The organism is Bacillus infantis (assembly GCF_050107595.1).
GTDB lineage: Bacteria > Bacillota > Bacilli > Bacillales > Cytobacillaceae > Bacillus_AB > Bacillus_AB infantis_C.
In genome coordinates, this window is the sequence record NZ_JBNILH010000013.1 from 1 (window position 1) to 108,407 (window position 108,407).

At 41.9% G+C, this 108,407-nt stretch carries 129 protein-coding genes, 2 tRNA genes, 2 rRNA genes and 2 riboswitches; of the genes, 13 read left to right on the top strand and 120 right to left on the bottom strand.

The window, feature by feature from the left end:
- From ACQCVH_RS21875 to ACQCVH_RS22000, 26 genes are all read right to left on the bottom strand, one after another.
- Positions 1-60 (bottom strand): 16S ribosomal RNA (locus tag ACQCVH_RS21875); the annotation flags it as partial.
- A gap of 313 nt (positions 61-373) precedes the next feature.
- Positions 374-2,443, bottom strand: a complete 2,070-nt coding sequence (gene ptsG / locus ACQCVH_RS21880; RefSeq protein WP_426837705.1) for a glucose-specific PTS transporter subunit IIBC — start codon at positions 2,441-2,443, stop codon at positions 374-376.
- Between the two features lie 189 nt (positions 2,444-2,632).
- Complete coding sequence (glcT, locus tag ACQCVH_RS21885) at positions 2,633-3,475, bottom strand: glucose PTS transporter transcription antiterminator GlcT (protein ID WP_148951072.1); 843 nt, start codon at positions 3,473-3,475, stop codon at positions 2,633-2,635.
- Between the two features lie 211 nt (positions 3,476-3,686).
- Positions 3,687-5,015 carry an NCS2 family permease gene (locus ACQCVH_RS21890; RefSeq protein WP_426837707.1) on the bottom strand — a complete coding sequence of 443 codons (1,329 nt, stop codon included), beginning with the start codon at positions 5,013-5,015 and terminating at the stop codon, positions 3,687-3,689.
- A 110-nt stretch (positions 5,016-5,125) separates the two neighbouring features.
- Positions 5,126-5,227: riboswitch (purine riboswitch) on the bottom strand.
- Between the two features lie 84 nt (positions 5,228-5,311).
- Positions 5,312-6,832 carry a glutamine-hydrolyzing GMP synthase gene (guaA, locus tag ACQCVH_RS21895; RefSeq protein WP_426837836.1) on the bottom strand — a complete coding sequence of 507 codons (1,521 nt, stop codon included), beginning with the start codon at positions 6,830-6,832 and terminating at the stop codon, positions 5,312-5,314.
- Between the two features lie 271 nt (positions 6,833-7,103).
- Positions 7,104-7,205, bottom strand: a riboswitch (purine riboswitch).
- 37 nt (positions 7,206-7,242) lie between these two features.
- The gene (locus tag ACQCVH_RS21900; protein ID WP_426837708.1) at positions 7,243-9,444 is read right to left on the bottom strand and encodes a transglutaminaseTgpA domain-containing protein; all 2,202 of its coding nucleotides are present in this window, start codon (positions 9,442-9,444) and stop codon (positions 7,243-7,245) included.
- Positions 9,441-10,658: a DUF58 domain-containing protein gene (locus ACQCVH_RS21905; RefSeq protein ID WP_426837709.1), complete on the bottom strand. Its 1,218-nt coding sequence runs from the start codon at positions 10,656-10,658 to the stop codon at positions 9,441-9,443. Before ACQCVH_RS21905 ends, ACQCVH_RS21900 begins: the two co-directional genes overlap by 4 nt.
- A 1-nt stretch (position 10,659) precedes the next feature.
- The gene (locus ACQCVH_RS21910) at positions 10,660-11,613 is read right to left on the bottom strand and encodes an AAA family ATPase (RefSeq protein ID WP_224906647.1); all 954 of its coding nucleotides are present in this window, start codon (positions 11,611-11,613) and stop codon (positions 10,660-10,662) included.
- 386 nt (positions 11,614-11,999) lie between these two features.
- Positions 12,000-13,430: a vWA domain-containing protein gene (locus ACQCVH_RS21915; RefSeq protein ID WP_426837710.1), complete on the bottom strand. Its 1,431-nt coding sequence runs from the start codon at positions 13,428-13,430 to the stop codon at positions 12,000-12,002.
- A 16-nt stretch (positions 13,431-13,446) separates the two neighbouring features.
- Entirely contained in the window at positions 13,447-13,818 is a 372-nt protein-coding gene (locus ACQCVH_RS21920) for a DUF4064 domain-containing protein (protein WP_426837711.1), read from the bottom strand.
- A gap of 203 nt (positions 13,819-14,021) precedes the next feature.
- Positions 14,022-14,348, bottom strand: a complete 327-nt coding sequence (locus ACQCVH_RS21925; RefSeq protein ID WP_426837712.1) for a hypothetical protein — start codon at positions 14,346-14,348, stop codon at positions 14,022-14,024.
- Between the two features lie 120 nt (positions 14,349-14,468).
- Entirely contained in the window at positions 14,469-14,759 is a 291-nt protein-coding gene (locus tag ACQCVH_RS21930; protein ID WP_426837713.1) for a hypothetical protein, read from the bottom strand.
- Positions 14,760-14,845: 86 nt separating this feature from the next.
- Positions 14,846-15,136, bottom strand: a complete 291-nt coding sequence (locus tag ACQCVH_RS21935) for a hypothetical protein (RefSeq protein WP_426837714.1) — start codon at positions 15,134-15,136, stop codon at positions 14,846-14,848.
- 20 nt (positions 15,137-15,156) lie between these two features.
- The gene (locus ACQCVH_RS21940) at positions 15,157-16,773 is read right to left on the bottom strand and encodes a hypothetical protein (protein WP_426837715.1); all 1,617 of its coding nucleotides are present in this window, start codon (positions 16,771-16,773) and stop codon (positions 15,157-15,159) included.
- 64 nt (positions 16,774-16,837) lie between these two features.
- A complete protein-coding gene (locus tag ACQCVH_RS21945; RefSeq protein WP_426837716.1) occupies positions 16,838-17,578 on the bottom strand; it encodes a pilus assembly protein TadG-related protein in 741 nt (246 codons plus the stop codon).
- A complete protein-coding gene (locus ACQCVH_RS21950; protein ID WP_426837717.1) occupies positions 17,568-17,951 on the bottom strand; it encodes a TadE/TadG family type IV pilus assembly protein in 384 nt (127 codons plus the stop codon). Before ACQCVH_RS21950 ends, ACQCVH_RS21945 begins: the two co-directional genes overlap by 11 nt.
- A gap of 25 nt (positions 17,952-17,976) precedes the next feature.
- Positions 17,977-18,192 carry a hypothetical protein gene (locus ACQCVH_RS21955; RefSeq protein WP_426837718.1) on the bottom strand — a complete coding sequence of 72 codons (216 nt, stop codon included), beginning with the start codon at positions 18,190-18,192 and terminating at the stop codon, positions 17,977-17,979.
- 40 nt (positions 18,193-18,232) lie between these two features.
- Positions 18,233-19,171, bottom strand: coding sequence for a type II secretion system F family protein (locus ACQCVH_RS21960; RefSeq protein WP_426837719.1), 939 nt, complete (start codon positions 19,169-19,171; stop codon positions 18,233-18,235).
- 3 nt (positions 19,172-19,174) lie between these two features.
- Positions 19,175-20,107 carry a type II secretion system F family protein gene (locus tag ACQCVH_RS21965; protein WP_426837720.1) on the bottom strand — a complete coding sequence of 311 codons (933 nt, stop codon included), beginning with the start codon at positions 20,105-20,107 and terminating at the stop codon, positions 19,175-19,177.
- Positions 20,104-21,444: a TadA family conjugal transfer-associated ATPase gene (locus ACQCVH_RS21970; RefSeq protein WP_426837721.1), complete on the bottom strand. Its 1,341-nt coding sequence runs from the start codon at positions 21,442-21,444 to the stop codon at positions 20,104-20,106. Before ACQCVH_RS21970 ends, ACQCVH_RS21965 begins: the two co-directional genes overlap by 4 nt.
- 4 nt (positions 21,445-21,448) lie before the next feature.
- Positions 21,449-22,576, bottom strand: a complete 1,128-nt coding sequence (locus tag ACQCVH_RS21975; protein WP_426837722.1) for a CpaE/TadZ family protein — start codon at positions 22,574-22,576, stop codon at positions 21,449-21,451.
- Between the two features lie 56 nt (positions 22,577-22,632).
- Positions 22,633-23,493, bottom strand: coding sequence for a Flp pilus assembly protein CpaB (gene cpaB, locus ACQCVH_RS21980; RefSeq protein ID WP_426837724.1), 861 nt, complete (start codon positions 23,491-23,493; stop codon positions 22,633-22,635).
- Complete coding sequence (locus ACQCVH_RS21985; protein WP_426837725.1) at positions 23,490-24,236, bottom strand: hypothetical protein; 747 nt, start codon at positions 24,234-24,236, stop codon at positions 23,490-23,492. The genes cpaB and ACQCVH_RS21985 overlap by 4 nt, the downstream gene beginning before the upstream one ends.
- A gap of 34 nt (positions 24,237-24,270) precedes the next feature.
- Positions 24,271-25,596 (bottom strand): vWA domain-containing protein, encoded by a 1,326-nt coding sequence (locus ACQCVH_RS21990; RefSeq protein WP_426837726.1) that lies wholly within the window; start codon positions 25,594-25,596, stop codon positions 24,271-24,273.
- A gap of 892 nt (positions 25,597-26,488) precedes the next feature.
- Positions 26,489-27,304, bottom strand: a complete 816-nt coding sequence (locus ACQCVH_RS21995; RefSeq protein WP_426837727.1) for a hypothetical protein — start codon at positions 27,302-27,304, stop codon at positions 26,489-26,491.
- A complete protein-coding gene (locus ACQCVH_RS22000) occupies positions 27,301-27,849 on the bottom strand; it encodes a sigma-70 family RNA polymerase sigma factor (protein ID WP_426837728.1) in 549 nt (182 codons plus the stop codon). The genes ACQCVH_RS21995 and ACQCVH_RS22000 overlap by 4 nt, the downstream gene beginning before the upstream one ends.
- A 164-nt stretch (positions 27,850-28,013) precedes the next feature.
- On the opposite strand from ACQCVH_RS22000, the gene ACQCVH_RS22005 reads away from it, so the two are divergent.
- Positions 28,014-29,198 carry a DUF4317 domain-containing protein gene (locus ACQCVH_RS22005; protein ID WP_426837729.1) on the top strand — a complete coding sequence of 395 codons (1,185 nt, stop codon included), beginning with the start codon at positions 28,014-28,016 and terminating at the stop codon, positions 29,196-29,198.
- 107 nt (positions 29,199-29,305) lie between these two features.
- Here ACQCVH_RS22005 and ACQCVH_RS22010 read toward each other — a convergent pair whose 3' ends face one another.
- The 13 genes from ACQCVH_RS22010 to ACQCVH_RS22070 form a co-directional block, all read right to left on the bottom strand.
- Complete coding sequence (locus tag ACQCVH_RS22010) at positions 29,306-30,718, bottom strand: glycoside hydrolase family 30 protein (RefSeq protein WP_426837730.1); 1,413 nt, start codon at positions 30,716-30,718, stop codon at positions 29,306-29,308.
- 93 nt (positions 30,719-30,811) lie between these two features.
- A complete protein-coding gene (locus ACQCVH_RS22015; protein WP_426837731.1) occupies positions 30,812-33,460 on the bottom strand; it encodes a beta-glucosidase in 2,649 nt (882 codons plus the stop codon).
- Between the two features lie 759 nt (positions 33,461-34,219).
- Entirely contained in the window at positions 34,220-35,581 is a 1,362-nt protein-coding gene (locus ACQCVH_RS22020; protein WP_426837732.1) for an MATE family efflux transporter, read from the bottom strand.
- A 159-nt stretch (positions 35,582-35,740) separates the two neighbouring features.
- A complete protein-coding gene (gene nikE / locus ACQCVH_RS22025) occupies positions 35,741-36,556 on the bottom strand; it encodes a nickel import ATP-binding protein NikE (RefSeq protein WP_426837733.1) in 816 nt (271 codons plus the stop codon).
- 32 nt (positions 36,557-36,588) lie between these two features.
- Positions 36,589-37,419 carry a nickel import ATP-binding protein NikD gene (gene nikD, locus ACQCVH_RS22030; protein WP_426837734.1) on the bottom strand — a complete coding sequence of 277 codons (831 nt, stop codon included), beginning with the start codon at positions 37,417-37,419 and terminating at the stop codon, positions 36,589-36,591.
- 20 nt (positions 37,420-37,439) lie between these two features.
- Positions 37,440-38,270, bottom strand: a complete 831-nt coding sequence (gene nikC, locus ACQCVH_RS22035; RefSeq protein WP_426837735.1) for a nickel ABC transporter permease subunit NikC — start codon at positions 38,268-38,270, stop codon at positions 37,440-37,442.
- Positions 38,267-39,211 carry a nickel ABC transporter permease subunit NikB gene (nikB, locus tag ACQCVH_RS22040; protein WP_426837737.1) on the bottom strand — a complete coding sequence of 315 codons (945 nt, stop codon included), beginning with the start codon at positions 39,209-39,211 and terminating at the stop codon, positions 38,267-38,269. Before nikB ends, nikC begins: the two co-directional genes overlap by 4 nt.
- An 18-nt stretch (positions 39,212-39,229) precedes the next feature.
- On the bottom strand, positions 39,230-40,858 hold the full coding sequence (gene nikA / locus ACQCVH_RS22045; protein ID WP_426837739.1) for a nickel ABC transporter substrate-binding protein: 1,629 nt from the start codon (positions 40,856-40,858) through the stop codon (positions 39,230-39,232).
- A 505-nt stretch (positions 40,859-41,363) separates the two neighbouring features.
- Entirely contained in the window at positions 41,364-41,909 is a 546-nt protein-coding gene (locus ACQCVH_RS22050; RefSeq protein WP_426837740.1) for a PIN domain-containing protein, read from the bottom strand.
- A complete protein-coding gene (locus tag ACQCVH_RS22055) occupies positions 41,902-42,675 on the bottom strand; it encodes an ImmA/IrrE family metallo-endopeptidase (RefSeq protein WP_426837741.1) in 774 nt (257 codons plus the stop codon). Before ACQCVH_RS22055 ends, ACQCVH_RS22050 begins: the two co-directional genes overlap by 8 nt.
- Entirely contained in the window at positions 42,676-43,020 is a 345-nt protein-coding gene (locus ACQCVH_RS22060) for a helix-turn-helix domain-containing protein (protein WP_426837743.1), read from the bottom strand. It abuts the gene before it with no gap.
- 151 nt (positions 43,021-43,171) lie between these two features.
- Positions 43,172-43,495 carry a DUF771 domain-containing protein gene (locus ACQCVH_RS22065; protein ID WP_426837745.1) on the bottom strand — a complete coding sequence of 108 codons (324 nt, stop codon included), beginning with the start codon at positions 43,493-43,495 and terminating at the stop codon, positions 43,172-43,174.
- 17 nt (positions 43,496-43,512) lie between these two features.
- Complete coding sequence (locus ACQCVH_RS22070) at positions 43,513-43,734, bottom strand: helix-turn-helix domain-containing protein (protein ID WP_426837746.1); 222 nt, start codon at positions 43,732-43,734, stop codon at positions 43,513-43,515.
- 607 nt (positions 43,735-44,341) lie between these two features.
- Between ACQCVH_RS22070 and ACQCVH_RS22075 the strand changes: the two genes are divergently transcribed.
- Genes ACQCVH_RS22075 through ACQCVH_RS22085 form a run of 3 tightly spaced genes read left to right on the top strand, consistent with a single transcriptional unit; the run spans position 44,342 to position 46,322 of the window.
- Positions 44,342-44,533: a hypothetical protein gene (locus ACQCVH_RS22075; RefSeq protein WP_426837747.1), complete on the top strand. Its 192-nt coding sequence runs from the start codon at positions 44,342-44,344 to the stop codon at positions 44,531-44,533.
- Entirely contained in the window at positions 44,530-45,681 is a 1,152-nt protein-coding gene (locus tag ACQCVH_RS22080; protein ID WP_426837748.1) for an FtsK/SpoIIIE domain-containing protein, read from the top strand. The genes ACQCVH_RS22075 and ACQCVH_RS22080 overlap by 4 nt, the downstream gene beginning before the upstream one ends.
- The gene (locus ACQCVH_RS22085) at positions 45,678-46,322 is read left to right on the top strand and encodes a replication-relaxation family protein (RefSeq protein WP_426837749.1); all 645 of its coding nucleotides are present in this window, start codon (positions 45,678-45,680) and stop codon (positions 46,320-46,322) included. The genes ACQCVH_RS22080 and ACQCVH_RS22085 overlap by 4 nt, the downstream gene beginning before the upstream one ends.
- Positions 46,323-46,846: 524 nt before the next feature.
- Here the strand turns inward: ACQCVH_RS22085 and ACQCVH_RS22090 are convergent.
- From ACQCVH_RS22090 to ACQCVH_RS22150, 13 genes are all read right to left on the bottom strand, one after another.
- Positions 46,847-48,031, bottom strand: a complete 1,185-nt coding sequence (locus ACQCVH_RS22090; RefSeq protein WP_426837750.1) for a helix-turn-helix domain-containing protein — start codon at positions 48,029-48,031, stop codon at positions 46,847-46,849.
- Between the two features lie 27 nt (positions 48,032-48,058).
- The gene (locus ACQCVH_RS22095; protein WP_426837751.1) at positions 48,059-48,817 is read right to left on the bottom strand and encodes a DUF5986 family protein; all 759 of its coding nucleotides are present in this window, start codon (positions 48,815-48,817) and stop codon (positions 48,059-48,061) included.
- A 220-nt stretch (positions 48,818-49,037) separates the two neighbouring features.
- Positions 49,038-49,613 carry a hypothetical protein gene (locus tag ACQCVH_RS22100; protein WP_426837752.1) on the bottom strand — a complete coding sequence of 192 codons (576 nt, stop codon included), beginning with the start codon at positions 49,611-49,613 and terminating at the stop codon, positions 49,038-49,040.
- A 60-nt stretch (positions 49,614-49,673) separates the two neighbouring features.
- Positions 49,674-50,108 (bottom strand): hypothetical protein, encoded by a 435-nt coding sequence (locus ACQCVH_RS22105; protein ID WP_426837753.1) that lies wholly within the window; start codon positions 50,106-50,108, stop codon positions 49,674-49,676.
- Positions 50,108-50,719 (bottom strand): hypothetical protein, encoded by a 612-nt coding sequence (locus ACQCVH_RS22110; RefSeq protein WP_426837754.1) that lies wholly within the window; start codon positions 50,717-50,719, stop codon positions 50,108-50,110. The genes ACQCVH_RS22105 and ACQCVH_RS22110 overlap by 1 nt, the downstream gene beginning before the upstream one ends.
- A 155-nt stretch (positions 50,720-50,874) precedes the next feature.
- Positions 50,875-51,162, bottom strand: coding sequence for a hypothetical protein (locus ACQCVH_RS22115; protein ID WP_426837755.1), 288 nt, complete (start codon positions 51,160-51,162; stop codon positions 50,875-50,877).
- A 30-nt stretch (positions 51,163-51,192) separates the two neighbouring features.
- Positions 51,193-51,651, bottom strand: coding sequence for an ArpU family phage packaging/lysis transcriptional regulator (locus ACQCVH_RS22120; protein WP_426837756.1), 459 nt, complete (start codon positions 51,649-51,651; stop codon positions 51,193-51,195).
- A gap of 154 nt (positions 51,652-51,805) precedes the next feature.
- Entirely contained in the window at positions 51,806-52,078 is a 273-nt protein-coding gene (locus tag ACQCVH_RS22125) for a hypothetical protein (RefSeq protein ID WP_426837757.1), read from the bottom strand.
- 22 nt (positions 52,079-52,100) lie between these two features.
- Complete coding sequence (locus tag ACQCVH_RS22130) at positions 52,101-52,331, bottom strand: hypothetical protein (protein ID WP_426837758.1); 231 nt, start codon at positions 52,329-52,331, stop codon at positions 52,101-52,103.
- A gap of 177 nt (positions 52,332-52,508) precedes the next feature.
- Complete coding sequence (locus ACQCVH_RS22135) at positions 52,509-54,851, bottom strand: phage/plasmid primase, P4 family (RefSeq protein WP_426837759.1); 2,343 nt, start codon at positions 54,849-54,851, stop codon at positions 52,509-52,511.
- A 40-nt stretch (positions 54,852-54,891) separates the two neighbouring features.
- Positions 54,892-55,386, bottom strand: coding sequence for a hypothetical protein (locus ACQCVH_RS22140; RefSeq protein ID WP_426837760.1), 495 nt, complete (start codon positions 55,384-55,386; stop codon positions 54,892-54,894).
- 86 nt (positions 55,387-55,472) lie between these two features.
- Complete coding sequence (locus ACQCVH_RS22145; RefSeq protein ID WP_426837761.1) at positions 55,473-55,754, bottom strand: helix-turn-helix domain-containing protein; 282 nt, start codon at positions 55,752-55,754, stop codon at positions 55,473-55,475.
- Positions 55,751-55,993, bottom strand: a complete 243-nt coding sequence (locus tag ACQCVH_RS22150) for a helix-turn-helix transcriptional regulator (RefSeq protein ID WP_426837762.1) — start codon at positions 55,991-55,993, stop codon at positions 55,751-55,753. The genes ACQCVH_RS22145 and ACQCVH_RS22150 overlap by 4 nt, the downstream gene beginning before the upstream one ends.
- 156 nt (positions 55,994-56,149) lie before the next feature.
- Between ACQCVH_RS22150 and ACQCVH_RS22155 the strand changes: the two genes are divergently transcribed.
- From ACQCVH_RS22155 to ACQCVH_RS22165, 3 genes are all read left to right on the top strand, one after another.
- Positions 56,150-56,572: a helix-turn-helix domain-containing protein gene (locus tag ACQCVH_RS22155; protein ID WP_426837763.1), complete on the top strand. Its 423-nt coding sequence runs from the start codon at positions 56,150-56,152 to the stop codon at positions 56,570-56,572.
- A gap of 2 nt (positions 56,573-56,574) precedes the next feature.
- Complete coding sequence (locus tag ACQCVH_RS22160) at positions 56,575-57,741, top strand: site-specific integrase (protein ID WP_426837764.1); 1,167 nt, start codon at positions 56,575-56,577, stop codon at positions 57,739-57,741.
- Between the two features lie 1,101 nt (positions 57,742-58,842).
- Positions 58,843-59,562 (top strand): geobacillin-26 family protein, encoded by a 720-nt coding sequence (locus tag ACQCVH_RS22165; RefSeq protein WP_426837765.1) that lies wholly within the window; start codon positions 58,843-58,845, stop codon positions 59,560-59,562.
- A gap of 472 nt (positions 59,563-60,034) precedes the next feature.
- On the opposite strand, the gene ACQCVH_RS22170 is transcribed toward ACQCVH_RS22165, so the two are convergent.
- The 55 genes from ACQCVH_RS22170 to ACQCVH_RS22440 form a co-directional block, all read right to left on the bottom strand.
- Positions 60,035-60,817 (bottom strand): N-acetylmuramoyl-L-alanine amidase, encoded by a 783-nt coding sequence (locus ACQCVH_RS22170; protein ID WP_426837766.1) that lies wholly within the window; start codon positions 60,815-60,817, stop codon positions 60,035-60,037.
- Positions 60,818-60,879: 62 nt separating this feature from the next.
- Positions 60,880-61,164, bottom strand: coding sequence for a hemoblobin-interacting domain-containing protein (locus tag ACQCVH_RS22175; RefSeq protein ID WP_426837837.1), 285 nt, complete (start codon positions 61,162-61,164; stop codon positions 60,880-60,882).
- 164 nt (positions 61,165-61,328) lie between these two features.
- Positions 61,329-61,586 carry a holin gene (locus ACQCVH_RS22180; RefSeq protein ID WP_426837767.1) on the bottom strand — a complete coding sequence of 86 codons (258 nt, stop codon included), beginning with the start codon at positions 61,584-61,586 and terminating at the stop codon, positions 61,329-61,331.
- 11 nt (positions 61,587-61,597) lie between these two features.
- Positions 61,598-61,951, bottom strand: a complete 354-nt coding sequence (locus ACQCVH_RS22185) for a hypothetical protein (protein WP_426837768.1) — start codon at positions 61,949-61,951, stop codon at positions 61,598-61,600.
- A 96-nt stretch (positions 61,952-62,047) separates the two neighbouring features.
- The gene (locus ACQCVH_RS22190) at positions 62,048-62,764 is read right to left on the bottom strand and encodes a hypothetical protein (protein WP_426837769.1); all 717 of its coding nucleotides are present in this window, start codon (positions 62,762-62,764) and stop codon (positions 62,048-62,050) included.
- A 63-nt stretch (positions 62,765-62,827) separates the two neighbouring features.
- Positions 62,828-63,193: a hypothetical protein gene (locus ACQCVH_RS22195; protein ID WP_426837771.1), complete on the bottom strand. Its 366-nt coding sequence runs from the start codon at positions 63,191-63,193 to the stop codon at positions 62,828-62,830.
- Positions 63,194-63,365: 172 nt separating this feature from the next.
- Positions 63,366-63,776, bottom strand: coding sequence for a hypothetical protein (locus ACQCVH_RS22200; protein ID WP_426837772.1), 411 nt, complete (start codon positions 63,774-63,776; stop codon positions 63,366-63,368).
- A 309-nt stretch (positions 63,777-64,085) separates the two neighbouring features.
- Positions 64,086-64,223, bottom strand: coding sequence for an XkdX family protein (locus ACQCVH_RS22205; protein WP_426837773.1), 138 nt, complete (start codon positions 64,221-64,223; stop codon positions 64,086-64,088).
- A 2-nt stretch (positions 64,224-64,225) separates the two neighbouring features.
- On the bottom strand, positions 64,226-64,444 hold the full coding sequence (locus ACQCVH_RS22210; protein WP_426837774.1) for a hypothetical protein: 219 nt from the start codon (positions 64,442-64,444) through the stop codon (positions 64,226-64,228).
- On the bottom strand, positions 64,444-66,216 hold the full coding sequence (locus ACQCVH_RS22215; RefSeq protein ID WP_426837775.1) for a hypothetical protein: 1,773 nt from the start codon (positions 66,214-66,216) through the stop codon (positions 64,444-64,446). The genes ACQCVH_RS22210 and ACQCVH_RS22215 overlap by 1 nt, the downstream gene beginning before the upstream one ends.
- Before the next feature lie 3 nt (positions 66,217-66,219).
- Entirely contained in the window at positions 66,220-67,284 is a 1,065-nt protein-coding gene (locus tag ACQCVH_RS22220) for a phage tail-collar fiber domain-containing protein (protein ID WP_426837776.1), read from the bottom strand.
- Entirely contained in the window at positions 67,277-67,885 is a 609-nt protein-coding gene (locus ACQCVH_RS22225) for a putative phage tail protein (protein ID WP_426837777.1), read from the bottom strand. The genes ACQCVH_RS22220 and ACQCVH_RS22225 overlap by 8 nt, the downstream gene beginning before the upstream one ends.
- Positions 67,878-68,948 carry a baseplate J/gp47 family protein gene (locus ACQCVH_RS22230; RefSeq protein ID WP_426837778.1) on the bottom strand — a complete coding sequence of 357 codons (1,071 nt, stop codon included), beginning with the start codon at positions 68,946-68,948 and terminating at the stop codon, positions 67,878-67,880. Before ACQCVH_RS22230 ends, ACQCVH_RS22225 begins: the two co-directional genes overlap by 8 nt.
- Positions 68,941-69,378, bottom strand: a complete 438-nt coding sequence (locus ACQCVH_RS22235) for a DUF2634 domain-containing protein (protein ID WP_426837779.1) — start codon at positions 69,376-69,378, stop codon at positions 68,941-68,943. The genes ACQCVH_RS22230 and ACQCVH_RS22235 overlap by 8 nt, the downstream gene beginning before the upstream one ends.
- On the bottom strand, positions 69,362-69,811 hold the full coding sequence (locus ACQCVH_RS22240; protein WP_426837780.1) for a DUF2577 domain-containing protein: 450 nt from the start codon (positions 69,809-69,811) through the stop codon (positions 69,362-69,364). The genes ACQCVH_RS22235 and ACQCVH_RS22240 overlap by 17 nt, the downstream gene beginning before the upstream one ends.
- Positions 69,811-70,746: an XkdQ/YqbQ family protein gene (locus ACQCVH_RS22245; RefSeq protein ID WP_426837781.1), complete on the bottom strand. Its 936-nt coding sequence runs from the start codon at positions 70,744-70,746 to the stop codon at positions 69,811-69,813. Before ACQCVH_RS22245 ends, ACQCVH_RS22240 begins: the two co-directional genes overlap by 1 nt.
- Positions 70,743-71,156, bottom strand: coding sequence for a hypothetical protein (locus ACQCVH_RS22250; protein WP_426837782.1), 414 nt, complete (start codon positions 71,154-71,156; stop codon positions 70,743-70,745). The genes ACQCVH_RS22245 and ACQCVH_RS22250 overlap by 4 nt, the downstream gene beginning before the upstream one ends.
- A gap of 15 nt (positions 71,157-71,171) precedes the next feature.
- The gene (locus ACQCVH_RS22255) at positions 71,172-73,274 is read right to left on the bottom strand and encodes a phage tail tape measure protein (protein ID WP_426837784.1); all 2,103 of its coding nucleotides are present in this window, start codon (positions 73,272-73,274) and stop codon (positions 71,172-71,174) included.
- A gap of 169 nt (positions 73,275-73,443) precedes the next feature.
- Positions 73,444-73,839, bottom strand: a complete 396-nt coding sequence (locus tag ACQCVH_RS22260; RefSeq protein ID WP_426837785.1) for a phage tail assembly chaperone — start codon at positions 73,837-73,839, stop codon at positions 73,444-73,446.
- A gap of 13 nt (positions 73,840-73,852) precedes the next feature.
- The gene (locus ACQCVH_RS22265; RefSeq protein WP_426837787.1) at positions 73,853-74,287 is read right to left on the bottom strand and encodes a phage tail tube protein; all 435 of its coding nucleotides are present in this window, start codon (positions 74,285-74,287) and stop codon (positions 73,853-73,855) included.
- Between the two features lie 12 nt (positions 74,288-74,299).
- A complete protein-coding gene (locus ACQCVH_RS22270) occupies positions 74,300-75,358 on the bottom strand; it encodes a phage tail sheath C-terminal domain-containing protein (RefSeq protein ID WP_426837789.1) in 1,059 nt (352 codons plus the stop codon).
- A 5-nt stretch (positions 75,359-75,363) separates the two neighbouring features.
- On the bottom strand, positions 75,364-75,798 hold the full coding sequence (locus ACQCVH_RS22275) for a phage tail terminator family protein (protein ID WP_426837790.1): 435 nt from the start codon (positions 75,796-75,798) through the stop codon (positions 75,364-75,366).
- A complete protein-coding gene (locus tag ACQCVH_RS22280; RefSeq protein ID WP_426837839.1) occupies positions 75,795-76,211 on the bottom strand; it encodes an HK97 gp10 family phage protein in 417 nt (138 codons plus the stop codon). Before ACQCVH_RS22280 ends, ACQCVH_RS22275 begins: the two co-directional genes overlap by 4 nt.
- Positions 76,211-76,540: a phage head closure protein gene (locus ACQCVH_RS22285; protein ID WP_426837792.1), complete on the bottom strand. Its 330-nt coding sequence runs from the start codon at positions 76,538-76,540 to the stop codon at positions 76,211-76,213. Before ACQCVH_RS22285 ends, ACQCVH_RS22280 begins: the two co-directional genes overlap by 1 nt.
- Positions 76,537-76,704 carry a hypothetical protein gene (locus tag ACQCVH_RS22290; protein ID WP_426837794.1) on the bottom strand — a complete coding sequence of 56 codons (168 nt, stop codon included), beginning with the start codon at positions 76,702-76,704 and terminating at the stop codon, positions 76,537-76,539. Before ACQCVH_RS22290 ends, ACQCVH_RS22285 begins: the two co-directional genes overlap by 4 nt.
- Positions 76,658-76,999: a head-tail connector protein gene (locus tag ACQCVH_RS22295; protein ID WP_426837795.1), complete on the bottom strand. Its 342-nt coding sequence runs from the start codon at positions 76,997-76,999 to the stop codon at positions 76,658-76,660. The genes ACQCVH_RS22290 and ACQCVH_RS22295 overlap by 47 nt, the downstream gene beginning before the upstream one ends.
- A gap of 22 nt (positions 77,000-77,021) precedes the next feature.
- A complete protein-coding gene (locus ACQCVH_RS22300) occupies positions 77,022-78,227 on the bottom strand; it encodes a phage major capsid protein (protein WP_426837796.1) in 1,206 nt (401 codons plus the stop codon).
- A gap of 47 nt (positions 78,228-78,274) precedes the next feature.
- Positions 78,275-78,895, bottom strand: coding sequence for an HK97 family phage prohead protease (locus tag ACQCVH_RS22305; RefSeq protein ID WP_426837797.1), 621 nt, complete (start codon positions 78,893-78,895; stop codon positions 78,275-78,277).
- Positions 78,819-80,165 (bottom strand): phage portal protein, encoded by a 1,347-nt coding sequence (locus ACQCVH_RS22310; RefSeq protein WP_426837798.1) that lies wholly within the window; start codon positions 80,163-80,165, stop codon positions 78,819-78,821. Before ACQCVH_RS22310 ends, ACQCVH_RS22305 begins: the two co-directional genes overlap by 77 nt.
- A 15-nt stretch (positions 80,166-80,180) precedes the next feature.
- On the bottom strand, positions 80,181-81,908 hold the full coding sequence (locus ACQCVH_RS22315) for a terminase large subunit (protein WP_426837840.1): 1,728 nt from the start codon (positions 81,906-81,908) through the stop codon (positions 80,181-80,183).
- Complete coding sequence (locus ACQCVH_RS22320) at positions 81,908-82,441, bottom strand: phage terminase small subunit P27 family (RefSeq protein ID WP_426837799.1); 534 nt, start codon at positions 82,439-82,441, stop codon at positions 81,908-81,910. The genes ACQCVH_RS22315 and ACQCVH_RS22320 overlap by 1 nt, the downstream gene beginning before the upstream one ends.
- A gap of 107 nt (positions 82,442-82,548) precedes the next feature.
- Positions 82,549-82,914, bottom strand: a complete 366-nt coding sequence (locus tag ACQCVH_RS22325) for an HNH endonuclease (RefSeq protein ID WP_426837800.1) — start codon at positions 82,912-82,914, stop codon at positions 82,549-82,551.
- A gap of 238 nt (positions 82,915-83,152) precedes the next feature.
- Positions 83,153-83,377: a hypothetical protein gene (locus tag ACQCVH_RS22330; protein WP_426837801.1), complete on the bottom strand. Its 225-nt coding sequence runs from the start codon at positions 83,375-83,377 to the stop codon at positions 83,153-83,155.
- A gap of 110 nt (positions 83,378-83,487) precedes the next feature.
- Positions 83,488-83,703, bottom strand: a complete 216-nt coding sequence (locus ACQCVH_RS22335; RefSeq protein ID WP_426837802.1) for a hypothetical protein — start codon at positions 83,701-83,703, stop codon at positions 83,488-83,490.
- A gap of 102 nt (positions 83,704-83,805) precedes the next feature.
- Positions 83,806-84,309, bottom strand: a complete 504-nt coding sequence (locus ACQCVH_RS22340; RefSeq protein WP_426837803.1) for a hypothetical protein — start codon at positions 84,307-84,309, stop codon at positions 83,806-83,808.
- A gap of 168 nt (positions 84,310-84,477) precedes the next feature.
- On the bottom strand, positions 84,478-85,050 hold the full coding sequence (locus ACQCVH_RS22345) for a hypothetical protein (RefSeq protein ID WP_426837804.1): 573 nt from the start codon (positions 85,048-85,050) through the stop codon (positions 84,478-84,480).
- Positions 85,050-85,997: a hypothetical protein gene (locus ACQCVH_RS22350; protein ID WP_426837805.1), complete on the bottom strand. Its 948-nt coding sequence runs from the start codon at positions 85,995-85,997 to the stop codon at positions 85,050-85,052. The genes ACQCVH_RS22345 and ACQCVH_RS22350 overlap by 1 nt, the downstream gene beginning before the upstream one ends.
- 202 nt (positions 85,998-86,199) lie before the next feature.
- A complete protein-coding gene (locus tag ACQCVH_RS22355; RefSeq protein ID WP_426837806.1) occupies positions 86,200-86,742 on the bottom strand; it encodes a site-specific integrase in 543 nt (180 codons plus the stop codon).
- Entirely contained in the window at positions 86,739-87,194 is a 456-nt protein-coding gene (locus tag ACQCVH_RS22360) for an ArpU family phage packaging/lysis transcriptional regulator (protein ID WP_426837807.1), read from the bottom strand. Before ACQCVH_RS22360 ends, ACQCVH_RS22355 begins: the two co-directional genes overlap by 4 nt.
- A gap of 83 nt (positions 87,195-87,277) precedes the next feature.
- The gene (locus tag ACQCVH_RS22365; RefSeq protein WP_426837841.1) at positions 87,278-87,454 is read right to left on the bottom strand and encodes a DUF3954 domain-containing protein; all 177 of its coding nucleotides are present in this window, start codon (positions 87,452-87,454) and stop codon (positions 87,278-87,280) included.
- A 64-nt stretch (positions 87,455-87,518) separates the two neighbouring features.
- Positions 87,519-87,698 carry a hypothetical protein gene (locus ACQCVH_RS22370; RefSeq protein WP_426837808.1) on the bottom strand — a complete coding sequence of 60 codons (180 nt, stop codon included), beginning with the start codon at positions 87,696-87,698 and terminating at the stop codon, positions 87,519-87,521.
- A 388-nt stretch (positions 87,699-88,086) separates the two neighbouring features.
- On the bottom strand, positions 88,087-88,278 hold the full coding sequence (locus tag ACQCVH_RS22375; protein WP_426837809.1) for a hypothetical protein: 192 nt from the start codon (positions 88,276-88,278) through the stop codon (positions 88,087-88,089).
- A gap of 24 nt (positions 88,279-88,302) precedes the next feature.
- Positions 88,303-88,521, bottom strand: coding sequence for a hypothetical protein (locus ACQCVH_RS22380; RefSeq protein WP_426837810.1), 219 nt, complete (start codon positions 88,519-88,521; stop codon positions 88,303-88,305).
- 153 nt (positions 88,522-88,674) lie between these two features.
- The gene (locus tag ACQCVH_RS22385) at positions 88,675-89,934 is read right to left on the bottom strand and encodes a DNA cytosine methyltransferase (protein WP_426837811.1); all 1,260 of its coding nucleotides are present in this window, start codon (positions 89,932-89,934) and stop codon (positions 88,675-88,677) included.
- 548 nt (positions 89,935-90,482) lie between these two features.
- The gene (locus ACQCVH_RS22390; RefSeq protein ID WP_426837812.1) at positions 90,483-90,671 is read right to left on the bottom strand and encodes a Fur-regulated basic protein FbpA; all 189 of its coding nucleotides are present in this window, start codon (positions 90,669-90,671) and stop codon (positions 90,483-90,485) included.
- A gap of 3 nt (positions 90,672-90,674) precedes the next feature.
- Complete coding sequence (locus ACQCVH_RS22395; RefSeq protein WP_426837813.1) at positions 90,675-91,730, bottom strand: DnaD domain-containing protein; 1,056 nt, start codon at positions 91,728-91,730, stop codon at positions 90,675-90,677.
- Between the two features lie 18 nt (positions 91,731-91,748).
- Positions 91,749-92,066 carry a hypothetical protein gene (locus ACQCVH_RS22400; RefSeq protein WP_426837814.1) on the bottom strand — a complete coding sequence of 106 codons (318 nt, stop codon included), beginning with the start codon at positions 92,064-92,066 and terminating at the stop codon, positions 91,749-91,751.
- A gap of 78 nt (positions 92,067-92,144) precedes the next feature.
- Positions 92,145-92,351, bottom strand: a complete 207-nt coding sequence (locus ACQCVH_RS22405) for a hypothetical protein (RefSeq protein ID WP_426837815.1) — start codon at positions 92,349-92,351, stop codon at positions 92,145-92,147.
- A complete protein-coding gene (locus ACQCVH_RS22410) occupies positions 92,345-92,533 on the bottom strand; it encodes a hypothetical protein (protein ID WP_426837816.1) in 189 nt (62 codons plus the stop codon). The genes ACQCVH_RS22405 and ACQCVH_RS22410 overlap by 7 nt, the downstream gene beginning before the upstream one ends.
- 24 nt (positions 92,534-92,557) lie before the next feature.
- The gene (locus tag ACQCVH_RS22415; protein WP_426837817.1) at positions 92,558-92,926 is read right to left on the bottom strand and encodes a zinc-finger domain-containing protein; all 369 of its coding nucleotides are present in this window, start codon (positions 92,924-92,926) and stop codon (positions 92,558-92,560) included.
- A gap of 180 nt (positions 92,927-93,106) precedes the next feature.
- Positions 93,107-93,442, bottom strand: a complete 336-nt coding sequence (locus ACQCVH_RS22420; RefSeq protein ID WP_426837818.1) for a hypothetical protein — start codon at positions 93,440-93,442, stop codon at positions 93,107-93,109.
- A gap of 2 nt (positions 93,443-93,444) precedes the next feature.
- On the bottom strand, positions 93,445-93,762 hold the full coding sequence (locus tag ACQCVH_RS22425) for a hypothetical protein (protein WP_426837819.1): 318 nt from the start codon (positions 93,760-93,762) through the stop codon (positions 93,445-93,447).
- Positions 93,763-93,896: 134 nt separating this feature from the next.
- Entirely contained in the window at positions 93,897-94,160 is a 264-nt protein-coding gene (locus tag ACQCVH_RS22430) for a helix-turn-helix domain-containing protein (RefSeq protein ID WP_426837820.1), read from the bottom strand.
- Between the two features lie 77 nt (positions 94,161-94,237).
- Positions 94,238-94,555 carry a hypothetical protein gene (locus ACQCVH_RS22435; protein ID WP_426837821.1) on the bottom strand — a complete coding sequence of 106 codons (318 nt, stop codon included), beginning with the start codon at positions 94,553-94,555 and terminating at the stop codon, positions 94,238-94,240.
- A gap of 13 nt (positions 94,556-94,568) precedes the next feature.
- Positions 94,569-94,811, bottom strand: a complete 243-nt coding sequence (locus ACQCVH_RS22440) for a helix-turn-helix domain-containing protein (protein WP_426837822.1) — start codon at positions 94,809-94,811, stop codon at positions 94,569-94,571.
- A 166-nt stretch (positions 94,812-94,977) separates the two neighbouring features.
- On the opposite strand from ACQCVH_RS22440, the gene ACQCVH_RS22445 reads away from it, so the two are divergent.
- The 3 genes from ACQCVH_RS22445 (at position 94,978) to ACQCVH_RS22455 (ending at position 97,168) form a co-directional block, all read left to right on the top strand.
- The gene (locus ACQCVH_RS22445; RefSeq protein ID WP_426837823.1) at positions 94,978-95,322 is read left to right on the top strand and encodes a helix-turn-helix domain-containing protein; all 345 of its coding nucleotides are present in this window, start codon (positions 94,978-94,980) and stop codon (positions 95,320-95,322) included.
- A gap of 121 nt (positions 95,323-95,443) precedes the next feature.
- Positions 95,444-95,941, top strand: a complete 498-nt coding sequence (locus ACQCVH_RS22450; protein ID WP_426837824.1) for an ImmA/IrrE family metallo-endopeptidase — start codon at positions 95,444-95,446, stop codon at positions 95,939-95,941.
- A 6-nt stretch (positions 95,942-95,947) separates the two neighbouring features.
- Positions 95,948-97,168 carry a tyrosine-type recombinase/integrase gene (locus tag ACQCVH_RS22455; RefSeq protein WP_426837825.1) on the top strand — a complete coding sequence of 407 codons (1,221 nt, stop codon included), beginning with the start codon at positions 95,948-95,950 and terminating at the stop codon, positions 97,166-97,168.
- Between the two features lie 80 nt (positions 97,169-97,248).
- Here the strand turns inward: ACQCVH_RS22455 and groL are convergent, their stop codons facing one another.
- Together groL and groES are read right to left on the bottom strand one after the other, a co-directional pair.
- Positions 97,249-98,880: a chaperonin GroEL gene (groL, locus tag ACQCVH_RS22460; RefSeq protein ID WP_426837826.1), complete on the bottom strand. Its 1,632-nt coding sequence runs from the start codon at positions 98,878-98,880 to the stop codon at positions 97,249-97,251.
- Between the two features lie 57 nt (positions 98,881-98,937).
- Positions 98,938-99,222, bottom strand: coding sequence for a co-chaperone GroES (gene groES / locus ACQCVH_RS22465; protein ID WP_129614105.1), 285 nt, complete (start codon positions 99,220-99,222; stop codon positions 98,938-98,940).
- Between the two features lie 364 nt (positions 99,223-99,586).
- Here groES and ACQCVH_RS22470 point away from each other — a divergent pair, with 364 nt between their 5' ends.
- Entirely contained in the window at positions 99,587-100,318 is a 732-nt protein-coding gene (locus tag ACQCVH_RS22470) for a CPBP family intramembrane glutamic endopeptidase (protein WP_426837827.1), read from the top strand.
- Complete coding sequence (locus tag ACQCVH_RS22475) at positions 100,319-100,531, top strand: YdiK family protein (protein ID WP_009795809.1); 213 nt, start codon at positions 100,319-100,321, stop codon at positions 100,529-100,531.
- A 21-nt stretch (positions 100,532-100,552) separates the two neighbouring features.
- Here ACQCVH_RS22475 and tatC read toward each other — a convergent pair whose 3' ends face one another.
- The 4 genes from tatC to moaC form a co-directional block, all read right to left on the bottom strand.
- Positions 100,553-101,308: a twin-arginine translocase subunit TatC gene (gene tatC, locus ACQCVH_RS22480; protein ID WP_426837828.1), complete on the bottom strand. Its 756-nt coding sequence runs from the start codon at positions 101,306-101,308 to the stop codon at positions 100,553-100,555.
- An 18-nt stretch (positions 101,309-101,326) separates the two neighbouring features.
- Positions 101,327-101,506 carry a twin-arginine translocase TatA/TatE family subunit gene (locus tag ACQCVH_RS22485; protein ID WP_009795807.1) on the bottom strand — a complete coding sequence of 60 codons (180 nt, stop codon included), beginning with the start codon at positions 101,504-101,506 and terminating at the stop codon, positions 101,327-101,329.
- A 102-nt stretch (positions 101,507-101,608) separates the two neighbouring features.
- Positions 101,609-102,277 (bottom strand): redox-sensing transcriptional repressor Rex, encoded by a 669-nt coding sequence (locus ACQCVH_RS22490; RefSeq protein ID WP_426837829.1) that lies wholly within the window; start codon positions 102,275-102,277, stop codon positions 101,609-101,611.
- Between the two features lie 42 nt (positions 102,278-102,319).
- Positions 102,320-102,805, bottom strand: a complete 486-nt coding sequence (gene moaC / locus ACQCVH_RS22495; protein WP_426837830.1) for a cyclic pyranopterin monophosphate synthase MoaC — start codon at positions 102,803-102,805, stop codon at positions 102,320-102,322.
- Positions 102,806-102,946: 141 nt separating this feature from the next.
- On the opposite strand from moaC, the gene ACQCVH_RS22500 reads away from it, so the two are divergent.
- Positions 102,947-104,866, top strand: a complete 1,920-nt coding sequence (locus ACQCVH_RS22500) for an ABC-F family ATP-binding cassette domain-containing protein (protein WP_426837831.1) — start codon at positions 102,947-102,949, stop codon at positions 104,864-104,866.
- Positions 104,867-105,165: 299 nt separating this feature from the next.
- Here the strand turns inward: ACQCVH_RS22500 and tsaD are convergent, their stop codons facing one another.
- The 7 genes from tsaD to rrf all read right to left on the bottom strand — a co-directional run bounded on the left by tsaD (position 105,166) and on the right by rrf (position 108,397).
- Positions 105,166-106,185 carry a tRNA (adenosine(37)-N6)-threonylcarbamoyltransferase complex transferase subunit TsaD gene (tsaD, locus tag ACQCVH_RS22505; protein WP_426837832.1) on the bottom strand — a complete coding sequence of 340 codons (1,020 nt, stop codon included), beginning with the start codon at positions 106,183-106,185 and terminating at the stop codon, positions 105,166-105,168.
- Entirely contained in the window at positions 106,178-106,627 is a 450-nt protein-coding gene (gene rimI / locus ACQCVH_RS22510; protein ID WP_426837833.1) for a ribosomal protein S18-alanine N-acetyltransferase, read from the bottom strand. Before rimI ends, tsaD begins: the two co-directional genes overlap by 8 nt.
- Positions 106,628-106,631: 4 nt before the next feature.
- The gene (gene tsaB / locus ACQCVH_RS22515; protein WP_426837834.1) at positions 106,632-107,342 is read right to left on the bottom strand and encodes a tRNA (adenosine(37)-N6)-threonylcarbamoyltransferase complex dimerization subunit type 1 TsaB; all 711 of its coding nucleotides are present in this window, start codon (positions 107,340-107,342) and stop codon (positions 106,632-106,634) included.
- Positions 107,339-107,794, bottom strand: coding sequence for a tRNA (adenosine(37)-N6)-threonylcarbamoyltransferase complex ATPase subunit type 1 TsaE (tsaE, locus tag ACQCVH_RS22520; protein ID WP_426837835.1), 456 nt, complete (start codon positions 107,792-107,794; stop codon positions 107,339-107,341). The genes tsaB and tsaE overlap by 4 nt, the downstream gene beginning before the upstream one ends.
- 259 nt (positions 107,795-108,053) lie before the next feature.
- Positions 108,054-108,129 (bottom strand) — tRNA-Asp (locus tag ACQCVH_RS22525).
- A gap of 54 nt (positions 108,130-108,183) precedes the next feature.
- Positions 108,184-108,257, bottom strand: a tRNA-Met gene (locus tag ACQCVH_RS22530).
- 23 nt (positions 108,258-108,280) lie between these two features.
- Positions 108,281-108,397, bottom strand: a 5S ribosomal RNA gene (gene rrf / locus ACQCVH_RS22535).
- Positions 108,398-108,407 lie beyond the last annotated feature (10 nt).

A 108,407-nucleotide genomic window follows, 5' to 3' on the forward strand; every position in this document is an offset into this window, starting at 1 on the left:
TTGCATGTATTAGGCACGCCGCCAGCGTTCGTCCTGAGCCAGGATCAAACTCTCCATATAAGAGTAAGATTTAGCTCTGATAAAAATAAGATTAACGTTGACGTTTTTGTTCGTTCAGTTTTCAAAGAACAATCTCGGTCGCTCGTTTAAAGCAACTATATTAGAATAACATTTCTAACAGCCTTCGTCAACAACTTTTTTCAACACTTAAGTTGAAAGCTTCTGGTGAAAACGACTGCTCACCTATAGTAACACCGATCCTGTATATACGTCAACATCAGAATAGACGTTTTTATACATGAAATTTATCCCATTTATAAAGGCCGGCCGCTGTCTGCGGCCGGCCTTACAATACCATTATATTTATAGAAGATTATTTCTTAATCGTAATAATATCTTCTTCTTTTATATCTACGCTGCCGGTTTTATTAATAACAACCGTTTCGCCTTCAGCCAGATTAGTAAATACAATCGGCGTCATAATGGATGGTGCATTTTCTTTTACAAAATCCAGGTCGACCTTCAAGAGAGGCTGTCCTTTTTCCACTCTGTCATTTTCTTTAACGAGTGTTTCAAAGCCCTGGCCTTTCAGGTTGACTGTGTCGATACCGACATGGATCAGGATTTCGCGGCCGGAATCTGAAAGAAGGCCAAGAGCGTGTTTCGTCGGGAACAGATTGACTATCTTTCCGTCAACCGGAGAAACGATTGTCCCTTCACTTGGAATGATCGCGAAACCATCTCCCATCATTTTACCAGAGAATACAGCATCCGGAACATCTGTAATCGGCTTTATTTCTCCTTTAATAGGAGAAATAAAGATATCTTCTCCTTTGTGCTCAGTCTGCAGCGCTTCTGGATTTACTTCCTCAATTTGCTGCTCAACACCTTTTTCAGGAGCCTTTTCTACCGGACGCGGTTTTTTGCCGCTCATAATATCCTTCATTTGGCCTTTGATCGTTTCAGATCTCGGACCGAAGATTGCCTGAATATTGTTTCCAACTTCAAGTACACCAGAGGCACCGAGTTTCTTCAGACGGTTTTTATCTACATCTTTAATATCATTTACAGATACGCGCAGTCGCGTGATACATGCATCAAGGTGCGAAATATTTTCCTGTCCGCCCATTGCTTCAAGTATTTCGTATGGAAGATCTCCGCCTTTGCTTGCTCCTCCAGCCTCTTCCTCTTGTTCTTCAACATCTTCGCGTCCAGGAGTCTTAAGGTTGAACTTGCGGATCGCAAAACGGAAGCCGAAGTAGTAGATAACTGCAAAGACAATACCTACCGGGATGACAATCCATGCGTTTGTCTGAGGATTGATCAGACCGAACAGGATATAATCAATCAAACCGCCGGAGAAGGTCATGCCAATTTTTACATCTAATAGGTGCATTGTCATAAAGGACAATCCGGCAAAAATAGCATGAATACCGAAAAGTACAGGAGCAACGAATAGGAATGAGAATTCCAGCGGCTCAGTAATACCAGTCAGGAATGAAGTCAAAGCTGCAGAAGCCATCAGGCCTCCGACAATCGCTTTTCTTTCCGGACGGGCTTCATGGTAGATCGCCAAAGCAGCTGCCGGAAGACCGAACATCATGAACGGGAATTTACCAGTCATGAAAGTACCAGCCGATAGATCTTGAACACGGTCCTTGATTTCAGCCATGAAGATCCTTTGGTCACCACGCACCAATTCACCTGCATTTGTTGTATATTGCCCAAACTCATACCAGAAAGGCGAATAGAAGATATGGTGCAGCCCAAAAGGAATAAGAGAGCGTTCAATAACACCAAACACAAACGCTGACAATGTCAGGTTGGCGTGAACCATGTTTTGAGAAAAAGCGTTAAGTGCAGATTGGATTGGAGGCCAGATGATAATCATCAAAAGCCCAAGAACTACTGCACTTGCAGCTGTCGCAATAGGTACAAAGCGCTTTCCTGCAAAGAATCCTAAGTAAGACGGAAGCTCAATTTCAAAGAACTTATTATACATGGATGCTGCGAGAATACCCACAATAATACCGCCGAAAACACCAGTCTGGAGAGTCGGTATGCCCAGGACATTGGCATATTCCATACTTCCTTCAAGGTCTTTCGCTTCAATGCCCAAAACGGTACCCATCGTTACATTCATAATCAGGTAACCGATGATGGCAGCAAGGGCGGCTACACCTTCCCCGCCTGCAAGGCCGACCGCAACGCCGACCGCAAATAAGAGGGCAAGGTTGCTGAAGACAATATTACCGGCGTTTTCCATGACGGAAGCGACCATTTCCACTCCGCCATTTTCCAAAAATGGCGCTAAATCCAGCAGCGCAGGGTTTTGCAGGGCATTACCGAAGGCAAGCAGGATACCTGCAGCCGGAAGAAGCGCTACCGGAAGCATCAATGCCTTGCCGACTTTTTGCAAGACACCAAAAGCTTTTTTAAACATGTGAATTCCTCCTTTTTTTATAAGCTCATAAAGCGTTTCCATTACTGAGCACAATTAAGCAGAAAGCAAAAAAGGCATGAGGAAAAAATAACCGAAAAAAGCTGTACAGGTGTATAGTACCCATAAAACTTGTTTTCAATTATCTAATCACTCATGCCTGATCGTATCAGTAACACGTAATTATGATATCTATTTGATTTTCTTTTGAAGCCTCTGCAGGTGCATCGTCAAATACACCGCTTCTGCATCAAAAACCTTTTTTCTCAATGCTTGCTGCATCACTTTAATGAGCTTCCAGGAAAGATTGTAACACACAGGATACTCTGACTTCAAGAGGTCTGCAATTTTTTCTGGCTCTTCCACCTGCTCGCCGGTATGGACCCTCTCGATTGTAAACCTCAGATGCCGGACAAGCCTCATATAATCAATGCTTTCTTTATCGATTTTTATATCAAGCTGCTCTTCAATCATATTAACCAGATGGGTCACAAGCTGCGAGTGCTGGTTGACCTCGGAAAGATTCCGGTTCATGACGGCACTGTGGATATGGAGGGCGATGAACCCAACTTCCCCTTCAGGCAGGTGCACCCCCGCCCTTTCTCCAATCAGCTGAACAACATCCTTGGCGACATCATACTCGAAAGGATACAGCGCTTTCGTTTCAATCAGGAAGGGATTTCGCATTTCCATGCCAATGGACAGCCTGCTGACAGCGAACATCAGGTGGTCGGTCAGCGCTACATGGATATGCTCATTCAATTCTGAGTTAGTCCGCTGCTTGATCAGTTCAAGAGAGGAAATGATAACATCCAGCAGTTCATTGTCCACATGCGGAAGAAGCTTAATATAGTTTTCCTGCTCTTTTTCATTCTTCAGGATAAAAAGCTTTTCTACAGAAGCTTCATCAATGAAATCACCTTTCTTATGGCTGAAGCCAATCCCCTTTCCTATAAGGACAACCTCGCCGTGTTCCCGGTGATGGCCAATCAGTACGTTATTGTTTAATGCCTTTTTCACTTCAAGCGTTTTCATATCCTCTTCCTCTTTTCAGTCTCCATCAAGTAGTTTCATGTTATAAAAGACAAAATCGGAAGTCAATAAAAAGAAAAGCGGAGGGCGCTTGCTCAGCCCCGACATGCTTAAGACGACCAGAGCAAGAAGCCTTCCATCACCCAAAAATGAATCTTCACTTTCCCTGTACACAAAAACAAAAAGAGCCCCCAAAAGGAGGCTCCCCAAATAATTATTTCAAAAAGACAAAGTAAAGGACAAACACTGCAAACAGGAAGTACATGATCGGGTGGATCTCTTTAGCTTTACCTTTTACAATCATGGTGATTGGGTAGAAGATAAAGCCGATTGCGATTCCGGTTGCAATGCTGTATGTGAGCGGCATGGCTATGATCGTCAGGAAGGCTGGAACGGCGATTTCGAATCTCTTCCAGTCAATCTGTCCAAGCGACGAGACCATCAGGACACCTACAATGATCAGGGCCGGAGCTGTAACCGGTGCTGTAATTACATCGAGCAGCGGGAAGAAGAACAGTGAAAGCAGGAAGAACGCAGCCGTCACAATTGCCGCGAATCCTGTCCTTGCCCCGGCAGCCACCCCAGCTGATGATTCGATATAAGATGTTGTTGTTGAAGTTCCAAGTATGGCTCCCGCTACAGTGGCACAAGAGTCAGCCAGCAGTCCTTTGCCTGCGCGCGGAAGGATGTTCCCCTTCATGAGACCCGCCTGATTAGCGACTGCGACGAGTGTTCCTGCTGTATCAAAGAAGTCAACGAACAGGAACGTAAGAACAACGACAAGCATTTCTGTCGAAAAGAATGAACTGTCGCCAAATGCTGTAAAGGCAGCTCCGAATGTAGGCTCAAGGCTTGGTACAGCCCCTACAATTTTTTCAGGAGCATTGATCAGTCCGAAGATCATACCGGCTAGAGCAGTCACTGCCATCCCGATGAAGATACCGCCCTTGACGTTTTTTGTCATTAGGATGACCGTAATAACAATACCGAAGATGGCCAAAAGGACATTTCCGTCTGAAAGATCGCCAAGCCCGAGCAGGACGGCATCATCATTGACAATGATCCCGGCGTTCTGGAACCCGATAAAGGCGATGAACAGCCCAATTCCCGCTCCTACTGCAAACTTCAGTTCAGCAGGAATGGCATTGATTATTTTTTCCCTGATGCCCGAAAGCGTGAGAAGTATAAATATCAGACCGGAAATGAGCACTCCGCCGAGTGCATGCTGCCAGGAGATCCCCATCGTCAATATGACTGTATAGGCAAAAAAGGCATTCAAGCCCATTCCCGGTGCAAGGCCGATCGGATATTTAGCTATCAGGCCCATTAAAATTGACCCGATGGCAGCAGCAAGGGCTGTCGCCACGAAGACTGCACCCTGATCCATCCTCATGCTGTCAGGAAGATCCGGAACCGACTGCAATGACAATGTGAGCGGGTTGACGGCCAGGATATAGGCCATTGATAAAAAGGTAGTTAATCCGCCGATGATTTCGCGGCGGTAATTCGTGCCAAGCTCTTCAAATTGGAAATACTTTTTCATTCTTTTCCCCCCTAGTTTAAAAACCAAATAAAAACGCCCGCCGGTTTCCGGGAGCGTGACAACAGGTTCCTGCCTATAGGGGGAATTTATAATAAGTTCAGTAAAATGATCCCTATAAACATTTACCTCGTAGTCAAGCTATTTACGGCAGCTCGGTAGAAACTTTCAGGCCATATCCCTGATATTATACGACGTAATACGACATATTCAGTTCTTCTTCATTTTAGCAGGAGCTCTATTTTCAGTCAATAAAAAAACGAACATTTTTCATGTTCGCTTTTTTATCGTTCGTATTTTTACTCCCACTCAATCGTTGCAGGCGGCTTGCTTGTAATATCATACACAACACGGTTAATATGATCCACTTCATTGACGATTCTGGTGGATATGATCTCCAGCACATCCCATGGCACCCTTGCCCAGTCTGAAGTCATTCCGTCAATAGAGGTTACTGCGCGGATTCCGATCGTATAATCATAGGTACGGGCATCACCCATCACTCCTACGCTGCGGATATCAGGAAGAACGGTAAAGTACTGCCAGATATCACGGTCAAGCCCGGCCTTCTTGATTTCGTCCCGTAAGATCGCGTCTGATTCCCGAACAATTTCAAGCTTTTCGTCTGAAATTTCTCCGAGTACACGGATTCCGAGGCCAGGTCCAGGGAATGGCTGCCTCCATACCACTTCATCCGAAATGCCCAGCTCAGTGCCCAATGCCCTGACTTCATCCTTGAATAAAGTATTCAAAGGCTCGATCAGTTTAAATTGCATATCCTCCGGCAATCCTCCGACATTATGATGGGACTTGATTGTCTGCGCAGTCGCTGTGCCGCTTTCAATAATATCGGTATACAAAGTGCCCTGGGCAAGGAACTCAATTCCTTCCAGCTTGGCCGCTTCATCATCAAACACATAAATGAATTCATTCCCGATGATTTTCCGTTTCTGTTCCGGATCGCTGACACCTTTCAGCTTGTTGAGGAAGCGGTCTTTCGCATCAACTTTAATGACGTTCATGTTGAAGCCTTCAGAGAAGGTCTTCATAACACTTTCGGCTTCCCCTTTCCGGAGCAGTCCATGGTCGACGAAAATACATGTCAGCTGATCGCCGATCGCTTTATGAATGAGGACAGCGACAACAGAAGAATCCACTCCGCCGCTCAGTGCGCATAAAACCTTCTTGTCACCGACAGCCTGGCGGATTTTTTCTGTCTCGATTTCAATGAAGTTCTCCATTGACCAGTCGCCTTTGCAGCCGCAGACGCCAAAGACGAAGTTCTTCAGTATATCATTTCCATATACAGAATGGCGGACTTCCGGGTGGAATTGAACCGCATAAAGCCCGCGCTCTTCATTGCTCATCGCAGCGATTGGGCAGGAAGGATTGATTCCATCAACAGAAAAACCTTCAGGTGCTTCTGTAACAAGGTCACCGTGGCTCATCCAGACTGTCTGTTCATTCGGAAGTCCGGCAAAAAGCTTTGACTCATGTTCCATTGTCAGAACAGCCTTGCCATACTCTCTGTGCTTCGCGCGCTCTACTTTGCCTCCGAAGTGCATGGTCATCAGCTGCATTCCGTAGCAGATGCCGAAAATAGGCAGGCCAAGCTCAAAGATCCTTTCATCGCATCCGAAGGCATTTTCGCCGTACACACTGTTCGGGCCGCCGGAGAAAATGATGCCGCTCGGGTTCATTTCCTTGATTTCTTCTGCAGTGATTGTGTGGGGATGCAGCTCGCTGTATACCCCAAATTCGCGGATCCTTCTAGTTATCAGCTGATTGTACTGACTGCCAAAGTCAAGCACGACAATCATTTCCTGGTTTTGCAGTTCTGTTTTCCCCGTCAAATCTGTCCACCTCGGTTATGTTATTTTTTCTTATCCTGCTCTCCCGGCCCTTGCTTTAACCGCAATCCGAAACAGCATTCCTTATCTCCAGCTCCATATATCCGGTTATCGTTGTCCGGCTGACTTGCCGCGTGCCTGTCCAGCACTCGCCAAGTCAAACAAAAAACCGGAACTCTCCTCCGCAAATACGCTGAAGGCAGAATTCCGGTTTTTTAAGCATAAATGCCCTAAAACGCTATTTAGAATGACCTGCCTTCATAGTCAAGTCATTTAAGGTGACCTGGTAGAGACTTTCGAACCGTATTATCGAGGATATATGAAGGTGCATATTAAATTATGATTCTCGTGAACATTGTATCAACAGGTCATTTTTTTGGTCAAGCTATTGTCTTTTTAATTAAATTTTCCCACAATTCCCTGGTCTCTTCCCAGCGTCCTTCTTCAAGGCGGCCTCTGTACAGGACCCTCTCGTACTGGGCAGTGATCCTGCTCATTTCCTGTGTAGAGAAGAAATGATCGATATACGCAGCATATTCCCTCAGCGTCTGGTCCTGCTTCCTCTTCAAGCCGTAGCGTTCAAGCTGTTTGAGCAGAGTCAGATACGCTGAAACAAAGCGGCCATCCTTCTTTTTCATCCGCCTGAACTTCCAGATAAAATAGGCCGGGAGCCATCTGGACCTTTTCAGGTAAGCCGCCGCAGCGCCTGCAGCAAGAAGCAGGAGGATCAGAGACAGCGCCTTCCAGGAGCCAGCAAAGAATCCTTTTATCTTTACACCCAGGTCAGCCAGCGTAAAGGATGATGCCGTATCGCTATTTTCCTCCGGAGATTCGGGAGCAGCCGGCTCCTCTTCCGGCTGAGCCTCAGTTTCTGCCGTATCCGTTTCAGCTGTGTCTGATGACTGAGTATCATAGGAATACTGGACATTATTTGAAAAGCCCTGTGTCGGCTCAAAAGGAACCCAGCCAATCTCAGGGAAGTAAACCTCAACCCAGGAATGGGCATTATTGTTCGTGACTTCAAAAACCCTGCTTGTTGCGCTTTCCCTTGCCTGGTATTCTCCTTCTGTATAGCCTTTCACCCATCTGGCAGGGATGCCGAGGCTGCGAACAAGTACGACCATTGAGGAAGAGAAGTTATCGCAATAGCCCCTTTTTGTATCAAACAAGAATTGATCTACATAGTCGTCGCGGGCACCGGGAACGGCTACATCCGTCTGGTCATAGGAAAAGCCTGACATCCTGAAGTAGCGCTCTATCTCTCTTGCTTTATTGAACCAGTTCGATTCTTTGGCTGTTATCTCCACTGCCAGCTCCTTCACCCTTTCAGGAAGATTATCAGGCAGCTGGGTATACCTCTCAAGGAAATTACCATCCAAGGTCTGGGTATCCCCGGACTCCTGGAGTGCAGAAACACTATATTTCGGCACCTCATAGCTCACACTGTATTCCTTCAGGGGCATAGGCTGGACAGCATAAACTTTTTCAATAGCCGGATCAAGCTCAAAGCTCACGTCCCCTTTGGGCTGAATGCTCTCAACACCAAGCGGGTATACAATATGCGGAGATGATTGATACAAATATACTGAACTTGTTTCCGGATTGGTTGTCATCCCCTCTCCGGAAAAAGAAGAAATCGGCACTTCATCTTCCTCAGTGAACGGGATGCGTTCTTCCCCTTCTTCGGAAGCAAGCCATCCCTTGCCTGTATACACATCCTTTGTTTCAACCTTCCAGTAATGGCGCGACTTCACTTCAGTCCGGAAAACAGCCTGGTTGTCTCCAATGAAGGGTCCGCCAAGCCTGGAATCATCGACTCCATAGCCTACCCTCGCAACAGAACCGCCTGGTCCCTCCCCGCTGTTCTGTCCATATGATTTTATATAGGGAACAGGATCAGGCCAAATAGGCGCTGCCTTTGGAGCGGCAAGGCCGACAGCCACACTCAGGGCAATCATCACCGCAAGCGGGGCCATCCATTTTCTGGAGAAAGTCCTCTTTTTCAGGATTGTCTCCCGCTCCATGAGCCTGTGGAATGTCAGGATTCCCATTACACCAAAACCGGCAATCACAGTACGGACAATGGCGCCGTCTGCCTGGTAGGGAGTAAAGGTATCAAGCACAGTAATATAGGTCAGTGTCATAAAGAAGAAAATAAAGATCTGCCTTCTATTAATCAGCCAATATTGAAGCAAATAGGTCATCAGCCAAATCAGCACAAAGAACAGAAGGCTTCTGAACAAGTCTGTGAGCTGCGGCCATTCGGCTGCCGACACATAGCCCAGATTTTCTTGGATATCCAGGAAAAATGGCAGCACCCATTCCGGTGAAAAAAAGGCTCCCTCATAATAAAGATAATGCAGGGAATAAAGGATATACAGGCACTTAATAAAGCCGCTGACCACCATATTTACATGAAAATAATACATAACAAGGCCAAGAACAATAAACAAAATAAACACAAGGATGTTGGAAGTATCTGTCAGCTGCTCTAGAGGGCGCATCCACTCCCACAGAAGGAGGAACCCGAACATATATAAAATGACAGAAGTCATGCTGCGTCTGTTCTCATCTGCCCTCATCCTCTATTCACCTCCGAAAATGCCTCCGAAAATTGACCTTCGTGGACAAGCACAACCTTAACCCCGCGCGCGTTGGCAGAAGCCCTCAGCGCGATTTCCTCCTTGGCTGCGGCCTCACGCTCATTTTTCAGCAGAAAAATGGTAACGGCATTTTTATGGGAAGCATAGTAACTGGCCTTTTCCACCAGCCTCTTTGTCAGCTGGGCCGTGATCAGCATGAGCGAGACATTCTGCTGGGCGAGGAAATTCTCCGTTTCCAGCACCCGGTCAAAGGAAACCGGACAGTCATCCTTCACTTTTGCCAGGTGGTAAAAGAGCTGCTGCTGCTGCCCTTCCCCGCCTCTGACAGGAAATGCCGCCCTTTCTGCCCCCATCGTGATCAGACCGGTCTGGGCGCCCTTGCGGAGGATACCCCTGATGACAGAGGCTGTAAAGGATACAATCCCCTCAAACCTTTCGTCAGGGGCGCAGTCCATCATAATATACACGTCATGTGATTTCCGCTGCTCAAATTCCTTTGTCATGATGTCATTTCGCCTGGCGGTCGCTTTCCAGTTGATCCAGGAAAAACGGTCTCCGGGCTGATATTCCCGAATCCCGACTGCCATGGAAGTATCCCTCTGGACCCGTTCCTTCGATGCAGTCATTCCCTGGTCATAATGGTTGTCGGCCGGCTTATATATGAGCTCTTCATAAGCGGGATAAACTATGATCCGGCCCTCCAGCTCCACAAGCTTCTCCTTTTCAATCAAGCCGATCGGATCACCCGTTTTCAGGCGGATATTCTCGAAGATATGCTCGCCGCGCGGCAGTCCATCCACTTCATACTCAAAAGAAACCTCCCGCTTGAACCAGGGGAAAACAAAGGACTTTGCCTTATTCCCTTTTGAGGAAAAAGACAGCGCCTCATTCAGGCAGTCCTCGGCAATGAGAAAAAACAGCGGGAAAGAGTTGTCCCGCTTTAATGTCACTTTTACCTTCAGCTTCTCACCGGCATTATAATCCGTCTTTACAAGATCCCTTTCAGCCCGGAAGGTGCCGACTGAATAAAAGGACAAAGCAAGTCCGTACAGGGCAAAAGGAAGAAAGCTGTAAAAAAGGAACCAGCTCACAAACCCGCCCTGGAACATTGCATAAGAAAATGTGGTCAGAATAAGGAGAAATAATACAATCAGCTTCCAGACATTCTTGCCCAGATGTATCAGCTGCTTCATCTTACTTCACAAGCCTTTGGACAGGGACGGGCACCCGCGCAATTACGCGGTCCACAACTTCCTCGGCCGAAATGCCTTCAAATTTGGCCTCACTCTTCAAAATGATGCGGTGGGCCAGCACAGCAGGGGCCAGATACTGGATATCATCAGGAAGAACATAATCCCTTCCGTACATGAAAGCAAAAGCCTGGGCTGACTTCATTAAAGCGATTGACCCGCGCGGGCTTGCTCCAAGATAGACACTGCTGTGGGTCCTTGTTCTGTTGGCAATATCGACAATATATCTTTTAATGGTTTCATTCACATGGACTTCTTTAATCTGCTGCTGCAGCTCCCTCAATTCTTCAAGGTCAATGACGGGCTCCAGCTCATCAATCGGCGGCACCTTCTGCGCGCGGTTCAGCACTTCCATTTCTTCGGCGACTTCGGGATAGCCCATTTTCATCTTCAGCAGGAAGCGGTCCAGCTGTGCTTCAGGGAGAGGATATGTCCCTTCATACTCAATCGGGTTCTGGGTTGCCATGACAAAGAACGGCTTTTCCAGCCTGTGCGTCACCCCGTCAATGGTCACGCTGCTCTCCTCCATCCCCTCAAGCAGGGCAGACTGAGTCTTAGGAGAAGTCCGGTTGATTTCATCAGCAAGGATGATATGCCCCATGATCGGCCCGGGACGGAACTGGAACTCCATTTCTTTTGGATTATATATAGAAACGCCTGTCACATCTGACGGAAGCAGGTCGGGAGTAAACTGGATACGGCGGAAGTTGGCGCCAACCGATTTTGCCAGCGCCCTTACCATCATTGTTTTTCCAACGCCCGGGACGTCCTCAAGCAGAACGTGTCCGCCTGCCAGAAGTGCCACTAGGCTGAGCTCAGCCACATTGCGCTTTCCGATCATAACCTTCTCGATATTATGCAAAATCCTTTCAGCCGCGGGATTCATTTGATCGCGCATCTATATCCCTCCTGTATTATGTCTATTAAGCAGGCCAAAAGGCGCGTACTTAACATCAATTTCTCTTGAATTATGATACTAATAACTTATATTCGACAGATTCCATTAAAAACCTGTAAAAAATACGTACCTGGGAAAATATTAAAAAGGAAAGCCAGCATATCTATTGTAGGTAATTTTCAAAAATATGTAAAATGGAAAGATTTCCGGACATGCCGGAGATATTCAGGGGCAGTGAGGATTCAAAGATTTCTACTTTTCAATGAATATGTATTTCCCCGCTCAAGATGATTTACAAGCTTAGTAATGTGCGGTATCAAAAATTAATGAAAGCATGCCCGCAATAGGCAGGGCATGCTTTCACGTACAATTAATCAAACGTTTGATTAACGATTTTCCCTTAACTTTTCCATCCGTTCAGCCCAGTCATTGATCTTCTGGTCGATCCTGTCTACCTCATCATCAATTTCCTGATGCTTGCTGTTGATGATTTCTTCCTGCAGCCCTTCCAGTACCTTTTCATGCTCTTCTGTCTTTTTGAGAAGCTCCTCTTCCATGGCGGCATCGATCAATTCATTTTCCTTCAGGTTGGCAATGGCATCCCGGATGCGCCCGGCCTCATTCCTGATTGCGTATCCAAGTCCCATGCCCATCTGATCAATGTCCATCTTCTGGAATGAGACGGCAAATGTATTTTTGGGAGTCGACCACTTAACCCCAATGATGTCTATCAGCCCAGGCACCCACTCATTGGAGATGCTGCTGTTCAGCTGATCGGCATTGTCGGCGCCGATATACTCGCCATTCCCTGCCTCAGCCACCTTCTTGAGCTGATCCTCTGCTTTTGCATCCACATTAAAACCGATGATATTCACCTTCCGGCTTTCATTGGTTTCAGCAAACAGCCTGGCTTCCTCCACCGGATTCCCGTCGCAGGTCTCCGCTCCATCGCTGACAATATAAAGGGTAATATCCCCTTCATAGTCCATGCTGGCCTTTCTTGCAGCCTTAATGGCACCGGCAAGCGGGGTCCAGCCTTTCGCCTCAACCCCTTCAACAGCGTTGAAGAAAGACTCTTCGTTATAGGACTGAAGCGGATAGACTTCATCAATTGTCGTACAGGAAATCTGTTTGTCCTTGTCCTCCTGTGTGCCAGCATGCCCATACACATAGAGGGAAACATCATTTTCTTCGCCAATGGTCTTAGCAAAGCTTCTGACTGCACTCTTGGCAATCTCCATTTTCTGCTTGCCGTCTACATCAAGCAGCATGCTGGAGCTGGCGTCAAGGAGGAGAAGCGCCTTCCCGTTTTCCCGCTCTTTGCCGTTTTCAGATTCTGATGCCTGCTCCGGCTCAGGCAGGAGCGGTTCATCAAATTGCGGCTCATAATCCATGATCCTGCCAATGGATTGCTGATAGGCACTGTTGCCGAGATAATAAAGCAGTGCCTTGAACATCATATCCGGATCATCCGTTTCCTTTGTGACCTTTTGCATGTGACCCTCAAAGTCCTCCCTGATCCCTGAAAGCGTATTGAAATCCGGCCAAAGCGCGGTTTCCTTCTCATAGCTGAAGTCCTTTGTCAAAAGGCCCGGCTCTGCATTCCGGAACTCTTCCACCGTAGAAGGAACCACAACAGTGCTTATTTCATCTGTGACTTTACTGCCTTCTTCTTCATTGTCCCTCCCGGCCTCTTTTTGATCAGCCGAACCAGCATCGGACTGGGCTGAATCCGCCTTGTCCACTTTCTTTTCACCAGAGCAGCCAGCCAGTATACACATGACGGCCAGCATCAGCAGCATGTATTTTTTTAGCATCCTTCAGCCTCCCTGATCAAATTTCTTTTTCAAGTGTCAAAGAATGTTCCTGCCTTTGCTGCGGGACCCTGAAGCCTAAAGCACCCGAGATAATATATAAAATACTTGGCACGAACATCAGAAAAATCGAAATCGGAAAGCTCAAAACGCCAAATGCAATCATCAGCCCCCCAAATAGCTTGTGATCCATCCTGTTTACCAGACAGGCGACAATCAATGCTCCTGACTGGATCACAAAAAATAATAGCGTGACAATAAAGATAATGCCCCCCGCCTGCTGGTCGTCTGAGGCAGCTGCCACAAAAGCAATAATAAAACCTAAAAATGAGAACAAAATGCCGATGATGCCGCCCACCAGCCCTAACACAAATTCCGCTGTCCTTTTCACTCAATCCAACTCCTATGATGATGCATTTAGTAATGGTATATGATTATTGCCTTCCATAATTTTACGTTTACCACTCTGTTTCGTTTCTGGGCTTCTGGTCCTGTTTTTTGAATTTCTTTTGGTGATTTAGGCCTATCAAGACACGATATTCGCTGTATTATTTCTTGCCTTAAGCCAGGTCCCCCCAGGAATGCTATTTCACCCTAAAGTAATCTTAGTATCACCCCTGCTGCCATTAGCAGCATAAACACCGCAACGATTCTGATCCCTGCCCAAACCGCTTTTCCGCTTACCCGTTCCCCCTCATACCTGCCAGCTGTCCCATCTATTACAGCAATTCCAAGGCAGCAGAGGAAAAGCAAGCAAAAAAACAGCAGATTATATTTTTGCTCCTGAAAATCAATCAGCCAGTTTTCAGATACTGTATAGGCATAAATGCCAAAAGAAATGATAACGGCGAGAAAGAAGAAAAGATTAATTTTGGCAAGGGTTTTTTTCTTGATAAAATCAGCTCCCTTTTGATTAGCCATATTATTTTGGATAATTTTTACATTTATAAACCAACCTTGTATTCCCTTTTGCTGGCTGATTAAACACTAAAAAAGAGCTCTCCTTAGAAAGCTCTTTCTGGCATTCTATTATTCTCTCACTTATAAAAGTCCCATAGAAATCCGCCACAGGAGAAAGAAGACAGCAATCGAAAGGCCGGTATATACTGCTTTTTTACTCACCTTTTTCCCCTCATCCCTAAGAGAGGCTGCGCTTATGCCAGCAAGAATGAGTCCGATTGAAGCTAACACAACAAATGTGACAATCTGGTTGAAGTACTTTTGTGTATCAATAATCCAGTTTTCCTGGATTGTGAAGGCATAGATGAGGAATCCTCCGAGTACCAGTATCGTATAAACGGCTGCAATGCGGGATAGTGTTTTTTTGTTCATTGAATCCCCTCAAGTTAAACAAGTACTACACTTTTCAAAAAGATAGCAAGCACAGTAAGACCAGTTATATTTGTTTTTCTTAATGATTAAAATAATCCAATAGAAATCCGCCAAATCAGAAAAAATATTGCGATTACTATCCCAAAATAGATAGTCTTACTGTTAACTTTTTTATTTTTATCTCTATCACCTGCTGCATCAATTGAAGCTAATAGAAGGCCGATGACACCTAGAATACCAAAAATTAACAATTCATTGAAGTGTTTCTCTGTATCTATAGATCCGCCTTCCTGCACGAAGTAGGCATATACGCAAAAGCCTCCTAAAACTAGAAACGTATAAGAAACTGAGATATAGGTGAGTACCTTTTTATTCATAGCCCCCTGCCTTTCTTTTGCTAGTTGTAGGTTTCACCAGTGATTAGACCATTATTGCTTTGAGTCCTATTACTGCCTGTGGATTTGCCTTGTTCCTTATTATTGGTTTCCACATTTTCCTTCTCCGTAGCATCTCCCGAACCCTCTTGTGAGGTATTATTTGTATGATCATCGGCTGGTGGTTTATCTACATTCTTATCTACATTCTTATCTACATTCTTATCTACATTCTTATCTACATTCTTATCTACATTCTTATCTACATTCTTATCTAGGTTGTCTTTACCGGTATTTTCAGGAGAGTCAACGGAATTAAGATCAGTTATTTTTTCATAGCCCCATTTCACAACCTCTTCTGTACCTTTCGTAAGGCTCTCATTAAGAGCTTCATGTCCTGCACCAATGAAATTTAATGACTTCTCAACAATAACACTCAATGCCTTTGCAGAGACTATCGAAACCCCAAGCCCTATCAAGAAGTTCTCAAATGACCACTCACCATTTTTCAAACCCTCTCCAATGAAGTTTTCTGCACCTCCATAAAGACCCGTTAAACCTATAATAGACCAGCCTAAAACTTGCCCGGAAAGAATAATAGGACCTAGAAGTGCTCCAGAAATGCCGCCTACTATAGTATCAAATAGCAGATTACCTAAATCAAATTTTTCACCTGAGAGCAATGTACTAAATACCGAACCGGAGAAACCGCCAATTAGACCGATTTGAGCACCTTTTAAAATTAACTTAAGGGCATTTGATGCAGTATAAAACCCCTTAAGCTGCCCCCATACCGGACGCATCTTAAACCAGCGCCAAGCTGCAGCACCCTTTCCCCGCAGCCAGGGCCATGCTGTCCTGCTCATCCAGCGCCAGGCTGCCTGGCCTCTGCCAACAATCCATGGCCACGCCGTGTTTCTTGCCCAGTTCCAGGCAGCAGGTCCTGCCGTATGGCGGAGCCATGCCCAGCCGGCAGCGAAAGCCCCGGATGCATAGCCTGCATAGGCGAGAATCCCGCCGACAAGCGAACTTCCGAAAGCTCCCCAGAAATTATAGCCGTCGCCTGCAAGCCATTGATACAGGAATCCCCCGGCAAGGGCGCCAGCTCCTACAATGGCGGCAACGACAAGAATCGGAACACTGACTACCCCTGTTACGACAAGTATCGCAATGGCGCCTACAATAATGGCGGTTGCTGCAATTGCGGCCACAATGGTCTGGGCCCATTTATTTTCAGCAAAGAAATTCTCAATATCATTCCAGACGTTCCCGGCCCAATCGCCGAATTCATCAAACTTCTTGCTGGCATAGTCCGTGAAATCATTCCACTTTTTGCCTGCATAGTCCGTAAAGTCATTCCACTCATCAGCGGCCCATTCGCCAAATTCCTTCAGCCCGTCTATAGCGCCGTCCTTAATATCTCCCAGTTCATTAAGTGCCTTTTTCCACCAGGGAAGATCAGCATCGCCTTTGACCGGTTCCCCGGCCGTTGCATCATCTTCCTTTGTTTGACTGAGACCCTGAGGCCCTGTTTCAACCTCCGAGACGTCAGCCAAAGCTGGCTGAAGCACAGCCATCTGGACGAAAAAAGCAAGTAAAAAGACTATTGCTAACTTTATTTTGTTTTGTGGTGCTGCCATAACAGTATCACCCTTTTAAAAAGAAATAAATCCTGCTTTCTTCGCAATCTAGCTAACTTTCTTTTTAATCACAAACTATATTGAAGCCATCAGGTTCGCCAATCCTGGCTGATGATTCAGCCGAAATGGCAGGAACACCCTCATCCGGAACAGTCGTATATTCCCCTTTTCGTTCAGTCACCGCATAATAGCGAAATTCTGCCGGAATAAAATTAAGCGTACTCACCTTATCATTCTGGTTCTCTTCAGCAAATTTATCAGCTTCTGCCTTGGCATCTGCTTCATTATCCCTTACAGCCTTGCAGGCAATTTTTCTTACCCCTTTTTCAGCAAAGAAGAATTCCATTGCTGTGCGGGCTTCCACTTCAACCGAATGATCCAGCAGCCAGCTGATAATATCTCCGGGCATTGAGCGCCCTTCATAATTAGCTTCCATAGCTTCCACAAATTCAGAAAGAAGCTCAGCTTCAGACTTCGGCTCACTTTTTTCGCCAGACTCATCATCGCCCTCTGCATCGCCTGCTGCCGCTTCCTTGAAGGCTTCCCAGGCATCCCCAAGCGCATCCAGCTCTTCCTGGGTTTCCTCCTGGAGAGTCTTTTTCATAAAAATGGTCGACGATTTGGCCGCTGCCAATGCTGCAGAATCTGCTCCTGTCTGGGTGACTCGTTTATTAATAAAGACACTCGAGAAATCAAAAAAGACCAACGAAAAGAAAATGGCAGCCATAAGCATTCCCACTATGAGGATAAGCATCCCGCTGCCTTTCTCGTTATTAATGAAGTTCCATATTTTCCTAGTCTTCATCAGGCTCTTCCTCCATCGGCATGACAGCATCTACAGTGAAGGAAAACTCCATATCAGCAATGATAGGCAATGCGATTACAGGTGCTTTTGCCTTCACTTCAACTCTGGCCTCATCTGTACCCGGGCCACCGGATACTGCCACTTTAATGCCTTTGGCCGATTTCTTTGTGACATTTGCCCAGTCAGGATTGTGGACAGCAGCGGCCCGGGCCCCGTCACGGGCCGCGGACTCAGCTACAACAACCGAAAATGCAATCAGCGCCACTTGCCAGATAATAAGCATCGCCAATATGACAAGGGGGAACATAGCTACAAATTCTATAGCCTGTGAGCCTTTTTCATTTTTAATATGCTTATTAAAAATATTCTTCACCCTACTCACTCCGACTTTTAATTATTCAACCGCCAGTTCCGATGTTGCCAATTAATTCTCCAAGCTTATCCATGATTGTCTGCCCAAGAGTTGAGTTACCACTAATCCCAGAAGCAATCGCGCCCATTACCGCCAGCACAACCAGCCCTAAAGCGACCCATTCAAGCGCCTGAGCACCTGTCTCATTTTTCACATAGCGGTTGTAAACTCCATTCACTTTAGTCCAAGCTTTAATTAACATAATTTATTCCTCCTGATTTTTTTTTATTTATACACCCTTCTTATTTAAAGAAGGAATCAAGCCCAAATGCTGATGGATTATAAAAGATATTCAGTGCCAGGAGCCCAATAATAAGCCCGAATACGGCAGGGGCTACAAAAAAAGTTGTAACCAGCGTGATCTGCGGGCTGGCCTTCGCTGCCTTCTCTTTCGCAACAAAACCCCTTGTCGCCCGCAGATCATCCGCCTGCAGCTTAAATGTCCTTGAAACCGGAACCCCCAGGGAAGAGCCTTGTATTAGACCATTGACCAGAGAATGAAGCTCCTTTGAAGAATTGCGGTCCATCAGGCTGTTATAGGCTGTAAGACGGGGAACCCCAAGTTCTACCTCTTTATTAAAGCGGTCGATTTCTTCGCTCAGAGGTCCTTCAAATTGCTTTGTAACCTGATTCAAGGCCCCATCCAGGCTGACACCTGCCTGAAGGGTGACACTGACTGTATCCAGGAAGTCAGGCATCATAATGCTGATCGTCTCCTGGCGGTATTTGGCCTTGAAGTGCAGCCAGGCGCTCGGCCCGAGAAAACCGGCAATGATAGATATAAGCAGTACCTGCAGGCTGAAGGGCAGGCCGATGATGACATAAAGACATCCAAAGCCCAGCCCGAGCAGTGCCAGCACAAATCTGAATCCGTAGAAGTCCCTCAGCTGCAGCCCCAGCGGGTTTCCCGCTTCCTTCAGCATCTGGCTGTGTTTGTCGATATCGGCGAAAAAGGGATACTTCATGCCGACCGGCCCGGCCTTGATGCCCCAGCGGACAACAGGCGCCAGCAGCCTTTCCCTCAGCGGAGCTTTTTGTTTCTTCTTCTTCGGATTATAGCCCTGCGAGACAAGAAGGTTTTCTTTCTTGGCAATGAACAGGTATAAATAAATGAATCCAATAAACAAAAAGATTAAGATGGCAGTAACCATAACGATGGCAAAAAATCCTAATAGTTTCATAGGCTACACCCTTATATTCGTAATTCTTCGGATTATGATGAATGCCATGAAGACAAGCGATGAAAAACCCAGGAATAGCAGGAGCCCCAGCGGTGTAAACAAAACATTCAGGAATCCTTTAATAAACAGATTCATCATCATCGCCATCAGGAAAGGCATCACTGCAAGAATATAGGCAATGGACCGGCTCTCGGCTGTTACTGTCTGGATTTCCTTATGCACGCGGCTTCGTTCTTCCAGTGTTTCTGCCATAGAGGAGAGTACCTCTGCCAGATTGCCGCCGACCCTTTGCTGAATCAGGATTGTACTGACAAAGATATTGATATCATTGCTTGCGACCCGCTCCCTGAACTCATTCATGACTGTTTCAAGGCTGTCTCCAAGTTTAAATTGGTAGTCCATCCGCTGAAACTCTGTCCCGCTTGGATCCTTCATATCCCTTCCAACCATCTCGATGGCCTGCGGGATTGTCTGCCCGGCCTTTATCCCGTTTGACATCATCCGGCATACCTCTGGAAGCTGTTTATTGAAGCTGTCTGTCCTTTTATTTCTCCTGGAATTCAGATAGAATCTCGAGCCCAGGGAAACAATCAGATAGGCAAACAGAATCGCCATCAGCATGTATAGGCCCAGGACAAAATGATTTACGAAGGTGAGCAGCGCCAGCAGGAAAATGTAGATGCCCATATACTCAGAAGGCTTTAACGATATGTCAGCACGCTCAAGCTTCCTTGAAAGCTCCTCTGCCAGCTCAGATCGGTCATATTTATCTCCGACCAGCAGGATAAAACTTTTCCTTTCGGCCTTCCTGTCTATATCAAACCAGCCATCCACCCGCTTAACCGTTTCCCGCGTACCACGGCCGGCAAAAATGTAAAACAGTCCGATGAGGAATGTAAAGATGGCTGCTGCCAGCAATAGAAAGGCAGGATTCATCGCAGTGCACCTTCCTTAAAAATCTTCTGATCATAAGCAACTCCGAATGAAAGGAAGCGCTGATAAATGCGCGGGATATATCCAGTCGGCTTAAACTCACCTACGATTGAGCCGTCTGCCTGGGTCGCCTGCCTTTCAAAACGGAAGATGTCTTTCGCAATGGTTGCTCCCTCTTCTTCCACAAGCTCGGAGATATTGACAATTCTTCTTTTCCCATCCGAAAAGCGTGACGTTTGTACAACTAAATCAAGGGCCCCGACAAAGTATCCTCTGATGACATCAACCGTTAATGGGAGCCCTGACATGATGACCATCGCTTCAAGCCTGCCAAGTGCATCTTTTGGGCTGTTGGCATGGATGGTGGTCAATGATCCTTCATGACCTGTGTTCATTGCCTGAAGCATATCTATTGCTTCAGACCCCCTGACCTCCCCGACAATAATACGGTCAGGCCTCATCCTCAGTGCATTCTTAACCAAATGACGGATGGTGACTTCACCTTTGCCTTCCATATTCGGAGGACGGGCTTCAAGGCGGATAAGGTTATCATAGGTAAACCTTAATTCGGCCATATCTTCAATCGTGACAATCCGTTCACCCTGAGGAATAGAATCTGACAAAACGTTCAGGAGGGTGGTTTTCCCGCTGCCCGTTCCGCCTGAGACAAGAATATTTGCCTTTGCCTGGACAGCTGCCTGCAAGAAGCTTGCCATATCATTGGAAAAGCTCCCAAATTGCATTAAGTCATCCAGTGAAAAGGGATCTTTCTTGAACTTACGGATGGAAATGGACGGTCCATCAACACTGATCGGAGGGATGACGGCGTTTACCCGGCTTCCATCATGCAGGCGTGCATCGACCATTGGTGAACTTTCGTCTATCCTTCTTCCAAGCGGCGCTATGATCCGGTCAATTATATGCCTGACATGCTGGTCATCCTTGAAACGGACGTTTGTCCTTTCAAGCTTCCCTTTCCTCTCAATAAAGATTTCCGAAGCCCCGTTGACCATGATCTCCGTAATATCTTCATCCCTCAGCAGCGCTTCCAGCGGGCCGTATCCCACAGACTCATTGATGATCTGCTGGATGATCTGCTCAATCTGTTCATTTGGAATGATGACCTTTTCTTCATCAATCATTTGTTTAACCAGACGTTCAATTGTTTTTTTCCGTTCGACCGGAGAAAGGGTGGTGATATTTTCCAAATTCGCTTCTTTTATAAGGCGGGTTTTGTAATGCCTGACCCATTTGTCCACCTGGGAATGGTCGATGTTCCACTCCCTCTGAACAGCTGTATTCTTGGCGCTTAGTATAGAGGCTTTTTCAACCCAGGACATGCTATCACCCCTTTATTCTTTTGAGCAGGTCTTCGACATACTTCTTCATATCTTTTGATGCTTTGGTGGTGCCTTTGTCTTTCTTCTTTTTATAAAAGCTTTCGCCCATATTGATGAATGGCTGAACAGCAAAGAAATCAGCCGTTATTTTTCCATTGATTTCCCTTCCTGTTATCTTTTCAATATCCTTGGCAGTCAGCTCGGTTTTCGCATTGCATCGATTAAGCAGGAGGGAGTAGTCGCTGCCCCTGCCGATCTGGAATCTTTCAAACAGTTCCTCTGCATATTTATAGGAGCGGAGCCCGAGGCTGTCAGGCGTCATAATATAATGAATATGGGTTGCTTCATTCAAGCCAGTAAAGGTTACACTGTTAATGCCTGAAGAAAGATCGAGAATAATATAATCATATTGGTGCCTTGCGGTCCTGATCATCCTGCTGATAAGCTCATCAGGTATGTTTTCTGCCTGTGCCGGATTCGATGGCCCTGTCAGGACCGTCACACCTGTTTCTTCATGTATGCTGGAAATGTTCTGAAGGTGGCGCATATCCATTTCATCCATAACAGGTATCAAATCATAATAAGAGCGGAGGGGCTGTATGCCAAACAGTACATCCTGATTGCCGAATTGGGCATTAAGATCAACAAGCAGCACTTTGCATTCATGGTGAATGCTTAAGGTCTGGGCCGCGATTGCCGACAGCAGGGTTGCCCCGCTTCCCCCTTTTGCACTGTAGAACGCATGGACTTCGCCGGTACCGTAGCCTGCCTCCGTTTCCTTCTGAAATTTGTACTGATTCTTCGCTTCTCTTATAGCCTGCTCCAGCCTCGCTTTTTCTTCCGGGAGAATAATAATATCCTTCGCCCCGGCAAGCAGCCATGTTCTCGCCTGTTCAAAATCATGATTTTTTGTCAGCCCTATCATTACGCTCCCAGCTGTGGATTGAAGCTGACTCGGACTTTCGACGGTATCAAGATCCACAAATATAAAATGATAAAACTGCTGTTCCCGAAAACTCCGCTTCCACTCTGAAACAGTGGCCAGATCGATATTCTCATCGCTGATATAATGGGGAAAAGAATCGCCCCATGCGTTGTCTTTCGTGATCAGCAAGCCTTTATATATACTCACGCTTTCGCATCCTTCCAGAACGTCAATTTAGTCTAGGTAAAAAAGCAGGTGCTTTTTTATTTCTTGTCATCATTCTCAGTCTTGGCAGGGGAAGATTTGGACTCTGCCTCCTTAGCTTTTGAATCGGCTTTTTCTTTTGCCTCAGCTCCCTGCTTGCTTTCAGCCGGCTTGCTTCCAGCCTTATTTTCAGCCTTTGCTTCGGTGCTGCCTGCTTCTTTCTTTGCAGAAGCGCCCGCCTCTGCATCTTCCTTAGCCTGTGTTTCTTGAGAGTCAGGCTTCTGCTCTCCCTTTTTCAGCTCCTCAGTTCCGGACATTGCCTGGTTGACCCTTAACACCCGTATCTGTACGGCTGAATTTTGATAATGGATGACACTTTCTGCCTGATCGATTGATAGTGATATCTTAATTCTAGGCGCGCCTTCCTCCTGTTCTTCTACTTGCACAACCGGTATATTTTCAAGAATCCTGCTTGTCTTCAGGGCACCTTTTATTTCTTGAGTGACTATAATGTCCACCAAATCTCCCTCAGCAACAAGCTGGTCGATTAATACAATTTCAGTTGCGTTGAGCCAGACCACGCGCTCATCGGCTGGAATATCCAGCTTCTTTCTGACAAGCGTGCTTGTCAGAAGGTCTCCTTCTTTCAGATCGATGACAGTGATGGCCTCTTTAAGATCCTTTTCATCGGTAATAAAAGATTCGTAGGCGCTGCTTTGGGGCAGTTCTACCCACTTAATATCTGATTCTTCTATTTCATGATAGGAAGTGATATCCTTCGAGGCTGCCGCCACTGCAATGGTCTTCCCCAGTTTTTGCTGGGTTTGATTGATTTGGACTAGTATAACCCCTGCTGCAATGAGTGCCAGCAAAAAAGAGAGGGTCAAAAATATGATGGCTTTTCTTTTAGAGTCTATCATCTGTCTGTCACTCCATGACTTTCATTAATGCCGGGCCGCGGGAAATCTCCGGCTATCAATATATCTACAACATCATTACTCTGCGGCAGGCCCGTCTCTTCAATTTGGTAAAAGTGAGCATTTGATGCGTCCACATCCAATTTTGCTCTTGAGGTCAGAATCATATGGCCGGCCTGGCTGCTGCGGACAATTTCCTCAACCATTTCTTTCTTCTCCCCTGAAAGGATGGCTTTGTCCTGCTGGCCGTTAAATAGATAATATTGCTTATGTTTCTTTTCTTTAAGAATTAAATAATTGCCTGACTCACTGTACTTCTTATTATTCACAATGGTCAGTTTCCTGAAATTAAGGCTGCCTGCATCAAAGTATTCTTCCAACGTCCCTTCAGCGGCCATTAGCAGAAGATAAACAGCAAAAGCCTTATTATTAGAACCATCGATACCAACAAGGCGTTTATCCGGATATTTCCAGTTCATAAGGCGCTTAATAGCCCCTTTATGCGTGGTATAAGAATCATAGATATATAGCATTTCCTTATTCTCTTCCATAAGGGAACTTAGTTCTTCAAGCTCCTGGTCCCTGCTTCTCATTTTAATGGGCAGCTTACGTCCAAATATGCCGCTCTTTCCTTTTTCAATGGCTTCCTCCAGGCTGCTGTCCTTTTTCAGCTGTGTCTTTCGGACATGAACGCCCTTAAGAAGCTCCTTTGGCAATCCCAGTGATTCATCGACTATGATATACATACCTTAACCTCTTTCTATAGGTCGGCTTTTTGCCTTAATCCATCTGGTCAAACAGCTCTTCCCTTTTTGCAGTGATCTTTTCCTGGGCAGCTTCTCCATACCTCTCGCTGTATTCATCAAGGGCACTTAAGCGCTCATCGGCCAGATCCCTTATCACCTGTGCATCCTCTGGTTTTACCTTCTCCTGCTTCTCAAGCTCCTGAAGCATCCCTCTAAAAATTTCATTTTCCAATTCAGCTATATCCATGAAGGTGCTTTCCAGCTTTCTCGCGTCTTCACGGAGTTCCACACTCCTGAAATTGATATCAATGCCGTTCAAGGCCTTTTGATTGTTTTTCTGTATAGATGAAATGGCTTCACCCATCAGTTCCTGCAGCGTGTTGGTCAGCTCCAGCTTAGAATTGACTGTATAGTATTTTCCGTTTCCTGCTTCTGCTGCTTTTTTAAGCTGTCTTTGACCCTCATCATCCACATCAAATCCAATAATGTGAACTTTCACATTCAGATCAGAAGCTGCCAATTCCTTCGCTTCTTTTACCGGATCTCCATCACAGGTTTCTATCCCGTCACTTACGATATAGAGGATATTTTCAGTATCCTCTCCTGCTTTCGTCTTTAAATCTTCATAGCCTGCCTTGATGGATGCCGCTAAAGGCGTCCAGCCGCTCGGTTTGAACTTTCCCAGTGCGGTCTTGAATGAGTCCTGTTCATAGGTATTGGTTTCATACATGACCTCGGTGCTTGCACATGACATGGCTTTATCCTTATCCGATCCTGTCCCTTTATGGCCATATGTCCGCAGAGTCATGTACGTGTCTTCCGGAAAACCTGCAGCAAATTCCTCCACAGCTTCCTTGGCAAGATTCATTTTCACACCGCCGCTCACCTGTCCATTCATGCTCCCGCTTGAGTCGATATGAATAGCAATATTCTTTGCCTTTTGCTTCTCCTCCTGCCCTCCGTATTCACCAAAGTCAGGCTCATAATTGACCAGCGCCTCATTGACAGCGGTATAGTCAAGGGCAAACAAATGCACCAGGCCGTTATAAACTTCTTCAGCAGACATGCCTTCAGTTTCGAAATCAGCCATCAGCTTTTCCTCGCTCATTTCGGACTCTTCTGACACCTCACCCATCGCTTTTTCTGATATTTCACCAATCTGCTGTTTGACTATTTCTTCAGCTGAAGTCGCCGCTTCTGGATAGTGGACTGGTTCTTTCTCTGTTTTTTCCTCTTTCCCCGCAGACACAGTTTCTGCCTGCTGTGCAGATTTTTCTTTTGAAGATGATGAATCTTCCTTTGAGCAGCCGTTAATAACGATCAGTAATGCCAAAAGGAATACAAAATGAAATTTTCGCAAAGATAAAACTCCTTCTCCCACTATTTAGATTATTAACAAAAATGGCAATAACTACCTGGTGTATACCCAGGAATGCCCACACCAATTCACTCTTTTTCTAAAATTTTCTTTTTATTTACTATATATTTACTATCATGCGTTCACATTTCCGTCAAACCCGCTGCTGGTTTTGTCGATATTTGTCTGTAAGTTTCTACCTATCACCTCTTTAAATCGAGATTTTTTTCCGAGACAATAGTAGGAGATAGGTGCAGGAAAAGAGATTTATATAGGGCATCCCTTTATTAGGTTTTAAAATGGTTATATTACAATTGTTAAAGTTTATGAGTCTTTTGGATTATTTTTTAGGGAAATGTATCTAGAAACTGTTTTGACGGTTAAGATTTATATGAATGTCTTATATGTGAAAAATTTGCAGAGTAATTTTTCACTTTATGTAAACGTTTAACTCAATAAGAATAATTCATGGTCTGCCAAAAGTCTGTGTTCTCCAATTATCGGCTTCTCAAATTTAAAGCACAGGCTCCTTTCTATTCTTAGTCAGAAAAGAGCACCTTCCCGGAATAAAAAAAGGTTCCGGCAGAGGGAACCTTTTTTTATTCCGGGTTTCTTCTTAGAATATAGAAACTATCTTGAAGTGAGAATATATGTTTTAAGCTTATTCTGCTTTAATTTACCCGCAGGCGCTTCCCGAGGAGGAAGGGCACCAGCCGCTTGTACATTTGGGTGGCGCTTTTGCTACAGCTTTAAGGGGAAAGCCTGAACAATTGCTTAAACTAAAGCCGGCCTCCAAAGCCTTTCAAAACCAGCCATATTAAGCTGATCATCAAGGGCGAGTTTGGATAAGACCTGCACCAATAAAAAAGCCCGTCTTCCAGACGGACTCCTATCACTATTCATTCCTAATAAATCTTTCCAGCTCATTTATTCTTTCTCCATCCAGCATGTAGGAAACACCCTTGCTCTCGCCGGATGCTCCATTCAGCGCGATGTTCAAGTCATTCAGCAGCGCTTCCACATAGGCATGGGCCTGGAGTAGCCTATCACTTGGCTTTTTGAACTGTTCTTCATACTTGAGTGGATTCTCGTTTTTAAGGCCTAAGTGAGCATATCTATTTTGATGCTCCTCATAGACGATTGCTGCCGCATCCCTCAGGTTTTTCAGATCCTTTTCAATGGCCATGCCCTCTGCTTTATAATTCGTATCCAAACTATTAAAAATAAGAGCCGCGCCTATCCAATAGTACATTGCCGGGTCATCATGATATTGTTCCGGTACTCCATTCTTATATATTTCATCGTATGATGCAATGTATTCCTGGACGTTTTGTGCGTCCTGCCCAAGTAACCCCTCTTTATTCGTCCGGTCTTCCCACGCCTTTTCATCGACGGCAGCATCGCTTGCTGCAACGGCATCATCTGCTGCAGAAGGCGTGCTTTCATTGTCAGCCTTCTCCTCTGTTTGGCTTTCCCCTGCAGCCTGCGGAGATTTGTCTATTTCACTGTATACGAACGCTCCTCCTCCGGCAAAAACAAGCACAGTAGCGGCATATAGAGCCAGCTTTTTCACGAAGATCCTTTTAGCTTTTTTTTTCGTTCGGGAAATATTCATTAAAACGTTCCTCTTTTCATTTTCGGAAAAAGAGAGATCTCCGTAGGTTTCTTTATCAAGCCTTTCTTTCAGGTAAGGAAAGTCTTTTTCGCTCATCGTTCAAACCGTCTCCTTTCCAGCTCTTTTTTTAATAAAAGCTTGCCCCTTCTCAGCCTTGTTTTGATGGTTGATTCATTAAGGCCGATCACTTCACTGATTTCCTTCAGCTTCAGCTCTTCGTAATAAAAGAGGAACAGAATTCCCCGATACTTGGCAGGAAGGTCCAGCAGAGAGTCTGTGACAAGGCTGCTGGTGCTCTGATCCATCACCTTCACTTCCGGGCTCTTCTCCTTTGACTCTACCGTCAATTTGCTGAAGGGGAGGGTTCTTCTGAAGGCATTGCTTTTCAGCACATCCTTTGAACGGTTCACCGCGATCCGGTAGATCCATGTTCTATAAGAGGAATGCTGCTTGAATGAATCTAAATGATGATAGCAGTTCACAAACACATCCTGGGCAATGTCTTCTGCCAGATTAATGTCCTTCACATAAGTAAAAGCGATCTTTTTCACCATATCCCCATAGGCATCCATAAGATCTGCCAGTATATCTTCCTTGGCCTCTGCATCTTGCTGTGCCGATAAATGAAGCTCATAATTCAACCATTAGCACCTCCCCTTTGAAAAATTCAACCTTTAGACGACAAAGAATGGAAAAGGTTTCAAAAAGTTATGGATCACTTCATGACCAATGGGATTTCACTCTGACCCTTTATTTGATATCCTAGTACATATGCCAAGAAGGCAGCTTAGGAGTGTTAAAAAACATGAACAAAAAAGACATCGCCCAAATTCGGAAGCAGTTCAAGATCAATAATGATCTGCTAAAAATCTCCGATATTTTTAATGTGTATATCATGAAGGATTCGAGTGACATTTTTCATTATCAGAGCCAGCCTTTTGAAATGCTGGATCAGGAGCAGCAGGAACTGTTTCTGCACAATTTTAAAAAGATGCTGGCCGGCCAGCTCGATGAGAAGCTCTTTGAATTGAAGTTCCAGCGCGATGCGGATAACAGCAGCCAGCTGATTCTCCATCAAGGGCTGCTCAGCAGTGATGTGGAAGGCTGGGCAGAGCAGATGCTCAAGATTGTGGAAAAGCTGCTTGCAGTCAGGCAATATGAAAAGGATATCGTCATCACATTCATCCGCGGGGAATATTACAAGCCCACGAAGCGCCGCAATGATGAAGCAGAAGAAAGCGAACGGGATACCGTCTATTCCCACCCATTCATTCTCTGCAGCATTAATAACACCCAGGAGCCGAAGAAGGAACTGCTTTTTGACTATGTTGAAAAAGAATTCAGATATCACTTTGTCATGGATCCTATCATCAACCTCAATGCCCCGCTCTCCGGGTTCTTATTTCCATGTTTCACCGATAACGCGGCAGATGTCAACCATGTTCTCTATTCTGCAGGCAAGGTCCACGAACCGGACCACCTGTTCATAGAGGATGTGCTTAACGGGGAAGAAACGATGACAGCCCAGGATGATAAAATTGTCTTTGAGGAAATTATCAAGGACGTTACAGGAGATCAGCTGAGCACCTCTGCACTCTCCACGGTCTATGAGGAAATCAACCGCATGATTGTGGAAAATGAAGAAGAAGAGCCGCCAAAGCTCGACTCCAAAGACGTAGAACGTGTTCTCAAAATGAGCGGCTTTGAAGATATTGATACCGAAAAAGTCGAATCATCCTATCAAAAGATTATCGACGACGACAAATATGAAATCAAAGCCAGCAGCGTCCTGCCGAAATACTCGTCAAAGTCCATAAAAATCAGCACCAAAGTTGCCAACATCTCCATCAGCCCTCCTGATCTGCGGTACGTGAAGCAGATTGTAGTGGACGGCAAACGCTATTTGATGATTGAGGTGGAGGAAGAGACAGTGATTGAAGGATTTACGATGATTCCGGAGGCTTTTGGCGGGGGAGATACAGAAGAATAGATCAACAAATTAAAAACCCGGTATCCTTTTGAAGGGAAACCGGGTTCTTTTTTTTCCGCAATACACTACGGTTAGAAAATTATTTTGGCAAAACGATAGACAGCTATTTAAGATGACCATTTAAATGTTACTGCACTATTTGACTGTAAACTATACGAAAAATATTTTCCGTCATAGTTCATTTGAAAGGATGCATCACTTTCCCCTGGGTTGACCATTATTAATACAACGGAGTCATCAGGATTTATAAAAGCAACTGATTCAAGATCTCCCTTGTAGCTTGTTGAACCTATTCTGACAGCTCCAGGATCTATAAATTTACTGGCATGTCCGATTGCATAATACTCAACATTCCTTTTTACCTCTCCGCTTTTCTTATCTATGGTTACAACACCTCTGCAATTTGTACAGCCTCCATTGGCTGGTTCCCCGCTTTCATCAAGTGCCAGATTCCATAATAGGACTGTTTTTGCCCAGTTGCGTGTTCCTCCGATCAGTAAGTTAGTCATATACCAGCTTAAATTACTGCCAAAGTCCTTGCTCCAATCCCCTCCGCTGCACTCTGTCAGATAAATGCTTTTATGACGGAATGCCTCGTGGACATCTGACATGCTGGAAGGATCCCCTTTATAACAATGATAAGCAGTACCATCTATAAATTTGCTTGTCTCTTTATCTGCAAGTAATGTGCTGGCATAATTAAAACCCTCATTCCAATTGTGGTCATAGCCTATTATTTTTGTCGCTATGTTATTCTTTGCAAAGGCAGGGCCGAGAAATTCCTTGATAAACCTGGATTGTTCTTCAGCGCTCATACTCATGCTGGGATAGGATGCTGAGGTAAACAGGGGTTCATTTTGGATGGTGATGCTATGGATGGGGATTCCCTTATCCTGATAGGCTTGAATATACTTCACAAAATAATCGGCATAGGATTGATAAACACTGTTATTCTGATAGTCCAGATACCATCCATTCAATGTCCTTTCATACTTCATCCAAGCTGGAGCAGTCCACGGAGTGCCAAGCACCTTTATTTTTCCATTCATGGTTACCAGGTCCTGCAGAAGGCTTATAACGTCGGCATCTTTTGCTACTGAGAAATGTTCCAATTTATAATCCTGTTTTGTTTCGATATCATTGTATGTATAGCTTGATGGATTACCTTCTTGATCAACAGAGAAATCTGAAGCACCAATCGTGTGTCGGATGTAATTCATATGGATGCCGTCCTTCGTAAATAAATCTTTGATCAGTAATTCGCGCTGCCCAGCACTCATGTGATGGTTAATCAAGTATGCAAAGGATCCTGTAACCGCAGCTCCAAATCCCTCCATCGTTTGAAATGTGACATCAGGATTTACCTGAATGACAGGAGTGTCCGGGTTAGGCTCCTCTTTAAAAAACAGGGGCTCTTTATGTGTTAATAGATTTTTCTGATCAGCTGTTGTTAACCACGCTTCAACTTTTTGCTCTTCAGCTGGATTCATGAAAATAAACAAAGCAATGATAGTGCCCAAAATGCCTGCTGGTAATAAAGCTTTTATAAGATGGATAGAAATCCCTCCTTAAAAAAAGCCGGGGGTACCAGACCCCAGCTTTTACGAATCAACTTATGGAATTCGTACACTTCCTGTGAAGCGAATATCATCAGATGAACTGCCTGCATAAATCGGAACCTCCCCAGATGGTGTAACCCATTCATCAGATTCTTCATCCCAGTATGAGAATGCTTTTAGATCGAGGATAATTTTCACTCTATCCTGTTTACCTGGTCTAAGCTCTACTTTCTTAAATCCGGCAAGCTGTTTGGATGGTGTAGCCACTTTGGCTGGCAATTTGCCTGCATACACCTGCACAACCTCAGAACCAGCAGCATCACCGGTATTGCGTACATTCAGCTCGACACGAATATCAGTATCCTTATTCTTTCCTCTTGTTCTTGCCTTAACTTTTACATTTTTATAGTCAAAAGTGGTATAAGATAGGCCGTGCCCAAATGCGAAAGCAGGTTTGATTCCTTCTTTTTCATAGCCTTTATACCCGGTGAAAATACCCTCAGAGTAGTCAGAGATCCCATTTACTCCCGGGAACTGATTGTCATCGGAAAATGGTGTACTTTGTTCATCAGCAGGGAAAGTGATGGGAAGCTTCCCTGATGGGTTCGCTTTGCCAAACAAGATATTGGCTATGGCATTTCCTTGTTCCTGCCCGGCAAACCAAGATTGAACGATGGCCGGCACATCATCCTGCCAGTCCATTTGAACAGCTCTGCCGCTCATTTGTACAACAATTGTATTCGGATTTGCTTTAGAAACTTCTTTAATCAGCTGTGCCTGGTTATTTGGCAGATCAAGGCTTGAATTATCTACATAGCCCTCACTATCATACGTACGAGTTACGACAATCGCAGCATCTGAATCTTTTGCCAGATTAGCAGCTTCCTGAATTTTAGAATCGACAGCGTCTTTTGGCGGTTCCCAGCCAAAGCGGACCATCGCTCCAAAATCTTGAGCATCTCCTGCTTTGCCTGTGCTGTACTCAATACGCACTTGATGCTTTTTACCTTTGGCCAGCGATACTGTTTTCTTATTTGTAACTAATTCTTTGCTGTTATTATCAATTAAAAGCTTATGATCGAGGTATAGCTTGCCTGTCCCAAGACTGGACAGGGAAAGTACATACTCACCATCAGCTGGTGCTGTAATCTCACCAGTCCAGCGTGCTGACATCTCTCTATTATAATCACCAGGCGTTTTTGGAAGCTTAGGTGATTGTGCACTGAATCCTTCATAGTTGTAGAAACCTAGATTAAGATTCACTTGTTTGTCTGTACGTGTAAGAGATGGTTCACCTTCAAAATTAGTATTTTTCCAGTATTCTGCTTTCAATCCTGATTCGTTCTCATTTCCATCAGAACTTAAAAGAGATGATGGAACTGCTGATGGGCCTGGCAGGATATCACCAGCACTGATCGGATCACTGCCCTCAGCATAGGCCACCTTTGCACTTTTCCCTACATAGTTCTTGATTCCTTCAAGAGGACTGACTGTATATGTTGGGTTAACCAGCGAGCTTCCACCGCCTGCAGCCGAAGCATTATCCGCATCCGGGCCGATAACTGCAATGGAATCCAGTGCTTTTTTATCCAGTGGTAATGCATTTTTATCGTTCTTCATTAGTACCATGCTTTGTTCAGCTATTTCTCGCGCAGTCTTGCCATGCGCAGCAGCCGGAATCTGTTTATTTTGAACTGGATTGTCAAATAATCCTTTACTGAACATCTGCGTTAAAATACGGGCAGCCATATCATTGATTCTTTCTTCTGAAACTTGCCCGTCTTTTACTGCAGCCAGCAGTTTTTCTTCCCATAATCCAATCGGAGCCCCTGGTGTCTCTAAATCTAAACCGGCATTCGCTGATTTACTCGTACTCAGATTAGCACCATAGTCACTCATGACAAAACCTTTAAAGCCTATTTGGTCTTTAAGGATCGTTGATAATAACGTTTCATTTTCACATGCACTTGTGCCGTTTACCTGATTGAAAGAGCACATCACTGAGCTTAAATCAGCATTTTGCACCGCTTCTTCAAATGGCCGTGCATAAACTTCTTTAATTGTCCGTTCACTTGCAGTCGAATTGATGGTAAAGCGGTCTGTTTCCTGGTTGTTTAGCAGGTAGTGTTTGGCTGTTGCCATTACAGGGTAACTCTGAATTCCATTGACATACGGTACAGCCAATTTGGATTGAAGTAATTGATCCTCACCAAGTGATTCAAAGTTACGCTCACCCCAAGGAAAACGGGCGATATCTAAACCAGGGCCCAACACAACATTATGGGTTGTATTAAACGCCTCATTGCCTAACAACTCTCCGTAGGTTCTTGCTGCTTCCACATCCCAAGTTGCGGCCAGAGCAATTGGTGCAGGCAGCGCAGTTGATATTTTATCCTGAACTTCAGGGTTTGCAATGCGAATACCAGCCGGCCCATCCGCCATCGTCAGCGCTGGTATGCCCAGCCTGTCCATTCCTTCATTATAAAAACCATAATAATTATTAAGATTCCCCGTAACAAAGGTTACTTTTTCCTCTAATGTCATCTTCTCTAATAGCAAGCTTGCACGTTTTTCCGCTGAAAGAGATGAATTCATCCATGGTTTGCTGCTTTCAGCAGCAAAAACAGAGAAGGGTGTAACCATAAAGCTTAAGACTAATGTCATCATGATTAGCAGGATTTTCATTTTTTGTTTTTGCTTCATGTTGTCCTCCCATTTTCCTTTATCCTTTGCAGCCTTGTTTTGCTTCATTAATTAAATTCTTCACATTTCCAAAACCACATCCTCCAATCTAACGTTAGCTTAAAAATGCGTCAATGCTCTTCCAAGCCACTGGATTAAAGGAGTCAAATTACCTAGCAGCCAGTTAACTGCTGAGCTGACAATCGCTTACAATAAATCCGCAAACGCCTTCATAACGTATAAAAATCATTCAAATTAATTACATGGCGGGGAATTGTTTCAAAACTAATGTCTTTAGTCATTCACATTGATAGATTTGTTTTTGAATAATCATGATGATTATACAAGTGAAATACGAGGTAGTGATTTTGACCTAATAAGAAAAATTACTGCAATAATAAAGGATGATATTTCAGTAAATGTATAGAAAAGGAGATGCTGCAAAAAGTCAGTTCAGCTTTCGTAATAATCTATAATTTTGCTTCTTGGTGCGGCTATACATTTTATTACTAATGGATAAAACAAAAAAGAAGCTTCCCACAAGTTTGTTCAACTTATGAGAAGCTTCCTTTTATAATATCAATGTTAGCTTTTCACTTTCAGTAAGCCTTTATATACTGAAGGGTGAAGCGGCTGATTACATCATGCCCCCCTAAGTGAATGTGTGTATAGTCGTTAACTTGATGTACATAGAGTGCGGTTTATCAAGGTTTGCTAATTTTTTCTGTAACATTTTTAAGCGTGTTTTACCGTTTATCACTGAATTGCGTTGGTAAAATGTTAGCATTTCTTCTTTTCAAACACCGCTATATTTTTTCTTAGCTTTGGAACATACATCCATAAGAACAAAGAACGTGACAACATAAATAAAATGAAGGCTAGCCATAAACCATCATTTTCGTAGAGCGGAATGAACAACCAGTTAGCTATAAAAAACACAAGTAATGCAAGCATGATTGAGTTTCGAACAAATATTGGCTCGGTCGCACCCGAAAAAATACCCTCTAATTGTGCATACCAAAATCCAACAAGAGGAAAAATGATCATCCATATTAAAAGTGAAATTGCCGTCTCTTTAACAATAGGTATCGTCGTGAATAATGAAACAATATGTTCACCAAATAAAAAGATACAAATTGAAAGAACGATTGCAGATAAAATCCCCCATTGTGCAGATAAAGTAAAAGCTCGCTTATACAAAGCTTCATTTTTTCCACCAATTGCTCTACCTATTAAAATACTTGAAGCATTTGCAAAGCCTCCAAAAAAGTAGGCCATCAGATAATGTATTTGCAATATAACAGCATTTGCAGCTAGTGTGACCTCCCCCATACTTGCCCCTTTAGATGTAAAAATTCCGGTCATTGTTAAGAGGCAAATTGTTCGTAAAAACAAATCACGATTCACTTTTAACATTTTCATAAGAGGGGCAGATTCTATAATCATGTTTACTTTTATTTTTGCAAGATTGATTTGTTTAGCTCGGTAGATCATCCACAACCCAAATATAACGGCACTGACTTCAGCAATTAATGTGGCACCAGCAACCCCAGCTACACCCCATCCAAAACCAAGTACAAAAATAAGGTCAAGTATAATATTTAGCACATTCATAAAAAACTGGGTAGCTAAAGATAATCGAACCTTTCCAAGCCCTACCAGCCAACCAATGATAACGTAGCTTAACAATGTAAACGGTGCACCCCAAATTCGAAATGAAAAATAAGTTGCAGCATAACCAGTGACCTCTTCACTCGCTCCAATAAAATATATGGCAGTCTGTAAAATGGGATATTGCATAAGAATAAAAAATAGACCAAACAAGACCGCAATGACCATAGGTCGTAAAAAAGTTAAGGTTATTTCTTTTACGTTGTTTGATCCTTGAGCTTGTGATGTAAACCCCGATGTGCTAACACGAAGAAACCCTAGTAACCAGTACATCATATTAAAGATTAAAGCCCCAACGGCAACTCCACCGATAAAAGATGGATCAGGCATTCGTCCAACTACCGCTGTATCAACCGCTCCTAATATAGGTGTAGAAATTCCCGATATAATGAGAGGGATAGCTAGAGACAAATACTCCTTATTTATACTAACATCGGTTTGTTTTTTTATAGGTTGTATTACTGGTTTCATAGTCTAATTCACCTTTTATCCATTTCATCATGAGTTTAATGTAATCACAACTATTAAAACTCATATGCTATCCGTTTAATAAAAAAAAGTCACCCCATCCAATATGTTGTGACACTGCATCATAGTTTTAAATCTGGTGAAACATATCTACATAACGCTTTATACCATTTTCACACGAGTTGGAATAGATCGAAACCGTGGGTGTTCAGCTAGTATGGAGTTTCTTAAACGTATAACAGCAGGGTGCTTTGATAGAAAAAATTGATCTTTTGAATCGTACATCTCTATCAATTCCCCTTTTTCAAGGACACCAATTTTATCAGATATTGAAAAAGCAGCTTTAATATCATGGGTAATAAAAAGATAAGATAAACCGAAGTCATCCTTTAATTTGCTTAATAATTGTAAAATTAAGCTTTGTGTTACCATATCTAAACTGCTTACCGCTTCGTCAAGCACGATTAACTTTGGCTTTAGTGCGATAGCTCTAGCAATATTAATCCTTTGCAGTTGTCCACCGCTGAATTGATGAGGATACTTTTTTAAATCCTTTTCACTTAATCCTACTCTTTCTAAGAGCTCAATAACCTTTCTTCTTTGTTCGCCGTCAGTTAATTTCTCATAGTTCTCTAATGGCTCGCTTATAATACTTTCAGCTGTCATCCTAGGATTTACAGATGAATAGGAGTCCTGAAAAACAACCTGCAGGTTTCGGCGCATCTTTTGTTGCGCTATTTTGCTCGCTTTATATATGTCATTTCCTTGAAATAAAACTTGACCTTGCTGTGGACGTTGTATCCCAAGAATTACTTTTCCTAAAGTACTTTTTCCAGCTCCGCTTGTACCTATTAAGCCCAAACAAGATCCCTCTTCAATAGTAAAAGAAATATCATTAAGAACATTAGATGAAAGAGCTCTAAACAGCTTCTTAGAATTAAAGCTGAAATTCACTTGATTTACCTGCAATAAGCTCAATGATTTCACCTCTCAGAGTATTTAACCGGTAATCATAACGTATAAGTATAGGGTTGCTTCTCAGTATATAAAGTAGGCCTGTTCTTTAATAACTTCTTTGTATATTCATGACTAGGATTATCAAATATATCAAACACATTTGCCGATTCAACAATTTTACCATGGTTCATCACTATTACATTGTCTGCCATTTCTGAAATGACTCCAAGATCATGTGAGATGAGTAGAATAGATGTACCATACTCGGAGCGAACCTTATCTAATAGTCGAAGAACCAGTGCTTGGCTATGCAGATCAATTGCTGTAGTTGGCTCATCAGCTATAATAACAGAAGGTTGTAAGCATGTAGCCATGGCAATCATCACTCGTTGAAGCATGCCTCCACTCAATTCGAAAGGATAGTTTTTTAGCAATTTTTGAGGATTTTGCAGATTTATACTTTCCATCATATTAATCGCAAGTTCCCTTGCATGCTTATTATTTAGTGAGGTATGAGATTTAATCGTTTCAACAAATTGATGCCCAATTGTAAACACGGGAGTAAAAGCATTCATCGGATTTTGCATAATAAAAGCTATTTCTTTGCCGCGTATTCTTCGCATTTCTTTGTTTTCCAGCCCATTTAACTCTCTACCTTGTAGTGTAATGCTCCCCCTAATATCTAGATTTTTCTTATTGTGAAGCTGCAGGATAGACATACTTGTAACGGTCTTGCCACAACCGCTTTCTCCAACAAGGCCTAGAATTTCCCCTTTTTTCATTCCAAAGTTAACGTCCTGAACAAGTGTGGAGAATCCCTTTTTGTCTCTTACTTGCACATTTAAGTCTTTTACATTTAAAATGTTTTGCTCATTTGATTCCATTATTATCAAGTCCTTTTTCACTAGCGGCGTTTAACACCGAACCGTTCTGAGAGTGATTCACCAACTAAATTAAAGGTAACAACAACCAGCATGATCATTAATCCCGGGTAAATCATTAAAGCAGGATTTGTTCTAATATACGACTTTCCTTCATGAATCATTGCACCCCACTCGGGAATAGGTGGCTGCACACCTAAACCTAAAAAGGACATGGACGATAGATTCATAATAGCCCAACCCATTTCTAATGTTCCAATCACTGCTAGTGGCGGTATAACATTCGGAAAAATATGTTTCTTCATAATAGTCCAGGTAGAAGAACCACTAATTTTAGCTGCAGTAATGTAGTTCTGTTCTTTTAAGCTTATTACCATTCCTCTTATAACCCTCGCATAATAAACCCATTGTACAAGGATTAACCCTAAAACGACTTGTTTTAATCCTGCTCCCCAAATACCAACGAAACCAAGAACAAACAAAAGACTTGGAATTGCCATAAGACCATCACCGAGTCTCATTAACAATTGATCGATCCAACCGCCTTTGTACCCGGCAATAATTCCAATAATTAAACCTATACCTAGAGCTGAAATAAAAATGAGCATAGCAAACCCAAGTGAGATTCGAGCTCCAAATAATATACGTGAAAACGTACATCTACCTAAGTGGTCTGTACCTAATGGATAATCTATAGAAGGCGGTTGTAATTTATGAGCCAAATTAACAAGAACAGGATCATTAGGTGCAAGCCACGGGGCAAAGATTGTGATCAAAAGCAACATTAAAACAATTACCGAACAAAAGACAATCACAATTTGACTTCTAAAAGTATCACGAAACTTCGCTATCATTGGTGTTGACTTCCTTTTCTTGAAATACGAGGATCAATATACATTTGAATAACATCAACGAATAGGTTACTTATTAGGAAGATACCAGCTGCTAATAGCACATAACCTTGTATTACAGGGACATCACGGTTAAAAATAGCCTCTATAAAATATCGGCCAAATCCTGGCCAAGAAAAGACGGCCTCTACAATAATAGCACCAGTCATCAAGTTCCCCAGATTCATTCCTAGTCCAGTAATCATAGGAGAAATAGCTATTCGAAGTACATGTTTTCCCAGTATAACCTTTTCATGAAGCCCTCTTGTCCTTGCAAAGAGCACATAAGGCTCTTGTAAATTTTCAAGAACGCTAGCACGTAACAGACGAGTATATAAAGCTATTAAGGGGAATGCCAACGTTAAAGAAGGCAGAATTAAATGTTTCCATGTTCCCGTACCTTCTACCGGGAAAAAATCTAATTTTACTGAAAAGAAAAATATGAATAAATACCCGAGCCAAAATGATGGAATAGAAGCACCAATGAAAGAGAGGAATCGACTAAAATAGTCAATTCCACTGTTCTTCTTAACTCCTGCTAAAAAACCAATAGGCACACTTACTATAATAGCGATCAAGAGACTACCAACGGTTAACTGAACAGTTGCTGATATACGTGAAGATATCTCTTCCCACACAGGCTTATTCGTAATATACGATTCACCAAAATTAAATTGGGATATCTGAATAACTGAGTTTACATACTGTACAAGAAGAGGTTTATCTAAGCCAAATTCTTGCCTGATTTCAGCCAATAGCTCTTCTGTTGGCTGGATATTTGCAGCAGCTAAGTATGCTTCAGCAGGATCTACTGGTGATAGGTGAATCATTCCAAATGTTAGCAAAGTAGTTATTAGAAAGATTGGAATAATAGTCATAATTCGTTTCATCATATAAGTACCCATTAGAAAAACCCCTGTCGCTTACTCCTCGATACTAATACCTGTAGTAGGATGTTCATCTCGATTAGCAGGGAATGTAAAATTAGAAACACCTTTTTGATAAATTGCAATTTGCTTAATATAAGAAATCGGTACAATTGCACCTTGCTCTTGTAATGAACTCAAAATGGATGTATATAGTTCCTGACGCTCATTTTCGTCAGTTGTTTGTTGAACAGCAGCAATCTGGCTCAATAACTCATCTTTATTAGGATAAGAAGATATCGCTTCTTTAAATCCAAACCCTTCAGTTGCAACTGCGTTTACGAAAGCATGCGGGTCATATGGAGCACCCCAATTACTATAGAAATTCATATCAAATTCATTTTTATTAAATCTTTCGACTTGAGTGGGAAGTTCAACTCCTACAATGTTTAATTTCACGCCAATTTGCGCCCACTCAGATTGTAGTGCTTCTGCCATTGTTTTTTGAATGGATTCAGCAGAATTATACATTAACTCAATTTCAAGTGGTTTCCCGTCTTTTTCACGAATATCTTTTCCATCTGGTATCTTCCATCCTGCATCATCTAATAATTGCTCGGCTTTATTAACATCATAATCAACTGTGGTTACATTAATATTTGAAGTGTAAGGGAAGTTACTTGATAAAATATAGTCAGCCTTCTCTTCCAAACCAGATGTCACACCTTCGACGATTGCTTCCTTATTAAAGCCATAATGCAACGCCTGACGAACTTGGATATCTGAAAGCGTATCCCTATTCGTATTCATGACCAGTATTCTAGTTGCAACTGGTTCAGAAATACTACTCTCATAAGAGCCTGTAGATTTTAATTCATTAAAAGCATCTATACTAATAATGCCTTCACCAAATATAAGGTCTAATTCACCTTTCTCAAAAGCCAGTACGCGTGTTTCCGCATCAGGAATTACTTTAACCGTGACTTTCTCTATATCAGGTAATTCTCCCCAGTAATTTTCGTTATGCTTGAAAGTCGCAAACTCATCTACTTTATACTCATCTAATACCCATGGACCTGTTCCAACTGGTTGTGCTATACCTTTTGAAGTGTCGCCGTCTTCGGGGAAACCTGCTTCTCCAAGGAATCGCACCGGACGAACAACAGCTAATTCCTGAATTGTCGGATAATACGGCTCTGTTAATGTAAACTTAAATGTATGTTCATCCAGGACCTCTGTATGATCAATTAATGAAATAAATCTTAACCAACTATGTCTTTCTCTGTGGTCCAAAATAGTATCAAAATTCTTTTTCACAACATTAGCATTAAAACTTGAGCCATCAGAAAACTTTACACCTTGACGTAAGTTAAATACATACTCTTTTCCATCTTGGGAAATCTCCCAGGACTCTGCTAATTGTGGTTTTAACTCTCCTCCATCTTGATAACTAACTAAAGTTTCATAAATCATGGATTGAGCGAAAAGTTGAGAAGGATTGTAGACATGTGGATTCATTTCACCTATATCTCTCGGCCAAGCAAAAGTAATCATATTGCTATTTTCACTAGTAGAAGAGGAATCTTCTACTGTTTCATTTGAATTTGAACACCCAATTAAAGTCATAGCTAAAATAAAAATCATTGTAAACATGAATAAAGTATTATTTTTAATTTGATTGAACATAAAATATCCTCTTTCCATTGAAATTGATAACCATTATCAATGGTAAAACCCAACCGGTTAATTGTCAATAAAATCTTAATTTTTAAGAGATTTTTCGAATACAAGAAGCTTTCTTGATAATTTAATTGTTCTAACCAGCAGAGTTGAATAATTGGTTGAATTTATTTAGCGTTCACCTAACACGAAAAAGAGGCTCTCAATAGTTTGGATAACTAATGAGAGCCTCTTTATTTGGCAATGTTAGCATTTTGTCAGCAAGACTCTTCAATCCTTGATCCGGCAAGGATTTGAGAGGTATGTTACATCATGCCGCCCATTCTTTTGGACATATAATAGGAAGAAACACGGATAATAAAACCCTATCATATCAATGTTTTTAGACACTTAAATAGAATAATTTTAAATGGTATTGAAAAATCATGCGGACAAACATGCGGACAAATTTCTATCTTAGAACAACAAAAAAAGCCCTTTTTAATAAGGGCTTGGATTATGAGTGCTGTAATCAGAATAATTCTCTTCCTTGCCTATCCTTAAACCAATCAATCGCTTGTTGGAAAGAACTTATGGGCGAACGGTACTTGCTCAAATTAATCATATCGTTATGAATGAGATCCGCTTCAGAGTGAGTAATAATTCCCTTATCAAATGCTTGGTAAAGAACACCAATACTACCCAGCAACGGGATACTGTTTCTTTTACAAAACCTTGCAGCGGCTCTCATGTCATCACACCCTACGGAATAACCATTAACTTTAGCAATTGATAAGACCGCTGATTCTCCTGGTCCAAATTGTCGTGTCAATGCGCCAAAGGTAGAGATAATTTCTACATGGTTTACGAAATCAATTGTAAATTGATTCAACCACCCTGCTTTTAAAGCAACATCAAGTGGAGTTTGCATCTTAGGCACCTGCCAACATTCAGTAAGGACATCATTTGGAATGATGATATCACCCCCAAATAACTGTTCAAGTATATCGAACCTATTTGTAAAACCATATCGAGACACAATACCCGTATCGATTACTAAAGGTGGGGAACTAAGCATAATCTTGTTCCCCCTCAAAAAGAACTGAAGAATCCTCTTCAACTACTAATTCTTCCAGTGAAGTATTAATATCACCAAGAAACTCTTCTAATTTCTTCTCGCTAATTTCATCGTTTTTAAAAGCAAACATCGCCTTCTCTATATATACTTGGGAATTGACCTTTGCACCATCCTTTTCGTAAAGATGCATTGAATAGCCTAGCGCTGAAGCTTCCCTCATGATCCGTATATTTTCTTTCATATCTTCATATTGGATTCTTGAAATCTGGCCCAAGTTATACACACGGTTTAACATCGCTTGCCAACTAACATTAAAGTACTGTTGAAGGTATATGATATCCCTATAAGTTGTAGGTTTTTTTCCGTTTTCAGTCCTCTTCAAAAGGTGCTTTAGGATACCATCTTCAGGCATTAAGAAGTGAGAAGCAAATTGATCAGCAAGTTTCTCAATTTCAAGGTCCTGGTTATACTTATTAACAGCGCATACCCCGCCCATGATATGGGTATCATATAAAAAGTGAGAGAGTTCATGAGCAGCAGAAAATATTTGATGCCCTAAAGTTTTATTTGAATTAATAATAACCAGGTGGGCATCTGCGGTCTTCATAAACATGGCTGATGCGTTACCTTCAAATGGTCTTTTAAAGAGATAAATCCCCTTATTTTCTAATAAGGAAAATATATTTGAGACAGGTTCATCACCTAGACCCAATGTATTTCGTAACTCATTTGCCCTGTTTTTGGCTGTTATTATAAGATCCTTCATTTAAATCTCCTCGATTATTTGATTAAGGTGTCTTATATTTATCAATATCTTACGAGCCCAATTTATCGTTTTTTGATCTCTTTCTTCCAGCTCATCTGCTCGAAATGCCAATTTGATTTCTACATTATCGTCGTTATCTGTATCCATTAAAAAGTAATCAACAGAAAATCCATATTGTTTTGCCATAGATGTTAATAAAAGTGTATCAATGGGACCAGATCCTTTTTCCACCGCTATAAGTTTCTGCCTGCTTATATTTAATTTATCAGCTGCCTCTTGCTGAGTATATCCTGAAAGATCCCTTGCTTCCTTTAATCTCACTCCTAATTGTGCGTGAGTAAGCATATTATCTCTCCTTAATAAAATTTGTTATTTGCGTACCCATATTGTACACATATACAAACATAATATACATTATTTTATTAAAAAAGTCACGTTTTCATTACAAACATTTGTTCCGATTTTACTCTCCTTACATTCTCATAACCTACCCTGTTTACTCCACCTTGAAAATTCCCTGAAAATTATCATCTAAGAATGCTGCCATTTTGTTAGCCTGAAAAGCCCATGTTTGCCCTTTACTCTTAGGATAAAAGACAAAACCACCAGATTCAGAATCGAGTAACTTGCGGAAACGAGTGGGATATAAAACATTCTCCTTGATCCATTCACTTTTTCGATTTACCCGCGCTTCCAAGTCCTTCATGTTCCAATAAACTCCCATGAGTTCGTGCTTTTTAAGCTCTTCCCATTCCACTTTTGAAATAAGAATTGAATCTTGAGGTATCGGTATAGATAAGCATACTTTAAACTGCTGCATCTTTTAACTCCTTTCTATCAACCCCAAAAATCCGTAAAGTCCACCTGGTAACCGTCTTCTTTTAAAGCCTTTATTATCTTCATTCCATTTTTCAAACTCGGTGTATATTCTTCCGGCTGACATAGCCTGCTGAGCGTACTCTTGCTTACTCCGCTTTTCTCTGAAAGTAGCTGTTGAGAAATTGAGTTTGAATCGATAAAGCTTCCAAATTTAGATCGTCTTTTACCTAATCTATGCATTAAGATCACTCCTCCCCATTAGGTTCGATAAGCATGTCTAAAAATCCTACAAATAAAAATTTGTTTTATATTTAGGAAACTTGGACAACCAGTCCGGCATAGGCTCTTATCAAGGTAGCTACCAAAGCAGCAAACAGAAAATGAACATGGTTCCAACCAAAGTATTTACCAATGTACTGTTATCAAGGTTTTACCCTTATCAAGATTAATATGAAAGTAAATAAAAATCTGTTTAAAGGGAGCGAGTGAACGGAGTGAACAAAGAGCGACCTAATGCCCATCTTCAGCAGATTTTATACATGAATATCCGAAAAAACTTTTAAGAAAATTATTTTAGCTGTCCTAGCTGGTCAGCCGCGGCTAAGTGCTTGGAATCAATGAATAGCGAGGGGATTTCATGCTTGTTTATTGAAGAGGGGCCGGATGGCCATATCAGATTGTATATTTGAAGGCAATTTGGTTGCTGAAAATTCAGCCGCCAAAAAAGGTAACTCAAAATTGAGCACCCCCAGAATTCACTGCCGGATTTCCGACTGTGAGCTGTGAAACCATTGGACACTTCTCCTCAAAAGTGAGGAGATCATTCACATAAAAAGGAGAGATCAACATGTTATTTTCACCTACGATCTTATTGGCCGGCGCCGCGACAATCGGCCTGGCTGCCCTGGATAAAACGCTGAGTGATTTCGGCTTTCATGGACTTAATACGGCTTTAAGATTACTCATCCCCATTGCAGCATTTGCAGCTGGCATCTACTTTCTTGAAACCAATCCACTGATTCACTGGATAAAGCTATGAGCATGTGGACGAAACTGAAGGCCCGGAAGAAGCTTGTCGATTCCTTCAAAGCTGCTGGCATATACCTGGGCCCGGACGACCGCCGGATCTATCCTAAAATCCACTCTGTTTCCACTACCGGACATTCCACAGAATTTACCTTCACCCTCCCGGCCGGCATTAACCCTGGGCTATTGAAAAAGCATGAGTATGTCTTTCATCAGAAGTTCGGGAATCAGCTCGAGTTCAAGGGAGAATATAAGAATTTCACCTTAACTGTTTATGCCAATGCCCTTCCGGCCGTACTCAAATACAATCACAGTTCATTCCTTCCACAGATTGAAGGACATTCCATCCCTATTGTGGCCGGCCAGGATGCAAACGGCAGCATGGTTGTATATGACATGGTAAAGAATCCACATCTGCTCATAGCCGGGGAAACAGGGTCCGGAAAGTCCACCCAGCTGAGAAGCGTTCTATCAACCCTTATTCAAGCGCTGCCGCCCGACCGGCTCCAACTATACCTATGCGACTTAAAACGGTCAGAATTCCACCTTTTCCGGCAGATAGAGCACGTTCAAGGGGTATATGTCTCCCCGGGCGAAATGATTCCCATTTTGCAAGAATTACAAGGAGAAATGAGACATAGAGGCGATATGCTGGATGCTCATGAGGTGGCGCATGTTGACGACCTGCCAGAACCGCCCCCTTACATTATCCTTTGTATTGACGAGGTGGCCCTGCTGCAAGATGAAAGAAAGGTCATGGCTTTAATCGAGGAAATCAGCGCCATAGGGAGGGCCCTGGGAGTATTCCTGGTCCTCTCCATGCAGCGCCCGGATAGAAAGGTACTTGATGGGAAGCTGAAAAACAATCTTACCGTCCGGATGGGCTTTAAGTGTGCGGATCTGATTAACTCTCGGATTATCGGGACCCCGGGAAGTGAAAAACTGAAACAGGAGGGCAGGATGCTGCTGAAGCTTCCGGGGCTATCCGGCTTGCAGGAGATACAGGCGCCATACCTGAGCATACAGGAAGCCAAAAAGATATTGGAGCCTTACAGGTGCCTAACAGTCAAGGGAGCAAAAAAAGGCCCTTCAAAGGCTTCTGCTAATGTGATTGAATTGCAGGAAACTGAAACCGGCATATTTGAGGTGTTGGACGAATGAAAACGAGGGACATGGCGATATTAAAAGACCTGCAGCGCTTCCGGTGCCTGACAAGGGACGATATTATTGATCTGCACTTCCAAGGTTTAAAGCAGCCTGTTACAAGCTGTAATACGGTCCTAAAACGCCTGCGGAGGGATGGTTATATAGAAGTGAGTAAAGAAAGGCAGCCATATATCTACTTTCCGGCGCCGGCCGGCATAAAGAAGGATTCAGCCAAAATTCCTCACTTCCTGAAGATAGTGGAGTTTTATAGGGCGGCCGAAAAATGGGCTACCCCTAAAACCTTTATTGTTGAGCCTAAGTATGGGAAGGGTTATATGGAACCGGATGCCTTCATGATCTGGAAGCGCGCTCCTTTCTTCGTGGAGATTCAACGCTCTGTATATTCGGATAAGGTGATGCAGGAGAAAGTAAGGCGTTATGAGGCTTATTATCACAGCAGGGAATGGGAGAAGGAGCCTTGGCAGCCGGAGAAGAAGGCCTTTCCGGTTGTGATTATGGTGACAGATACCAGGTACAATTTAAGTAGCTCATGTGTACGATTTATTCAAGTGCAAAGCTTAGAGCAGCTGCTAGCAATGTACAGCCCAAAAACTGGAATTAATATTAACGGCAGCTTAAAACTAAAGACATCATAAAAAAGCGACTGTTCTCAGGTATAGGAACAGTCTTTTTTCTATTAAGAAATAATTAAATGTATGTTTTAAGCATGGCATATTTATTTCTTTGATATTGGCAAGTGAGCGTGCTCTTGTTAATACACTGTAAGGCGAACCATAAAACACAAAGAGGGCCACCTTGGAGGAGGTGACCGGTAATGGATCTTAATGCAACTATTGAAATAATAAGGCTTTGCTTTGAAATTTTCTTCGGTACTGCCGCTTTCTTGATGCTGTTTATAAACAAAGATTAAGAGCCTTTGCGAGACCCGGCCAGGGGTCTCGTTTTTTCTTTGGTCTGAGTAGCAAAGGAACACTAAAAGGAACGTTCGTGGGAATATTCCATTCATCATTCTTTTCAATGCGCAAAACGTTGGTTTACTGCGGCTCATTGCGCTTCCTTTTCGTGTTCTTTTTCGTGTAATACAGTGTATGAAAAAGCGCTAAAAATAATACAAAATAAACTAATATAAATTATCCGGCAATTATTACCTTACAGCTCATCATTGATTCATAATATTTTTTTCATTTCTCTTTTGCTTTAAGCTGACGATATTGTCCGTATTTTTTGGTTCCTCTGTAATTAAATATCCTGGATCTAATCCAAGGAGTTCCTCCACTTCATTTCGAAATAAACTTAATCCATAATGCTGAGACAATTTTTGTATTATTTCTTCTCCGGTAGCATAATCATTCTCAATTAATAGCTCCACTGCCTGCTTCATAGCTTCCGGTTCTTGAACATCTTTAATGTCATCTAGTGGTTCTAATTTCCGCCATCCCTGTTGACTGATCGACCGTTGCATATATTGATACGAACTTTGAGATATGGCTCCCAGTTTATAAGCTCGCATAACCATAGCACCGATAGACACACCCCACTTTCTCTTTAGCAACTTATAATATGAAAGATCAGTTGGGTGTATAGAAACATCTTTTAAAAAACTTTCTTTGGGTAACAAAAATGCGGCAGCAAAATCATTTGCTTCTTGTTCGATTTGTTTGAATTCCTCTTTACTTAAATCATCTAAGTTCAAATAAGGATCGTGCAAAACCTTGTGGCCAAGTTCATGCGATAAGTCAAATTGCCTTCTAAAAAACGAATTTTTATCATTACCTAATATTATGGAATAATACTGTTTTCCATTAACCTCATGATGAGAACCAAAAGCATCGATTGTTTTCTTCCCTAAATTTATTGAAGAAAGTACAAATCCTTTAGTTTCTAATAAATAAACAACGTTTTTTATTGGTTCTTCTGAGATTCCCCAGTGTTCTCTAACCTTTGACGCTATATATTCAATATCATCTAATTTAGATTCATCGAATTCGGGTAAATCTAATTCAGGAAAGTCTACATATTCCTCCAACAGAGATCGAATAATCGTTAAATATTTTACCCTGTCATACTGCATTTCTCTCTCTTTTTTTCCAGTTGTAAGTAATGAGCGAAAATAAGTATTGCCAGTTTTAACTTCAACGGATTCTTCATAGAAGTATTCTTTCGGGAATTGCAATATACGCGTTAAATTGAACAGGGCCTCAAATGTAGGTATTGCTTTATTATTTTCATACTTTGACACCATTTGCTTACTTACCCCAAGCATCTCAGCCAATTCTGTTATTGTCATTCCACGAAAGATTCTTCCTTCTCTTACTCTCTGCCCGTTAAACTGACGCTCCGACAATTGTATTCCTCCTTATTGAGGAAATAATTAATTTATGCCTTCCTCTTTTTTCTTGTCTGCTTTTTTCTTCGGTATTTTTGATGTAGTAAGATCTCTCATATTTTTTATGGAGTCCTTAACTTTTGCTATAGGTCTTCTCTCGCTGTCAACATCCATATCTTGTCCATTTGAATTTAAGATATCACTATAATCTTCGCTTAGGTATGCAGACCAATCTTGTTTATCAACAAGCTCAAAAAATTTACTGTATAGCTTAGCTTCCACACCTGTAACTTGTTTATCTACCTCTTCAGAAACTACAAACACCACTTGCTTGACTTTAGGATAGTCCTCGCCGAGAAGCTTACGCACTTCTTCCAACCGTCTCATTTCATATTCCTCGGTTAGCGGAGCAAAAAATCCTAATTGCTGATTATCTAAACTTCGGGGTTCACCATTAATAGTCACGAAAGCATGAAAATAGTGAATGCTTTTTTTTCCTAATTTCTTAACAACCACTTCCATGTTTTTCTCTTTTGAAAAAACAAGCAGATTGCCAGAATTTAAGTCCAAGAGGCATATAAAAGCCCAAGTCCCTCGCTTCCTTTCAAGAACTACGAGATCGTGATCAAGCGCAACCTCTTTTATTCTTTTGAACCGTACGTCCCAGGCCCCTCCATTTCGGAAATTCCCCGTATATAATCCATGCTCATTTCTTATATCATTTAAAACATGGTTTGGCGAGGTAGTGAACGCTTTTACAAGATTTCGGATTACAGTTGTGTCGATACCTAAGCTAAGACTCATTGCTTCAACTCCCACTTGTAGAATATATAATAATATTACTACATTTTAAGAGAAAAAGTAAACCAAAACATCGTGTTTTATATATTTTTTCCACAATTTTATAAAACGGATAATTTCTAGAGTTTGCTGCCGATTAATGATGAACCATACTAGGAACCAAAAGTTAGATAGCCCTTACTTTTTCATTCGATTCCCTCATATGATCCCTCCATATCACTTCTTACCAGTAATTAGGATGGCAAATCTCATAAACCTTATCCTTCCCTAGCAAATTAATCATGTATTCTACCATCCCATATTTATGGCTAATGGATGTTCCATATCTAAGCATTCTTTTGTATTCTATATCTAAGGGGTTCTCTGTACTATCCTTAATAAATCCCCCCACATCCACAATCCAGAGATCTCCTTGTTGATCTATCATTACATTACCAAAATGTAGATCCCTTGGCGTCCATCCGCGCTTTAAGCATCCATCAAAGAATTCTTCGACTTTCTCACCGTGCTTTTCAACATCATAACGTACATTGAACCAAGAATAACCCGCGCAGTAAAAACCCAATTGAACCCCCTGTATTCTATCCATTATGAGCCAATCTTCTCCAAATTCATGTACCTTCGGAATAAAGGGTAATCCTTGGAGCTGCTTGAGTATCTTTCCGGAATTTTGTATATGGCGACCAGTGGACTTCTTTAAGACTAATTCATCGCTAAGCGCATAGACATTATATTCATAACCGGGAGAACCAATTTGTTTAAGGTTAGAGATATTAACACTTTCCAGGGAAAAAACCATTGTGATCGCTCCTTATTGAAAAACTAGCCCTCGCTTACAGCAAAGGGCTATGAAATTAGTCTATAAAGCTTTAATATCTTCAAAGGTAAGAGGTGTAGGCTGATCATGGACAATTTTTTCGCCCACTTCTATTACAAAGTCTTCGCCTTCTGTTAATGTCTTGTAAAAGGTTTTCTTATTACTGTTTGGATGACTTATCCCCGGGACCCATTGTTCAGCCATTTGCCACATTGCTATTGATTTCACTTCTGCAATGCGTTTGGACTGATCCTGTTCATCGTAAAAAAACGATGCTGTCCCCTGAAAGGCTGGCTCTTCAGCCTTAAAATATTTTTTCACTAGTTCAAATACATTCTTCTCCATAGGGCCCTTGTCTTTTTTGAATAGGCTGAAGTTAACCTTTGCCTCGTCAGTCTTAGGAAACACTTTGTAAGTGTAGCTGCATACAGGAAACAGTGCTTCTCTCTTCGCAATTTCTATTTCAATGGCGCGCATTATTTTTTACCTCCTTCTTTTAAGGTTTCCATAGGCATCTGGAGTTGCTCGAGTACTTTTAGTACTTTGGTTAAACCTTTCTGTGCTACTCCTGCTCGTGTTCCTTCAGGGGTGGTCCGTAAAAGCTTTAATCTATAATCAAGTTTAATTGGGGCTTCTTCTCCAATTTCCGCATCGGCAATGATCTGAATTTGATCAGGTATGCCTTTCATACTTTCCATTTTGGCGATTGAATCGAGTAACGGCAGAACCTCTTTTTCCATATGTTCAACCTGGTCCTGCAGCTTCAGTTTTAGTTCATTTAGTTTCTCGTCAAATGCTAACTGTTCAACAGCAACGTTCCGTTTTACTTTTTCTTTATGTTCCTCTGGTATCGCAGGCTCATTTAACTGATTAAACTTGATTTTTCTTCCCAAGGATCGTTCCTGCTTTTCCAGCTCATCATATTCCTCATCTGTCTTAGCTAACTCCTTGTACTTCTTTACCAGCTCGAGTCGTTCAGCTGTTTTTAGCTGCTTTCCCAAAAGTGCTTCTTTTTCTAATACAATTTGAATTGCCTTCTTGGATTCTACAAAGTATTGATTTTCGTCAATTAAATTTGTGTTTGCCATCCGTTATAACCTCCGTTTAATAGTTTTTAGGGGTCCCCCCCCCTACATGCGTGAAAATTACGAGTAAATCTGGAGAGTCGAGTCCCCCTCCCGGTGCCCTAATTCCGAAAAAAAACCAAAATAAAAAGAGGGGGGGAGTCTTTCGCCAAAAAGATTTAAGTGAATTTTTTCAACAGCCTCTCATCCAACTTCCTGATGTAACTCCGAATGTCCTCATGTGCCTTGTTCATTGTCCGATAAAGCAAAGCAAGCTTTCTTTCGAGCAGCGTTATCTCCGTCTTGACCCAGGCTGCTTGCTCAGTCTTACGGTTATTAACCAGGATTTGATAGTACTTTTCCTTCTTGTTCAGCCCAGCCAGCAGCTTCTCGGTTTGCTCTTCCCACTTCTTGATATTCTTGATGTGGCCTTTTACTTTTTTGCTGAAGAATAAATGATGCATCATCTTGATCACCACCTTCCAAGGATTTAACAGTTAGGCTTTGTGCCGCATCAATTCATCCACATCATAAAGACCAAATAACACAGCCAATTTGTCATATGCTTGGCGCTTTATTTTGTAGTAGAATGATTCGCTAATGCCCATGTCATTAAAGATTTCATAGTCATAAACTGCCTCGTCATCAACCATGTATCGCTTGATAATGATCTGCCTTTCCTTGCTGTTTAAACGATTGACAGCATCCTGGATGGTTTGGATATATTCCATCCTCTCGCGTTCATAATCCACCTTTTCAATGGCTGCTCTTTCAGCCCAGGAGCTGCTTGATGGATCCGACTGGCCGCCTGGTACTAATGAATAGGATGCTGTTACTCTCGGCAGCTTGTCCTCTGGTATGCTGAGCAGATATAGACGATATTTTTCCAATGCACCTTCAACCTGCTTTCTGATCTTTCTTCTTTCATCCCGATTAGGGATTGTCTCCCGTCCCACCAGACAACACCTCGCATGGTAAATTTCAGATGTGATAAGCGATACAGTGTCCTGATAAAATCAGCTTCCATAAACCGCCACCTTTGTGCTATACTTTTAGCAGGTTGGACGGGAGAGCATCCTGTCTTATGAGATATTCTGTTTTGAGCCTTCACTATTCGCAGTAGTGGAGGCTATTTTTTTTGCCCTGCAGCATTTCTTCCACAATTGATTCAATATCGCAGTGAGTGATAACACCGGATCCCTTTAATTTCCCAGCCAAGTAAACCAGGTACAGTGCAAAGCTTATATCTCCAAATTGCTGCTCCATCTCTTGATTGAAGATACGCTTAACCACTTTCCTTTCTGCTGGTGTTAAAAATCGCTGGGCCCCAATACGTTTCCGCAACTGCTCATAAGATGTGATTTGTTTTTTTGACTTTGCCATTGCTTATCACTCTCCATTTTTTTTATTTGGTTTCCAGAACAACTCTTTTACCGTAATATCGCGCTTTCTTGATGTAATAGCCGGTTGCATGGTATGGACTATCATCATCAATGCAATGAGCTCTCACATGGCCAGCCTCCTTGCCGTGACGATGAAAATCTGCGCAGTGCGGGCACCATATAGCCATGCAACCATCAGAAGTTCTTTCAATCCCTAACAAGACTGGTGCATCGAATTTTTTCTTATTTGCCAAAATGAGCATCTCCTTTATGTTTTTATTTACTGACACAACCGACACAACCGACACTGTTTTTGTAAAATCCCTATATTTTTTCTTATATATACTTTCTTTTTTCTTTGTCAGTTGTGTCAGTAAAAAATAAATAATAGATTAAAAGCCTTATATACCAAGGGTTTGCGGTACTGACACTTAAAGTTTGAATGCTGACTGTACTGACGCATCTTCTGGTGGTGGAAGCATCCCGATTCCCTGATATCCTCTGTCACCGTTAGAACCAATTCGGACTTGTTCAAAATGGCGCCCTTCTGCATTCATCTTTTCTTTGAGACTAGCTAAAAAGGCTTTTTTACTCAGTTTGTCATTTTCCTCCCCGTTATCCCGACACCAATATTCATAAGTGAACCAAAGGTCTTTAGTGGTGGCTTTTTTAGCAGGTTCGATAGTACAGCACTCTGATAAAAACCCTTCGAGATTGTCCATTTCAGTTCTGTATTGTTTGGTTGCTGCGATTACTTCAGCTGGTAGCCCCAAGCCTTCCTTTTGATATTTCAAACAGCCTTCCACAGCCCAGCGAAGTATGCCCGGCAATTCAGCTTGTAACTTTTCAGGTAATTTTTTATCCTTTTTCTCTTCTGGTATAGTTACAGTGAAAGGGATTAGTCTGATCCTTCGCCAAATTCCTGTATCAGTTCCATCAATGTTTGGCATGTGATTAGTGGTGAAGAAAATTTTAAATTGCGGTAGATATTCAAAGAAGTCCTTGTGCATGAATCGGGCCTTAATTGTTTCTCCACCTGTAAGCTGCTTGATTAATGATTCTGCAAGCTTTTTCCCTTTCTCACTTTCTACAGTTGAAACAAGTCGAGCTCCTTTTAGTGCAGCGATATCATTGTTTATCCTTTCACTGTTTCGGACCATGAAAGTATCTGAGTTTGCTTGACTAGCATAATCCCCCAGCATTTCCTTGATTGTATTAATGAATGTGCTTTTCCCATTTCGTCCGGATCCGTAAAGGAAAAACATTACTTGCTCAGTCGTGTCACCCGTAAGGCTGTAACCAATAATTTTCTGCAAGTAATTGATTAGCGCCAAACTTTCTTCACCTTTATCGTTTTTCATGATGCTTTTTAGAAAAGCAATCCAGTTAGGGCATTTTGCATTAGGATCATAAACAACCGGGGCAATTTTAGTGATTAAATCCAGCCTGTTATGCGGCAACAATTTTCCTGTCTTTAAGTCGATTGTTCCGTTTTCGCAATTGAGCTTCCAAGTGTCGCTATCCAACTCCTGGGGGAGTATAGGGATTCCTTTTTCTGATTTAGCTAAGGAAATCATTGACATAATCTTTCCCATAGACTCTGATCTGACAGCATGTTTAACTAAGTCAAGATCCGAATTTTCCATGTCATATGCTGACTTTCCCATATAGCGGACAGTTTCTTTTGCAAATAATTCAACCTCATTTGTTAAATCTTGAAGCCATCTATTTCCCTGCCAAACAAACCAGCTTGCGAATGGTGGGCAATATCTTAAATTTTCACCGTGCCTGTCAATTAATCGCTCGGCATTCCCTAAATCGGTTTTCGGAAAAGACTTTTTTTGTTTTTTCTGTTTGGAAGTTCCTTTTGGGCTTTCACGTTGGAAATCTTCTCTCACAGTAGGGGTTGATTGGATAGCATTCTCTATTGTCATTTCGCCATATGTACGGCCATCTGAAGAATGCTGCTTGTCCCATTTTTCTCTATACAATCCGGATTCTCGGAACATCGAATCCATTTTTACCGAATCCTTGTTAGTCCAAAAAGCAAGATGATTGCACAGGGATAAATCTGTGGAAGAATGATCTCCATTTGTCACCTGGCCATCGCATAGTGATCGGATAGCCAATCCATTTGCACTGCGGAACATTCTTTCCCACAGTTCTGCATTCGATAAATCTTGAGTGCTGTTTTTTACTGCCTTTTTATAGGTTTTAGCCTTGTTTTCTTTCTTCGGTAGATATTTTTGAAATAACAGCTTTAGTGCATCTGGTCTTTCCACAACTTCAGATACATTCTGTGAATTTCCAGTGAAAGTGAAGAAGCGACTGTGTCTATAGACTTCCAAACCTATTGAAGTATTTTTCTGACCGGTGCTTGATACCTCTGAAGGAAGTTCCCCTTTAACAATGATGTGGATCCCCTTACCGCTTGGCGAAATCTCTGTATAGCTGTTCATCATTTTTGAAATCTCTTCAGCTGAATCATTGTATTTTCCGTCAGCAATACATTTATCAATATCAATGCCAATAAAGGGATCTTCTTTTGAGAAAACAAAGCCGATTCCATCAAAGCCGCCATTGAGATAGGTTTCTTCAACTTCATTAAAGGTGGACCAGGTGCTCTTATCATTAGACTTAGCAGGTTTTCCATTAATCTGGCATGGTACCTTTGTTTGTTTTTCGCCCCTTCCTTTGAGTCGCCAAAGGACCCATTGATCAGTGCGCTTTAATTCTTCGGGTATATTGCTAAAGTTAATGTTCTGTTCACTCACTTTTCATCAAGTCCCCCTCCTGTTTGAAATTGAGAGTGCATTAAATGCTTTTTTCCTTCTCTTTCTGGGCTTCTACTTGATTGGTTAAATCTGTTGAAATCTTTTCTAGCTCATGTATTTGCAATTTCCAATCACCCATAGCCCCACGGATAAGTTTCCAAAGCATTCTCACCGATCTCAGATGTTCTTCAAAGTAAAGCTTTTCTTTCCCTTGGTCTGCGGAACCCTCCATCCCTTCTAAAATGCGACCCGCTAAGATCTCGATATCCCTGAGATTTAAAAAGTGAATACCTGTAGATCCTAATTCGAGATACAAGTCGAAGACGAGGTTTTCGATGGTGTCAAGGTCTTTGTTTTCTTCAATTGCATGTTTCTTCGCCCATGCTTCAGTGACCCAAAGATCCGCGGCACACTCTACACATTGATAAAGGTATTCTCCGAAGTTCTCCTGGCCCATGAACCTGGCCTTTGTCTGGTTATAATCTTTTGGCTTGCAGCTGGGACATTTATCATGAATCAGAATTGGTAAATTCATTTATTTTTTCCTCCTTCCAGTAACCGGGGTAAAGCTGTTTCTGCTAAGAAATCTGAAAAAAACTGTGGATAGTTTCGGCTCATTATTCATGCCTGAACTCCCTTCTTCCTTATCTCAATCGACCATTGATCAATGTATCGCTGGACCTCTCCCCGATGGAAAAGCCACTTGGCACCCAGGCGGATTTTGGGGAAATTGGGATCCTTGAGAAATTCCTTCTCGACTGTTGGCCAGGACAATGAAAGCATTTTACATAGTTGTTTCGAGTCCATTAGCATTGATTCAAATTGAATTTTTTCAATGCTCTTTCTAATTTCCTCCTGGTACAGAGCCTTCAATTCCTCCTCGTTCACTTTAATATCGATCATGACTCAACCGACTCCCTTTGACTCTTTGTAATCTTAAAGTTTACATCATCGATAAAAAAAATTTCTCTTGGATCTTTGTTAAACACTTCGGAAATTCTTAACATTATTTCACCGGAGGTATTTCCGCCCTTTTCAATCGTTGATATAGTAACCTTCGATACGCCTACAATGTTAGCTAATTCTTGTTGAGTCATATCAAATTGTTGACTTCTCCGGAGGTATTTAACGATATTTCTCACTTAATCACCTCGTCACGTTGTAATCTTATAGTTTACAATTTTATCTTATAATTAATTTTGTTAGGTGTCAACTGATAAATTACAAAAAAACTTTATTTTTGTTATCCTATGATTTACACTTAAAAGGAATTAAACACTTTATCTTTGGAGGGTATCATGAACGAATTCGGGCAATATTTAAGAGAACTGAGAGGAAATAGATCTTTAAGAGAAGTGGCAAATGAAGCTGGAATCAGTCACACCTATATTCGGAATCTAGAATTAGGGAAAATGAAAGAACCCTCCAACGAAGTAATTACAAAGTTAGCAAAAGTATATAAGGTGCCATATTATCATTTAATGGCCACGAAAGTTAAATTGACGGATTATCCTTACAGCGATCCTGAAGCGGAAGAATTAGTCGAAGAAATGTTTGATCTTCATAAAAGTTTTGAGCGTTACCAACTAAGTGGGACATACTTAGATTTAAAGAATATTTTAGAAGGTGACTATTCAGTATTTTATGATGAAAAAAAATTAACTTCGGAGCAAAAACAAATGCTATTAGGAATATTAAAAGTGGTAGTAAAGGAGGGGTGACAATGGCCCAATTCAGACAACGCGGAAAATCATGGACTTACATTATTGATCTGGGATTTGATCCACTTACTAAGAAACGACAGCAAATATCCAAAGGCGGTTTTAAAACAAAGAAAGAGGCTCAGGCTGCAGCCCGCATTGTTGAACTTGAAAAGCAGAATGGGACACTTGTAAAAGAATCAAAAATCTCTTTTGAGCAATTTGCCCTGGATTGGCTGAAGGCTTATAGCCGCAGTGGAGTAAAAATCAGCAGCGTGAGAGCCAGGGAAAAGGAAATGAAGCATTTTACTAGTGTATGGGGCCCCTTTCCGGTTGGCCGCATTACTAAAAAGATGTATCAGGATCGAATCATTGACCTTTCAGAAAAATACAGCCGCAACTATGTGGACGGCATACACTCCACAGGGCGGATGATCTTTAGGCAGGCTATTGAGTTTGGGATTGTCAAGATAAACCCTACTGAAAACTTCAGGCTGCCGAAACAACAGGCAAAAGTCGAGGATTTGGAAAAGGCTGAAGAGGAATACAAATTCCTGGAGAAAGAGGAACTGGCCGGCTTTCTGAAGCTTTGCCATTCTGACGGTTTAGAAATGGATGCCCTTGTGTTCACCGCATTGTCCTACACTGGCCTCCGGATCGGGGAGCTCCTTGCTTTAAAGTGGGCAGATATTGATTTGGAACAAGGGAAGCTACGTGTGACAAAGACCCTTTATAACCCAAACAACAATTATTTGAATTACCAGCTGCTAACTCCAAAAACGACCGGATCCATCCGGACAATTAAAATAGATGATTTGCTGGTAAACATGCTGAAAAAGCATAAGATTAAGCAGAATGAAATTAAGCTGAGAAACAGTATGATTTACAAAAATGAGGGCTTTATATTCGCCAGGGAAGATGGCTATCCACAATTAAGGAAAGTGTTTGAAACGAGGTTAAAACGGCTGCTGAAGAAAGCTGGGATTGAAAAGAACATTACACCTCATTCCTTCCGCCACACTCATACCTCCCTGCTTATTGAGGCTGGTGTAGGTATAAAGGAAATACAGCAACGCTTGGGACATAGTGACATAAATACGACAATGAACATTTACGCCCATATGACCGCCAATATGGAAGAAAAGGCCTCTCAACAGTTTAGCAAACTGATGAAAGACCTTCTCCTCTGATTGGTTCTTCTTTTGTCGTCCTATGCGGACAATGATGCGGACAAGAAAGGTTTAAATATAGCTCAAACCTTGATATAACAGGGTTTTCAGTCCCTAATTACATCATGCCGCCCATCTTTTGTTTCACTTTCATATCTTTTCAAACCCTTTCAAACACCAACTTTTTATTATGTTACTGCTAATTGAATTTCGTTTAATCACACTTCTTTTTATTTTGTTTGTGATTTTTTTGTGACTTTTCAATAACTTCTAGTCCGCCGAAACATAGCACACAGAGCCGAATGTAGTCCCAATTAGTTGGGGACCCTTCCATTTCGAACTTGATTATTTTTTTGATTCAAAGTAAAAATAATACCTTCCAAGCCTCAATTAATCTAAAATGAAAGAGAAAATGAACTATTTAATCCTACTTTTAACAATCATCTTTATGGCTGGTTGTACCAACACCAACATCGAAAATGCATCCAATACAGATATAGAAGCAGTTTTACAAGAAGTAACCACAGTTGAAACAAATAAGAATAATGAAGAAGAGCGATCGTTCCAATTGCGGAGGAAGCATCAACCCAACCAACTAATGAACTGTTCTTAGGATAAAAACTTATTGAAATTAATTGAACGAAAAAACATTTGCCTCTATGGACGATTTGTGCCAATTTGAAAATTGATTTCTTAGAGGAATATCTGAAGTTACTGTTCATATTCACCATAAAAATTGTAAGCTGAAAATATATTTTTTTCACTAATGGGTGCGTTTCTTCAATAAAGAGATTGCACCCTTTATATTGATTATAGGAGCAGTGATTAAAGAAGAAATGCTAGAGAAGAATTAAAGACCTCTAGTCTCTATCATGGTATTCGTTTTGTAATTGGCTAAGGAAGAGAAGTATATCCAAAAGCAGGGTTCCTAAGTTTTTGACAAAGAAGAAATTGAATTACTTCGCGAAAACTAGAGAGAAGTGTTTAATCAAAAAATACCATTTGTAAATTTTTGTCGATTTATATTTTCCAGGAAATTTCCTTTTTTTCAACTTTTTGCTAAGTTTATATTGTAGTATTAAGTAGATCAATATTATATTAAAAACAGGAGATGATAGGGGTATGAAAAGTATTAAAGTATTTTTAGCTTCTTTTTTATCAGTATTATTTATGGTGTTAGTTCCGTTGTCACAAATTCATGCAGCAGAAGGAAATCAGATTGGAAAGGAAATTAAATTTGAAGATGGAATTACTGCTAAAACCTTAGAAGATAATGAAGAAGTAAAAAAGGTTGAAACTAAAGATGATAAAAACATTTATATTGCAACATACTATAAAAAAACTGATGAAATGAAGTATGAAACATATGATTTAAATAGAAATTTAATCGAAGAGGAATTAATAACTGATAAAGCATCCTCTGAAGAGTCATTAAAAGTACAAGCTTTAGCAGCGAATGGAGAGTTAATTAGAAAAAGAACATTAAAAGATGTTTACGGTTACTGGGTTTATCAGAGTGGTAAAAATATCGTTTGGGTTACAAAGCTTCGTGATGGTGTAGTGAAAAATCCAGTGGAAAAAACCACAAATAGAGTTGATTTAAAAGATTTTAAAGGATCAGTAGATACTTTTATGAATAATAAAGATCAAGTGGTAGTTAAAGTAGGTAGTGGAATTATCGCAACAATTGTTGCATTATATGTAGTACCAGAACCTACTTGGACCAAAATATTAGCTGGATTATTAACAATTGTTTCCTCCGCAATTGCATATGCAGAAGGTAAAGCAATGTATAATGCATACATGGATTCTAAGTTGTATTACGCTCGAATTACTATATGATAAAAAGGTTGTAGATGTATGTTAATAGAATTAATAGTAATCTCAATTTTGTTTTTTATCTTACTTATGGTTTCCATAAGTAAGATACGTCAAAAAAAGTCCTCAGTATTTTTAACAATTTTGATTGGTATTTTATTTGGTGGAAGTGTCATCTACTTATGGTGCTGGTATTTATTTCTCTAGCCCATTGGGTTAGGAGATTATAACTCTTCCTATAAAAGAATCCTCGGAAGCACGCCTGAAACGCCCTAAATTGCGTTTTAAGGCGTTTTTTTTACAAGAGAGACTTCTATCGATGGTCAGTAGTCCTCGTGTATTGTTTGTCTATTTGTCTGTCTAGAAACTTACCGGGCCGGTCCCCTACGAGTTGGATTTAAAGATTTATTTACACCACTATGTCCCTAAATAAAGGAAGGTACAGACCAATTCAATAATCTTCGCAAAAGCCCCTCTCTACAAGAAGGGCTCTTTATTATAGTGTCACTTTCGCCTTCTCATTCGGCAGGAAGTTCACGTATTCAGAATGTACCCAGCCGCCAACCCTGAACCATCCTTCCTTATATTCACTTACTTTGTATTCTCCTCCTGGTTCCAAGTCACGGATCACTTTGCTTTTGTTGTCCGGCTCTTCTCTTAGCACTGTGTTATCCAGAACTTTTAGGACACCAATTCTACCTTCTACAGGCCTTGCCTTTAAGCGTGCGTCTGCTAGCTCCAAGTCGTCATCCCCTTTCTTTAATGGTTGAACAATACGTCCAGAAAGGACATCTTTATAACTCCAAGTATCTCCGGGACAGTTTTTCCATGCGTATCCTGGGCACTCTTGGTGGCCGATTGTCCTTTTCATGTTCGGCAGCACTTTATAAAGGTCTCTGTTCAATAAATAAAGAGACTCCAATTGTTCAGGTGAGGGTACTTCTGCTGCCCCCTCTTTCCGGAAGTCTCCAATCAAGCAGGTACCAATTGAACGGGTATTTGTGTTGCCGGCATGGTAAGTACGGCGATCAAGGTCATCGCACTGATAAATTGTTCCGTCTACTCCAATAACAAATGCATAGGCAATTCCTGGCCATCCATTCGAGTCAATATGATAATCAGCAAATCCTTGTGGAGTAGATCCGCCCAGGTGCTGGGCAGTCATAGAATGATGGATAACATGCGTATCTTTCACGGCAGTCCCTACATATGGGTAACTTCCGTTTCTCCTAATCGTTTTCCGGATATCCTTGTATTTCGGAATACTACTTATTGCCATATCAAGAACTCCTTTCATTCATAATAAAAAGCCGCCCGAAGGCAGCTTAGTATGATGTACTCTTAGTATCTGTTGTTTGGTACCGTTACTTTTACGACTTGATCTTTAAAACCGGTAGCTGAAAAAGTTATTTCATAATCTACAAAATCCACATCGAAGCTACTTCCATATCCAATATTAGTCGTGCCTATTACTCCTGGCTCATTGATATTAAAATGAGAGAAAAAATCTCTTACAAGATCAAATTCCTTCACTTTAATCGAATAAATATTTTCTCTCCATTCAGGATTATCAGGCGTAAAGGTAAATGAAAGAAGGCCTCCATAATGTAAATTTAATGCTGTCAGTGCTGGTGGTTCGCTATCCTCGTCTTATGAATTATAACGAGACTTCACCGTACGGGCCACTTTCATGGCATACGGCGATCCGTCAACTGTAATCCTTATTCTTATTTCCCCAATACTATTTTAATCCATAATATTTAGGTATAGGAAGAATTTATTTACAAATCTTACCTCGTAGTACCTGGTCTATTATTGCCTATTTCAAAAAGTCCTGTTGCGGCTAATCCTGCAAAGGCTCCTGCCCACAGTCGGAGAACAATATCCAGGTCTGTAAAAGGCGATGCAGCTGCACCGATTGCTAAACCAACAACCAAGGCAATTAGGGGCAATAAATTCTTCGGAAGATTCACCGTCCGCTTAACCAATTCCACGCAAGCCAGCACAATTGGCAAAATGATTGATGCTAAGATTAATATTGTTTCCATTCAAATCACTCCTACTGAATTAATGTGACAATGGCTGCAATAATTCCAGCCAGGCTGCCTGCACCGAAAACACCAGTCAAAATCTTTTCCCTCGTATCCATCTTTTTCATTTTCAAATCCTTCTCAGATTGGGCATCGAACTCAACTTGTTTTAAAACGTGATCCGCAAACGGTTTTAATAGTTCCCGGGTCTCCCTTCCGTCTTTCATAACGGTTAATTCTAATTGAGCCTGTCCTTTTTGAACTCCAATCAAATCAGCTTTCAGCGCTGACATTTCCTGTTTAAACTGTGCGTTTTCTAGTTCTAAGGCATCTAGTCTCGGCAGTACGTTGGTATTTATTACTTCATCATGTTTTTCTAACATTTCTTGCCCCTCCAATGTCCATTGCCCCCCCTTAAACGGTTATCTATTTTGTGCATAAAAAAACCTCACCAATAAAGGTGAGGCTTTGGCTCGTATTTAATTGAGATTTATACTCACTGTTTCTTCACTCTGGTTTACATATGATACAGAAACATAAGGTTTTTGGAATGTAATAAACTCTTTAGTGTGTGTACCTGACCATGCAGAATTATTAGTAGAACTTGTCCCAATTCTAGCATCAAACCATCTTACATTTTTAATGTAGGATCCTGTTTGGAAGTTAGTACTACCCCCTGTTTGGGCTATAGAGGTTACCCTTTTAAGCTCATTGCCTGAACCACTTTTAGTCCATCCGCTAGCATCAGCTTCTAGAGTAATAGTTCGCTTGACCCCTTTTGTGTCAATACCAGTAACCTGAAGAGCTACCTTATTATCAGAAGCAACATAGAATTTCATGAATACTTCTTGATTGGACTTAAACCTGACATCTGTTTTGCCTGATTCTGGCCTACTTCCGTTAACTCCAACAAACGGGGACCAGTTATCATAAGTTGGACTATGCTGAAACCCTGCATCCACTTCAGTTCCGCCATGTGATCCACCAACATAAGCATAAGCCGTGTCAGTACTATTACCATATTTAATATTTGAGCCTCCAGGAAGATACACATAAGTGGACATCCAAGAGTAACCTGCATTGGAAGCAACTTTACGATAAGGGCCTGTAGTAGTTTCACCAGCAGCATTTGATTCTAAAGGAATTATAACCAGTAACAGTGTAAGAATTGATAAAAAGCTAACTAGTTTTTTCATTTTTCCCCTCCTAGATGTAATAGTACTCTAAATAAATCTGACGAAGAACTTAGACAATGAAAATTAATAAGGCGTGAGGTATCCAACAAAATCATTTTGTTTTTCATGACGTACATTTTTCAAATAGAGTCTGTAATTTCCTGCAGGAACTTTTATTGAATAGTTTATATCTGGATCTGTATTATGCAAAGTTCCACCAGTCTTTCGGTTACCGTTAGAATCTAACACATAAAACTCAACAGCCCATCCCCAGTTAATTCCTACTTTAATATTTAGGTTACCTGGTGTATAAACAGAAGTCGTAGATCGGGGAGTAGTTATGTCTCCTTTAAGTGTAACCTCATAACCTGCTGCTGAAGCCGACGAGTTAAATGCAAAAGTAACAGCTGCCAAAAGCACGACAATTAAAGGTATAAACTTCTTCTTCATTCTAAAACCTCCTTTTGCATACATTATATAGCATATTTTGTAATAAAATAGGAATAAATGTAAAAATAAGTAATACTGACTATTCTTATTAGTTATATATTCATATTGTTCATCAAATACTGGAGTTTGGTGTCAGAAAAAAACCCCACCTAAATGTAGGTGAGGTCAAATATTAATAGTGCTTGTTACCGTTTGCTTCTCTTACTTTAACACTTGTATCAATTTGCTCTCCATCAATGTCCTTGATTTGCGAATCTGGAGTAAACTCAATATACGTACTATCAGCAGCATCTGCATAAGGGTCATGAAGTAAATTAAAGAAATGTAAGGTGAGAATTTTTCCGGTTGAATCAAGAGTTATTTTACTAATGCTTCCATCAGCTCCATATCCCCCGATTACATCTCCGATAACGGTAAATGTCCCTATATTATAGGAGACACCATTTAATTCTACAAATTCAAGATTATCGAATTCTTCTTCTGCACGAAGGTAATAATCGTTCCCTGGTATAACTTCTCCACCCTTTGTAAGTGCAAAATTTATTGTAGAAGGATCTATTTCTTTACTGAACGTTATTACCATTTCGTCCCCATCATCGAATTGTCCTTCTACTCCAGTTGCGCCATTTTTAAAGTCAATGCTTGATACAAAGAATGATGGAGTTACTGGTATACCATTGCTATTCTCGTCTTATACCTTCTCTATATCTTGGATTTATAACGAGCCTTCACCGTGCGGGCGACTTTCATCGCACACGGCGATCCGCCAGCTTAGATCTTAAAACTTATTTCCCCATAATCAATATCGGCCATTAAATGGTTATGTTTAGATTTATAAAGATATCTTTCATTATCCACTATTACTTAAGCCTTATAAGCCCCCCTCTCTGTATTAAAAACCCTTACTTGTTATGGTTTTGTATTCGTCAGGTGTAATTTCTCCATATGGATTGGAGTCAGTCTTTACAGCCAAGCGGAGTTGATCTGCTGTAACCCATTTTTGGTTGAAAGCTAATTGCCAAAACGCCATTATCAAGCACCTCCTTTTAATTGCATAACTTCTATTTTCAAAAGGGAAACCTGCTGTCCAACACTGTTCAGCAAAGCTTCCCTTTGAATGTCCTTTAGCTTGGCCAAAGCCAACTGCTGACCTAAAGTCGCGATCTGCTCATCTTTTGTAAGGCCAGAAAAAGCCTTTTGCAATGTTCCAAGTTCTCCGTTTTGATTCCTTATATATCTTTCAATGGCCATTATTCAAGCACCCCGCTTATCAAATTAATGGCAGCCGGCGAAGTTGTATCTTCCCTGGTAAGCTTGAGTTTCAGGATAATCTTTGACTTTGCCTCTGTAGCCTGGTAGCCGAATTCATCCTCCATGCTGTCTGTGCCACCGACCGGGGCCGAATTAGTCAAAGTCATTGGTACGAAGTTCTCCTGATCGTCCGGTCCAGTCATTGAAATTTCGGCCTCGATGCCTAAATCCCCAATCTCTCTCTGAATCCAAGCGATGACTTCCTGCGCCGAACCGGCAGGAGGAGTAATTTCATAGATGGCAACCGCAGCCTTCTGTGGAGTGCTGTTTTTGGTTTTCGTAATTGTCCGCAGCTCGGTATCCTTGGCGCCATAAATGTCTTCTGCCTCAATTTCTATGGGATTGCTCCCTTCTGCCAGGTCCTTGATGTCAATATCAAATGACCATTCACCTGGCACATCCTCATAGAACACAACGGCCTCACCGCTGTTAAGGAGATAAGAAAGCTTTACTACATCGCCCTCAGGATCCGTAACAGAGCCTGTTACTCGGAGCTTTTCAGCATTGATGCTGTTGGAAATGGGTTCTATTGCATTGAAAACGAGCTCTGGAGCCCTGTTAGGTACAACAAAAAAAGTCCTCACTGTATCAGGGGACTTTCCGTTCTGGTCATCTTCACTCCATACTGTAAGGGTATGTTCTACCCCTCCCGCCAGCTCTCCAGAAACAATATTTTCACCGTCATACAGGAATCCCTGCCTGAAGGTGAGCTGCTTTGAAAACGTCAATGGAGTGGATCCATCCGATACCTTTGCATCGATGGTTTTATAAGGACCGTTATTAATTTCGTATTTAACGCTTAAAACATTCCCGTTGTCGGTTTCAACAGCATTTCCCTCGATTGTAAAGACGCTGGCTTCGTAAAGCGTTTGGCTGTCTGACATGTTAAGCGTTAGGGTCGGCGCTGCGTTGTGAACAATTTCATATTCAGGTGAAACGGAATATGGTGAATATAAGCCTCCGGAGTCCTTAGACCTCACTCTGAATCTCGCCCTGTTTTTTGTTTTGTCTGAAGTAATAGTGTAGGGCTTCTGATTACTTTGAAGGCTGGTATCGACATTCACCCATGGAATATTAGTATCTCCAGCAGAGTATTCTATTTTTTGTAATTCGTAAGTTACTGGACCTTCTGCATCAGTACTCACTCCAAATGCAAAATTGTACGTTTCCCCACCCTTTAAAATCATTCCGCTTGCCGGGCTTGTGAATGCGCCGGGCGTGGATGGGGCGGTGTTTGCTAAACCTTGCCTTTCGTACCACCAACCGTCAGAATTTCTCGCGTTATTTGTATACGCGTTATATTCTGCGTTTATATATTCAATAAAAGAGCCTTTTGAATACTCTGTACGGACGGACGCTGTGACCTTGTAATAAATGAAACTTCTATAACCGCTTCCGCTATTCCCTCCGCCTATGTCTATTCTGCTGACATTACTTCCGGTCTTAAAATAATAAGTCCCGTTAGGCAAATCCCGCAGTGTATTAGATGTCGAATAACTTGTAGGCTGCGACAACACAATATTATTAGATGAATCTATTGTTGCCGCTTTGTATAGGAGCTCATTTCCATACGCCAAATATCCTGCCATGTCAATAAGTGAATAAGGGGTATACGAATCGCTAATATCGTATGTCGTATACCTGTTGTCAGGCGCTAAAAAAGGCACTTGTTTGGAAATGGCGTGAAACTTCGCCCATTGATATAAAGCCATCTATTAAACCCCCTCACTAACTAAAATGGTATATGTTACCCATTCACCTATACGAATCTCACCATTGGTGCTATCGCGAATCACGCTTGAACGGGAGATCCTGGCCCCTTTTTGGTAGTCATTGACGAGAGCAGCCACATTGAGAGTGTTTTCGCCTACAGACGTTATAAAAACCTCTTCATGGTTCACATCGTCCTCTATTGTCACCTGTGTTTTCGGAAAAAAGGTGCCGGAAACCATATCGATAGAAAGGGTTGTTGCCCCTGCCTGTGCTGGCTGCGTCATATCTGCTGCTGCATCATCAAATATCATTCGGTTCGGAGTACCCTCAATCGTATCTAAAAAGGATCCGTTGCTTCCGGGTGCCCTTCCGTCCACTTCCAGCTGCAGCATGATTCGTTTATCATTCCGATCTAACTGCTCGATGGAGTTAGAGGCTGCTTCCCACCAGTTTTCTTTTCCAGTGATGGACTTCATGATATACGCCACACTATTTAGAATGTCTGATAGTGTACCCGAGCCTCCTGTAGCTCCTGCTGAAGGGTTTAGATTCCGGATTGCCTCTGGGTGTGCTTCGGTATCAGTCTTTTCAAGGTGCTCATCGAAATCCACCTTGCTGACAACCCCTAATGGATTAATTTCTGCTTTGACTTCCGATGTGGTTCCGATAACCACAGTAATATCAAATTCATTATTAACCGCTGTAGACCCGCCCGCTGGTGGAATATAATCCGCGTTGTTCGCAGTCGTCACGGCATAGAGTATTTCCTCGCCGGTTTCATCAAACGCAAAGATTCCAACCTCTCTGACGAAAAATCCCTGAGAAAGACCTGCATTTGTAATATTGGTCCGTATGTGGCACATCCCACTCTTATCAGCTTGAATATGAGTGATTGGAAGGTCCAGCTTTGGGCTGATCAAATCATTCAGCTCTTCCAGGTTAACTTCCTGGGAAACCTCGCCATCCCCGAGCTTTGCCTTTGTAAAATGAAGAGCCAGTCCAGCCTGGGTTTTAGCCACTAATGCCCGGCCTTTTGCCGTAAGTATAATGCCTTTATATTCAGCCATTTGCGCTCACCTCCGCATGTATCGTTGTTCTATTCCAGGACGAGATGTACCCGCCGAAATATTGCTGCCCCTTTATATCAGGCATGTTGAATTGGACCGGCTCAATGTGGGCTTGTTTGTACTCAGAGATAAATCCGCCGGCATAAAGGTTCATATCCAATTCCGATTGTATATTTAAAATAGTCCGCAGATGTGCGGGTTTAATATCGTCAATTATCTGATGAAACATGGGAAGATTAGAATCCTCATACCCTTGATTTTTCTCTATGTTAAAGACTATTCTCCCATTAAATGATACGGATATTTTCGTCTTAAGAATAGCTGAAGTGACATTTTCTAATATCAAATGGTCAAGTTTGCCGTTTGCCTGCAATTTAGCTTTAATAACAGCCCGTCTGTCTTCATAGGATTTCTGTAGTGCAGTTGGGATTTTTAATTCCTTCTCATAAAGTTCTAATGCCCAAGTGGCTGTATCAATGGATGATTGTTGACGGAAATCATCCAATTCTATTTCTAAACGCTCGAATTCACTAAGTTCACTGGTTATTATCTCTTGAAAAACTTTGCTTTTCTTGAGATAGGTCGGGAGGTAATTAAGCAATGGAAATCTCTCCTAACACAGCGACTTCATCTTCTGCCACTGTAATGTTGAATACCCCATCGTTAACTAAAAGCTGAGAGTAATCTAATATTCCTGTACTGTTTAATATCATGCTGCCGATTTGTGCATAGGAGACAAATCCTTGTTGGAAGGCAATCGCTCTCAAATATTCCATTAGCTTTTCAGAAACGCTTTGCTGAATATCCAAAAGGCTAAAACCAGCCTGTAATGTCCCTATAAAAGAAATATTAATTGTGACTGCATTTGCACTTACAACTGTACAGAAGGATCCAAGTGAAGATTGCCCTTCTCCCAAACCTGCAGCCTCTGGATCAATATACTCCTGGACTGATGCAATTAATTCCTGGTCAGCAGGTTGCATATTTGAATCTATGATAACAACCTTCACCGTGTTGTCCCCATTCCATAACGGAAAAACGCGCGCGTCCCCCACGCCTGTAACTTCTTTTGCCCAATTCCTAAAATGAAATTTATTATTACTGGTGCTGGGGGTCTGAATTCTTTCAAAATATCTCTCTAACAATGCTGCGTCAGTTTCTGCTTCGTACCCATCCGTAAAGGAGCTTGGATTGGTAACTGAAATAATCCCTGGCAAGGTCACTGGAATAAACCGAATAGCATTGGCAGGAACATTGCCCACCGTTCCATATTCATCACACTCAAACAAAACCAGTGCTTTCCCCGAAGAATCTACAACCTTAACTTCCATGCTTGAATAGAAAACATTGTCTGACGCCACTTTGTCTCCAATATTAACGACAGAACCAGGCAAACCCGTAATTTCTACATAGTCGCTCGCCTTCGTGGCACCTTTCCTTTTAATACCGGTACGTTCAAAGATCCTCTGTTCCAATTCAGTGCCTGCCAAGTTTTCAATACTCAGCTTATCCTTGGCGTTCTCAAGGCTTGTACTAAACTTTTCAAATTGAATGGCAGCTGGCTTAGTGGAATCATAAATGAATGAACCCTCAGATTTATCATAGGTATCAGAAACATCATTAAGCATTTCTTTGTGGATTTCATCTCTTGTCAAGTTATTCACGAGAATAAATCACCTCTTGATTTAACGAGTCTCCATCAGCCAGAATGACCTCAAAGGAAATGCGCAGCAAAGATTTCTCCCTTTCAACCCTGAAATCTTCCAGGGAATCTATCATGGGATGCCTTAGTAAGGCCACCGTAATTTCCCTTTTTTGTTCTGATTCAATAAATGGGAGTGAAAACGAATGTCCTATGATTAAATCCTCGATAATGACACCGTATTCCTCTTCACGCTCTTCTTTTTCATATATTTCAAATCGAAATTTCTCTGTTTTCAATACTTTATTAATCCACACCTTAAGTGCCTCTTTCCCTTCAACCGGCACTAACTTTCCGTTTCTGAAAACAAAATCGCCCTTGTCAAAATCAAATAAAAAAGACTTGCCGCTATAGCTAGTCTCAAGATCTTGCTCTTCATCCTGAAGCTCCACCTCTATCTCCGGAAACATCTAAAATCACCGCCTTGTCAATTACTACAAATGATTGGCTATTATGGGAAGGAATCAAGATAACGTAATCATTCTTTACTATTGTGTCAGTCCATGTTATTTTCCCTGAAGAAGTAACCATTTGAGAGTCAACGTTTAAAGAGGCAATTTCATGTGAATGAGCGCTTGCTACTTCAGTTTGACCACAATCAGTATCCCTGAATTGAAGGTCTGCCTCACTTATCTCATACTCCCGGTTGTACCCACTCAGAACATGGGCAGAAAAAACTAAATGAGATTTATCCAAGATGATATTTTTATCTAATTCAATCTTAATATCTGGGAAATCAGCAATAACCTTTCCAATAAGATAACCTTCGTATGGAACATTGTTTCTTTCTTTGAACATTTTTGCTAATTCTATATAAGCCCTCATTAGGCCACCCCCAATGAAAGCGACATTCGGTGTATTCCATTACTAAATGAATGAGTACAATCAGTAATCAAATAGTCTCCTACAATTCCTGTCACTGGTTCATTGATTCGCAATATCCTGCCGGACCTTACATCGTCATTACCCAGCAATTCCAGGCTGTTCTCTTCGCGAATCACATTCAGTTCCTTGAGCAACTGGCTGGCGATATTTTTTGCCTTAGCCATATCTTTTTTATCAACCGTTTGAATTTCTTGAAGAAGCCCATACTTTTTGATGTTTCCTGCATTTTTTGCTTCGGCAACAATTTTACTCACTTTCTCACCCTCTGAGACAATTAAGATACTGTTTTTCATTTCTTCAATGGACTGAGTTCGGGATGGATTCCCTATCAAATTGATCCTTGCATTTATCATAAGGTCCCTTTGCCTTTCAATATGAAGGACTCCAGCTCGCATTTCCAACCTATACTTTGTGCCCGTTTCATTAGTGGCTTGTTCCAGAATGTCCTTGATAATGTCGCTAATTACATCTTCCTTATAAATCTTTGAAATCCGGGTCGGGATACCAACAATTTGATTTGGAATGCTATACTCAGTCAGTACCTTTTGAATAGCCTCACTTGCTGCATGCTTATTAAACTGGATGATAGTTTTGCTCTTGTTTAAATAAAAGGCATAGTCAAAGCAGATGTACTTCTTGGGGGATCTCCCACTGGTACTTTCCGAAATTACGATGCCTTGGAATAACACCTTTCCATTCTTTAAGGTTACAGCATCCCCTATGGAGACTACTTTTTTAGGGAATTTTGGCATATCGGAGTATGCCAGGTTAAATTCTAACTTTGCCCCTAAAGCATCAATATTGTCGCTCCAGCTTAAATCACCAACCAAATCCGTGATATTAGAGCCATTTACATACAATTGATGGACCATCATGTCACCCGTGGAAATCTGTATTCTTTTATATCCAGAGTAAATTGAATATCACCGGCTTGATCGAATCCGTGAGTGAAATTATCTATGGTTATGGCCAAATTCAATAACTCTTGGCCCTTTTTGTTAGTTATAACTACACGTATGGGAACCCTTTTCTTTCTCCATTTTTCAAAGAATGTGACAGCCTGGTTTCCGAGCACTGCACTCTTGGCAAAGGGATATCTTTTCATTGGAAAGAAGGAAGAGATGCTAAATGATACTAACCCTTTTAAACCAATTAAATTCAGTTCGCCTTGCTGAATGGTATCAAAAGTTTCATTCGTTTGTGGCGAATCCCATGTGAGATCAGGAGGGACAATAGGCAATTTGAGAATTTCTTCACGGTTATTAGCAGAAAAAACAATGTCCATCGCAATACCTCCTCTTTACAAGTTTGCCAATGCTAATTTTAATTCAGGAACTAATTCATTTATTACTTGTGACACTGTTAATCCCTGTGGATAGACTTGGAGGATAACAGTATTCTTTTTGCTCGACTCTTCCGTGTGGTTCACATATTCGTTTTGAATAGTAGCCGACCCATTTCCTTTTCCACCTATCGGAAGGGAATCAATATTATCAATGGTTACTCCCTGCTGCCTAAGTTTTTTAGACTGTGACGCCGGTATTATCATTTCATCCTTATGAAGCTCAGCAACATAACCATTAAACGGTACCCTATTTAAACCTGTAGCATGTGACCCGTTAAGGAAACCTCCAACTTTACTAGTTACACTGCCCAGTGTTTTGCCTACTGTAGATACCCATTTTGGCATTTTGAAATTAGTTATTGCGCTTTTAAAACTTTCCCATTTTTCCAAAGCGCTTTTTACCCATTCTACAATTGCACCGAAGAACGCACCTGCCTTTTCTTTAATGGTGTCAAAGTTTTTATATATTAATATTCCCGCGGCTACTATGGCTCCAAATGGACCGGCTGCTAAAGCTAATAGTGGATTATCAAGAAGCCTTTGCCATAGTTGACCTGTCTTTTCTTTGATTGTGTCCCAGTTCCTATATAAAAGAACTCCTACCGCAACAACAGCGCCAATAGCAATGGCTATCCACCCCAGAGGAGACATAGCAAGTACCGCATTCAGAGCCCCTTGTGCAAACGCCAAGCCTTTCGTTACACCGCTCCATATCGTTGTGGCAATGGTCGCTACAGTCATAGCGCCTTTATAGAATAAAATAGCCCCTCCAACTCCGTACACAACTGGCTCAATAGTCCCCCAGTTATCATTAATGAAGTTATACATGCCGGTTGCCAGGTCAGTGACGCCAGCAATGCCGTCTACAATTCCTGGCAACCCAACGTCTTTTAGCCAAGTGAGCGCTGGCTGTCCTCCCTCAAAAGCTGATATCAACCAATCCTTCAAGGAAAGGGCCTTTTCTCCCAGATCAGCCATTACACCTTTAACGCCATCGATAGTGGGCCGGTTATCAGCTATGCTTGCTTTAATGTTTTGGAATGCGTCTACTACCCAGTCTTTTACTGTGACAGAAAAGGCTCCCAGACCAGCAATCCCATTCTTTACTCTGTCGATGGTGGGCTGATTGCCCTGTATTACGCTCCTAATGCTGCTAAACGCTGTAGTGCCAACACTCTTGACTTTATTAAATGCATTTACACCTTTATCAATAGCCCCAAGCATAAATCCTTGAATTTTAGGGATTTGTTTAAAGAACCATCCGGCAAATTGGGCTTGAAGAGGTAAGATCTTCTTACCAATCTCCTCTTTATAGTCCCCCCAGGCATTCTGCATTTGCTGAATTTTCCCCTGATCGGTCTCTGCCAAAGCCTTATTGACTCCACCAACGTTCATTTTCAGAACTTCTGCCAGAGTGGCGGCCTTCTGGGATTCAGACCCAAATTTCAAAACTTCTTCTTGTGCTTTCGTGAAGTTGATGCCTGCCCTAGAAAGGGCACCCACTTGTCCGTTCATGACTTTTCCGAACATGTTCCCAATATTCACGGCATCTTGCTGGGTAGCACCAAGGCCCTTCTGTTGAGCAATCAAATCAGCCATTCCTGGCATAAGTTTTTTAAGAGTTTCGCCCTGTAGCTGGAAGGTAGCCAATTGTTGAACACCAGATAACTGGACTTCGTCCCCTATTACCCCCATATTTTGCACTTCTGAAGCATAAGATTTTACACTTTGGATATGCTTATCCGTTACACCCTTTGTGTTTTTCATAACGGCGGCCAGTTTTGTTTCAGCATCAATTTGGGCTTTGGCAAGTTCAACTGCTTCATTCTTAAAATTATTTAATGACTTTAATCCCACGTAAGCAGCAGCTATGCCGGCAGCACTTTTAGCCACGCTGGAAAAGCTTGAAACTGCATTGTCTTTAAATTTCTTCACCTGGTTTCCGGCATATTTCATCTGCTTGTCAAAACCCTTTACGCCTTGACTCGCCTTTTTCATATTGGCTGAGAAGTCTTTATCCTTCAATGTCAAAATCGCAGACAATACTTTCTTGGCCATAATCTCACCTACCAAAAAAGAGACGGCTACGTGGCCCTCTCTTCATAATAAAGCTCCATACTAGACTCTAATAAGAGCTTTTCGTCCACCCGTAGATTCAATAGGTAATCTATCGCAAACCCTTTCTGGATATAGTGATGGAGAAAATAAAAGTCTCCATCACTTTTAATTAGTTTTTTAGATCAGACACCTTTTTGATTTTTGAGTGATAGCCCGCCAGTTCCATGCCTGATCCGCTGATATGTGAAATTTCTCCAACTTCAAAAATTTTCTCCACGATATCATATGGTTCCGCACAGCCAAATTCTTTGTGGAGCTCAGGATCCTTCAGATTAGGCTCTGAAACAATGTTGTAAACCATATGGATATCCGCCTGCTCCTGCCTTTTTTCATCATTAGCCATTTCCATGCACTCCAGGCATAGTGAGCGCTCTGGCTTACGAATGGTAATGCTGCCGCCAAGTCGTTCAATAAACAACTCTTCCGTTGTATCAGATTTCACCTGGTATTTTTCTTTATTTTGAATCAGTTGTGTAAGAGTAAGCTTTTTCACTTGTTCTTTCATTCGAATTCTCCTTTTAGGCTGAAACCAGATCGATAGGATCATAATCAGCGAAATTAAATGGCAACTCCTCCGTACCAAGGGCCTTTTGCTCAAATTTGAGCAACATGAACTCATTAAACGTTACTTCTTTAATAGCTACTCGTTCGCTTCCAAACGCATCTGGATCTGCAAGTTTGCCTACAAGCGTCACATCCGGAGTTTCTCCACGCTTTAATGCCTGTGCCATTAAAATGGCTCCTCTGCTATATACCTTTTTTACTGTCATGGAGCCTTCGCCGGCCCATCCGGTCATTTTCTTATGGGTGGCCAAGTCTTCCGCCATGTTGACGTCTTCAAAGTTCACTGTGACCTTTGCTTCAAAGCTCTCTATGTCGGTCCATTTCTCTCCATTAACCCAGACAGAACCGAAAGTGCCATTCATAACCCGATTACTCTTTACTTGCGGCATATTACTCCCTCCTTAAATAGCAATCTGGAAGTCCAGGTCTTCCATTGCGTCCACAATTTTTATATTTCCTGCAGCAAAAACAGTGCTCTTAAATGAATTATTTTTGACCTTTTGATCATCCCATTCAGTGGTATCGGTACCGATGCCTTCCCACGCTAAACGTTGGGCTGAAACATTAACATCTGCTCGGTTATCAAACGAAGGATCCAGTATGCTGTCTCCTGCTAATCCTTTAAAATAACTGTTTACAGAAATGAAAAATAGGACCTGATTGTCATAAGTATTGGGTACTTTCCCCACATATGAGTTGTTGAATGTATCCCGAATATCATCAGTAACCATTTCCATGACCTCAAGGATTTTAATCTTTTTAAAGTCCTCCGTCTTTTCAATAGTAGTAGATGTTAGGCTGTTAACCCCCCTGGCAATCTTAACCTTTTCCCCATCATTGATTAGAATCAGTTTTCCGGAGTCAATATCCTGGTCGGGGTTGTCACTTTCTTTAACGCTGTCCACTTCATTCAAGACAAAGTAAGTGGAAGACCTGGTAAAGGGGAGGCCGGCGAGCACGCCTGCTATACGGGCACAATATTCTTCTGTTGTATATGTCCTGGCACCAACCTGAATGTCATCAGTGGCAAAGTTAATAATGCCTTCATGATCAGCTTCAGCATTCGGAAGGACAGCCTTAAAGGTTTTCTTTTCATTTTCCCTCTTTGCCTTTATCCACGTTTCAATATCCGGCACTTCAGTGCTTAAGATCTCAGGGATTGCAAGGTAATTCCACTTCTTGCTTCCTAATCGCGCCAAGGCTGCATTGAAATCTGTTGCCTCCGTTCCAACCCTCTCGCATATGACTTTCTTTGGTGTGCCCTTCATAACCAGCTTAATAAAATCAGTATTTTCTGGTGACCAATCATTTCCCTTTATTTCTTCAATATCTTTATATTCCTTTGAATCAAAAGTGCTCGTGTCATCTCTTAGTATCAAAGAAACGATTCCCATAGCAGACCGCAAAATAGCACTTACAGCCTTTCCTTTAAACTCAATGTTTATTTCCGGTAATCCCATGCCACTCATCCTCTCTTTAACAATAACTCTTGCATTATCTGAATGTCTGATCCGTTCTCTAAACGGCTAGGCCTTCCATCAAAAAAGTGAATTTCAAACGAGAAGTCCAATACACCGTCGACAATATCTGAGACTGATTCTTGAATGTTCAAATGGCGATCAGCTACATGAAGCTTCAAATCGAAAAGTTCTTCCAGCTCTTCCTGTACACCTAGAATTTCAGAAGAGTAAGAATATCGATCGCTGGGGAAGTACAAGATGCGTATAGTTAGATTTTTTTCCACTTGAGTATCTGTTGAAGAACGCTCCATGTCATCCAGCTCAACAAAAAAGGAAGGCCGTTTAAAGCCTTCCTTCACGTCATTTGATTGGATTTCTATTTGGAACTGGTTACTCAATAGCGTATTCACTGCCAATTTGATGTCCTTATAGCTGATCATAGCTTTCCACTCTCCAGCAAATCATCCAGCCACGCATCCAGCATTTCTTCCATCTCTCCGGATTCAAATTCCCCCATCGATTCCTCCAGAACATGCTTTCCTTTTACAAATCCCAGTTCCTTGCCGTTTTTATCTTTTTGAATGTGGCCATGCTCTACTAAGTGGGCATGAGGGGAGGAATTATACACCCTGACCACAAATTCATCTTCTTTCGCTTTAAAGACCTTCCCTCTTTTCCATCCCTTATGATAATTACCAGTCAGCTTTTTGACTTGGCGCCTCGCTTTGCGGGCAACATGGGTTCTGGCTTTACTCCCCATTTTCCGCATGATTTTAGGAACCTCTCTTGGAAGCTCTTTTTGAGCTAAGGCCAGCAGCCTTCTTTCAAAATCGCTCAACCCCCTGATTTCCATCAATCCATCACTTCCGTGCAAAAGATTTCAAGTGTCTCGTTTTTAAAGTAGGGATTCAAGATATACTTAATTTCAAAAAGGCTTTCCCGGAACTTGATTTGCATGTCCTTTGTGATCTTCTTGCCAGCCACATATCGAACAATGATTTTATGGGTCACATTTGTCAGGATGGTTTCTGCTTCCTGCCTCTGCATAATTCCTGTCTGGGGAATGATGGCTGCATATAGGGACATCGTTTGTACATATTGATAACTGGTTTCTTTCAGTTCGTTGGTGACTTTCTGATTTTCAAGAACGTCAATCCGGTGATTCAGTTTACCTGGATTCACTCTTCATTCTCCGGCTTAATCTCTTCCCCCAAGTAACCCTTTTCTTGCAGCTCCTTGACCCTCTTAGCATCCCCTTCATCGTAAGGATTCTTAGGCAAATACTTTTCTTTACTGCCTTTATCCCTGAAAGGCCGAATCACTTGGTATGCTTTCTTTTTCGCCATTATTTACTCCTCCTTCAATTGGCATATATTGCAGTTGTGTCAATATGGATTGAATAGAGAACCGGACCTTGTCGCTAGGTCCGGTTCCAATTAATTCACGGTTTTCATACCAATCTGTTACAAGTACAAGGCAAAATAACTTTGCCTGTTTATTGGACGAATCAAAGGCTTTTCCAGTTGCTTGAAGCAGGTACGATTCCGCAGCACCGATAAGCATCTCAAGCGTCTCATCCTCTTCGCCAGCTTCATCATCCAGTCTTAGCCACCGTTTGGTTTCACTCACTTCTATGATCATAACGATCTCCTTTTCCTGCCTCCTACACAGTTGGAGTAATATCGAGTTGGCCGAACACCGCAGCCCCTGTGTCCCATGTTTTAATATCATCACGCATGAGGGCCCTTAGATCCGTGGTATCGCGCTTGAAAGCATCTCCGCCTTCTTTTGTGCTGGCCAGCTCGTAGAACTTACGGGAGAACAGGACAATCAACTGTTTTAAGTCCCCCATAATAATAGGCGCTGTCCCTGCACCTGTATCACTTGCCAGTTGGCGATTGTTGACCACCACAACCTGGCGCCCTTTAAATAACTTTTTCCCTGGCTGTGTTAGATCATCGACAAGCAAATAACGTCCAGTAGAATCTTTCAGGCCGTCTAAATGATTAAAGCCGTCTTGATTCGTAAGTATAATGCTGCTTAATGAAATCGCTGGATCCAGCTTAACATTCAGTGCAGAGCGCACGTCATCAAAGTCAGCCATTGGGGCCTTTGTTAAAGCATTTAGTTGGCTGAGAATCAGGGCATTTCTTGTTGCCACAGCTTTCTTTCCAATCCAGGTAGAGACATAATTGATTACATTCTGATCACTGTCAGCCAGCAATTCGTTGGTGATTGGAAGAATGCCGCCACGTTTTTTTACAGCATAAGAGAATGGACGGAATTTCGGATTGTCCATTAGAGGAATTTCATCATATTCCCCAATGACCGGGAATGGGGTTAATTCAGCATCAGCCTCGATCACTCGACTGCCAGACAGGGCTGTAACGGTTTCCACTGTTACATACTGGGAGAGATCAATAAACTGGCGTTTGACCTCATTGATTCGAGTTTGAATATCCTGCGGAACAATGAGAGAGGAATCTCCGTCTGACTGTCCAGCTGCCCCGCCTTCATTCATAACAGCACGCTTCTCATATTCTGAAATGATGCTTCTTTCTTCTGAGGAAACATTCTTTCTCCTTAACCCTTTTAAGAAAATCTGCCGATATTCTTTTTCAAGCTCGGCATCTTCTCTGGATTCCAAGGAGCTAGGCGGATTTGGGTTAAGTGGGTTTGCACCAGCATTATCTAAACCGCTGCGTTCCTCATTGGATAACGACTTTTGAATATCAATCTTCTTCTGAAGGTTGCGGACGTCCGCCATCCTTTTTTCAGCATCGTCTGTTTTGTCTTCAGCAAGTAATGTACGGACTTCCTGTTTCATTTGATCCAGTCGGTTTAATAGTTCTCTCAATTCTTTCGGCAATGTAATTCACTCCTAATGTGTATTTGAACATAAAAAAAAGAGCCCTTTTATAAAAGCTCTAGTTCTAATTCTAGTTTCCTTTTCCGGTATTCCTCTGAAGCTCTTTTCTCCTCAGCCTTAAAATCATCCAGGGATCGGATTCCAACTTCATTCGCTGGGTAGGCAGGGAATGCGACCGGGCTAATCTCATACAATTCGGCATTGAGGATTGAACGTTTATAAATTTTTCCTTCTTCTCTTTCTTCTGATGACCACTTATCTTTTGTAACTTTCATCCCAAAAGAGATTCCATCCACATCTCCGCGCTTGATTAGCTCCCATGCATCGTTTCCTACAGAAGTGTTTGGAATGTTTAATTCGAATCGGAGCTCACTTTTGGTATTTTCAATCTGAAGGCTACCACTTTTGGTGTTTCCCAGTACTTGAGAGGTGTCATGCGACCAGAGTCCGACAACATCCCTGCTTTTCAAACTCTCATCAAATGCTCCGGAAGAAATCTGTTCAATAATGACATCCCCGTACCAATCGCGCATTTCAGCCGAGTCTGTATCGTATTTAATGGCCCCTGTAATGGTCCTTGTTTCGGATTCTTCATTCGTCTCCCTGATCTCCAGTTTCACCGGAAGAGCCCTCATCTCCTTCGTCGTCTTCGGCAGCTTTTGATTCATTGTTTTCACCACCTTTCGAGTATTGTTGGCCAGCCATTGTTAAAGGAATGACGTTCCCATTAAACAGTAATTGGTCACCGCCTGGCATTGGCGGCTTTTCCTCCAGAGCCCTTACTTCATTCGGAGTAATAAATCCTTTTTCAATCCCTTTTCCATAAGCCTCATATCTGGTTTTAATATCACCGCGCAATATGGCATCCACATTAAACCGGCAATAAAAACCCTGCTCAAGCTCACTATCCAAAAACAGTTTCCAGTCCATCTCCTGTTCGTATGTCGTAAGCGAAGATTGGAGGGAATCAACATAAAATTCCCGTTGCTGGTTCTCAATATTGGTATGTGTAGCTCTTGAAAGGTCATTTAATTGGTGTACCTTAATGCCAAACGCATTGGCAATTTGCCGGATTGTCATTTGGGTGTTTTCCAAGAATTGGGCATCTGCCATATTTAAAGAAATCGGAGTGAATTGATAGCCAACTGGCATAAGTGCAATCCTGTGACTATTTTTCAGACCAGAAGACATTTCCTCAAAATTCTTACGGAATTCCTCTTTAGCACCAGGACTTAGATCACCCACATATTGCACTAGACCCTTAACCTGCAATCCCTGTTTAAAGAAATTATTGATAAATTTATTTGAAGCAGCAGCATTTTCTAATGTAGATTTCATGTAGTCCAATGTTGGAATACCGATAAGCCCATTAAGCGTCAAACTGCCTTTGAAGTGTAAAATTTCTTCTGGTATGAGTTTTCTTTTTTCAGTTGGGCTTACTTCAATTTCATACCATAGCTTGGTTTTTGAGGTTAAAAAGTTTGCATTATCCACAACTACTTTTACCTTTGCCGGGTCCAACGGCCATAGGCCGATAACTTTGCCTGTCCTTTTATCGTATTCGATGTTGGCATAGGCATTTCCCATGCTCCGGTGCGCCTCCATGACCTTCCAGAAGTCACTGGCACTCATATAAGGGTTGGGTCGAAGTTTAAAGACCTGCTGCAAGTAGTGCCTTGTCCCTTTTTGAATACCGTTTTCATCTTCTTGGTAGACCTTCAAGGGCAGTTTCGAGACAGATTCAGACCGTATTCTTAAACACGCGAACACGGTATCAATTTTTAGAGAGTTTAAGCCTTTTACATTTACTTCCCCCGGCTCAAGCCCCAAAAGTTCCAGGAGTCGCTGATCGTCCTCATTCAGTTCCAAGGTTTCTCTTTTTTCTAAAGTTTCTTCGCTGTTACCGAAAAAGTTTCGTACAGAATTCCAAAGTTTCACATTTCCACCCCCTCCTTAACCCCATAGTTTCTTGAGAAAATCATCATCAGCAAATTCAGAGACGTCTACGCTACCCTCTGCTGAAGACATCGCAAGCTTCCAAGCATCAATAATGGCATCTACAGGGTCAATCCGCTTCTGCTGCAGGTCCTTATCAAGCTTTATTTCACCAAAAGAATTGGAAACTGTCTTTGCATTGGTGACAGACCAGGTAAGAAGTTCATTTGCTTCGTCGTATCCCACATTGCCTGCTTCGACTTCCAGCCGGAAATCCACCGTTGGATCATTTAAATTCCTTGCAGATTGTGTAATTGACACCGAATCAATGCCCAATTCCTCCAAGTCATTTAAGAAGGCAGATGCATTATGAGGATCATAACCGATCATTTTCACTTCGAGACTGTAATCTTCAATCAACCTGGCCAGATAAGAAATAATGTATTTATAATCAGTCTTTATCCCCCCAATCGTCTCAGTGGCGGTGAGCAGGCCTGCTCTAATCCACATATCATAAGGGGCTTTGTCTGATTTGATATGCTCAGCCACCCGCTTAATTGGTATAAAGGAGTGCGAATGGATAAAGTACTTCCTTACGTAATTTTCTACATAGGGGAATATAAGTGCCAAGCTCGTCAAATCTCCCCCGCTGGATAGATCAAGCCCTGCATAACACGAAAAACCCTTGAAATCTTCAAGAGTCTTTTTGCTTGCGCTGCTTTTCCAGTGTTCAAGATTCATATATTGGTTGTCGGCAAATTGGACCCACTGATTTAAGGACTTTGTAAGGAAGTTCCTCATGTCTTCTCCGCTCATAGCCTTTGCTTTTATAGCTTCCGCACGAAGGCTTTCCAGCGTTTGATCTGTCCATAATGGGTTAGCTTTCACCCAATTGGTCTCATCCCATACATCATCATCCTTATCCAGTTCACAGATAAAGACAAACTGTGTTTCATCTGCCACTACACCAGCAAGTATCTTTTTACAGTATTCGTACAAAGCAAAGCATGGAGAATTTAAATCAAAGCCTGCTGTCGTGATAACTGAAATTAAGCATTGCTTTAATTTTTTCGTTCCATCTGCAAGCAGCTTATACATCTGATTATCCTTATGGAGATGGTATTCATCGACACTTGCAAAGTAAGGTCTGAATCCATCAATAGACTTTGTATCTCGTCCAAGCGCCCGGATTTCTCCATGTGATAAATTGCATAAGATCTTGCTGGCATAGTCCTTAATGGTGTAAAGGCCTTCCTCATAGTTGTCGCCACACAATTCTGGGTCAGCATTGATAAATTTGAAGCACTCTTTCAAAACAATCCGTGCTTGCAGCTCTTTTGTGGCCGTGCAATAGACTTGTGGATAGTTATACCCGTCAAAATTGCCATAATAGAGTGTTGGAACAGAATTCCCCAATGACTTTCCATTTTGGCGTGCCACCTGGATATAAGACGTTCTAAACCGGCGATATCCGGCCAACGTCCTCCATCCATGCCAAGAGCCAAAAATAAAATCCTGGAACCCATACAAGCAAAGTGGCTGCTCTTCCTCGCCTTCAGCAATTGTCAATGTTTCCGCAAATTCGATAATTTCATTTGATTTCTCACTATCCCATACATATGGAAAATTCTCTGTATCCTGCCGCTCCAAGTCCTTTAAATGCCGGTTACAAGCTTGCCTCTGGGACTTACCCGCGGGTATTTTCCCCATACATATATCCCAAGCGTAGGAAGTGACGCGATCGATCACTTCTGCCCACCGCCAAACTTAGCAAACTTACTCGGAGGCTTATCTTCTTTCTTGTCCGGGACAACCAGCTTGCAGCGAGAAGAAATAGTGAGCCCCAAATCACTTGCAGCTACTCGGCACTGCTTGAAAAGTTTATCCTGATTAATTAACAGTTCCGAATAGGTTTCATTGGAGATAGTTTTTGTACCTTCGTCAACAATTTTGCCCTCTTTATCTTTCTTGACATATTCTACTTCTTCCGTTGGAATCATGTTGATCAAGGACTCCGTGACTTCTAAGTACATCTTCTTTGCCAATAAAAAACGGGCCAAGGCATCCACATCGAGATTTGTCATAATTCCAATCTGAATGAGTTGGTCCGAAATTTTTTTGAACTCCCTTTTTAATTCCTTAGGCAGATAAGTTGGAGCTTTGACTTTGTCGCTGGGTGCTTTAACTTCTGTAGACTGCCTCTCAGCTATCTCTTGTTTGGTTAAGTTCTTTTTACCCTTATGTAGAATCAAATCTACTGGCTGTCTGGGTCTGGGCATCCAAATACCTCCTTTCCGAAATTTTATTTAGGGAGTTTTTGCGCGAAAAAACGGGGGATGCGGTCTTGGGCGATCTGCCCGAAAATTTTGAAATGGGCCCCACCCCTTCACCTATATTTCCTTTTATCATCTGCCGTCTTGATTGCGTGGCACCTGTTACATAATGATTGAAGGTTATCAAGCACCAACCTTAACTCCCAGGCTTCTTTGATCGGTATGATATGGTCCACCATGTCAGCCAGTGTGATAGTGCCTTTGGCCAGGCAATGCTGACATATACCAAGGTCTCTTGTCAGCGCTGTTGTTCTCAGCTTTCGCCAGGCCGAGCTCTTATAGAAGGTAGCAGACTCTTGATCTCTTCTGTATTTGTCATAAAGCTTGTGGCGTTCACTTTGCAAAGGTTGGCACCGGTCACATTTATCTAAGGAGATATCAATCGCTTTGCCGCAGCTGCACAGCTTCAACATTGCCATTTCTGTTCTCTCCTCTTACTTTCTTCTTATGGATCCATTTACTCTTCTATAGGTAGCACGATTCTTTCCCATGATTTCTTCCCAATCCTTTCTGGTCAATTCATTAGAAGGTTTTTTTTGCTTGGACCGTAACCGGCTCAGTTGCTGCTTCTGTTCATCAGATAAACGATCAGCAAATTTTGTTCCCAATATCATCACCCTTCTTTCTGCAAAATAAAAAGACACCCAGATGGATGCCTTAATTAAAAATCATATTAATAATCGGTCTAAACACTTCGCTATAATTACCAAAGGTTAGATATAAAACTACCCCTATTCCACCGCCAAGTTTAACGAGGTTATTAGGCACTTTTATTACAATAAAAAGTAATACAAACAAGCTTAAAATAGGAAACAACGGATCCACTACTGCACCTACTAAGTATCCTATAGTCTCTTTAAACTCAATTAAATTAAAATTCAACACCATTCCTCCTTTATCTATAATTATCAAAGAAAAATAACAATTGAACAAACATTATAATTCGACAATTCAAGATAATAAAAGCATACCCGAAGGAATGCTTTTATTCATTACTTTTTTAGTTTTTCACAACGGAAAATGATTTGAAGATTAATATCTAAGTTAGATAGATACATAAAGAATCTGTCTACTACCTTGTATGAATAACCTTCTATAGAAATCACTTCACCCGGGTTTGGTATTGGAGCCCCGAAGTTATCGTATATCATTTCATTTTCATGAATAGGATCTCCATACTCATCATGAAACACCAATGCAACTGTCACATTATCACCTCGCTTTCATTTTATAATTATCAGCGAAAGGCGGTTTGTGGACAATTCCTATCATTCGTCAATTTGTGACAAGAGCTTGAATTAAATACCCAGTTATTTGGATAACTTCCATTCCTCAATCTCGGAAGACAAGTCATTCCACTTTCTTATATTTGCCAAAGTAAATGTTTCTGCTTTAATCTTCTCCCACCTATCAATTGCATACTCTTGATTTAAAATATACTTCCTGTCCTTAAGGATATTCAAGGTGCTTTCCATAACCTCAGTTCTCGGTCCCATTCCCGATTCTTTGTTGCGGCTTATAAGTTTTTCGTTTAGGATAATTGCTTGCCCATGAGTAGAGAGTTCATTTTTAAGATGATAACTCACTCTATCGGCTAAACTTAATATTAAAAACTCTTCACTTAAACCTGTATCTTGAATTAAGAATTGTAATCGTTTTTTGATTTTTTCTATATCATCCTTTTCGTCTACATCTAAACCTAAGTCAAAGCCTACAATAACCAGGGTTCTTTTAATAATTGATTTTTCAGTTACTTCTTTAGACCACCTGCATAACGATTCGATAAAATTTTGAAAAAATAGGTTGTTAGTCATTACTCTCACTCCTTCATTACAAAGATTCTACAAAAAGAGTGAATTTCCTTCCTTATACAATAAAAAACGACACCCGATTAAGTGCCGTCTTGATATATTTCGTTAATACCATAATAACAAGGAAGTCTTAAAAATATCGTTCAAGATTCTGCCATAATCCTGCCACGATTAATACTCCTCATTTACCATTATTGTAAAAAGTATTTTCAGGTTCCTGACTGAAACAAAAATAGTGGTAATAAGCATATAAATCCATAGCAAAATAATTATCCACCACCAGATATTAATGTTGAAATCTATGGGAAGATTAATTATTGAAGATATGACCAGCAATAATACTCCGATAAAAATAATAAAAAACTCAGTGACAACAGCAGCACAAAAAAACGTCATCATAATTTCGAATAAAGTCTTTTCAGGAAACTTGGTACTGCGTTCTCTCCGAAGATCTTCTAATAATTTTGAGCCTGAAGTTGCTAAAACTGAGATGCTCGCAATGTTAAATCCCGCCAGTATTGAAATAAAAGTTAAAGTTTGATTGTTGATGTCTTTAATGCCTTTAAGGACAGTGCTCGAGGAAGGATCAATAGAGACAACTAACCACATTATCAGCCCTGTAAGCAATAACGGTATTATGAAATCAAAAACTTTTTCTGATCTTGAAGAAAATCTTAGATAGTTTATTGACACTTCAATTGGGAATTTATTAGCTTTCCAGAAAAGCTGGGTCCGTTGGACCATTATTCATCCCTCCATAGCTCTTCCCTTTTTCGACCTACATCTTTAACTTTATTATATAAATCATCGGAGTCAATATTTTTCTTTTCATCAACTTCAACATTTAATGTATACTTCTCAGATATCTTGCTTAAGTAAACCCGTTTAAATTCTCCTTCTTGTTTTCCTATAACCTTGATATTGTTTACCCCTTTTATAGGTGCGGTTGTTCCTCTTGGCTTAATTTTTTCAATATATTCACCAATCTTCTTTAATCCATCTTTCTTATATTTTGACTGCATAATTATGGTAGCGTAGTTCGCCTCAAACTCTTTAGCCTGTTGTCTGGCCCTCGTCATTAACTCATTCTCGAAAGAATTAGTTTTCTCAACAGCAAGTTCGATTTCAATCTTTGATACCTCATCCAATCTATTTACTTCGTCAATAAAGTCTCCTCTCAAGAGAGTACGGATAGAAAGATCGTGAATATCATGATTTTCCATGTATTCTTTCCCGAATTTAGCAAAATAATCTTCTACTTTTGATCTAATTACTTTCATATCACCTTGGAGAAGTAATAGCCCGTCGCTTTGTCGCAGATAAAAGTAAACAAACTTTTCTTCTCCTTCCCTCGGCAACTTATTATTATCTCTTTGTGCAAGTGTATCTACGTGTCTTAATTTCCCAACATAGCCATACTCAGCATATAAGAATCTGCCAACTAGATAATTATGCTCTTCTTCCTTACCATTCACTAAATATTTTTCTGCATACTCGTCTATTTGATCCAGTAAAATAAACCAACCGTTATGAATTTGTTTTATATCATTAGGATTATTATCCAGAATGTCAGCAACTAATTCTTTGAAATGGGTAGCATTCCAAAAGTCTCTGTAATATTCTTTTTGATTCTCATCTTTCCTAATTTCTTGAAAATCAATTTGGTATCCATAAAAATTTCTTTCTGCCATTTCTTTTCCCCCAGATATTCCCTTTTGGTTTTTATGATACCATAATACTCAATTCAGTTCACCATATCTTATATTTTGTGTAACTGCCCGAAGGGCTGCACCCCTTGATACAAGTGATAAAATCAGACTACTTAATTTGAGTTCCACATTACACTTTTTATGATTAACTGAATAAAACAAAAAGAAAAAAGCGATAAGCAGGCTATATTTTAAACCTGCTCATCGCTTTGTCCATTCCATCCTGGTTAACGCCAATATACTTTAGCGTAATATCCGGCGTGGAGTGGTTGAAGATTTCTTGAAGCATTGCTACATCTTTTGTCTGTTGATAAAAATGATATCCAAAAGTTTTTCTCATTGTATGAGTTCCAATATCCTTAAGCTTAAATTTAGCTGCAGCCTTTCGAAGTATTTTATAAGCCATACTTCTTCCAATAGGCTTATTCTCTCCCTGCCGGCTTTTAAATATATATTCATCATCTGGCTGCTCAGTAATACACCTTTTTAATTCGCGCCTCAGAGCCGGAGTAATTAATATCCATTTCTGCTTACCGGTTTTTTGTTCTCGAATGATAATGTGTTTGTCCTTCACATCACCTACTTTTAACTTTAGGATGTCTGAAATTCTGAGGCCCGTATTGATTCCCATTAAGAAAAGGAAATAATTACGTTCACTCTCCTCCTTCAAGTATGCCTTTATGGCTTCTACTTTCTCTATATCACGTATTGGCTGTACATAGTTCATGCTCCATGTACCTCCTTATCTTCATAGATCTCAATCCGGAGAGCGAATGCCAATTTGTAAAAGGCCTTTGATTTATAGCGGTGATATGTCCTCTCGCTCATATGAAGCTCGCTGTAGACCTGGTAATCAAAGATATCATCATCATTCATATACCGGCGAATGATAATAGCTCTTTCCTTATAGCCAAGCCTATTGACTGCAGCAAGGACCCTGGTAATGTACTCCGTCCGTTCCCGGTTATAATCCACGTTATGAATGGCGGCATTCTCAGTTGAGGAATTGAATTTATTTGTAGTCGAAGGTGGTACAAGTGAAAAATTTTGAGTGACAGAAGGCAATTGATCTATTTCTTGAGATAGAAGGTAAACGCGGTATTTTTCTAATGCCTCCTCCACTTTCCTCTTTGTTTCATCCCGATCAATGGCTGCTAAATGAAATTCTAATTGTCCCATTATTTCCCCTCCATTCCAAAATAAAAGGACACTAAGCAAACGCATTAAGCGTTCAGCTAGTGTCCCTGGTTGTTCCAGTAGACTTATAATTTATGGGTGGAATTTAATTCGTAGTGAGATACCTTGCCTGATTGCCAGGCAATCACTTGCTTGCCATATCCATTTGGCGGACTGCTCACAAGAATAAGTTTTTCATCTTTTACTATATAGGTAGCATTTTTCTTTAAGTCTATCTCTGCAACCATTCTCAACAAATCCATGTTCACCAGGATTGCCCCCTATGATATAATTTAGATGGGTAGCCGGGGGAAATCCTGGCTTTTTTTATGCTCTTTTCGACTTTAGGCTGCTTTCATTTGCTTTTTTAGATCTCCACTTATAATCTGGACTCGTTTGAGCTGAGCCCTTTCTTGAGCCCTTCTTCGGTTGCTTGATAGGATACTTGGCCACGTATGCTGCTAATTCTTCTTCAGTCATATACCATACTTCAATTTTCCCAACCATAACTACACTCCTTTTTGTTGGATGCCATTTACAAACAACTAGTTTTTCTAATACAATTTACCTACACTAATCTTTATTGAATCTAACTAGTACCTTTTGCTGGACATCACCGATGAATAACTGGTGTAAAGTCAAACAGACCTTTGACTCCACACCCGAAAGGGGTTTAGACAGCCCTTCGTGTTTTGCACGTAAATAACGCTTAAGGGAAAGTCGCAATTTTAATTAAGATACAAAGTGTGGATATGTCTTAACTGGACATAGTCTTTTGTGTGACAATGCATATCTGCATCAGCGGAAATCGGATATGGAAATCACACGAGCAAGGGCTAACCCTTAACATTTCATCAAGAATGGCTCTTGCTTTGCTATTTTTTCGTATAGTTCATTAAACTTTTCTGTATTCCAGCAACTCCACTGGTGTCATTTCATAATCTTGCTGTGTCCCATCATTGCAATATTCATAATGAATAACACCCTTTAAATCCTCACATTTCACCCATATCAGATTATCAACGGAAGGGTTTTCGATTGGCTCAAATAAAGCATCGTATTTTCTTCTGACCCTCATTCGACTCACTCGCTTTCCTTCACGTATAGTTCACTATTTGTCGTAGTGTCTCTTTACTATTTCATTTAAGAATGGGTTTTCCATATAGTAAACTGGATAGTCCAAATCACCCTGTTCTGTATATTTTTTGTGAGCACTACGGACAACGCCTTTTGAAAGGACTCCAGTTTTCCTCCAGTCAGTGATTTCTAAGAAGCCCTGTTTTAATTCTTCATTTGATAGCTCACTAACTATTTCATCAATCCTTTTCATAAAATCCCTCCTTAAATGCACGGTATGAGTCACTCCCCCCAGAAACCTCATGGCTAAACTCTATATATGGGCTGCTGCAGAATGGGCAATAAGTAGGCTCCTTGCCATCCTTCACAGAAAAATCTTCTCCGCATTGGCAGCTGTAGACATCTCTCAAGATATATCCCTCCTAGAAACCTTATATCGGTCATTTGCTATACACATTTCCGGAAGATTAGCTCTTACCAAGGCATCTGGAAAAGCTGGTGGTACTGAATTACCTACTCTTCTTATTTGATCAGATTTGGTACCGATCTGGTGAATATAGTTCTTAGGGAAACCCTGACCGGCAAATAACTCATGTGGCTGCAGCATCCGTAACCCAATATCCGAGATGGCGTATCCATTTGATTTAACTGCTACCAGACCGAATCTATCTCTGGTAGTGATGGTGTGCAATGGCTCTTTTAACCCTTGCCCCACCCCTTGACCGTAATATTTCATCAGGAAGGCAGTCACTAATCCAAATCGGTTGCCTCCCGCCGTTATGGTATGAAGTGGAGTTTTTAAGGAAAGCCCCCTTACCTCATTACTGGATTGTTCTGTGTAATAACTGATTAAGAAAGCCGCCTTATGTTCATCTGGCACCATAAAGGGGTTTTCATCCTCAAGAACAAACCTTTCAAGGCCTCTTTGGATCCGTTTCAGAGTGTTAGGTACTAAAGGTTTCCTTCGGTCAAATATTGACGGTACTCCAATGGACCAGTCGATAATTTCGCTTGATGTTCTCCAAGGCTTTTTTCTTCCAAGCTGTACAGCCGGACTCTGCGGATCTCCATGAGTAGGCTCCGGCCAAATTATCTTCTTCCCATCACAGCGTGCAATCATAAAAAATCTTTTTCTTATGGTCGGTGCCCCATAATCACAGGCCTGCAACTCCCTAAATTGGACTTCATAACCTAATGATTCCAAAGCTTTTACAAAGCTATTGAACGTGACACCCTTCAATTCCTTTCGTGGTTTGCCTTTGCTATCCAATGGGCACCAATCTTTGAATTCCTCTACATTCTCAAGCATGATGACCCGCGGCTTTACTGCAATAGCCCATTTAACCGCTATCCAGGCTAAACCTCTGATTTCCTGTTTAACAGGTTTTCCACCTTTGGCTTTTGAATGATGCGTACAATCAGGACTGAACCAAGCCAGCCCTACCCTGCGGCCGCGGCAGGCTTCTTTCGGGTCCACATCCCAGACACTTTCGCAATAATGCTCTGTATCTGGATGATTGGCCTTGTGCATGGCAATGGCAGCCGGATCGTGATTGATTGCAATATCTACAGATAAGCCAGTAGCCATTTCAATTCCTGTGCTGGCACCGCCCCCGCCGGCAAAGTTATCGACTATGATTTCTCTAAAGAGATCGAGCTGTTGCATCAGAGTTCCTCCTCATCAACTGAAGTTTTGTTCCAAGCACTCATTGCAGATAAAGCTTAATAAATCATCGGGCTCCCCGGGAGAAGCTTCCCCTCCGCACATCACGCAGCTGTTTTCTGGGCAAGTCTTTTCTTGCGCTGTGCTCATCGTTTAATCAGCCTCAACATCTTTTTCGGCTTATCCGGGGGCCGCCTGCCTTGTCCCATTCTGGGATAGCTGTTTTCCCAGCGCCTTTCCCATTCCTTCAGTGCGTCAGCCTCTCCCTTAGAACACCTGATATGTAGCTCGTATAAGGGGAGCTTTTTAATTTCCGTACGCCCGACAACCCTGAAAAGGTTATGCTCCTCTTTGCATTTCACAGAGCAATATTGGACTTCATCAGAAGATATGGAGAATACCTTCTCACAGTTAGAACATTGACTCTTTTTGCCAATCAGCAGCTTCACGGATAACCCTCCTTTCTAGTTCAGCGATCGCCGCATTTCTGTGTATTACCGTTCGTCTGGCCAGATAATATAACTGACCGAGTGTTAGGTTGTTCATGGTGATCACACCTCAATATCCATTGAGATTTCCCGCCCAAAGTTACATGCCATGTCAATGTACATTCGTTCAAGGTCGGTCAAGGTGGAGTCCGACAGTTTCTTATGGTCTTCAGCATTAGAGTGACCGGACTGAATAAGTCGCTTTATGATGAACTGCTTTCGTTTTTGAACTTGATCCATAAGTATCGCCATGGTTTACTCCTCCTGGGTCCTATACTTTTTCATCCGCTCCTCCAAGGCTTTTCGCTTTTCGGCTGTAGCCTTGTCATCAACTGCGGCTGGTGCAGCCACTGGCGGAGGAAACTTTGGTTCATCAAACCAGTCCGGAAGCTGTTCTTGGCGTACCGGAGCAAAAGGTTTTCTAACACCTGTTCTGCGCTTACTAGATTGCTCTTGGTGGGCCATGATAAGAGCATCGGCCTCTTTGACACTAGTAATCTTCTTTTCAGCCCAGTTGATTAATATCTTCTCAACGTAGCTCCAGCTTTTAGCTCCACGTTCGACGGCTATTTTCATTGCTTTAACAATTAGCTCATCATTAAGATCATTGCACCAGCTGCTGATTTTTTCTTGGATGTATCCTCCAATGGTTCCGAATCCATTTTGTTCAAAGAATCGGAATGGATTTTCATGAGCAGGCGCGGGCCCCTCTTCTTCTTCTTTTTTATCTGTAGTAATCTCTGTAGTAATCTCTGTATTTGTCCTACGTTCTGGCGTAGGAGGGTCCTCCGTTCCAACGTAAGAGGGTGATACGACAGAGTGTGGGAGGTCGTCCCCATTTATTGTATGAGGGGGTACGTTAGAACGTAGGAGGGTAATATCGATTTCCTCATACGTAATCTTTTTGATATTTTCAACCACCGGTTCCAAATACATGACGTTGTTAACAGAAATGCCAGAAGCAGCTTTTATGTCTCGAAATTGCCTAACAACCAGGTTATGCTCAACCAAAAAGTCCATTGCTTCTTTAACTTGCCGCTTCGTGAAACCGAATTGGTCGGAAAATGCCTGATAATTTCTTTGTAGCATATCGGCCTTAAACTTTTTCTTAGTTTCAACAATCTGCCCAGTAAGCTCGTCCCTTACAACAGTGGGACGATACCAGTAGACAATGTCACTCAATAGTGTAATTGCCACAAAATTCGGTTTATTATTTTTAAAAGTGATATTTTTGTACCACTGCATAGGTACAACATTACCTTGAATATTTAACTGGTTCATATCGTCAACTGCGGAGCAACCTGTTACCACTTGAAAAACCGCCTTTCCTTATGAATCTATAAGATCAGTAAGATTATTGTGATCCATTGCATACCATTTTGTTTTGTCCATTGGATTCTCATTAAAATTGTTGCTGATTAAATATCCCTTCTTTTCAAGTTCTTTTATTGTTCTTCTGATTGTGCTCATTGATAGAAAGGGAAGTTCTCTAGCAAGTTCTTCATAGGTTTTAGCAATCCACCGATTCTCTAAAAGATAATGCTTACTGTCGCAAATCAGATTATTCAGATGGGTTAACAACACGGCTTCATTCAAACTCAATTTACCGGCTATTAAATAAAGATGATTGATTTCTAACTTTTTCATTTAAATCCCTCCATGACTTATTCTGTTAATCAGAATAGCACAATCGGTGGCAGCAACATGTTATCGATAGGACTGGAACTACTCTATAAGAGTTTGCTCATCTTCCTTCTCTCCTTCCTCAACCCGATTGCAAAGGGCAAATGCACCCTCAATGGATATCAAAGCGTAATCTGGGTATCTAGTTAAATATTTCCGCACACGGGTTAAAAAAATTTGCTCCGGCATAGTTCCTTGTTGATCCAGAAGCCATTTTGGGAGCAATACTTTTGAGTGGTAATCTAACAAATCAAGTCCTCCACCTGTTCAATAAAAATGTGGACATAATGGTCTTTATTTGCCGGTATAGTTTCTTTCATTCCTTCGGCTATATCCATACACTCTGACACGCTTTCAGCAGGCACGAATGCTGTATGGACAGTACAGAATGATTCATTTATCCTAATATCGAAATCGACCGAAAAGAGCATATTTTATTCCCTCCTTTCACAGCCTCAGACAGCTTTTCCGTGTTGCTTTTTTCTAAGTGCGTGGAGTTTTGCGGTCACTGATGGCGAGGACCGGTGCAGCCTCATAGCAAGGTGTGAAGTTGAAAAGTGCTTAGAATGATTTAGGAGATAAGTTTCTTCCTCTTTTGACCAGCTGCCTGCTTTCAAAGGCCTTTCATCAAAAGATTCATCAAACTGTTTTAAGTTCCCAACGAGCCGAGATGACAACTCTTGCATTTTTTGGCCGATAGGACATTCCCTTATACAATAGGTCATGTTATCGTAGCCATTACGATACTCGCAGGCGCCACATTCAGAAGATAATAAATTGTTGATTTCAATTCGGATTTCCTTTTTTTCTTGGCGGGTAGCCATTGACTCTTCCCCTTTCTGCTATATTCGGTTCGAACCGTAATGGCCAGGAACAATCAAAGGGTAGAGGAGGGTAGAGATGACTCCTCCTGGCCATTACGGCAAGCCCGAATCTTGCCGCAAAACAGAATATATGTTAATGTAGTCTTATCCCAAAATTACTTTTTTAAAGGCAGTGAGTGTTCAAGCACTTGCTGCTTTTTTCTTGCCAATTTTCGGGCCGTTTGTGTACTGGAAGTTAAAACGGATCCTCTCAACCTCTGCCCCCAGCAATCTATACTGTTCTGATTCATCCATCCTGCCCATTTTCCGAAGCTGTTTTCCGTATTTATTTAAAGACTGTGTGACATAGATCATCTCCATTCCGTCCAGTTCCACTGAAGGTTTTGCTCCCTCCACCTTATTGAAAGCGATATCGAAAAGACGTTGCCCCATCCCCTCAAGATCCTGCTGAAAGGCTGTCATGGCTGTAAGTATCATAGAGTGATTGTTGCTGTTAAACTTAAGTATCTGTTTCAAATTTAAGACCCCTCTCTGAATTCTTGTACGCTTCCCATAAGCTCCAACATCTCTTTACACTCATATTTACAGATATGGAACTCCTCTACGATAACCTTTCTCTTTTTAGACATTGAATAGTATTTTACAGAGCGAGCAGTCGAGAATAAGACAGTAACAAAGACTTTTTCGGTGTTCACTATAATTTTGAAGTCATCCCTATCCCCTTTTGCCCTGGCGACATCATCACTGATTTTTTCTTTAAAGTCAGATCCGAAAGTATTAGAGGCAGTTTCTAAAAATTGTTCAACGTTCTCAACAGTTTCCTTGTTTTCGAACATTTTCTTTTCCCCCCGTTATTTCTGTTTTCATAAAATCAATTACAACTATCCCCATAAGGACAGCAGCTAAGGTTAACAGGTACCAGACGATTGCGGACAACTCTTCACCTCCATGACAGTTAAAAAGGGTTCAATTAAAACCAGCAAACCAGACTCCCTACTAGAGGCAATAGCTGTTGGATAAGATTGATACCGTCCATTCCATATAAGAATGCGACTGCGATCTCTGGTGTATTAGTTGCTTGAATCCATTGTAAAAAAGTGTGCATATCCGGGATCTTCCGGTCTTTTTCATACTTAGAAACGCAAGACTGAGTGCGATTCAACTGATGTGCTAATTCTTCTTGTGATAGACCGGCCCGTTCCCTGCATGCTTGCAGAACAGCGCCGAATTTCATTACGTTCACCCCCTTTCAATATTCCAAATTGGAATACTCAATCCTGATAAAACTTGCTAACATGAAGGTAAATAAAATCACATAGCCTCTTGCTCATAAAATTTAGTGTTTTGCTCAACCCAATTGGTGTGCTGCTCTATCCATTTCATAAGCAGGTGTGTTGGGATCCTAACGCCGAACTCTCTGACAACCGGAAAATCAGGTCGTCTCATAAGTTCTGACATGGTAGTTGCCCCGCACTTGAGAAACTCCATTGCTTCGGTCCTAGTCATAATCGCCGGGGCAGAAAACTTAGCTCTACCGTCTTCTACTCCTTGCTCATATGCCTTTTGAATAAGTGCTTTTAACTGAAGGCTGGCGATTTGTTGTTCAAGATCTCTGAGATTATTTTGCATTTTAGAATCCCCCTTAAGCTGTATTGACTCTAGTTCTCGAAACGTGAACATTTTGCGTAAAAAAAAGCGAATTAATTTCAACTCCCAAAACCTTAGCTATTTCCGGTAATTTTTCAGCACTTATTCCTTTTTTTCCTGATTCAATTTCACTGATAATTGAAGGGTGTTTATACCCTATTTTCTTAGCAAAATCAGTTTGAGTTAGTCCTTTTTCAACTCTCAACTCTTTAATACGGGTACCAAGTTGTTCTTTCATAACGACACCACCTTACATTCTCGTTTTGTGAACCTTGTACCCTGATTATATATTCTCGTTTTGAGAATGTAAAGGATTTTATTCTCATTTCGTGAATTATATTTCTCACATAGAGAAATGGTGGTAGTATGGAAAAAGAAGTGATTATGGTAGGAGTTGTTCCAGTATGAATTTTGGAGAAAGATTAAGGCAATGTCGGGATAAAAAAGGTTACACTCAAAAATTTGTCGCTGACAAGATCGGAATCAAAAACAACACACTATCCAGTTATGAATCCGGCAAAAGGCAACCCGATTATGATACATTAAAAAAATTGTCCGATTTATATGAAGTGTCTATTGATTACATACTTACAGGCAATAAAAGTTCTAATTCACCTGATGAAATGTGGAAAGATTTTCTTGACCCAAAAACTCAGGTATTCTTTAAGGATTTGATGGATGCTCCAGAAGAAAAGATTGAAGAGCTTATTAAGTTTTGGGAGATAATCAGGGATCGAGACAAAAAATAATAAAACACTAAGTACGTGTTTTGTTTTTACAGTGGTTGGTAAATAAAATGATAATTGGCCCTCCCCTGGGCTTTTCTTTTAACCAAAAAACGAACATACATTCCCAAGTGTGGAGGATTTTATGAACTACCCAACATCCTTGTTAGAGGACTGGATAAAAGACTTTTATTATGACATTGGAATCTTTCATCCTCATCAACTGGACCTTACTGAAATTGCATATAGATTAGGTATGGTAGTTAGCTTTGAAAATATGTCCAGTCGCATATATAAAGAGAAAGTTATTATTGATGAAAGATTACCCACTCAAGAACAATGGGAAGACTTTGGTCATGAATTATGCCATGCTCTGCGCCATTTCGGTAACCAAATGATTATGTCAGAGGAATTTTTGCAACTTCAGGAGTTTCAGGCCCGTTATTTTTCTTTACATTTTTGCATACCGACATTTATGCTGCAAAATTTAAAATTTCCTTTTACACGCGGACAAGCTATTCATTTAATTGCAGAAACATTTAAGGTGACTTACTTGTTTGCAAAGAGAAGATTAGAAATGTATGAGAGCAAAATAAGCTCAACATTTTTTTATGAAGAACTCTATAAAGCATATAAGGAGTGAGTGACTTTGGCATATTTCAGTAAGATTCCTTCCAATAACAAGCAAGGGTATAAATGGAGATGTGTCGCTGATGGTCCTCCGGATCCTGTCACAGGCAAAAGGCAGCAGATATCCAGACGGGCAGATACGAAAAAAGAAGCTGAAAAAAAAGTGATAGAAGCCATACGTAAATTGGAGGATGATGGAATTGATGAGAAGAGAGTAAAAAAACTGCATTTTGAAGATGTAGCTTGGGAGTGGCTCGACATATATGCAAAAGGCAAAGTCAAATCCAGCACAGTTCGCGTCCGCCAGAAAGAAATAAAGATATTATTAAGGTACATTGCAAAGGTGAATATTGATAAAGTTACCACTAGAATGCACCAAAAGATTTTAAACGATCTGGATGACCAAAATTACGCAAAGACAACCATTGAAGGTGTTCACGTTACTGCGAATATGATTTTTAAATATGCCATTAAAGAAAAGATGAGGAAAGATAGCCCATGCACTGGAGCTGTAATTCCCGTCAAAAAGCTGACGGTTGAAGACATTGAGAATAAGACCATTGAGGAAGAATACCTGGAACGCGATGAATTGTTCGAATTTCTGGAGGCGGTTAAAAAGAATGGACTGGAGTGCGACCTAGAACGCTTTTATTTACTCGCCTTTTCCGGGATGAGGTCGGGAGAACTTTGTGCTTTAAAATGGTCTGATATAGATTGGGAGACAAATGAAATTCGTATCACAAAGACACTATACAACCCCGAAAACAACATGAAGAAATATGAACTGACTCCACCAAAGACACCCGGATCAATACGGACTTTTGATATTGATGATGACATTATTGCCTTGCTCAGAGAGCATAAGAAAAAGCAAAACAAAATCAAACTGGCCAATAGAACTAAGTATCCTGACTATCACGATGCTAATTTTATTTTTTGCAGAGAAAATGGATATCCTTATATTCAAAAAAACCTAATTGTTCGAATGCAAAGGATCTTAAAAAAGACTTCAATCGAAAAACATGCTACTCCCCACATTTTCCGACACACACACATTAGTATGATGGCTGAGGCAGGAATCGACCTTCCGACTATTATGAAACGAGTAGGCCATGATGATATGAAAACGACTATGAGGGTTTATACACATGTTACTAATAAAATGAAAAAGAATGCTGCCGAAAGGATTAAAAATCACTTCAGCAACATTCTCCAAATCACAAAATCGCAGGAATTGTGAGCGATATGTGACTTTTATTGGATTGAAGGCTATCTAAACCGCCCTCAACCCTTGGTATATCAACGTTTACGGGTGGCTGATTACATCATGCCGCCCATTCCGCCCATTCCGCCCATATCAGGCATTGCAGGGCCGGCATTTTCTTCCGGCTTGTCAGCAACTACAGCTTCTGTAGTCAGGAACATAGCCGCAACAGATCCAGCGTTTTGAAGGGCTGAACGAGTTACTTTAGTTGGATCGACGATACCAGCTTCGATCATGTTTACCCATTCGCCAGTAGCTGCGTTGAAGCCAGTGCCTACGTCTTCGCGCTTCAGGCGGTCAACGATGACAGAGCCTTCAAGGCCAGCATTGTGGGCGATTGTGCGTACAGGCTCTTCCATTGCGCGAAGCACGATGTTGACACCAGTCGCTTCGTCGCCTTCAGCTTGAAGGGAGGCCACTTTATTGTATACGTTCAGAAGGGCAACGCCGCCTCCGGAAACGATTCCTTCTTCTACTGCAGCACGAGTAGAGTTCAGGGCGTCTTCGATGCGAAGCTTGCGCTCTTTCAGTTCAGTTTCAGTTGCAGCTCCAACCTTGACAACTGCTACACCGCCAGCCAATTTAGCAAGGCGCTCCTGCAGCTTTTCACGGTCGAACTCAGAAGTTGTTTCTTCCAGCTGGGCGCGGATTTGGTTCACGCGGCCTGCGATTTGAGCGCTGTCTCCAGAGCCTTCAACGATTGTTGTGTTTTCTTTGGAAACAACCACTTTAGAAGCGCGTCCTAAAGAATCGATTGTCGCAGATTTAAGATCGCGTCCAAGCTCTTCAGTGATCACTTCACCGCCAGTAAGGATAGCGATGTCTTCAAGCATAGCTTTGCGGCGGTCGCCGAAGCCAGGAGCTTTAACAGCAACAGCATTGAATGTGCCGCGAAGTTTGTTCACTACTAGGGTAGCAAGCGCTTCGCCTTCCACATCTTCAGCTACAAGCAATAATGGCTTGCCTTGCTGTACAACCTGCTCAAGAACGGGAAGGATTTCCTGGATGCTTGTGATCTTTTTGTCAGTGATCAGGATATATGGATTTTCAAGGACAGCTTCCATTTTGTCAGAATCAGTTACCATATAAGGAGATGCATATCCGCGGTCGAACTGCATACCTTCTACAACATCCAATTCAGTTGTGAAGCCTTTTGATTCTTCGATTGTGATAACGCCGTCGTTGCCAACGCGCTCCATTGCTTCTGCGATCAGCTGTCCGACTTCATTGTCAGCAGCAGAAATTGCAGCAACCTGTGCAATGGACTCTTTACCTTCGATTGGCTTGGAAATGGACTTAAGCTCTTCTACAGCAGCTGTAACAGCTTTTTCAATTCCTTTGCGGATGCCCATTGGGTTAGCACCTGCTGTTACGTTCTTAAGACCTTCACGGATCATAGCCTGTGCAAGGACAGTTGCAGTTGTTGTACCGTCACCGGCAACATCGTTAGTCTTGCTTGCTACTTCAGCTACAAGCTTAGCACCCATGTTTTCGAATGCATCTTCAAGCTCGATTTCTTTTGCGATGGTAACACCGTCATTTGTGATAAGAGGTGAACCGAATTTCTTCTCAAGAACCACGTTGCGTCCTTTAGGTCCAAGAGTAACTTTTACCGCATTTGCAAGGGAATCCACTCCACGCAGCATGGCGCGGCGGGCTTCTTCACTGAACTTAATCTCTTTAGCCATTGTAAAAAAACCTCCTCAAGTATTATGGTGTGTATAATTTCCGGCGTACGGGGGCTATTAGCCTACAATTGCCAGGATATCGTTTTCGCGTAAAATTAAGTATTCTTTGCCTTCGTATTTTACTTCTGTACCGGCATATTTTGAGAAGATAATCGTGTCGCCAGCAGCAACTTCCAGTGCAACACGCTCGCCATTCTCAAGAACGCGCCCTGTACCTGCAGCTACAACTCTGCCTTCCTGAGGCTTCTCTTTAGCTGTGTCTGGCAGTACGATGCCGCTTGCAGTCTTTTCTTCCGTTTCAACAAGCTCGATAATAATACGATCACCTAGTGGCTTTAACAAGTGAAACAACCTCCTCAAATCTTTTATGTAGTTATTTATTAGCACTCTCATCCAATGAGTGCTAACACAATTATTATATTAATGAATCTTCACTTTATTTGCAAGTGGGACGCATAAAAAAATTTGTTAAAAATGTGCTGCTTCTATGTATAAGGCTGTGTGATACTGAGCTTCACACGGATGAGGCAAAATGAACATGGAGTACTGACAAAGCCATGAAAAATTGGCCAACCCTTTTAGTATATGGAGGAGGATAAGATTTTATTCTATCTATTTCATTACGGCGCCCTCTTATTTGTGATAAATGCTCATTATTAGTAGAATGGTATGTATGGCATGTTTTTAGATAAAGGAGAATAAACTTTTGAAGAATGAATATTGGATAATCCTGATTGTTTATATAGGCATGCAGTTATCGAGCTACCTTGGAGTTCCGCTTTTTGCAGTGATCGGAACTATATCCGGCGGCAGCCCGGCGGAAGTGCAGGCACTGTCTGTAGCCTACTGGCTTGTTTTCAGCTTTACAGTTGCCCTGATACTTGTGCTCTTCCTGCTGCGGAAGGAATTTAAATCAAAGGAGACGCTTGACCGCAGTGCTTCGTCCCCGCTTGCTTCTATCGCCTGGGCAATTGCCGGTGTCTTCCTGGCTTTGTTTGCACAGTCGCTTGCAGCTAATATTGAGAATCTGATCGGCATTGAAATGGGCTCTGAAAACACCCAGCAGATCATCAGGATCATTGAGACCCTGCCGCTCGTCGTGATTGTCAGCAGCATCATCGGCCCGATTCTTGAAGAAATCGTCTTCCGGAAGGTCATCTTCGGCGCCCTTCATAAAAGGATGAACTTTTTCCTGGCGGCCCTGATCAGCTCAGTGATTTTTGCATTTGCGCATCTTGAGCCTGAGCATGTGCTTCTGTATTCTGCAATGGGCTTCACATTCGCGTTCCTGTATGTGCGGACCAAGCGGATCCTAGTCCCAATTTTTGCGCATGTGTCGATGAATACATTGGTAGTCATCATTCAAATGAATCAGGATAAACTACAAAAGTGGATAGAAGAAATGGAACAAATTCAAAGTTTTATTGGGGGATTTTAAATGAGGCAGTCACCGCTGTTTTCCGGATTCATCTATATATTTCTGGGCGTGCTGTTTACTTACTTCGCGATTCAGAATATAAATGAAACCGGTGAATGGGGATTTTTCACGTATCTGCTCGTGCTTCTGGCAACTTTTGATTTCGGTTCAGGCCTTCGGATGATTGCCTTTCACTATAAGATCAAACAAATTAAAAATAACCAAAAAAAATGAGCCTCATCTCAGGCTCATTTTTTATTTGGTTTCCATTTCCTTTGCCCGCAGCTCTTCGGCCTCCAGCACTTTCTTATACGAAAACCTGGAGATGAAAATGCTCAGTTCATATAAAAGCAACAGCGGCACTGTTACCATCATATGCGACAGCAGCTCAGGCGGCGTGATAAAGGCCGCGATGACAAGCAGCACAAAATACGCATATTTACGGATGCTTGACAGGAACATCGGTGTGACAATGCCAAGCCTGGTCAGGAACATGATGACAACCGGCAGCTGAAAAAGGATCCCGAACGGAATCGTAAGCTGGAACAGGAACTGAAAATATTCATTGATCCCGATCACCTGATTGATATCAAGCCTGTCCGCAATCCGGGTCATGAAGTCCACAACAAACGGAAAAAGAATAAAGTATGAAAATGCCACCCCGCCAATGAACAATATCACAGAGACGGGAATATAGCTCAGTGTGACCTTCCGTTCCTTTTCATACAGCCCCGGACTGATGAATGCCCAGAATTGGTAAAGGATGACCGGAGATGTCATGACAAAAGCTATGATAAAAGCAAATTGCATATAAATTTTGACTGGATCCGTCAGGCGGAATGCGTTCATCGTCAGCTCTTTCGCTTCATCGGCGCCCTGCAGATACACAATCAGAGGCTCAGCGAGGAAAAAGCTTAAAATCATCGCGCAGAACAAGAAAACGACTGTCATGACAAGCCGTTTTCTTAATTCGCCTATATGTTCGTAAATTGTCATATCCTTATGACTCATACATATTACATCCTTATGTTACTTAACTTCTTTTTTCTTCTCTTCATCTTCGTCATTCATAAGCCCTTTGGTAGCGGATTTGAATTCACGGAGGGTATTGCCGGCAGCTTTTCCAAGCTCAGGCAGCTTCTTCGGTCCAAAAATCAGCAAAGCGACAAAAACAATAAGCAAGAGGCTTCCCATTCCTAAATTCATCATTGCGCCTCACCTCCCTTTATCTATCATATTGATGATACCACTAACGCTTGTATAATTCTATCCGAAATGCTAACTTTGCTATAATTGTCACATTCCGGAACCTTACTCTTCTGCTTCCGCTTCCTGAAGGACTTCCATAGGATAATGCTTCAGGAAATAGACCAGCGACTGCAGCTCCACAGCCAGGTCGATATGATGTACCCGTATGGCAGAAGGAACAGTGAGCCTTGCCGGTGTAAAGTTGAGGATGCCCTTGATGCTTCCTGTTACAAGCCTGTCCGTTATGGCTTGTGCAACCGGCGCCGGCACAGTCAGAATAGCGACTTTAATGCCGTGCTCTTCAGATATTCTTTCCAAATCATCCATATGGAAAACAGGCACCCCGCCAATATCTGTGCCTACTTTTCCGGCATCAACATCAAATGCTGCTTCTATCTTTGTATTATTATTCTTCAGGAAGTTATAGTTCAAAAAAGCGGTCCCAAGGTTGCCTACACCGATGAGGGCAACCTTTGTTACTTCATCCTGGTCCAGTGTCTTGCGGAAAAAAGACAGCAGATAATTAACATTATAGCCATAGCCCTTTTTCCCAAGCGCACCAAAGTAAGAAAAATCCCTTCTGATTGTAGCAGAATCCACCTTCACAGCTTCACTGAGCTCCGCCGAGGATACTCTCTGTTTACCTGAAGAGTGGAGATTCTTTAAAAATCGATAATACAGCGGCAGTCTCTTGGCTGTTGCCTGCGGTATTTTAATGGCTTCATTTGACATAGCTTTTCCCCCCACCCTGCTGATTTCTATTGTATTTGTCTGCTATTCTTTTTTGAAGTCCCCATTTTTTCCGCCTGTCTTTTCAACAAGATAGGTCTGGCCGATAATCATTCCCTTATCGAGAGCCTTGCACATATCATAGACTGTAAGCGCACAGGCACTCGCTGCTGTCAGCGCTTCCATTTCGACTCCGGTAGACCCTTTTGTCCTCACCTGGGCAGAAATATTAAGCCGGTAATCTTCTTCTTCTGTTTTTTCCCATTCAAAAGAAATATCGATGCCGGTCAGCGGAATGGGATGGCACATAGGAATGATTTCCCACGTCTTTTTGGCGGCCATAATGCCAGCTACCTGGGCCACTGCCAAAACATCGCCTTTTTTCATGCTGTTGCCGGTTATTTTTTCGTATATTTCACTGTTAACCGTTATACTTGAGTGAGCAGATGCAGTCCGGACAGTCTCGGGCTTGCTGCTGACATCCACCATGCGGGCTCTGCCCTCTTCATTAAAATGTGTGAGTTCTGACATTCATAAACACCTCTCTAAAGAATCATACACTATTTTAAATAGGTATGTAAGCTATATTGTATGATGTTTCACAAATTTCATCTTATTGCTGTGAGAGAATGAATGCGATACACTAACCTTTAGAATACAGAGGTGAGAACAATGATTTTACTTCAAGTAAATCAGCTGTCAAAGTACTTTGGAGCTGACTTGATTTTATCCAGTATAAAGCTTGAGGTGCAAACGCGTGACCGGATTGCCCTGGTAGGCAGGAACGGCGCTGGCAAATCAACGCTTTTGAAAATAATAGCAGGGCATATGTCCCATGACTCAGGCGAAATCATCAAACCGAAAGGCGTTACAATCGGTTACCTTGCACAGAATACAGGGCTTGAATCAGCTCTTTCCATATGGGACGAAATGCTCTCGGTCTTCAAGGACCTGAGGGAGATGGAAACGGAGCTCCGCCGGCTGGAAGAAAGAATGGCAGATCCCGGCGCATTCAATGAGCCCGGTTCCTACGAGAAGATTCTTAAGGAATATGATCTGCTGCAGGTACAGTTCAAGGAACAGGGAGGCTATCAGTATGAGGCCGATATCCGCTCCATCCTGCACGGACTGAATTTCCAATCCTTTAGTTATGATACAAGAATATCTGTCCTGAGCGGAGGGCAAAAAACAAGGCTGGCTTTGGCCAAATTGCTGCTGACCAAGCCTGATATCCTGATCCTGGACGAGCCCACCAACCACCTGGATATCGAAACCCTATCCTGGCTGGAGCAATATCTGCAGGGCTATGAGGGAGCCATTCTTATCGTTTCCCATGACCGGTACTTCCTTGATAAGGTCGTCACACAGGTATACGAAATAACCCGCCAGCAGATTTCTAAGTTCCCGGGCAATTACAGCTATTATTTGGAGAAAAAGGCCGAGAACTATGAAAGGGATATGCGCCAGTATGAGAAGCAGCAGGAGGAAGTGGCCAAGCTGCAGGACTTTATCCAGCGCAACCTGGCACGCGCCTCAACAACCAAGCGGGCACAGAGCCGCCGGAAGAAGCTTGAAAGAATGGAGCTGATGGACAGGCCGCTCGGCGATGAGAAATCAGCCACTTTCAGCTTTGATATTTTAAAGCAGACTGGCAACGATGTGTTGAAGGTCCACTCCCTGGGGGTAGGCTATGATGGAAAAAAGGTTTCAGCGGATATTTCTTTCCGCATGTCCCGCGGTGACAGCGTCGCACTCGTGGGCCCCAATGGTGTAGGCAAGTCGACCCTGCTGAAGACCATTATTAAAAAACTGCCGGCGATTGGCGGCGGGATTGATTACGGGTCAAATGTAGAGATTGGCTATTATGACCAGGAGCAGGCTGAGCTGAAATCCAATAAGCGTGTCCTGAATGAATTATGGGATGACTATCCGCTTCATAATGAAAAAGAAATCCGCACAGTCCTGGGCAATTTCCTTTTCTCTGGCGATGATGTCTTAAAGCCAGTATCCGCTCTGAGCGGAGGAGAAAAAGCGCGTCTCGCCCTTTCGAAGCTGATGATGCAGAAAGCCAACTTCCTGATCCTTGATGAGCCGACAAACCATCTGGATCTCGACAGCAAGGAAATACTTGAGAACGCCCTGATAGATTTTCCGGGCACGATTTTATTCGTATCCCATGACCGCTATTTTATTAACCGGATTGCATCAAAAGTGCTGGAGCTGGAAAACAGCGGAGCAACGGAATTCCTCGGGGATTACGACTATTATGTGGATAAAAAGCAGGAACAGGCTGAGCTTCTGGCGTTGGAGACAACAAAAGAAGAGAAGGCTGCACCTGTAAAAACAGATAAGCAGTCATATATGCAGGATAAAGAAACAAAGAAGCTTGAAAGGCAGAAGATGCGAAGGCTTGAAGAAATTGAAGCACAGATTGAACAGCTGGAATCATCTATTGAAAATTATGAACAGCAGCTTTGCGAGCCGGAAATCTATCAGGACCACGAAAAAGTTTTAGCCATCACTAAGGATAACAGCCAGGCTAAAGAAGAACTCGAACTGCTAATGGAAGAATGGGCTGAGCTTGCTGAATAGGCTTTCATTTTAATCAACAGAACCAGGCGTCCACAGCCTGGTTCTTTATTTAGGTTATTCACATTTTTATGCACAGACAGAGTGTATATTTAACTGTACTCCACAGGGTTTTCCACATTATCCACATTTAAAGATGTTTTTATCCACATTACCCACAGTTTCAACAGGTTTCCTAATAGTTATCCACATCTTTATCTGTTAACAATAGATTCAGAAATTTAAATCTGTTGATAACATTACTGGAGGCATAAAAAAGCCGGTTCACCACCTTTGCTAGGCTATGAACCGGCTAGATAATATTAGTTATGAAGAGAGAGGTCCAATCCTGGATTGGCGTTAAGTGCAAGGTCTGACCGGATCCCTTTTTCGAATAAAATGGTGCCGGCAGCAGCGATCATGGCTGCATTATCGGTGCAAAGTGAAAGCGGAGGAATCACCAGCTCGGCTTCCAGAAGGCTGAATTCTTGCTCCAGTGCAGCACGCAGCCCTTTATTGGCAGCCACTCCACCGGCAAGCAGCACTTGTTTTACTTCGTATTGTTTGGCCGCTTTTACCGTTTTGGTTACGAGCACATCTATGACACTTTCCTGAAAGCTTGCAGCCAGGTCTTCAGGCGCAATTTTGATGCCTTTTTGCTCCGCATTGTGTACGGTATTGATGACAGATGATTTAAGTCCGCTGAAGCTGAAGTCATAAGACCCTTCCTCCAGCCAGGCCCTCGGAAATTGGATGGCCGGGCTTCCCTCATGGGCGAGGCGGTCAATATGAGGGCCGCCGGGATAAGGCATCCCAAGAATGCGGGCAACTTTATCATAAGCTTCACCCGCCGCATCATCCCGCGTTTCCCCAATTACCTCAAAATGGCCGTGCTCTTTCATATATACCAACTCAGTATGCCCTCCTGATACGACAAGCGATAAAAGCGGGAACTTCATCTCTGTGATCAGGCGGTTAGCATAAATATGGCCGGCAATATGATGAACGCCGATCAGCGGCTTATTATGGGCAAAAGCAAGGGCTTTGGCGGCATTAACTCCGATGAGCAGCGCCCCCACAAGACCTGGTCCTTCCGTTACAGCAACTGCGTCTATTTCCTTCATGGAAATCCCGGCCTGCTGCAGGGCTTCTTCCAGTACAAGCGTCACCTGCTCTACATGATGGCGGGAAGCAATTTCGGGAACGACGCCTCCAAACCGCTTATGGCTTTCAATCTGCGATGCCACTACATTTGACACAATTTCCGTCCCATTTTTAATGACTGCAACAGCTGTTTCATCACAGCTTGTCTCAATTCCTAGAATTAATGTATCTTTATTCATCTAAATTCACCCACATTACAATCGCATCTTCCTGATTGTCTGTATAATAGTTTTTCCTTATGCCGCCGTCTTGGAATCCCAGCTTTCGATACAATGACTGTGCAGCAATATTCGTAACTCTTGCTTCAAGTGTCATGGTGACAGCCCCCAGCTCTTTGGCTGCTTCCACCATTTTCTTCATCAGGGCCTCTCCAAGCTTCCTTCCCCTGTACTCAGGGAGGACAGCTATATTGGTAACATGCGCCTCATCTACAACTATCCAGGCTCCGCAATAACCTATAACAGCATCATCAGCCTCAAGTACAAGATATACCGCAAATTGGTTTTTAGTCAGTTCATTGATAAAAGCATCCCTGCTCCACGGGAGCGTAAATGACTTATGCTCAATGACCATCACCTGGTCGATATCTTCCTCTGTCATAAAACGAAATGAATAACCCATGATCTTATTGCCCGGCTTCCGGCTTATTCTTGCTTTCCAGCCATTTTGCTTCTGCCTCTGCCAAACGGATATAGTTTGGAACAAATGTATGGACATCGGCGCTTTCTTTACCTTTTCCTAACAGTGCCAATTCAGAAGGCCGCGGATTATAATCAGTCATGCCTGCAAATCTTGCCTGGTCCCCAAGCGTATTTGCTAACACTTCTTTATGGAGAGGAACATCATTTCCTGTAAACAGGACAGGCTCATCGTATTGCTTCAGCCTTTCCGCCCAATCAGCAGATAATAACAGCTGATCTTCAATAATGTTCACAAGCCTGCCCGCTTCATACCGGTAAAGTCCTGTATACACCTGCCCCCTCCTGGCATCTGTCAAGGGAGATACAAGCCCGTCAAAGTAACGTCCCGCAGAAGCGGCGGACACTGCAAGGCTTGAGACACCACTTAGGGGAACCTGCAGGGACCAGGCCAATGTCTTGGCTATCGTAACACCGATCCGGACACCTGTGTAAGACCCAGGCCCTTGTGCAACAACGACTTTTTCTATCTCTGCAGCAGTCAAATCACAATCCCTTAACAAGGTTTCAATCGCAGGCATGATCCGGACAGAATGATTTTTTTTCAAATTCGTTATATACTCGCCTATAACCTTCTCATCATCGATTATGGCTATTCCCAGCACATAATTGGATGTGTCAATCGCTAATACCTTCATCCCAATATCTCCTTACATAAATCCTCATATCTAACGCCATATGGTTTAAGGATCAGCATTCTGCTTCCTGCCTCACCGTGCCGGATATCAATCTGAAGCCTTTCTTCCGGAAGCTGATCTTCAATGAGATGGGCCCACTCGACAACGGTAACACCCTTGCCCTCAAAATACTCATCAAACCCAAGATCCTCAAAGGAATCCTCTACACGGTACACATCCATATGATAAAGCGGCATACGGCCCATATATTCTTTGATGATAGTAAAAGTGGGGCTGCTTACATTCCGCTGGATGCCCAGTCCCTGGGCAAGGCCTTTTGTAAAGGTCGTCTTCCCTGCACCCAGATCTCCCTCCAGGGTCAATACATCACCCGGCATAAGACGCTCTGCAAGCCTTTTTGAAAAATCCATTGTTGTATCCGGGCTGCCGGAAACAAACTCAAACTGCTTCATATTATAGTCACCTTTATCAGTAAAGTAATTGTTTATGAAAAAATGGAAAAATTATTCGGTGGACCTTATATATATTATATCTTATATAAGTGTACATGATTTTAAGGCATTGGGCAAAAAGACCGGATGCAGCCTTTTTCTTGGCCCTTAAGTACGTTTTCAGCAATAAAATAAGACCCGGCAGGTTGCCGGGTCTTCATATTTAAGCATAAAAAAAACGAAACTCCGTTCCGTCTGGTAAACTTCAAAATTATTAAAATGGCGGTCCCGACGGGAATCGAACCCGCGATCTCCTGCGTGACAGGCAGGCATGTTAACCGCTACACCACGGGACCGTAATAGCAGTTATTATAGCCTTAATCTGCTGTCATCCTTATGTAAATGGATTATTGCGGGGGCAGGATTTGAACCTGCGACCTTCGGGTTATGAGCCCGACGAGCTACCAGACTGCTCCACCCCGCGACGATAAAAGTATTATTAAAACAGCCCGGCAGCGTCCTACTCTCACAGGGGGAGAGCCCCCAACTACCATCGGCGCTGAGAAGCTTAACTTCCGTGTTCGGTATGGGAACGGGTGTGACCTTCTCGCTATCGCCACCAGACTATTTAGAT

Coding starts and splice junctions, on each gene's coding strand:
- ptsG (WP_426837705.1), bottom strand. CDS start 2,443: ATGTTTAAAAAAGCTTTTGGTGTCTTGCAAAAAGTCGGCAAGGCATTG.
- glcT (WP_148951072.1), bottom strand. CDS start 3,475: ATGAAAACGCTTGAAGTGAAAAAGGCATTAAACAATAACGTACTGATT.
- ACQCVH_RS21890 (WP_426837707.1), bottom strand. CDS start 5,015: ATGAAAAAGTATTTCCAATTTGAAGAGCTTGGCACGAATTACCGCCGC.
- guaA (WP_426837836.1), bottom strand. CDS start 6,832: ATGATTGTCGTGCTTGACTTTGGCAGTCAGTACAATCAGCTGATAACT.
- ACQCVH_RS21900 (WP_426837708.1), bottom strand. CDS start 9,444: ATGAGGGCAGATGAGAACAGACGCAGCATGACTTCTGTCATTTTATAT.
- ACQCVH_RS21905 (WP_426837709.1), bottom strand. CDS start 10,658: ATGAAGCAGCTGATACATCTGGGCAAGAATGTCTGGAAGCTGATTGTA.
- ACQCVH_RS21910 (WP_224906647.1), bottom strand. CDS start 11,613: ATGCGCGATCAAATGAATCCCGCGGCTGAAAGGATTTTGCATAATATC.
- ACQCVH_RS21915 (WP_426837710.1), bottom strand. CDS start 13,430: ATGCTAAAAAAATACATGCTGCTGATGCTGGCCGTCATGTGTATACTG.
- ACQCVH_RS21925 (WP_426837712.1), bottom strand. CDS start 14,348: ATGGCTAATCAAAAGGGAGCTGATTTTATCAAGAAAAAAACCCTTGCC.
- ACQCVH_RS21930 (WP_426837713.1), bottom strand. CDS start 14,759: ATGAACAAAAAAACACTATCCCGCATTGCAGCCGTTTATACGATACTG.
- ACQCVH_RS21935 (WP_426837714.1), bottom strand. CDS start 15,136: ATGAATAAAAAGGTACTCACCTATATCTCAGTTTCTTATACGTTTCTA.
- ACQCVH_RS21940 (WP_426837715.1), bottom strand. CDS start 16,773: ATGGCAGCACCACAAAACAAAATAAAGTTAGCAATAGTCTTTTTACTT.
- ACQCVH_RS21945 (WP_426837716.1), bottom strand. CDS start 17,578: ATGAAGACTAGGAAAATATGGAACTTCATTAATAACGAGAAAGGCAGC.
- ACQCVH_RS21955 (WP_426837718.1), bottom strand. CDS start 18,192: ATGTTAATTAAAGCTTGGACTAAAGTGAATGGAGTTTACAACCGCTAT.
- ACQCVH_RS21960 (WP_426837719.1), bottom strand. CDS start 19,171: ATGAAACTATTAGGATTTTTTGCCATCGTTATGGTTACTGCCATCTTA.
- ACQCVH_RS21965 (WP_426837720.1), bottom strand. CDS start 20,107: ATGAATCCTGCCTTTCTATTGCTGGCAGCAGCCATCTTTACATTCCTC.
- ACQCVH_RS21970 (WP_426837721.1), bottom strand. CDS start 21,444: ATGTCCTGGGTTGAAAAAGCCTCTATACTAAGCGCCAAGAATACAGCT.
- cpaB (WP_426837724.1), bottom strand. CDS start 23,493: ATGATAGACTCTAAAAGAAAAGCCATCATATTTTTGACCCTCTCTTTT.
- ACQCVH_RS21985 (WP_426837725.1), bottom strand. CDS start 24,236: ATGTATATCATAGTCGATGAATCACTGGGATTGCCAAAGGAGCTTCTT.
- ACQCVH_RS21995 (WP_426837727.1), bottom strand. CDS start 27,304: ATGAGCGAAAAAGACTTTCCTTACCTGAAAGAAAGGCTTGATAAAGAA.
- ACQCVH_RS22005 (WP_426837729.1), top strand. CDS start 28,014: ATGAACAAAAAAGACATCGCCCAAATTCGGAAGCAGTTCAAGATCAAT.
- ACQCVH_RS22015 (WP_426837731.1), bottom strand. CDS start 33,460: ATGAAGCAAAAACAAAAAATGAAAATCCTGCTAATCATGATGACATTA.
- ACQCVH_RS22020 (WP_426837732.1), bottom strand. CDS start 35,581: ATGAAACCAGTAATACAACCTATAAAAAAACAAACCGATGTTAGTATA.
- nikD (WP_426837734.1), bottom strand. CDS start 37,419: ATGGAATCAAATGAGCAAAACATTTTAAATGTAAAAGACTTAAATGTG.
- nikC (WP_426837735.1), bottom strand. CDS start 38,270: ATGATAGCGAAGTTTCGTGATACTTTTAGAAGTCAAATTGTGATTGTC.
- nikB (WP_426837737.1), bottom strand. CDS start 39,211: ATGGGTACTTATATGATGAAACGAATTATGACTATTATTCCAATCTTT.
- nikA (WP_426837739.1), bottom strand. CDS start 40,858: ATGTTCAATCAAATTAAAAATAATACTTTATTCATGTTTACAATGATT.
- ACQCVH_RS22050 (WP_426837740.1), bottom strand. CDS start 41,909: ATGCTTAGTTCCCCACCTTTAGTAATCGATACGGGTATTGTGTCTCGA.
- ACQCVH_RS22055 (WP_426837741.1), bottom strand. CDS start 42,675: ATGAAGGATCTTATAATAACAGCCAAAAACAGGGCAAATGAGTTACGA.
- ACQCVH_RS22060 (WP_426837743.1), bottom strand. CDS start 43,020: ATGCTTACTCACGCACAATTAGGAGTGAGATTAAAGGAAGCAAGGGAT.
- ACQCVH_RS22065 (WP_426837745.1), bottom strand. CDS start 43,495: ATGCAGCAGTTTAAAGTATGCTTATCTATACCGATACCTCAAGATTCA.
- ACQCVH_RS22070 (WP_426837746.1), bottom strand. CDS start 43,734: ATGCATAGATTAGGTAAAAGACGATCTAAATTTGGAAGCTTTATCGAT.
- ACQCVH_RS22075 (WP_426837747.1), top strand. CDS start 44,342: ATGTTATTTTCACCTACGATCTTATTGGCCGGCGCCGCGACAATCGGC.
- ACQCVH_RS22080 (WP_426837748.1), top strand. CDS start 44,530: ATGAGCATGTGGACGAAACTGAAGGCCCGGAAGAAGCTTGTCGATTCC.
- ACQCVH_RS22085 (WP_426837749.1), top strand. CDS start 45,678: ATGAAAACGAGGGACATGGCGATATTAAAAGACCTGCAGCGCTTCCGG.
- ACQCVH_RS22095 (WP_426837751.1), bottom strand. CDS start 48,817: ATGAGTCTTAGCTTAGGTATCGACACAACTGTAATCCGAAATCTTGTA.
- ACQCVH_RS22100 (WP_426837752.1), bottom strand. CDS start 49,613: ATGGTTTTTTCCCTGGAAAGTGTTAATATCTCTAACCTTAAACAAATT.
- ACQCVH_RS22105 (WP_426837753.1), bottom strand. CDS start 50,108: ATGCGCGCCATTGAAATAGAAATTGCGAAGAGAGAAGCACTGTTTCCT.
- ACQCVH_RS22110 (WP_426837754.1), bottom strand. CDS start 50,719: ATGGCAAACACAAATTTAATTGACGAAAATCAATACTTTGTAGAATCC.
- ACQCVH_RS22115 (WP_426837755.1), bottom strand. CDS start 51,162: ATGATGCATCATTTATTCTTCAGCAAAAAAGTAAAAGGCCACATCAAG.
- ACQCVH_RS22125 (WP_426837757.1), bottom strand. CDS start 52,078: ATGGCAAAGTCAAAAAAACAAATCACATCTTATGAGCAGTTGCGGAAA.
- ACQCVH_RS22140 (WP_426837760.1), bottom strand. CDS start 55,386: ATGAATTTACCAATTCTGATTCATGATAAATGTCCCAGCTGCAAGCCA.
- ACQCVH_RS22145 (WP_426837761.1), bottom strand. CDS start 55,754: ATGATCGATATTAAAGTGAACGAGGAGGAATTGAAGGCTCTGTACCAG.
- ACQCVH_RS22155 (WP_426837763.1), top strand. CDS start 56,150: ATGAACGAATTCGGGCAATATTTAAGAGAACTGAGAGGAAATAGATCT.
- ACQCVH_RS22160 (WP_426837764.1), top strand. CDS start 56,575: ATGGCCCAATTCAGACAACGCGGAAAATCATGGACTTACATTATTGAT.
- ACQCVH_RS22165 (WP_426837765.1), top strand. CDS start 58,843: ATGAAAAGTATTAAAGTATTTTTAGCTTCTTTTTTATCAGTATTATTT.
- ACQCVH_RS22170 (WP_426837766.1), bottom strand. CDS start 60,817: ATGGCAATAAGTAGTATTCCGAAATACAAGGATATCCGGAAAACGATT.
- ACQCVH_RS22180 (WP_426837767.1), bottom strand. CDS start 61,586: ATGGAAACAATATTAATCTTAGCATCAATCATTTTGCCAATTGTGCTG.
- ACQCVH_RS22185 (WP_426837768.1), bottom strand. CDS start 61,951: ATGTTAGAAAAACATGATGAAGTAATAAATACCAACGTACTGCCGAGA.
- ACQCVH_RS22190 (WP_426837769.1), bottom strand. CDS start 62,764: ATGAAAAAACTAGTTAGCTTTTTATCAATTCTTACACTGTTACTGGTT.
- ACQCVH_RS22195 (WP_426837771.1), bottom strand. CDS start 63,193: ATGAAGAAGAAGTTTATACCTTTAATTGTCGTGCTTTTGGCAGCTGTT.
- ACQCVH_RS22200 (WP_426837772.1), bottom strand. CDS start 63,776: ATGGTAATAACGTTCAGTAAAGAAATAGATCCTTCTACAATAAATTTT.
- ACQCVH_RS22205 (WP_426837773.1), bottom strand. CDS start 64,223: ATGGCGTTTTGGCAATTAGCTTTCAACCAAAAATGGGTTACAGCAGAT.
- ACQCVH_RS22210 (WP_426837774.1), bottom strand. CDS start 64,444: ATGGCCATTGAAAGATATATAAGGAATCAAAACGGAGAACTTGGAACA.
- ACQCVH_RS22215 (WP_426837775.1), bottom strand. CDS start 66,216: ATGGCTTTATATCAATGGGCGAAGTTTCACGCCATTTCCAAACAAGTG.
- ACQCVH_RS22220 (WP_426837776.1), bottom strand. CDS start 67,284: ATGGCTGAATATAAAGGCATTATACTTACGGCAAAAGGCCGGGCATTA.
- ACQCVH_RS22240 (WP_426837780.1), bottom strand. CDS start 69,811: ATGAGGGCTTATATAGAATTAGCAAAAATGTTCAAAGAAAGAAACAAT.
- ACQCVH_RS22245 (WP_426837781.1), bottom strand. CDS start 70,746: ATGATGGTCCATCAATTGTATGTAAATGGCTCTAATATCACGGATTTG.
- ACQCVH_RS22250 (WP_426837782.1), bottom strand. CDS start 71,156: ATGGACATTGTTTTTTCTGCTAATAACCGTGAAGAAATTCTCAAATTG.
- ACQCVH_RS22255 (WP_426837784.1), bottom strand. CDS start 73,274: ATGGCCAAGAAAGTATTGTCTGCGATTTTGACATTGAAGGATAAAGAC.
- ACQCVH_RS22260 (WP_426837785.1), bottom strand. CDS start 73,839: ATGAAAGAACAAGTGAAAAAGCTTACTCTTACACAACTGATTCAAAAT.
- ACQCVH_RS22265 (WP_426837787.1), bottom strand. CDS start 74,287: ATGCCGCAAGTAAAGAGTAATCGGGTTATGAATGGCACTTTCGGTTCT.
- ACQCVH_RS22270 (WP_426837789.1), bottom strand. CDS start 75,358: ATGGGATTACCGGAAATAAACATTGAGTTTAAAGGAAAGGCTGTAAGT.
- ACQCVH_RS22275 (WP_426837790.1), bottom strand. CDS start 75,798: ATGATCAGCTATAAGGACATCAAATTGGCAGTGAATACGCTATTGAGT.
- ACQCVH_RS22280 (WP_426837839.1), bottom strand. CDS start 76,211: ATGGAAATCAGGGGGTTGAGCGATTTTGAAAGAAGGCTGCTGGCCTTA.
- ACQCVH_RS22290 (WP_426837794.1), bottom strand. CDS start 76,704: ATGGCGAAAAAGAAAGCATACCAAGTGATTCGGCCTTTCAGGGATAAA.
- ACQCVH_RS22295 (WP_426837795.1), bottom strand. CDS start 76,999: ATGATCATAGAAGTGAGTGAAACCAAACGGTGGCTAAGACTGGATGAT.
- ACQCVH_RS22305 (WP_426837797.1), bottom strand. CDS start 78,895: ATGAATCAAAAGCTGCCGAAGACGACGAAGGAGATGAGGGCTCTTCCG.
- ACQCVH_RS22320 (WP_426837799.1), bottom strand. CDS start 82,441: ATGCCCAGACCCAGACAGCCAGTAGATTTGATTCTACATAAGGGTAAA.
- ACQCVH_RS22325 (WP_426837800.1), bottom strand. CDS start 82,914: ATGGCAATGTTGAAGCTGTGCAGCTGCGGCAAAGCGATTGATATCTCC.
- ACQCVH_RS22340 (WP_426837803.1), bottom strand. CDS start 84,309: ATGACTAACAACCTATTTTTTCAAAATTTTATCGAATCGTTATGCAGG.
- ACQCVH_RS22345 (WP_426837804.1), bottom strand. CDS start 85,050: ATGGTCCAACGGACCCAGCTTTTCTGGAAAGCTAATAAATTCCCAATT.
- ACQCVH_RS22350 (WP_426837805.1), bottom strand. CDS start 85,997: ATGGCAGAAAGAAATTTTTATGGATACCAAATTGATTTTCAAGAAATT.
- ACQCVH_RS22355 (WP_426837806.1), bottom strand. CDS start 86,742: ATGAACTATGTACAGCCAATACGTGATATAGAGAAAGTAGAAGCCATA.
- ACQCVH_RS22360 (WP_426837807.1), bottom strand. CDS start 87,194: ATGGGACAATTAGAATTTCATTTAGCAGCCATTGATCGGGATGAAACA.
- ACQCVH_RS22365 (WP_426837841.1), bottom strand. CDS start 87,454: ATGGATTTGTTGAGAATGGTTGCAGAGATAGACTTAAAGAAAAATGCT.
- ACQCVH_RS22370 (WP_426837808.1), bottom strand. CDS start 87,698: ATGGTTGGGAAAATTGAAGTATGGTATATGACTGAAGAAGAATTAGCA.
- ACQCVH_RS22380 (WP_426837810.1), bottom strand. CDS start 88,521: ATGAAAAGGATTGATGAAATAGTTAGTGAGCTATCAAATGAAGAATTA.
- ACQCVH_RS22385 (WP_426837811.1), bottom strand. CDS start 89,934: ATGCAACAGCTCGATCTCTTTAGAGAAATCATAGTCGATAACTTTGCC.
- ACQCVH_RS22390 (WP_426837812.1), bottom strand. CDS start 90,671: ATGGCGATACTTATGGATCAAGTTCAAAAACGAAAGCAGTTCATCATA.
- ACQCVH_RS22400 (WP_426837814.1), bottom strand. CDS start 92,066: ATGAAAAAGTTAGAAATCAATCATCTTTATTTAATAGCCGGTAAATTG.
- ACQCVH_RS22410 (WP_426837816.1), bottom strand. CDS start 92,533: ATGCTCTTTTCGGTCGATTTCGATATTAGGATAAATGAATCATTCTGT.
- ACQCVH_RS22415 (WP_426837817.1), bottom strand. CDS start 92,926: ATGGCTACCCGCCAAGAAAAAAAGGAAATCCGAATTGAAATCAACAAT.
- ACQCVH_RS22425 (WP_426837819.1), bottom strand. CDS start 93,762: ATGTTCGAAAACAAGGAAACTGTTGAGAACGTTGAACAATTTTTAGAA.
- ACQCVH_RS22430 (WP_426837820.1), bottom strand. CDS start 94,160: ATGAAATTCGGCGCTGTTCTGCAAGCATGCAGGGAACGGGCCGGTCTA.
- ACQCVH_RS22435 (WP_426837821.1), bottom strand. CDS start 94,555: ATGCAAAATAATCTCAGAGATCTTGAACAACAAATCGCCAGCCTTCAG.
- ACQCVH_RS22440 (WP_426837822.1), bottom strand. CDS start 94,811: ATGAAAGAACAACTTGGTACCCGTATTAAAGAGTTGAGAGTTGAAAAA.
- ACQCVH_RS22445 (WP_426837823.1), top strand. CDS start 94,978: ATGAATTTTGGAGAAAGATTAAGGCAATGTCGGGATAAAAAAGGTTAC.
- ACQCVH_RS22450 (WP_426837824.1), top strand. CDS start 95,444: ATGAACTACCCAACATCCTTGTTAGAGGACTGGATAAAAGACTTTTAT.
- groL (WP_426837826.1), bottom strand. CDS start 98,880: ATGGCTAAAGAGATTAAGTTCAGTGAAGAAGCCCGCCGCGCCATGCTG.
- ACQCVH_RS22475 (WP_009795809.1), top strand. CDS start 100,319: ATGAGGCAGTCACCGCTGTTTTCCGGATTCATCTATATATTTCTGGGC.
- tatC (WP_426837828.1), bottom strand. CDS start 101,308: ATGAGTCATAAGGATATGACAATTTACGAACATATAGGCGAATTAAGA.
- ACQCVH_RS22485 (WP_009795807.1), bottom strand. CDS start 101,506: ATGATGAATTTAGGAATGGGAAGCCTCTTGCTTATTGTTTTTGTCGCT.
- ACQCVH_RS22490 (WP_426837829.1), bottom strand. CDS start 102,277: ATGTCAAATGAAGCCATTAAAATACCGCAGGCAACAGCCAAGAGACTG.
- moaC (WP_426837830.1), bottom strand. CDS start 102,805: ATGTCAGAACTCACACATTTTAATGAAGAGGGCAGAGCCCGCATGGTG.
- ACQCVH_RS22500 (WP_426837831.1), top strand. CDS start 102,947: ATGATTTTACTTCAAGTAAATCAGCTGTCAAAGTACTTTGGAGCTGAC.
- tsaD (WP_426837832.1), bottom strand. CDS start 106,185: ATGAATAAAGATACATTAATTCTAGGAATTGAGACAAGCTGTGATGAA.
- rimI (WP_426837833.1), bottom strand. CDS start 106,627: ATGGGTTATTCATTTCGTTTTATGACAGAGGAAGATATCGACCAGGTG.
- tsaB (WP_426837834.1), bottom strand. CDS start 107,342: ATGAAGGTATTAGCGATTGACACATCCAATTATGTGCTGGGAATAGCC.
- tsaE (WP_426837835.1), bottom strand. CDS start 107,794: ATGAAGCAGTTTGAGTTTGTTTCCGGCAGCCCGGATACAACAATGGAT.